Origin of the sequence: Streptomyces sp. NBC_01261, assembly GCF_036226385.1 — a bacterium.
Taxonomy (GTDB): Bacteria; Actinomycetota; Actinomycetes; order Streptomycetales; family Streptomycetaceae; genus Streptomyces.
Map to the genome: position 1 here is coordinate 7,288,484 of NZ_CP108463.1, position 115,343 is coordinate 7,403,826.

Consider the following 115,343-nt stretch of genomic DNA (forward strand, 5'->3'; position numbering starts at 1 on the left):
GACGAGGCCCCGACCGGCGAGGGCTGGCACCAGGACACCGACGTCCTCGACACCTGGTTCTCCTCCGGCCTGTGGCCCTTCTCCACCCTCGGCTGGCCCGAACAGACCGAGTCGCTCGCGAAGTTCTACCCGAACTCCGTCCTGGTCACCGGCTACGACATCCTCTTCTTCTGGGTCGCCCGGATGATGATGTTCGGCCTCTACGCGATGGACGGCACCCCGCCGTTCCACACCATCGCCCTGCACGGCATGGTCCGCGACCAGTTCGGCAAGAAGATGTCCAAGTCCTTCGGGAACGCGGTCAATCCGATCGACTGGATGGACAAGTACGGCTCCGACGCGCTCCGTTTCACCCTCGCGCGCGGCGCCAACCCGGGCGTCGACGTCCCGATCGGCGAGGACTGGGTCCAGGGTTCGCGCAACTTCGCCAACAAGCTCTGGAACGCGACCCGTTTCGCCCTCATGAACGGCGCGACGATCGAGGGCGAACTCCCGGACGCCGACCGCCTGTCGGCGACCGACCGCTGGATCCTGTCCCGCCTGAACTCCACGGTCGCCGAAGTCGACGCGCTCTACGAGGACTACCAGTTCGCGAAGCTCTCCGACGCGCTGTTCCACTTCGCGTGGGACGAAGTCTTCGACTGGTACGTCGAGTTGTCCAAGACGACGTTCCTGGCGGGCGGCGAGCCGGCCGAGGTCTCCAAGCGCGTCCTGGGTGAAGTCCTCGACGTCACCCTGAAGTTGCTGCACCCGATCGTCCCGTTCGTCACGGAGACGCTCTGGACGACCCTGACGGGCGGCGAGTCGATCGTCATCGCGGACTGGCCGAAGGACTCGGGCTTCCGTGACACACCGGCCGAGAAGGAGATCGAGACCCTCCAGCAGGTCATCACCGAGGTCCGCCGCTTCCGCGCCGACCAGGGCCTCCAGCCCGGCCAGCGCGTCCCGGCCCGCCTCACGCTGGACGGCACGGCCCTGGCGCCCCACGAGGCCGCCATCCGCCAGCTCCTCCGCCTCCAGCAGGAGGGCGACGCCTTCGCGGCGACGGCCACCCTCCCGGTCGGCGGCGCCACGGTCGCCCTCGACCTCTCCGGCACGATCGACGTCGCGGCGGAGCGGAAGCGCCTCGCGAAGGACCTCGCCGCCGCAGAGAAGGAGAAGGCCCAGGCAACGGCCAAGCTCGGCAACGAGGCGTTCCTGGCCAAGGCCCCGGACAACGTGGTCGACAAGATCCGCGGCCGCCTGACGAAGGCCGACGAAGACATCGCCCGCATCAAGAACCAGCTGGACGGCTTGCCGGAGGCGTAGGGACTTGTCGTAGGCACGTGAGGGCCCCGGAACTTCTAGTTCCGGGGCCCTCACCTACCTAGGGGCGCGAGGCTGTATCGATGTGCGGCTCCGCCGCGTGGGCGCGACCAGCCCCCACCGGGCCCGCAGACGAAAGCCCCCCACCGGGCCCGCAGACGAAAGCCCCCCACCGGGCCCGCAGACGAAAGCCCCCCACCGGGCCCGCAGACGAAAGACCACCCCAACCTCCGTAGACTGGCCCACGTGACTGACAGCGACCCGTTCGACGAGATCATCGAGGCCGAGACCGACCGCGACCCCGACCTCGCGGTCATCGAGGCCGGCAGCCGCACCCTCCGAACCCAGGGCACCGGCGCCCCCCAGGCAGACGTCCCCGGCCGCCCCGAAGACCCCGCGCTGGACAAGGCCCTGCGCGAGGTGGAGACCGAGCTGGCCAACCGCTGGGGCGAGACCAAGCTGGAGCCGTCGGTCAGCCGTATCGCCGCGCTGATGGACGTCCTGGGCGACCCCCAGCGCTCGTACCCCTCGATCCACATCACCGGGACGAACGGCAAGACGTCCACGGCCCGCATGATCGAGGCGCTGCTCGGCGCCTTCGAGCTGCGCACCGGCCGCTACACCTCCCCGCACGTCCAGTCGATCACCGAGCGCATCAGCCTCGACGGCGCCCCGATCTCCGCCGAGCGGTTCATCGAGACGTACGAGGACATCAAGCCGTACGTCGAGATGGTGGACGCCCAGCAGGAGTTCCGGCTGTCGTTCTTCGAGGTGCTGACCGGCATGGCGTACGCCGCCTTCGCGGACGCGCCGGTCGACGTGGCCGTCGTGGAGGTCGGCATGGGCGGCACCTGGGACGCCACCAACGTCATCGACGCGGCCGTGGCCGTAGTCACCCCCATCGACCTCGACCACACCGACCGCCTCGGCGGGACGACCGGCGAGATCGCCACCGAGAAGGCCGGCATCGTCAAGCAGGACGCGACCGTGATCCTGGCGCAGCAGCCGGTGGACGCGGCGCAGGTGCTGCTGAAGAAGGCCGTCGAGGTGGACGCGACCGTGGCCCGGGAGGGTCTCGAATTCGGTGTCGTGTCCCGGCAGGTCGCCGTCGGCGGGCAGGTCGTCAGCCTGCGTGGCCTCGGTGGCGAGTACGAGGAGATCTACCTCCCCCTGCACGGGCCTTACCAGGCGCACAACGCCGCCGTGGCCCTCGCCGCCGTAGAAGCCTTCTTCGGTGTCGGTGCGCAGCGACCCGATCCGCTCGCGATCGACACGGTGCGGAAGGCGTTCGCGTCCGTGACCTCGCCCGGGCGGCTGGAGGTGGTGCGGCGGTCGCCGACCGTCGTGCTGGACGCGGCGCACAACCCGGCGGGCGCCCGTGCGACCGCCGAGGCCGTGGCCGAGGCGTTCGACTTCAGCCGGCTGATCGGCGTCGTCGGGGCCAGCGGGGACAAGGACGTCCGCGGGCTGCTCGAAGCGTTCGAGCCGATGTTCGCCGAGGTCGTCGTCACGCAGAACTCCAGTCACCGCGCGATGGACGTGGACGAGCTGGCCGGGATCGCCGTCGAGGTGTTCGGCGACGAGCGCGTGCAGGTCGAACCGCGGCTGCCCGACGCCCTGGAGGCCGCTATCACGCTGGCCGAGGAGGACGGCGAGTTCGCGGGCGGCGGTGTGCTCGTCACCGGTTCCGTCATCACCGTCGGTGAAGCCCGACTGCTCCTGGGGAGGGGCTGACTTTCCGTGCGTACCCTCTGTTCTTCCACGCTGATCGGCGAGTTCTTCGTGATCGGCTTCGCCGGTCTGGTCGCCATGAAGGACCCGGACCTGACCACCTCCACCGTGTGGACGGTGTGCGGGATCGCGATGTTCCTGTCCGTCGCGCTGTGCGGGGTGGTGACCCGGCCGGCCGGCATCGCGCTCGGCTGGGCGCTGCAGATCGCGCTGATCGCGTCGGGCCTCGTCGTGCCGTCGATGTTCTTCCTCGGGGCGATCTTCGCGGCCCTGTGGTGGGCCTCGGTGCACTACGGCCGGAAGATCGACGAGGCGAAGGCACGGTTCGCGGCGCAGGCCGCGCAGGCCGGCTCCACTACACCTGACGCTGCGTAAGGGACGCATGGACACGCCCTGTAACCTCGGGTTTGTCGTGAGGCGACCGTGCCACGACCGTGAGTCGACCCGCACATCATGATCCGAAGGAGTCCCGTCGTGACCCAGCGCACCCTCGTCCTGCTCAAGCCCGACGCCGTACGTCGTGGCCTGACCGGCGAGATCATCAGCCGGATCGAGCGCAAGGCCGGCTGGCAGATCACCGCGCTGGAGCTGCGCACCCTGGACCAGGACACCCTGGAGCAGCACTACGGCGAGCACAAGGGCAAGGTCTTCTACGAGCCGCTGGTGGAGTTCATGGCCTCCGGTCCCGTCGTCGCCCTGATCGTCGAGGGCGAGCGGGTCATCGAGGGCGTACGCCAGTTGGCCGGTCCGACCGACCCGATCGCCGCCGCGCCGGGGTCGATCCGCGGGGACTTCGGGGTCATCGTGCGCGAGAACCTGATCCACGCCTCGGACTCCGAGGAGTCCGCCGAACGCGAGGTGAAGATCTTCTTCCCCGGGCGCGGCTGAATCTCCATCAGTAACCCACATGCCTGACCAGGGGCGGCCGTGTTTTTCCGGCCGTCTCTTGGCATATGCGTGCCGATCGGGGGAACGAGTGCCCCCGTTGGGCCGTCTCCACAAGCGAGGCGGCGCCTCACATGCTGACAATGGCGAAGACCCTCGCGCAGTGTTCGTGACGGCGCGTCTACGATGGAAGCCTTCACGTCACAGCACCCACTTCGCCGACCTGAAAAGCCCTCAAAAGCTCCCAGGAAGGCCAGACGAATCCTGATGGGGAACTCAATGTCGTTCATCGGCCGTGACATGGCTGTCGACCTCGGGACCGCCAACACGCTGGTGTACGTCAGGGGTCGCGGGATCGTACTCAACGAGCCGTCCGTCGTCGCGATCAACACCAACACCGGTGGCATTCTCGCGGTCGGCTCCGAAGCCAAGAAGATGATCGGGCGCACGCCCGGCAACATCGTTGCCGTACGTCCGCTGAAGGACGGTGTCATCGCCGACTTCGAGATCACCGAGCGCATGCTCCGCTACTTCATCCTGAAGATCCACAAGCGGCGCTATCTGGCCCGCCCCCGCGTCGTCGTCTGTGTGCCCTCGGGCATCACGGGCGTCGAGCGCCGTGCCGTCATCGAGGCGTCGTCCCAGGCCGGCGCCCGCCAGGTGCACATCATCGAGGAGCCCATGGCCGCGGCCATCGGTTCCGGCCTGCCGGTCCACGAGGCCACGGGCAACATGGTGGTGGACATCGGCGGCGGCACCACGGAGGTCGCGGTCATCTCGCTCGGTGGCATCGTCACCGCCCAGTCCATCCGCGTCGCGGGCGACGAGTTGGACAACGCGATCATCCAGCACATCAAGAAGGAGTACTCGCTCCTTCTGGGTGAGCGGACGGCTGAGCAGATCAAGATCACGATTGGTTCCGCGTACGACCTCGACGACGACCAGCACACCGAAATCCGCGGCCGGGACCTGGTCTCCGGCCTGCCCAAGACCGTTGTCATCTCCGCCGGCGAAGTCCGCAAGGCGATCGAAGAGCCCGTCAACGCGATCGTCGACGCGGTGAAGACGACCCTCGACAAGTGCCCGCCGGAGCTGTCCGGCGACATCATGGACCGAGGAATCGTTCTGACCGGCGGCGGAGCCCTGCTGAAGGGGCTCGACGAGCGGCTGCGCCGGGAGACCGGCATGCCGATCCACATCGCCGAGGACCCGCTCGACAGCGTGGCGCTCGGCTCCGGCAAGTGCGTCGAGGAGTTCGAGGCGCTCCAGCAGGTTCTGGACGCCCAGCCGCGCAGATGACGTAACGCTTCGATTCCGCCGTACGGGATGATCTCCTCTCGTGCGGCGGATCGTTGATACGGAGGCATAGGCTCCGACATGAGCCTCCGTATCCATCCGTACGGACAACTCCCGCACACACCACACCTGCATACCTGAACCTCTGCACATTTCTATGAGGAAGGCACGGCCGCCGCACGTGAGGGACACACGAGAGAGCCGGCTGCTCCTGGTGCTGCTGATCGCCGTAGCGTTCGCGCTGATCACGGTGGACATCCGGGGAGGGCAGGACTCGCCGGTCGACGGAGCCCGCCGGGCCGCGGCCACCGTGTTCGGCCCGATCGAGAACGGCGTGTCGTCCGCCGTCGACCCGGTCGGTGACGCGGTCTCCGCGGTCCGCGACTCCGGGGAGCGGCACGACCGGCTCGCCGTCCTGGAGAAGGAGAACGCGGCCCTCAAGGCGAAGCTCGGCAGCGACGACCGCAACCGCAGCCGCCTGACCCAGCTGGACAAGATGCTGAAGGTGGCCGGCGAGGGCCAGTACGGCATCAAGGGCGCCCAGGTCATCGCGATAGGAGCCGCCCAGAGCTTCTCCTGGACGATCACCATCGACGTCGGCGCCAACGACGGCATCAAGCGCGACATGACCGTCCTGAACGGCAACGGACTGGTCGGGCGCGTGACGACCGTCGGCCCGGACGCCTCGACCGTCCTCCTCGCCAACGACCCCGACTTCACCGTCGGCACCCGGATGGAGGGCAGCGACGAACTCGGCTTCGCCTCCGGCGAGGGCGACGGCCCGCTGCGCGTCGAACTCCTCAACGGCAAGGCGGAGGTGCAGAAGGGCGACCGGCTGGTCACCTTCGGCTCGCAGGCCGACAAGCCGTTCGTGCCGGGTGTCCCGGTCGGTGTCGTCTCCCGCGTCGACCCCTCCGGCGGCGGCCTGACCCGCACGCTGTACGTCACGCCGTACGTCAACTTCACCAAGCTCGACATCGTCGGCGTGGTCGTGGAGGCCCCGAAGAAGGACCCGCGTGACACGGTCCTGCCGGCGAAGCCCAAGCCGACCCCGATCCCGACGGTGACCGTCACGGTCACCCCGTCCGCGAACGCGCCGGTCGACGGCCAGCAACAGCAGTAGGAGCCCATCCCCATGCGTGTCAACCGGATCCTCCTCTCCGCGCCGCTGGTCGTCGTCGCCCTCGTGATCCAGGTGAGCGTCCTCGCCCGCCTCCACCTCCCGGGCGCCGTCCCCGACCTGCTGCTCCTCACGGTCCTCGGCCTGGCCATGGTCTACGGCCATGTCGCGGGCGCCCTCATCGGCTTCGGCGCGGGCCTCCTCGCCGACCTCGCCCCGCCCGCCGACCACGCGGCCGGCCGGTACGCCCTCGTCCTCTGCGTCATCGGCTACCTCGCGGGCCTCGCGAAACCGGAGAACGGCCGCCTGAAGTCGGCGACCGGCCCGATGGCCGTCGTGGTCGCCGCCGCGATCGGCGCCACCCTGCTCTACGCCGGTGTCGGCGCCCTCGTCGGCGACACCGCCGCCCGCCATGTCGGCCTGGGCAGCCTGCTGTTCACGGCCTCCCTGTACGACCTGCTGCTCGCCCCGTTCGTCGTCCCCGGCGTGATGGCACTGGCCCGGCGCGTCGACAACGACCCGCTCGCGGAGACCAACGCCGCCAAGTCGGCCGACATCTCCTCGGGCTGGCTCTCCTCGGGCACCGGCCTGAAGATCGGCGGCCAGCGCGGCGGCCTGCGGATGAAGACCGCACGCGCGCGTGTCGCCCGGGCGGGACGTATCAAGGGGGTCAAGAGGCTTTGAACACCCGGGAGTTGGCACACGGACTCACAGGTCCGTCGTATATGACTCATACACGCATCGTGTACACGCACTGAGAGGGGGAGGCAGCACAAGTGACCAACATCCCGGAGACCGGTCGGACTCCACGGGTTCAGATCAGGCTCGTCGTCATCCAGATTCTCGTCCTCTCCCTCCTCGGCACCCTCGGCGGGCGCCTCTGGTACCTGCAGATCCGTGAGGGCGCCGCGTACCAGAAGGAAGCGTCCGGCAACCACGTCCAGCAGGTCGTCGAGCCCGCGGTGCGCGGGTCGATACTGGACGCGCGCGGTGTGCCCCTCGCCGACAACGAGACCCGGCTCGTGGTCTCCGCCTCCCGCACCGACCTGCTGAAGCAGGCCGACGACGGCAGGGCCGTCCTCACCAAGCTGGCCGGTGTGCTCGGGCTGAAGCCCGCGGACGTCATCCAGAAGGTCCGGCTGTGCGACGCGAAGACCCCGCAGCCCTGCTGGAACGGCTCGCCCTACCAGCCCATCCCGATCACCGACGAGGCCACCGCCAAGCAGGCCCTGCAGATCCGTGAGCGCGCCGAGGACTTCCCCGGCATCACCGCCGAGCCCGAGGCCGTACGGCGTTACGCGGCCCCCGGCGACGCCAACGCGGCCCAGGTCCTCGGCTACCTCTCGCCGGTCACCGACGACGAGATCACCCAGGCCAAGGACAGCGACTCGCCGTATCTGCGCTCCGACCAGGTCGGCCGCTCGGGCCTGGAACGCGAGTACGACAAGGCGCTGCGCGGCAAGGCCGGCGTCACCCGCTACGAGGTCGACAACCTCGGCCGCGTCATCGGCAAGGCCAAGTCCGATGCGCCCGAGCCCGGTTCGAACCTCGTCACCAGCATCGACGCCCGCGTGCAGCGCGTCGCCGAGTACCAGCTCGACAAGGCGATGAAGGCGGCCCGCCAGCAGTACGACAAGATCACCGGCGAGAACTACAAGGCCGACTCCGGTGCCGTCGTCGTGATGGAGGCCAAGACCGGCCGGATCGTCGCCATGGCGTCCGCGCCGACGTACGACCCGAACGTCTGGGTCGGCGGCATCTCCGCCAAGGACTACAAGCAGCTCACCGGCAAGAACTCCGACTACCCGCTCCTCAACCGGGCCATACAGGGTCAGTCGGCGCCCGGTTCGACGTTCAAGGTGGTCTCCACGGCCGCCGCGGTCGAGGCCGGCTACACCTGGGACGGCGGCTACCCCTGCACCAGTTCGTACTCGGTGGGCGGCCAGGTCTTCAAGAACTTCGAGGGCGAGAACTTCGGCCCCATCTCGCTGGGCCGCGCGCTGGAGGTCTCCTGCGACACCGTCTTCTACGGCCTCGCCGACGCCCAGTGGAAGAAGGACGGCGGCATCAACCCGAAGAAGGGTGAGCCGAAGGACTACTTCTACAAGGCGGCCCACCAGTTCGGCCTCGGCAAGGTCACCGGCGTCGACCTCCCGAACGAGGTCACCGGCCGGATCCCGGACCGCAAGTGGAAGCAGGAGACCTGGGCGGCCAACAAGGCCTACTGGTGCAAGACCGGCAAGAAGGGCGGCACGTACGTCCAGCAGATCGCGTACGAGAACTGCCTCGAAGGCAACAAGATGCGCGAGGGCGACTCGATCAACTACTCCATCGGCCAGGGCGACACCCTCGTCACGCCGATCCAGGAGGCCATGATCTACGGCGCGCTCGCCAACGGCGGCACCGAGTACGTCCCGACCATCGGCAAGGCGATCGTCAGCGCCGACGGCAAGACGGTCCAGGAGATCAAGCCGCAGGTGAAGGCGAAGCTGCCGATCAGCGCGGCCACCCACAAGGGCATCGACAAGGCCCTCGCGGGCGTGGTCACCAGCGGTACCGCCGCCTGGAAGTTCCAGGGCTGGCCGCAGGACAAGATCGAGCTGCACGCCAAGACGGGTACGGCGGAGGTCTACGGCAAGCAGACCACCTCCTGGTTCGCCACGTACACCAAGGACTACACGGTCGTCATGACGATCGCGCAGGCCGGTACGGGTTCCGGCGCCTCCGGTGAGGCTGTGCGCAACATCTACAACGCGATGTACGGCGTCCAGGCCGACGGCTCCATCGACAAGAAGAAGGCGATGCTGCCCTCGCCGCAGACGAGCCTCCCGAAGGTCCGCGCCGACGGCACGATCGCCTCCCCGAAGATCACCGCCGACCCGGCCAAGGAGCTGGAGAAGCAGCAGGAGAAGGCGACCGAGGGCGGCGTCACGCCCGCCGACGACACCCAGCAGCCGGCCATCGCGCCCTCACCGAACACCACCAACAGCAACACCCGCAGGCGTCCGCGCAGAAGGGGTGGCCGGAGGATGCTCACATGACCGGCAACAGCTTCTCCGTCTCCGGATACGGGCCCGACCGGGCCGGCTGGACACGGGTGTTCGCCCGTGACTCGCTGGCCCGCCGGCTGGACTGGCCGATACTGCTGTCGGCGGTCGGCCTGTCCCTGATCGGCTCGCTCCTCGTCTTCTCGGCGACGCGCAACCGCACCGAGATCAACCAGGGCGACCAGTACTACTTCCTGCTCCGGCACCTGATGAACACCGGCATCGGCATCGCCCTGATGATCGGCGTCATCTGGGTCGGCCACCGCACCCTGCGCGTCGTCGTCCCGTTCCTCTACGGCGCCTCGGTGTTCGGCATCCTGCTGGTGCTCACCCCGCTGGGCTCCACGGTCAACGGCGCGCACTCCTGGATCGTGCTCGGCGGCGGCTTCTCGCTCCAGCCCTCGGAGTTCGTGAAGATCACGATCATCCTGGGCATGGCGATGATCCTCGCCGCCCGGGTCGACGCGGGCGACAAGCCCTACCCCGACCACCGCACGGTCCTCCAGGCCCTGGGCCTCGCCTCGGTCCCGATGATGATCGTCATGCTGATGCCCGACCTCGGGTCGGTCATGGTCATGGTCATCATCGTGCTCGGCGTGCTCCTGGCCTCGGGCGCGTCCAACCGCTGGGTCTTCGGCCTGCTCGGCGCGGGCACCCTGGGCGCGATCGCGGTGTGGCAGCTGCACTTCCTGGACGAGTACCAGATCGCTCGCTTCGCCGCCTTCGCCAACCCGAGCCTCGACCCGGCCGGCGTCGGCTACAACACCAACCAGGCCCGCATCGCGATCGGCTCCGGCGGCCTCACCGGCGAGGGCCTCTTCCACGGCTCCCAGACGACGGGCCAGTTCGTCCCCGAACAGCAGACGGACTTCGTCTTCACGGTCGCGGGCGAGGAGTTGGGCTTCGTCGGCGCGGGCCTGATCCTCGTCCTCCTGGGCGTGGTCCTGTGGCGCGCCTGCCGCATCGCCCGCGACTCGACCGAGCTCTACGGCACGATCGTCGCCGCCGGGATCGTCGCCTGGTTCGCCTTCCAGGCCTTCGAGAACGTCGGCATGACCCTCGGCATCATGCCGGTCACCGGCCTGCCACTGCCCTTCGTGTCGTACGGAGGTACGTCGATGTTCGCGGTGTGGCTCGCGGTGGGGTTGCTGCAGTCGATCCGGGTGCAGCGGCCCATGTCCGCCTGAACCGCGCCTTCGCCCGGCCGCTACCTCCCTATTTGCCGGAGTTCCCTGGGGGGTTGTCCGGGACGCCCCCTGCCGTCCCGGCCGGTCGGCAACTAGATTCAGGTCATGGCGGACACAAAGCGTGAAATCGAGCGTAAGTACGAGTCCGACGAGAGTGGTCTGCCCGACCTGACCGGCGTCGCCGGGGTGAAGGCCGTCATCGACAAGGGCGTCGTGAGCCTGGACGCCGTGTACTACGACACGGCCGACGAGCGCCTCGCCGCCGCCGCACTGACCCTGCGCCGCCGCACCGGCGGCTCCGACGCGGGCTGGCACCTGAAGGTGCCGGTCGCGCCCGGTGTCCGCGACGAGATCCGGGAACCGCTCTCCGACACCGTGCCGGACACCCTCGCCGCGCTGGTCCGCTCCCGCGTCCGCGAGGCCGAACTGCTGCCCGCCGTCCGGCTGCGCTCCGACCGCGACGTACGGCACCTCATGGACGCCCAGGGCAAGCTCCTCGCCGAGGTCAGCGTCGACGCCGTGCACGCGGAACGCCTCACCGAGGGCGGCGGGACCGCCCAGTGGACCGAGATCGAGGTCGAACTCGCCGACGACGGCGACCCGGCGTTCCTCGACCAGGTGGAGAAACGGTTGCGCAAGGCGGGCGTACGGCCGTCGTCGTCCGCGTCGAAGCTGGCCAGGGCGCTGCGGGAGACGGCTCGCACGGCGGGATCCGGAAAGCAGGGATCCGGAAAGCAGGGATCGGGAAAGTCAGGGTCGGAAAAGCCGGGGTCGAAGAAGAAGCGCGAGGCTGCGCCCGTGCCCGCGGAGCCCGCGGAACCGGTCACCGCCGGCGACCACGTCCTCGCCTACGCCCGCGCCCAGCGCGACGCGATCCTCGAACTCGACCCCGCCGTACGGCAGGACGCGTACGACTCGGTCCACCGCATGCGCGTCGCCACCCGCCGGCTGCGCAGCACGTTCCGCTCGTACGGCAAGGTCCTCGACCGTACGGTCACCGACCCGGTCGGCGAGGAACTGAAGTGGCTGGCGGGGGAGTTGGGCACGGACCGCGACCGCGAGGTCGTGACCGAGCGGCTGGCGACGGTCCTCGGCGAACTGCCCCCCGCCCTGATCTCCGGCCCGATCCGCACCCGCCTGGACACCTGGGCGAACGCCCGGCACGGCGGATCACGCGGCCGACTGATCGGCGTCCTGGACTCCCGGCGGTATCTCGCGCTCCTCGACACCCTGGACCGGGTGATCGCCGAGCCACCTCTCCTGAAGGACGCGGCCGGCAAGCCGGAGAAGGTCATCGGCAAGGCCGTGGACAAGGACTTCGGGAAGGTCTCCGCGCTCGTCGAGGAGGCGATCGGGACCCCGCCCGGCGCGGACCGCGACCTCGCGCTGCACGAGGCCCGCAAGAAGGCCAAGCGCACCCGGTACGCGGCGGAGGCGGCGACGCCCGCCCTCGGTACCTCGGCCCGCGCGCTCGCCAGGTCCATGAAGGCGCTGACCGGCCTGCTCGGTGACCACCAGGACAGCGTGATGGTCCGGGTGACCCTGCGGGAGCTCTCCGCGGTGGCGCACGCGGCGGGGGAGAGCTCGTTCACGTACGGGGTGCTGTACGGGCGGGAGGAGCAGCGGGCGGCCGGGGTGGAGGCGGCGCTGCCGGAGGCGTGGGAGGGGATCGCGGCCGAGGGGTCCGTCCAGGTGTGACGGCTGGTGCGTACGGGTGAGGTCCGGGATCGCGTTAGTCTGGATGGTCACCCGTCCGTTCAGTCCCGCTCACGAAGGTTCGCGAGATGCCTGCCGAAGTCGCTGCGGCCGCAGAGTCCGTGTTTCCGCAGCTCGAAGCCCTGCTCCCGCAGGTGCAGAAGCCGATCCAGTACGTCGGCGGCGAGCTCAACTCCACGGTCAAGCCGTGGGAGTCGTGCGATGTCCGCTGGGCGCTGATGTACCCGGACGCGTACGAGGTCGGCCTGCCCAACCAGGGCGTCATGATCCTCTACGAGGTCCTGAACGAGCAGGAGGGCGTCCTCGCCGAGCGCACGTACAGCGTGTGGCCGGACCTGGAGGCGCTGATGCGGGAGCACAAGGTCCCGCAGTTCACGGTCGACAGCCACCGCCCGGTGGGCGCGTTCGACGTGTTCGGGCTCAGCTTCTCCACCGAGCTCGGCTACACCAACATGCTCACAGCCCTGGACCTGGCGGGCATCCCGCTGGAGTCGAAGGACCGGACGCTCGACGACCCGATCGTGCTGGCGGGCGGCCACGCGGCCTTCAACCCCGAGCCGATCGCGGACTTCATCGACGCGGTGATCATCGGCGACGGCGAGCAGGCCGTACTCGACATGACGAAGATCATCCGAGCCTGGAAGGCGGAGGGCCGCCCCGGTGGCCGCGAGGAGGTCCTCTTCCGCCTGGCGAAGACGGGTTCGGTCTACATCCCGGCCTTCTACGACGTCGAGTACCTGCCGGACCACCGCATCGCGCGCGTGGTCCCCAACAGGTCGGGCGTCCCGTGGCGGGTGAGCAAGCACACGGTGATGGACCTCGACGAATGGCCGTACCCGAAGCAGCCGTTGGTCCCGCTCGCCGAGACGGTCCATGAGCGGATGTCGGTCGAGATCTTCCGGGGCTGCACGCGCGGTTGCCGTTTCTGCCAGGCGGGCATGATCACGCGCCCGGTGCGCGAGCGGTCGATCACGGGTATCGGCGAGATGGTCGAGAAGGGCCTCAAGGCGACGGGCTTCGAGGAGGTCGGCCTCCTGTCGCTCTCCTCGGCGGACCACTCCGAGATCGGCGAGATCGCGAAGGGCCTGGCGGACCGCTACACGGAGGACAAGGTCGGCCTGTCCCTCCCGTCGACCCGCGTGGACGCGTTCAACGTGGACCTGGCGAACGAGCTGACGAGGAACGGCCGGCGTTCGGGCCTCACCTTCGCACCCGAGGGCGGCTCGGAACGCCTCCGCAAGGTCATCAACAAGATGGTCTCGGAGGAGGACCTGATCCGCACGGTCTCGACGGCGTACGGCAACGGCTGGCGCCAGGTGAAGCTGTACTTCATGTGCGGCCTCCCGACGGAGACCGACGAGGACGTCCTGCAGATCGCCGACATGGCGATGAAGGTGATCGCCGAGGGCCGCAAGGTCTCCGGCCAGAACGACATCCGCTGCACGGTCTCCATCGGCGGCTTCGTCCCCAAGCCGCACACCCCGTTCCAGTGGGCCCCGCAACTCTCGGCGGCGGAGACGGACGCGCGTCTCGGGAAGCTCCGCGACAAGATCCGCGCCGACAAGAAGTACGGCCGCTCGATCGGCTTCCGCTACCACGACGGCAAGCCGGGCATCGTCGAGGGCCTGCTGTCGCGCGGCGACCGCCGCATCGGCGCGGTCATCCGCGCCGTCTACGAGGACGGTGGCCGCTTCGACGGCTGGCGCGAGCACTTCTCCTACGACCGCTGGATGCGCTGCGCCGAGAAGACGCTGCCCGCCTTCGGCATCGACGTCGACTGGTACACCACCCGCGAGAAGACCTACGAGGAGGTCCTCCCCTGGGACCACCTGGACTCGGGCCTGGACAAGGACTGGCTCTGGGAGGACTGGCAGGACGCCCTCGACGAGACAGAGGTCGAGGACTGCCGGTGGACCCCGTGCTTCGACTGCGGAGTGTGCCCGCAGATGGACACGTCCATCCAGATCGGGCCCACGGGCAAGAAGTTGCTCCCGCTGACGGTGCAGCAGCCTGCGGGGGGCGGGCACACGCACTGACCGGGTGCGTCGGTCAGCTGACGGGGTTGTAGGCCGCGGCGATGTCCTTGGACCCCGCCCAGCGGCTGTAGGTGGGGGACTGGGGCCAGCCCTCGGGGGAGTCCTGCCATTCCTCCTGGCGGCCGTAGGGCAGGAGGTCGATCAGGGCGAAGCTGTGGCTGAGTTGCTCGGTGCCGCGGCCGTCGGTGTGCCAGGTGCGGTAGACGGTGTCGCCGTCGCGCAGGAAGACGTTGACCGCGAATCCTCCGTCGGGCGGGGCACCGACATCGGCGCCGAAGGAACTGTTCGCGGTCGAGTACCAGGGCATCCGGTTGCCGACCCGCTCCTTGTAGGCGAGCGCCTCGTCGATCGGGCCCTGGGTGACGATGACGAACCGGGCGTCGTAGTTGTCCAGGAACTCCAGGCGCGTGTACTGCGAGGTGAACCCGGTGCACCCCGGGCACTGCCATTCCTTCCCGGCGAACCACATGTGGTTGTACACGATCAACTGCCGCTTGCCGTCGAAGACTTCGGCCAGGCGGACGGGGCCGTCCGCGCCGTCGAGGGTGTAGTCGGGCATCTCGACCATCGGCAGGCGGCGCCGCTCGGCGGCGATGGCGTCGAGTTCGCGGGTCGCGGCCTTTTCGCGGGCGCGGAGGGTCGCGAGCCGGGTCTCCCAGGTCGTGGTGTCAACGACGGGCGGCAGTGCGTCGGCGGTCATGGTCCCTCGCAGAGTTCGTGGGCGTGGCTGTGCCTCGTGCGGGGGTAGACCTCGCCGTGCTCCGGAACTCATCGGTCAGTCCGAAACCAGCCACACACCGACCCCCGCCAGCGTCCCCTCCCCGGAGTCCGATTCCACGTCGCGGGCCAGGTCGGCGATCGTGACGGACCGCAGGGCATCCCGGCGGGCCGACTCGGCCGCGGCCATCGTGCGGGAGATCGCGCACGGTGTGGTGCAGGCGTCGGGCGGGGTGGCCATCGGGCCGCGTCGGCGGATCTCCGTGCAGACGAAGGCCGGGTCGGGGCCGTCGATCGCCTCTACGACGTCGAGGACCGTGATCGACGCGGGGGAGCGGGTCAGGACGTAGCCGCCGGACTTTCCCTGCACCGAGCGGACCAGGCCGGAGCGGGAGAGGGCCTGGAGCTGTTTGGCCAGGTAGGTCGGGGACACGTCGTGGAACGCGGCCAGGCGGGCGGCCGGGACCGGGGCCTGGGTCGAGGTCAGGACAACGCAGCAGTGCAGGGCCCACTCGACTCCGCCGGACATCTTCACTCGCTCATTTTACTCAGACTCCGGTTGACTCGGACATGTATTGTCCGAGTAATATCTCGGATAGAAAGTGTCCGAGTTTGGTCTTGGGGTGCCGTCGGGATCGCTCGGCGGTACATATCGGACATCAGGCATCGGGCATAGGTCACCTGGCAGCAGCCGGGTGACGTCAGTCATCTACGGAAGGCGTAGGCCATGAAGATCGCAGTCATCGGCGGAACCGGGCTGATCGGGTCGCAGGTCGTGAAGAACCTGAACGCGGCCGGACAGCAGGCCGTGCCGCACTCGCAGTCCACCGGTGTGGACATCATCAGCGGTGAGGGGCTGGAGGCGGCCGTCGCCGGCGCCGACGTCGTCGTCAACCTGACGAACTCACCGACCTTCGACGACGCCTCGATCGGCTTCTTCCAGACGTCGATGGACAACCTGCTCGCCGCGAGCGAGAAGGGCGGGGTCGGGCACTTCGTCATCCTGTCCATCGTCGGCGTGGACCAGGTCCCCGGGCTGGACTACTACCGGGCGAAGGTCCTCCAGGAAGATCTCCTCAAGGGTGGGGCGGTCCCGTACTCCATCGTCCGCGCCACGCAGTTCATGGAGTTCATGGACGCGACCCTCGCCATGACCACCGACGGCGACACCGTCCGGCTGCCGCGTACGCCGATCCAGCCGATCGCCGCCGCGGAGGTCGCCGCCGTCGTCGCCGAGGTCGCCGCGGGCGCCCCGCTGAACGGCGTCCTCAACATCGCGGGCCCGGACGTCTACCCCCTCGACGACCTCGGCCGGCTCACCCTGACCGCCAAGGGCGGCGCGGGTTCCGTGGTCACCGACGACGCCGCCGGCATGTTCGCCGCCGCCCCCGGTGACGTCCTCACCGCCCCGGACGGCGCCCGCGTCACCGCCACCCACTACACGGACTGGCTCGCCGGGCACTAACTCCCTTACGGCTGGGGTGCCTTCGGGGTTCCGGCCGCGTGCGGGGACCCCAACCGGGCCAGCGCCGCCGCGTCCTCCGTGTCCGGCTCCGCCGTGCCGACCAGCAGGCACTGGCCGGGGGCGCTCTGCACGTCGAACGTCTGGTACGTGAGCCTGATGCGGCCCACGTCCGGGTGGTTGAAGGTCTTGGACCGGCGGCCGGGGCGGCTGACGCTGTGGTCCTGCCAGAACGTCGCGAACTCCTCGCTCCCGCCCAGGAGTTCGGCGATCAGCGAGCCGAGTTCACGGTCGTCCCGGTCGTGTCCCGTGGCCAGGCGCAGCGCCTCGGCGGAGCAGCGGGCGACGTGCTCCCAGTCGGCGAACAGCTCCCGGGCCGCGGGGTCCAGGAACAGCGAGCGGACCATCCTGCGGCGGTCGCCCAGGGGTGCGAGAAGCGCGTCGGCCAGCGCGTTCGACGCGAGGACCTCCAGGCGCCGGTTGATGACGTACGCCGCCGCCGTCGGGAACGCGTGCATCAGCTGGAGCAGGGCCGGATCCACCTCGTCGGACGGCTCGGCGGGGACCGGCCTCGGGACCAGGCCGGCCAGGCGGTACGCGTGCCAGCGGGCGTCCGTGTCGAGGCGCAGGGCGCGGGCGATGGCGTCGACCACCTGGCCGGAGGGGCTGCGCTCGCGGCCCTGCTCCAGCCGGGCGTAGTAGTCGGCGCTGACCCCGGCCAGCACGGCGACCTCCTCGCGCCGCAGCCCGGCCACCCGGCGCGCCCCGGAACTGGGAAAACCCACCTCCGCGGGCGTCAGCCGGGACCGCCGGGCACGCAGGAAGTCACCGAGCGGGTAACCGTCCGTACCGTCCATGCCGTCCATTCCAAAAGCCTACGGCGGTCCGCTTCCCCGCTCCCGCTTCCCCGCTCCCGCTTCCTGGGAGTGGCGCACCCCGGAAGCCTCGTCCTGCCTCATCGGGTCGATCCCGCCGATGCTCGGAGGGCGCGGTGGAACACCGTCGCGCGTTCGGGATCATGCGAAAGGCTCCTCATGACCGCCTCCACCGCCACCGACCGGTCCACCTCCACCTCCACCTCCACGTCCCGTACCGGCAAGGTCGTCCTGATCACCGGCGCGAGCAGCGGTATCGGCGAGGCCGCGGCCCGGCTGCTGGCCGAGGCGGGGCACCGGGTGGTCCTCGGCGCCCGGCGCGCCGAGCGCCTCGCCGCCGTGGTCAAGGAGATCCGGGTGGCCGGGGGCACCGCCGACCACCGCGAGCTGGACGTGACGGACCTGGCGAGCGTGCGGGACTTCGTCCGGGCCGCGCAGGAGTCGTACGGCCGGGTCGACGTGCTCGTCAACAACGCGGGCGTGATGCCCCTGGCGATGCTGGAGGCCCTGAAGGTCGACGAGTGGAACCGCATGATCGACGTGAACATCCGCGGTGTCCTGCACGGCATCGCCGCGGTGCTGCCCGTCATGCGCGAGCAGGGCGCGGGGCACATCGTGAACGTCGCCTCCGTCGCCGGGCACCGCGTCGACCCCACGGCCGCCGTGTACTGCGCCACCAAGTACGCCGTCCGCGCCATCTCCGAAGGCCTGCGGCAGGAGAGCCGCGACCTGCGCGTCACCGTGATCAGCCCCGGCTTGACCCGTACCGAACTGACCGACGGCATCGGCGACTTGGGCATGCGCGCGGTCGCCGAGGACATGATGGGCATCGCGATCCCCGCGACGGCGATCGGCGAGGCGATCGTCTACGCCGTCAACCAGCCCGCGGAGGTCGACGTCAACGAGATCGTCGTCAGGCCCACGGCACAGGGCTGAAGTCCCTTCGGGTTCAGGCGAGTTGGCCTCGCGCGGAAGATTCGGCGGTCGTGTCACCGCAGACCCGGCCCCTGCGCCGACTGGTCGCACGAGCGCTCGATTCCCCCGGGTCGCACCGACGTTGGCTCCTGCACGGCAAGTACTGGCGTCGAGACGGGGCCCAAGTCCGCCCACCGGTATGGGGAGTTCAGAGCGCGGCGGCCCAGTCCGCCACCGTCGTCACCTCCGCCTGCATCGGGAACACCTTCTCCGTGAGGACGCGGTGGACCTCCGGGTCGTTGTCGAGGCAGGCGTCGGACAGGACGGTGAGGGTGAAGTCCAGGTCGGCGGCCTGGCGGAGGGTGGACAGGACGACCCCGCTGGTGGCGATGCCCGTCAGGACCAGGTGGTCGATGTCGTTCGCCCGCAGGACCATGTCGAGGTCGCTGCCCGCGAACGCGCTCACCCGGCGCTTGGTGACGACGATGTCGCCGGGGTCGGGGGCCACGTCCGGGTGAACCTCGGCGGCCTGGGGCGCGGCCGACGCGGGGGCGCCCGCGAGCCTGCCGAACAGCTTGTTGCGGGGGCTGATCTCCGGGGCGCCGGGGCGGAACCCGACGGTCACGTAGATCACGCGGACGCCGTTCGCGCGGGCCGTGTCGATCGCCTCGCGCAGGCGCGGCAGGTAGGCCGGGTCGGGGTAACGGTCCACGATCATGCGCTGGACGTCCATGACGAGGAGGGCTTGCTCGGACACCGGGGTCCTTCCGCGAGCTGAGTGCTCGGTCGCTAAGTCATCAGGTGATTACTTGCCTAACGTAACCATGCCCTGTAGTCATGTCAACGAGTGATTACTTCAGCTGGTCGAGGGAGGTCGCCGGTGGTGACGGGTGGGTCGAGTGGCTCGGGTGACGTGAACGAGGTCGACGGACCCCGGCGGCGGGACGCTGCGGCGACCCGGCAGGCGTTGCTGGAGGCCGCGAGCAGCCGGTTCACCCGACTCGGGTACGACCGCACGACGTTGCGGGACGTCGCCGCCGACGTCGGGGTCAACTTGGCGCTCATCAAGCGGTACTTCGACTCGAAGGAGGGGCTGTTCAAGGCGGCCCTTGCCTCAACTCCCCGGTTCCTGGGCCGAGATGAGGAGTTCCCGCACGACCGGGCCGGTCTCGCCGAGGCGCTCAGTCACCAACTGTCCGCCGGCGCGTGGCCGGAGTTCGGCGAACACCCCGTCCTGATGCTGCTGCGCGGCTCCGGCGACGAACGCGTGGACGCCCTGCGCCGCAAGGCCCTGGACGAGTTCAGCCGCCAGATCCTCGAAGCGTCCGGCGAGGGCCCGGCGGGGGAGGACGACGAACGGCTGCTGCGCGCGGAACTCCTCGTCGCGCTCGGCGTGGGCGTCGCCGTCGTACGGTCCGCCGTAGGCCTGCGCCCCCTGCGCGACGCGACCGCCGACCAACTGGCCGCGCCACTGCGGGAGATCGTCGACGCGCTGCTGGCGCCCCCTGCCGACGACCGCTGAACTGCCGAGTCGGATGTCGTCGCGGGGCTCCGGTGGCGCTGGATTCGGGAGAACGGGGACCAACCCGTCACCACCCAGGAGGAGTTCGTCCGGCACTTCGTCGACTGGGCCGCGGAGCACGGGAGTTCACACCGGTGCGTGGTCGCCGTACGGGGCGGTGTGCTCATCGGGATGGCGTGGCCGGCCCGCGCTCGGGGCCGCGGGCTCGAACGCGTCACCGTCCAGTCCTCGCCCCGGCTCCCGCACGCCCTCGTCGGCCGCACCGACCCCTACCCTTGACCGATGCCTCAGCTGATCCTGCCCGACGCCCGGTTCCGGGTCTCCTTTCTGGACGCCGTGCACGAGCACATCGTCGAGGACGACTTCTTCGGGGGCACGCTCGCGCGTGAACTGCGGGAGCACGGCAGCAGCTGGCGGCAGCCGGCCGGGTTCGCGCGGTACGTGGAGTCGGTGCGCGAGGAGGAGTCGGAGGACGGGCGCCGGCCCGAGGGCTTCGTGCCGAACACCTGGTACTGGTACGTCGACGGCGACACCTACCTCGGCCGGATCCAGATACGGCACCGCCTCACCCAGTGGCTCCTCGACTACGGCGGCCACATCGGCTACGGCGTCCGGCCGGGCGCCCGTCGCCGCGGGCACGCGACCGCGATGCTCCGTGACGTGCTGCCGTACGCTCGTGAACTCGGCCTGGATCCGGTCCTCGTGACCTGTGATGCCACCAACATCGCGTCCCGCAAGGTGATCGAGGCCGGTGGCGGGAAGTTCGAGGACGAGCGGGACGGGAAATTGCGGTACTGGATCCGGACCCGGACGGGGAGCTGAGGCGTCTTGCCCGGTATGGACGCCCCCAGGAAATTCGAGAAGCCGCCCGCGCGGCCGTCGTCGCGGTCGCCCGAGGGATGTCTCGCCGTCGCGATCCGCGTCCCGGTGCGGATCGTCGTCCTCGTGCTGGTCGTGCCGGTCCGGCTGGTGTGGGACGGGCTGGTGGTCGGCGGGCGGTTCCTGTACCGGACCGTGCTGCGGCCGCTGGCGCGCGCGGTGTTCGTGTGGCCGTGGGTGGCGCTGTGGCGGTACGTCGTCGTGCCGCTCGCCAAGGCGCTCGGCCGGCTCACCGACCTTCTTGTTCTTGTGCCTCTCGTCTGGCTGTACCGGTACGTGTTCACCCCGGTCGGGCACGGCCTCGCCTGGGTCGCCCGGCAGGTCGGGGGCGGTCTGGCGTGGCTGTACGCGCGCGTGCTCACTCCCGTCGGGCACGCGTGCGCGTGGGTGGTCAACGGGGTGGCCGCCGGCGTGGCCTGGCTCGGGCGGTATCTGCTCGTCGTGCCCGCCGGGTGGCTCCACGCCTGGATCCTGACGCCGATCGGGCACGCGGTCGCCTGGTGCGGGCGGGGGGTCATGTGGCTCGTGCGGGCGGTCGGTACCGGGATCGGTCTCGTCCTGTACTGGGCTGCCCGGATTCTGCTCGTCCTGCCCGCGATCGCCCTCTGGCGCTGGGTGCTGACACCCGTCGGGCGCGTGCTCGCCGTCGTCGGGCGGGAGCTCCGGGACGCCCTCGGGCATGCCTGGCGGATCGCCGGGCACATCTCGCTCGCCGTGGGGCGGGTCCTCGGGACCCTCTTCCGGTGGATCTTCGTCGAGCCCGTGAGCTGGGTGTACCGGACGCTCCTCACCCCGGTCGGGCACGTCGTACGGGACCTGGTGCTGCGGCCCGCCGCAGAGGCCGCGCACGCTGTGGGGCGGATCACCCGGCAGGTGCTGGCCGCCGCGCGCGAGTCCGCCCGGCAGGCCCGTGCCGACTTCCGGCGGATGGTCTTCGGCGAGCCGCGGCAGCCGGAGCCGGTGGAGCTGCGGGAACCGATGAGCGACGACACACGTACTCTTGGTAGAAGTACGACCGTTCTCACGAAGGACTAGGACACTGGGCAAGCGACAGCCCGAAGGCCCGCCGCCCGCACCCGCGGTGCAGCGCATCCGACTGCGCTACACCAAGCGCGGCCGCCTCCGGTTCACCAGCCACCGAGACTTCCAGCGCGCCTTCGAGCGTGCGCTGCGCCGCGCCGAGGTGCCGATGGCGTACTCGGCGGGATTCACGCCGCATCCGAAGGTGTCGTACGCCAATGCCGCACCCACCGGCACGGGCAGTGAGGCGGAATACCTGGAGATCGCGCTCACCGCCGAGCGCGACCCCGACAAGCTGCGCGAGCTGCTCGACGAGTCGATGCCCGTGGGCCTCGACATCATCGACGCGGTCGAGGCCCGGACCTCCGGGCTCGCCGACCGGCTCACGGCTTCCGTGTGGGAGCTGCGGCTGGACGGGGTGGCGCCCGAGGACGCCGAGCGCGCGGTGGCCGCGTTCAACGCGGCCGAGAGCGTAGAGGTCCAGCGCATGGCCAAGAACGGCATGCGGACGTTCGACGCCCGACCCGCCGTAGCGCATCTTGAGACGCTTCGTCCACAGGCTGATAGGCCTACCGACCAGGCCTGTGCGATACTCCGGTTGGTTGTTCGGCACGTGACGCCTGCCGTTCGACCCGACGACGTCCTGTCCGGTCTTCGCGCCGTGGCCGACCTGGCGCCGCCGGTCGCCGCAGCGGTGACCAGGCTGGCGCAGGGGCTGTTCGATGAAGAGACCGGCACGGTGACCGACCCGCTCGCGCCCGACCGCGAGGCAGTAGTGACCGGGAATCCACCGGTCGCCGAAGCTGCCGCCGCGAAGGCGCCGGCGTAGGGAAGGTTCCGCGCAGGGACCGATGTCGTAGCGCCGCCCTCGGACTCGGGAGCCACCTGGGTCGGGCAGCGTACCGACCACAAGACTTTCGCCAGGCCGTCCGCATCTGGGCGTACGGAACCGGCGAGACAGGACACAGAGAGCTCCCGTGCGGCGCCCGCGCCCCGGACGGCGGCACCGCGCAACGCGCGAGCCGCGGACGTCACCGGCATCCCTGCCGGACCAGGCGCGGCGCCCGGGAGCCTGACGGGAGAAACGCCCGCATGCTCGAACCGACCGAACCCGCAGAGGGTTCCGAACTCAACACCCCGAGCGACACGCTGCCGCCGCGCCGTAGGCGCCGCGCCGCGTCTCGACCCGCGGGACCGCCGGCCGCCCCCGAGGGCGCCGTCGAAAGCGGCGCTCCGGCCATACCGGCCGAGGTGAGCGACGAGAAGCAGGACGAGAGCGTCGACGTCAGCGCGACTGTTGAAGCCGCTGCGACTGCCGAGGCTCCTGCTGCCACAGAGGAAGCCGCGCCTGCCGGGCGTACGCGTCGGCGGGCCACACGACGGGTGTCCGCGCCCGCCGGTGCGCCGGAGGCGAGCGAGGTGCCCGAGGCGGCCGAGCTCGTGGTGCCGGCCGTTGCCGCCGCCGCGCCCGCCGCCGTCGAGGAGACCGCGCCGCCCGTGGAGTCCGACGGGGATGCCGCTCCGCCGCGTACCCGCCGTCGCGCCACGCGCCGGGTGACCGCGCCCGAGACCGTTGCCCCGGCTGCCGTGGCCGAGCCGGTGGAGGAGCCCGAGGCCGCGCCTGTCGTCGCCGAGGCGCCCGCCGTCGTAGAGGCTGCCGTGGAGGAAGCGGCTGCTGCGCCCGCTGGGCGTACGCGTCGGCGTGCCACCCGGAAGGTGTCCGCACCCGCCGGTGCGCCCGAGGCGAGTGAAGCGCCCGAGGCCGCCGAGAGCGTTGCGGTGACCGAAGAAGTGACCGAAGGTTCCGCGGCTGCCGTGTCCGATGAGGATGCCGGGCCGCGTCGGAGCCGTCGTCGCGCCACGCGCCGTGTGTCCGCGCCTGCCGGGACGCCCGTGGGCGAGGAGGCCCCTGTGAACGACGAGACCACCGCGGACACCGCGGAGACGAACACCACTGCCGAGGTTCCCGCCGAGGACTCCGGGCCGCGACGTCGGCGCCGGGCCGTGCGGACCGCCGCCGGCGGGTTCTCCGCGCCCGCGCCCAAGAACGGGAACAGTGCCGAGGACGAGGACGGACCGCGTCGGCCGAGGCGGCCCGCGGTGGCCGTGTTCCAGGCGCCCGTCTTCACCGAGCCGATGTTCCAGACCCCGGAGCGGGCCGCGGCAGCCGCTGCCGCCGAAGCCGTGGAGGACGACGAGGAAGAGGTCGTCGTCGTAGCGGAGCCCGTGGCCGTGGAGGTTGTCGAGGAGGAGACCGGCGGACGTCGTCGGCGTCGTCGCCGGGGTGCCGCCTTCGAGGCCGAGCCCGAGGCGCCCGCCGTCGTCGAGGCCGTCGTCGTGGAGGAGGAGCCCGAGGAGGCCGACGAGGCCGAGGACTCCGCCGACGGTGACGAGGCCGAGGAGACCGGGTCGCGCCGCCGCCGTCGCCGTGGTGGCCGCCGTCGTCGCCGTGGCGAGTCCGCCACCGGCGAGGACGAGGGCGACGACAGCGAGGAGTACGCCGCCGAGCTGGCCGTGCGGGCCGATCAGGACGCAGAGGACACCGCCGAGCAGGTCGAGGAGGACGCCGAGGAGGCGGACGACGACCAGGGCGGTTCCGGGTCCAGCAGCAGCCGTCGTAGGCGCCGTCGGCGTCGTCGCGCCGGCGACTCGGGCGGCGAGAGCGAGACGCCCGCGTCGACCGACGACCCCGAGCGCACCGTCGTCAAGGTCCGCGAGCCGCGCGCCAAGAAGGACGACCACCCCAGCGACGAGGTGCAGTCCATCAAGGGCTCCACGCGTCTCGAAGCCAAGAAGCAGCGCCGCCGCGAAGGCCGCGAGCAGGGGCGCCGGCGCGTCCCGATCATCACCGAGGCGGAGTTCCTGGCCCGCCGCGAGGCCGTCGAGCGCGTGATGGTCGTCCGGCAGAGCGGTGAGCGCACGCAGATCGGTGTCCTGGAGGACGGCGTGCTCGTCGAGCACTACGTCAACAAGGAGCAGTCGACCTCGTACGTCGGCAACGTCTACCTGGGCAAGGTCCAGAACGTGCTGCCCTCCATGGAGGCCGCGTTCATCGACATCGGCAAGGGACGCAACGCCGTCCTGTACGCCGGTGAGGTCAACTTCGAGGCCCTCGGCATGGCCCACGGGCCGCGCCGCATCGAGTCCGCCCTGAAGTCCGGCCAGTCGGTCCTCGTGCAGGTCACCAAGGACCCGATCGGGCACAAGGGCGCGCGTCTGACCAGCCAGGTCTCCCTCCCGGGGCGCTACCTCGTGTACGTCCCCGAGGGCTCCATGACCGGCATCAGCCGCAAGCTGCCCGACACCGAGCGGGCCCGGCTGAAGACCATCCTCAAGAAGATCGTCCCCGAGGACGCGGGCGTCATCGTGCGCACCGCCGCCGAGGGCGCGAGCGAGGACGAGCTGAGCCGCGACGTCGAGCGCCTCCAGGCACAGTGGGAGGACATCCAGAAGAAGGCGAAGAGCGGCGGCGGCTCGAACGCGCCGACGCTGCTCTACGGCGAGCCGGACATGACCGTCCGCGTCGTCCGCGACATCTTCAACGAGGACTTCACCAAGGTCGTCGTCAGCGGTGACGAGGCGTGGGACACCATCCACGGCTATGTCGCGCACGTCGCCCCCGACCTCGCCGACCGGCTGTCCCGCTGGACCTCCGAGGTCGACGTCTTCGCGACGTACCGCATCGACGAGCAGCTGATGAAGGCGCTGGACCGCAAGGTCTGGCTGCCCAGCGGCGGTTCGCTGGTCATCGACAAGACCGAAGCGATGATCGTGGTCGACGTCAACACCGGCAAGTTCACCGGTCAGGGCGGCAACCTCGAAGAGACCGTGACCAGGAACAACCTGGAGGCGGCCGAGGAGATCGTGCGCCAGCTGCGGCTGCGCGACCTGGGCGGCATCGTCGTCATCGACTTCATCGACATGGTCCTGGAGTCCAACCGCGACCTGGTCCTGCGGCGTCTGCTCGAATGCCTGGGCCGTGACCGTACGAAGCACCAGGTCGCCGAGGTCACCTCGCTCGGCCTGGTCCAGATGACCCGCAAGCGCGTCGGACAGGGCCTGCTGGAGTCCTTCTCCGAGACCTGCGTCCACTGCAACGGCCGCGGTGTCATCGTGCACATGGAGCAGCCGACCTCGGTCGGTGGCGGCGGCAAGCGCAAGCGGCGCGGGCGGGGCGGTGACGGGAACGGGCAGGACGTCCACGACACGCACGAGCACGACCACGAGCACGAGGTGGCCGACGACGAGGTCGAGACCGAGGCCGAGGTGGCCGCCGAGGTCGCCACGCCGGTGCCGTTCGCCGAGCCCGAGTTCCGGCCCGACGAGGACCTGTACAGCAGCGCCGCCGAGGCGGAGGCCGCGGCCACCCGTGGTGGGCGTTCGCGGCGCCGGACGAGCCGGCGGGCGTCGGCTCCGGCCGGTGCGCCGAGGGGCGAGCGGCAGTCGCGCGAGGTGCGTGAGGAGGCCGAGCCGGCCGCTGTCGCGCAGGCCGCGCCCGTCGCCGTGGAGGACCCGGTCGTCGAGGCTCCCGTGGTTCAGGAGACCCCGGTGTCCGCGCCGGCCGTCGAGGCTCCGGTGGTCGACGACGCCGCGCCCAAGGGGCGTACGCGCCGTCGTGCGACCCGCAAGGCGACCGCGCCCGCCGGTTCGCCGGCCGGATCCGAGGAGGCCGCCGTCGTGACGGTCACCGAGACCGCCGCGCCGGTCGTCGTCGAGGCGCCCGCGCCCGTCGAGCAGCCCGAGGCGCCCGTCGAGAGCGCGGCTCCGGCCCGCCCCCGGCGTCGTGCCGTGCGCAAGGCGACCGCGCCCACCGCGTCCGAGGAGGCGGCCGTGACGGTCGTACCGTCGGCCGTGGTGGAGGAGGCCCCGGTTGCCGAGGCAGCCGCGGAGGCCGATGCCGAGGTCGAGGCTCCGGCCAAGAAGACGGCCGCTCGCAAGGCCGCCAAGAAGGCCCCGGCGAAGAAGGCGGTCGCCAAGAAGACGGCGGCCACCAAGACCGCGGCCAAGAAGACGGCCGCGAAGAAGACGACGGCCAAGAAGGCCGCCAAGACCACGTCGAAGAAGACCGCGGCGGCGGAGCAGACGAACCCGTCCTCCGTCACCGCCTCCACCGACGAGGGCTGAACCCCGGGCGGGTGCGGCTGGTCCATGTGACCAGTCGCACTCCCCACCGGGCCCGGTTTGACCCGTTCGGCTGCGGCCCCGTAACCTTGACTGTCGGCGTGTCCACTGGTGACACGCCACATCCCCGTAAACCTCTTCCTCCCGGGCGCGTTCCGCCGGGAGAGGCCGTCTGCCTTGCAGGGCGGCTGGACTGCGGGGGTGCCGTCCCTGAGCTAGAGAGTGAGATCAGCGTGTACGCCATCGTGCGCAGCGGTGGTCGCCAGCACAAGGTTGCTGTCGGCGACATCGTTGAGGTTGACAAGATTTCCACTGCCAAGGTTGGCGACACGGTCGAGCTCTCGACCCTGCTCGTTGTCGACGGCGACGCTGTGACCAGCGACCCGTGGGTGCTGGCCGGCATCAAGGTCCAGGCCGAGATCGTGGACCACCACAAGGGTGTCAAGATCGACATCCTTCGCTACAAGAACAAGACCGGCTACCGCCGTCGTCAGGGCCACCGCCAGCAGTACACGGCGATCAAGGTCACTGAGATCCCCGCGGCTGCGAAGTAAGGGACTGAGGAGAGATGGCACACAAGAAGGGCGCATCGTCCACCCGGAACGGTCGCGACTCCAATGCCCAGCGGCTCGGCGTGAAGCGCTTCGGCGGTCAGGTCGTCAACGCTGGTGAGATCCTGGTCCGCCAGCGCGGCACCCACTTCCACCCCGGTTCGGGCGTCGGCCGTGGCGGCGACGACACGCTGTTCGCGCTGAACGCCGGTGCGGTGGAGTTCGGTACGCACCGTGGCCGCAAGGTCGTGAACATCGTTCCGGTCGCCTGAGACATCAGGTAACCGATCGGAAGCTTTCGCGAGGCGGACCTCACTTCCCTTCCGGGAAGCGGGTCCGCCTTTCGCGTGTTTCTACTGGTAGCGGCACGTAGCTGCGCCCCTAAGACTTTCCTGTACGTAACTGGAGGCACATCCCATGACCACCTTCGTGGACCGCGTCGAGCTGCATGTCGCCGCGGGTAACGGAGGCCACGGCTGTGCCTCCGTCCACCGTGAGAAGTTCAAGCCGCTCGGCGGCCCGGACGGCGGCAACGGTGGAAGGGGTGGCGATGTCACCCTCATCGTCGACCAGTCCGTGACCACGCTGCTCGAATACCACCACTCCCCGCACCGCAAGGCCACCAACGGCAAGCCCGGCGAGGGCGGCAACCGCTCCGGCAAGGACGGCACGGACCTGGTCCTGCCGGTGCCGGACGGCACGGTCGTGATGGACGGCGCGGGCAACGTACTCGCCGACCTGGTCGGCCACGGCACCTCGTACATCGCCGCGCAGGGCGGCCGGGGCGGTCTCGGCAACGCGGCGCTGGCCTCGGCCCGCCGCAAGGCGCCGGGTTTCGCACTCCTCGGTGTCCCCGGTGACCTCCAGGACATCGTCCTGGAGCTGAAGACGGTCGCCGACGTGGCCCTGGTCGGCTACCCGAGCGCCGGCAAGTCCTCGCTGATCTCCGTGCTGAGCGCGGCCAAGCCGAAGATCGCCGACTACCCCTTCACCACCCTGGTCCCGAACCTCGGCGTGGTGACGGCCGGCGAGACGGTCTACACGATCGCCGACGTGCCCGGCCTCATCCCCGGCGCGAGCCAGGGCAAGGGCCTCGGCCTGGAGTTCCTGCGCCACGTGGAGCGCTGCAGCGTGCTCGTGCACGTCCTGGACACGGCGACGCTGGAGTCCGAGCGCGACCCGATCTCCGACCTCGACACGATCGAGGAGGAGCTGAAGCAGTACGGCGGTCTCGACCGGCGTCCGCGCATGGTCGTCCTGAACAAGATCGACGTACCGGACGGCAAGGACCTCGCCGAGATGGTGCGGCCCGACCTGGAGGCACGCGGCTACCGCGTCTTCGAGGTGTCGGCGGTGGCGCACACGGGACTGCGCGAACTCTCCTTCGCACTCGCGGAGTTGATCGCCGCGTCGCGTGCCGCGAAGCCGCAGGAGGAGGCGACCCGGATCGTCATCCGCCCGAAGGCGGTCGACGACAGCGGCTTCACCGTCGTACAGGAGGAGGACGGCCTCTTCCGCGTGCGTGGCGAGAAGCCCGAACGCTGGGTCCGCCAGACCGACTTCAGCAACGACGAGGCCGTCGGCTACCTCGCCGACCGCCTCAACCGCCTCGGCGTGGAGCAGTCCCTGATGAAGGCGGGCGCCCGCTCGGGCGACGGCGTCGCGATCGGCCCCGAGGACAACGCGGTCGTCTTCGACTGGGAGCCGACGGTGATGGCCGGCGCGGAGATGCTCGGCCGGCGTGGCGAGGACCACCGCTTCGAGGCCCCGCGCCCGGCGGCACAGCGGCGCCGCGACAACCAGGCGGAGCGGGACGACGCGACCCAGGAGTTCAACGAGTTCAAGCCGTTCTGAGGGACGGGGCTGGGTTCGGGGGAGTTGGGCTGGGCGCTGAGCGTTCGGCGGGCGGGGTGATCGTGCGGCTCGGCGGGCTGACTGTCCGTCAGGCGTGCCGCCCGCTCGCCCCGCCCCCCAACTCACCCACACCCTCATCCCCCGTCCGGCCTCAAGATCATCTGCTCCCGTAACAAATCTGGCCGAGACCCGTTGCTCCCGGAGTAACGGGTCTCTCGCTGTGCGCTTATTTGTCATGGACGCGATACTTACTGTTCAGCAGGCGGGACTCCGCGCACTGTGAGGCTTCCAAGTGACCCAAGAGGCCAACGTCGCAAGGGAGTTCACCGATGACCGGAGCCGTATCACCCGACCGACGACGTTTTCTCGCGGCCGGGGCGGCGGTGCTGGGGGCCGCCGCTTCCGCTCAGCTCTGGCTGCCGACCTCGGCGCGGGCTGCCGAAACGCCGTTGCCCGACGGGGTGTTCGGTCTCGGCATCGCCTCCGGGGACCCGCTGCCCGACGGCATCGTGCTGTGGACACGGCTCGCCCCGGACCCGCTCAATGGGGGTGGGATGCCGGATCGGGTCGTCCCTGTGGAGTGGGAGATCGCCGAGGACGCGCGGTTCAGAAAGCGCGTACGGCGTGGCATCGCGCCCGCGCGGCCCGAGTACGGGCACAGCGTTCACGTAGATGTACGAGGGCTGCGCCCCGGCCGTGACTACTGGTACCGCTTCCGTGTCGGCGGGCAGCTCTCCGCCACCGGCCGCACCCGTACGGCACCCCACGCGAACAGCTCCGGCGGCCGGCTGCGCGTCGCGCTCGCCTCGTGCCAGAACTGGCAGAACGGCTACTTCACGCCGTACGCCGACATGCTGTCCCAGGACCCCGACTTCGTGCTCTTCGTCGGTGACTACATCTACGAGTCGGCGCCTTCGGGCGGGGGGCCGCGTCGGCATGAGGGGGCCGGGGAGCCGTACAGCCTCGTGCAATATCGCAATCGGTACGCGCAGTACCGGACCGATCCGGATCTGCTGGCCATGCATGCCAACACCCCCTGGGTCGTGACCTTCGACGACCACGAGGTCGACAACGACTGGGCGGGGGAGGTCCCGCAGGACCCCGACAAGCAGTCGCACGACGCGTTCGTCGCACGGCTGACCGCGGCCTTCCAGGCGTACTACGAGCACATGCCGGTGCGCGCGAGCGCCGTGCCGAACGGGCCGCACATCCAGATGTACCGGCGGCTCGAATTCGGCCGCCTGATGCGGCTCAACGTCCTCGACACCCGGCAGTTCCGCAGCGACCAGGCCACCACGCAGGCCGGCGCCGAGGATTCGGCGATGACCATGATGGGCGCCGAACAGAAGGCGTGGCTGCTGCACGGGCTGCGCCACTCGCCCGCCCGCTGGAACGTCATCGCCTCGCAGATCATGATGGCCGAGACGGACATCCTGCTCGGCGCGGGCAAGCAGTGGTTCTACGACGCCTGGGACGGCTACCAGGTCGAACGCAACGCCCTGCTGGAGGACTTCAAGTCGGTCCGCAACCCCGTGGTGCTCAGCGGCGACCGGCACCTCACGATGATCAGCGATCTGAAGGAGGACTTCGCCGATCCGGACTCCGACGTCGTCGGCGCCGAGTTCGTCGGCACGTCCATCTCCAGCAACGGCGACCAGGACCAGGCCGCCTTCCACGCCCAGTGGGACCCGCTGATGGCGGACAACCCGCACTGGAAGGTGATCGACGCCCACCGCGGCTACCACCTGTTCGACATCCGCAAGGACGGCATCGACGCGCAGGTGAGAGTCGTGGACACCGTGCTGAAGCCCGCGGCGACACCGAGCACGTACGCCTCGCTCCGGGTGGAGTCGGACGACCCGGGCGTCAGCGTCGTATAGACATCTGTGAACCCTGTGTGGCGGGAGCCTGGGACTCATCTGTGTCCCAGGCTCCTCTCAGGTCAAACTCAGGAACAACTCTTACCTTCCGTTAACCATGGAGACGGACTGTATTGAGGAAGCGCTGCCCGCCGGGACCCGGCTGCTGCACATCGGCCCGCACAAGACCGGGACCACGGCCATCCAGGGCGCGCTGTTCGCCGCGAAGGACACGATGCCCGCGCACGGCGTCGACTTCCCCGCGCACAGCAGGCACCCGATGGAAGCGGCCCTCGCCGCCTGCGCCCGGCCCGCGATGATGGGCGACACCGTGCCCACCGACAAACACTGGACGCGCCTGCTCGACGCCGTACGGGCCACCGGCGACCGCACCTCGGTGATCAGCAGCGAGTTCTTCGCCGACGCCCAGGACGACGAGACGCTGGCCAGGATCGTGGAGCGGCTCGGCGGCGAGCGCGTGCACATCCTGATCACCCTGCGCCCGCTGGCGCGGATCATGCCCTCGCAGTGGCAGCAGTACGTGCAGAACGGCCTGCGCATGGGCTACGGCGACTGGCTGGAGCACATGCTCCGCAAGGCGCCGTACGAGCAGCCCAACCCCAGCTTCTGGCGGCGGCACCGGCACGACCGGCTGGTCGAGCGCTGGGCCCGGGTCGTGGGTCCCGAGCGGGTGACCGTCGTCGTGGTCGACGACGGCGACCGGGACGGGCTGCTGCGCACCTTCGAGGCGCTGCTCGGGCTGCCCGCGCATCTCCTGCGGCCGGTTCCGGACGCGGCGAACCGTTCTCTCACCCTCGCCGAGACCGAAATGCTGCGGAGGCTCAACGTGGAATTCCGCGGCAATGGACTCCCCGACGAGCTGTATTCCAAGCTCGTGCGCAACGGCGCGGTCATGCATATGAAGAATGCGTGCAGCCCCACTCCGCAGGACGTGAAGATCACCACGCCCCGGTGGGCGATCGAGGCGGCCGGTGCGCTCGGCGCCGAGATGGCCGGGACCATCGCCGCCACGGGCGTACGGGTCGTAGGGGACACGGCACTGCTTTCGGCCGTACCGGAGGCCGGGTCGGAGGCCGCGCGGGAGGTCGCCGGGGTGCCGCGGATCGCTCCCGAAGTGGCCGCGCAGGCGCTCTACGGGGCGCTCGCGGCGGCCGCCTCGGCGCCCGTGCGGCACAGTGCGCCGGCGAAGGCGCGGACGGTCCACCAGACGTCGTCGAAGGAACTGGTACGGGTTCTCGGCCATCGTTGTCTGAAGAAGCTCCGTCGGCGCTGAGTTCCGTCATCGCCTGGTTACCGGCAGTGCAAGATGAATGAAAGGTGTCGCGCACCTATGCGGTGGAGGTCACTCGCCTTGCACTGCGGTAACCGCGAGTGGGACCATTTGCAAGTTCCCCCGTTGCCCCGAGGTAGGTCAAGGTCACCTGTGTCGCACATAGCCAAGCCCCGCACCACCGCAGTGATCCTGGCCGGCGGTACCGGCCAGCGGGTGGGTCTGTCGATCCCCAAGCAGCTGCTGAAGATCGCCGGCAAGGCAGTCATCGAGCACACCCTGACCACCTTCGAGAACGCCGACTCGATCGACGACATCATCGTCCTGATGGCGCCGGGCTACGTCCCGGACATCGAGAAGATCGTCGCCAAGGCCGGCTTCCAGAAGGTCACCCGGATCATCGAGGGCGGCTCGACGCGGAACGAGACCACCGAGCGCGCCATCGCCGCCCTCGGCGAGGGCCTGGCCGAGGGCGAGGACCGCAACGTCCTCTTCCACGACGCCGTGCGCCCCCTGCTCTCGCAGCGCGTGATCGACGACTGTGTGATCGCCCTGGAGCGCTTCCAGGCCGTGGACGTGGCCATCCCGTCCGCCGACACCATCATCGTGACCCGCACGCACGGCGACGACGGCGAGTTCATCACCGAGATCCCCGACCGCTCCCGGCTGCGCCGCGGCCAGACGCCCCAGGCGTTCAAGCTGTCGACGATCCGCCGCGCCTACGAGGTCGCCGCCGGTGACCCCAACTTCCAGGCCACGGACGACTGTTCGGTCGTGCTCAGGTACCTGCCGGACGTGCCGATCCACGTCGTCGCGGGCGACGAGTACAACATGAAGGTCACCCAGCCCGTCGACGTCTTCATCGCCGACAAGCTCTTCCAGCTCGCCTCCACCGCCGCGCCCGAGCAGGTCGACGAGGCCGCCTACCGCGAGCTGCTCACCGGCAAGACGCTGGTCGTCTTCGGCGGCTCGTACGGCATCGGCAAGGACATCGCCGAGGTCGCCGAGGGCTACGGCGCCACGGTGTACGCGCTGGGCCGCTCGACCACCGGCACGCACGTCGAGAACCCCGAGGAGGTCGACGACGCGCTGTCCAAGGCGTACGGCGAGACCGGGCGCATCGACTACGTCATCAACACCGCGGGCGTGCTGCGCATCGGCAAGCTGGCCGAGACGGACAACGCGACGATCGAGGAGGCGCTGAAGGTCAACTACCTGGCGCCCGTGCAGATCGCCCGTTCCGCGTACAAGTACCTGGCCGAGACCAAGGGCCAGCTGCTGCTCTACACCTCCAGCAGCTACACCCGCGGGCGCGCCGAGTACAGCCTGTACTCCTCGACCAAGGCCGCGATGGTGAACCTCACGCAGGCCCTGTCGGACGAGTGGGCCGGCGACGGCATCCGCGTGAACTGCATCAACCCGGAGCGCACCGCCACCCCGATGCGCACCAAGGCCTTCGGCCAGGAGCCCACCGGCACGCTGCTCTCCTCCGAGGCCGTGGCCCGTACCTCGCTCGACGTGCTGCTGTCCGAGCTGACCGGCCATGTCATCGACGTCCGCCAGCAGGACCCGACGGCCGGCGCGGCCAGGGCCTCCGGCTTCGACGCCGCCCTCGCCTCGGTCCTGGACGTCCAGGACGGCGTTTAATCAAGCCTGACTCTGAGCTCCGGTAAATTACTCGAAACCCCCAAGAGCAGGTTTATCAGTGATTTCCACCGCTATTCGCGTGGCCCGGGTGGGCAGCGCGGCTGAGCTGGCCGCCGCCGCCCTGATGGTGCTGGGATACCCGGCCCTCATGCTGGCCGCCCTCATCCCGAGCGTCCCCGCCTTCGCCGCCGCGGCCGTCGTGACGTACGTCGCGGACCACTATCTGCACCGCCAGGCCAGCTACCTGATCAACCGCCTCAGCAAGGTCAGAGCGGGCCTCTCCATCCGCTTCCTGATCCGCCAGCTCCTGCTGATCCTGCTGCTGGCCCGCATGGACCTCTCCGACCACCTGATCTTCTACGGCGCGATCGCCTGCTTCATCGCCTTCTACGGCCTCCAGGCCCCGCACGGCGCCGTCGTCACGCTGATCCGCAACCGCCGCCGGATGCCGGTCGCCACCCGCAACGTCGACCTCGGCTCGCGCATCCACATCCCGGACGCCCCGAAGTTCGGCCTGCTGGAGCGCTCCGCCGAGAAGATGCTCCACCTCGACCTGTTCGCCGTCGTCGGCCTGCTGATCTCCGCACAACTGGACTCGGCCGTCGCCGCCTTCGTCGGCATCGGCGTCACTCTGTTCCTGGGCACCCTCTACGTCGTCGCGCTCCTGCCGTACATAAGGGGTACGAAGATCCCGCCGACCGCCGAGGTCATCCTCGAAGCCGTCGACGACTGGCTGCACGAGTACAAGCCGCAGACGGTGCTGTGCTTCTCCGGCTCCAAGGACTCGGCGTACCAGGTCAACATGTGGCTGGAGACCATGGAGCAGCTGGACACCCGGCCGCTGGTCCTGCTCCGCGAGCGCGTCATACTGCAGAACCTCGCCCCCACCAAGGCCCCCGTCATCTGCGTGCCCGGCGGTGTGCACCTGATGAACATGGACCTGTCGAGCGTGCGCGTCGCCCTGTACGCGGCCAACGTCGGCAAGAACATCCACCTGCTGCGCGTCCCCACCATGAAGCACGTCTTCATCGGCCACGGCGACAGCGACAAGCTGGCCAGCGTCAACCCGTTCAGCAAGGTCTACGACGAGGTGTGGACCGCCGGCCGCGCGGGCCGCGACCGCTACGCCATCGCCGACGTAGGTGTCCGCGACGACGACATCGTCGAGGTCGGCCGCCCCCAACTCGCCCCGATCCAGACCTGGCAGGGCGTGCCCGAGGGGCGTATCCCCACGGTCCTCTACGCCCCCACGTGGGAGGGCTGGGACAACGACCCCGGCAACACCTCCCTCCTGCTGGCCGGCGAGAACATCGTGAAGAAGCTGCTCAAGGCCGACCCGCCGGTCCGCGTCCTGTACAAGCCGCACCCCTTCACCGGCACCGTCAGCTCCGCGGCCGGCTCCGCGCACCGCAAGGTCACCGCGCTGGTCGAGAAGGCCGCGATCGAGCGCGCGAGCGACCCGCGCTTCCAGGCGGACACGGCCGCGCGGACCAAGGGCAAGGCCGACCTGGCCCGCATCGAGGCCCGCATCGCCGAACTGTCGGGCGGCCCCGCCGACAAGGGCGACGAGGCCGAGCTGACCCGTGACGGCGTGGTCGACCTGGCCAAGTACGAGGAGATCGCCCGGCTGCGCGCCGAGTGGAACGACGCGTACTGGACCTCCGTCGGCACCGTCGAGCACCGGGTCATCGCGGGCGCCGAGCCGCGCCTGTACGACTGCTTCAACGTGTCCGACGCGATGGTCTCCGACATCTCCAGCGTGGTCTCCGACTTCATCGCGAGCGGCAAGCCGTACGCGGTCACCGACTCCGCGAAACTGGGCGTGGAGGAGTTCAAGCGGCAGAACACGGCGGTGCGCGCGGCCGTGATCCTCTCCAACAAGGCAACGGAACTGGGCGAGTTGCTCGCGGCCGTCCGCGCCCCGGACGCCGACCCGATGGCCGAGGACCGCAGGGAACTCAAGGAGTACCTGCTCGGTCCCGACGAGCCCACGTCCATCGAGCAGTTCAACACCGCGGTGGCGAACCTCGCGCTCAAGTCCGAGACACGGAACGTCGGGCAGGAGCGGGCGGCGGCGACGGAGGCCGAACTCACGAGCTGACCTGCGTGTGTCAGTACTTGGTCAAGAAGAGCCCGGTTCTTGGGGAGTGATCCTCGAAAACCGGGCTCTTTTGCGTATCCCCTGCTGACGGAAGACAACCGATCCACTCGGTCGGCCGTCTTGTAGATGGCGCTTCAGCAGATACGGGGGAAACACTCCATGGACAAAGGGGAACGCGTGACCGCGACGCAGCCTGATGTGACCGTGGTCGTCGGGGCGTACGAGGCGATGCCGTACCTGGTCGAGTGCCTGCGCTCGGTCGAGGCGCAGACCCTGGACGCGGCCCGCATCGAGGTCATCGCCGTGGACGACGGTTCGACGGACGGCACGGGGGAGTACCTGGAGGAGTTCGCGGCCCGCGCCGCGACCCACGTCACGGTGATCCACCAGGAGAACTCCGGCGGCCCCAGCTCCCCGCGCAACGTCGGCCTCGGCAAGGCGAGCGGGCGCTACGTCTTCTTCCTCGACGCCGACGACCGGCTCGCCCCCGAGGCCCTGGAGCGCATGGTCGCGATGGCCGACCGCAACGGCACGGACGTGGTGCTCGGCAAGGTCGAGGGCATCAACCGCGTCCCGCCCAAGGCGGCGTGGGTCGAGACGCTGGAGCGCACCGACGTCTTCCACTCCAACATCAAGTTCACGCTGAGCGCCCAGAAGCTGTTCCGGCGGGCGCTGTTGGAGCGGCACAGCATGCGGTTCGACGAGTCGCTGTTCACCGGCGAGGACGCGCTGTTCACGATGGAGGCGTACCTGCGGGCCGACGGCGTCTCCGTCATCGCCGACCACACCTGCTACTACCTGGTGGGCCGGGACGACGGCAAACAGGTGACGAAGAGCGGGAGTTACACCCTGCGCTTCGACTCCGCCCGCGCGTTGATGAACCTCATCGCGGAGATGGTCCCGCCGGGCGTGGAGCGCGACAAGCTCATGGTCCGCCCCTTCCTGGTCACCCTGCTCCCGCAGTTCGGCCCGAAGTACGTCAAGGACACCGAGCAGGTACGGCGCCACAAGTTCGAGTTGGCCAAGCCCTTGATGGCGGCCCACTGGACCCCCGAGGTGGCCCTCCGCCTCAAGGTCGACGAACGGCTGCGCCTGCACCTGGTCGCGCGGGAACGTCCCGAACTCCTGCTTGACGTGGTCGAGTTCATCAAGTCGAAGAAGCGGCCCGACGCCGTCTTGGAGAGGGGTGGGCGCCGCGTGTACCTGGCGTATCCCCATTTCCGCTCCGCGTCGGCCGGCCTCGCCGACTCCCTCTACCTGGCCGAACCCCGGGAGGCCCGAGAGGTCAAGGGGTACCGGGAGGGGGCGGTGGGGGTGTTCCTCCGCCGGGTGACGCGGAAAGCGCGTCGGATGCTGAGAGCGGCTTGAGTTCAGAGTGCGGCCCGGTGGGGGCTGGTCGCGCAGTTCCCCGCGCCCCTTAGAAACGCAGGCCGGCCCGTGTTCTTTAGGGGCGCGGGGCTGTGTCGATTTGCGGCTCCGCCGCGTGGGCGCGACCAGCCCCCACCGGCGCGCACCCGGAACTCGACTCATCTGTCCGAGACCTGGACCAAAGTGCACAGGGCAACCCGGTTCGCGTAGATTGCCAGCCCGATCTACCCGAGGGGACGTCGCACGTGGCAGGGGCAAGGCAGGCCGTGACCGAGGCCCGCAGGATCGTCGTCAAGGTGGGTTCCTCCTCACTGACCACCGCGGCCGGCGGCCTGGACGCCGACCGGGTCGACGCGCTCGTCGACGTCCTCGCCAAGAGCCGCAGCGGGGGAGAGAAAGAGGTCGTCCTCGTCTCCTCCGGCGCCATCGCCGCCGGACTCGCCCCGCTCGGACTGCGCCGCCGCCCCAAGGACCTGGCCCGGCAGCAGGCCGCCGCCAGCGTGGGACAGGGCCTCCTCGTGGCGCGCTACACCGCCTCCTTCGCCCGGTACGGCATCCGCGTCGGACAGGTGCTGCTCACCTCCGACGACATGAGCCGCCGCTCCCACCACCGCAACGCCTCCCGCACCCTCGACAAACTCCTCGCCATGGGCGCCCTCCCGATCGTCAACGAGAACGACACCGTCGCCACGGACGAGATCCGCTTCGGCGACAACGACCGGCTCGCCGCCCTCGTCGCCCACCTCGTCCACGCCGACCTGCTGGTCCTCCTCTCCGACATCGACGGCGTCTACGACGGCGACCCCAGCAAGCCGGGCACCTCGCGGGTGGCGGAGGTCCGGGGGCCCGCCGACCTCGCGCACGTCGAGATCGGCAGCGCGGGCAAGGCCGGCGTCGGCACCGGCGGCATGGTCACCAAGGTGGAGGCCGCGCGGATCGCCGCCGCCGCCGGCATCCCCGTCGTACTGACCAGCGCGGTCCACGCGACCGACGCGCTGAGCGGTGGCGACACGGGGACGTACTTCCACGCCACCGGCAAACGTTCCGCTGACCGGCTGCTCTGGCTCCAGCACGCGTCCACCCCGCAGGGCTCGTTGACGCTCGACGACGGTGCCGTACGCGCGGTCGTCCAGCGCCGGATGTCGCTGCTGCCGGCCGGAATCGCCGCCGTCGAGGGCGAGTTCAGCGCGGGCGACCCCGTCGAACTCCGGGACGCCGAAGGGCATCCGGTGGCCCGGGGGCTCGTCAACTTCGACGCGAAGGAGATCCCCCAGCTGATCGGCCGCTCCACCAGGGAACTGGCGCGCGAGTTGGGGCCGTCGTACGAGAGGGAAGTCGTCCACAGGGACGACCTGGTGATCCTGCACCCGTAGAACACGTAGAACCCGTAGAACCGGTAACCCGTAGAACAACCGAACCGTCCGCCACGGGCCCGCGGTCGAAAAGAGCGGGAACGCCCATCCCGTGCGCCAGCCGTGAGGTGGACCTTCCGCAAAAGCGCCACGCGGACGGCTTCGGCCTGCTCAACTTTGCTCAGGGACACATCCGCGCGAGCACCGCAGCTCGCCCCTTGCGTAAGGAGGCCGTCGTGAGACGAGTGCGCCCTGGGGCGGCGGCGTCCCGCGGTGGTGCCATCTCCCGCGCGTCCGGCGAGGAGCGCACGCTGACGAGCGTCGCGGCCGGCGCCCGGTACGAGGGCGAGGAACCCAAGGACCTGCCCCGGCTCTGGCATGTCACCCTCAGCGTCTCCGGCGGCGAGGCCCCGCTGAAGGAGGTACGGCGCGGTCTGGAACAGCTCGCCCACGACCACCCCTTTCTGCTGACCAGCCGCTACGCCAACGACCACGCGGAGATCCGCTACTGGGAAGAGGCCCGCGACCTGCACGACGCGGCAGCCGTGGCGCTGCGCCTGTGGGGCGAGCACCGCCAGACCGCGAAACTGCCGCCGTGGGAGATCGTCGGCCTGGAGGTCATCGACCGCGAGACCTACCACCAGCGCATCTCCGAGGGATACGGCCCGCTGCCCGCGACCCCGGTCGGCGTGCACCCGTTCTGAGACCCTCAGGATCCGTTTTGAGCCGTCTTCGGGGCCTTCCGCGCTTGTCTCGCGGTTTGGGATAGCCGGTGGACGCCCTCGCAGGGCGCACTACCCTTCCCTCATGACCACGCTCTCGCCGTACGACTCCCTGTCCCCGGTCACGCAGGCCGCGTACCGCGCCAAGTCCGCCGCCGCCGACCTCGCGCCGCTGCCGCGCGCCGAGAAGGACGACGCGCTGCTCGCCATCGCGGACGCGCTGGAGGTCCGTACGAGCGAGATCGTCGAGGCCAACGCCAAGGACATCGCCAAGGCCCGCGCGGCCGGCACCAGCGAGACGGTCATCGACCGGCTGACGCTCACTCCCGAGCGCGTGCGTGCCATCGCCTCGGACGTACGGGACGTCGTCGCGCTGCCCGACCCGGTCGGCGAGGTCGTCCGCGGCTCGACCCTCCCGAACGGCATCGACCTGCGCCAGGTCCGCGTCCCCCTCGGCGTCGTCGGCATCATCTACGAGGCCCGCCCGAACGTCACCGTGGACGCGGCGGCGCTCTGCCTCAAGTCCGGGAACGCGGTCCTCCTGCGCGGCTCCGGTTCCGCCTACGAGTCCAACACCGCCCTCGTGCGCGTCATCCGCGACGCCGTCGGCGGCGCCGGACTGCCCGCCGACGCCGTGCAGTTGGTGCCCGGCGAGAACCGCGAGAGCGTCCGCGAACTGATGCGCGCCCGGGGTCTCGTCGACGTGCTCATCCCGCGCGGCGGCGCCTCCCTGATCCAGACCGTCGTCAACGAGTCGACCGTCCCCGTGATCGAGACCGGCGTCGGCAACTGCCACGTCTACGTCGACGCCGACGCCGACCTCGACATGGCGATCGACATCCTGATCAACTCCAAGGCCCAGCGGCCCAGCGTCTGCAACGCCGCCGAGACCCTCCTCGTCCACCAGGACATCGCCCCCGAGTTCCTGCCGCGCGCCCTGGACGCCCTCGCCGAGGCCGGCGTCACCGTGCACGCCGACGAGCGCGTGCTCGCCTACGCCAAGGACTCCGAGGCCACGGTCGTCGAGGCCACCCCGGAGGACTGGGACACCGAGTACCTCTCCTACGACATCGCCGCCGCCGTCGTCGACTCGCTCGACAAGGCCGTCCAGCACATCCGGCTGTGGAGCTCCGGCCACACCGAGGCGATCGTCACCGGCTCCCAGCAGGCCGCCCGCCGCTTCACCCAGCTGGTCGACTCCACCACCGTCGCGGTCAACGCCTCGACGCGCTTCACGGACGGCAGCCAGTTCGGCTTCGGCGCGGAGATCGGCATCTCCACCCAGAAGCTGCACGCACGGGGCCCGATGGGCCTGCCGGAGCTGACGAGCACCAAGTACATCGTCACGGGCGACGGGCACATCCGCCGCTGAGGCCCCGCCGTCCGGCATATGCGGCGGGCATAACGGCTCGTCGGGGGAGAGGCGTCTCACCCAACGGATGAATTTCCCTACCGCCTGCCCAAATTGCCCCCCCAGGTCTACTCTGGAGAGGTGCCGGAGGACGTGGGGGGCAGGCCGTTTCCCGACGGCGGGGAGCCCGACGACGACCACGACCGCGGAATGTCGGACGAAGAGTTCGCATCCGTGGTCTTCGACGAGGCCTTCATACGGGCGGCCGTAGTACACGAGCCGACCGCCGTCGAGCGCCTCCTGGCCGCCGCGCAGGCAAGAGCCGAGGCCTCCGAGGCCGAAGCCCGCCGTGCGCAGCACGGCAGACGCGGACGAGGCGAGAACGATCCGTTCGAGGACGCCTACGGACGTGAATTCGGCCATGATCCGGAACTCGACGACCTGGACGACCCCGATGTCGTCGAGGGCCGCTACGGCGCTCCGGGCACCTACGGCAAACAGGTCCGCTGGCACCGCCCCGTCGCCTGGCTGCTCGCCGTCGTGATGGGCATCGGCATGGTCGCCCTGGCTTTCTCGGCGGTCTACCGCGGCGCCTCCTCGGGCGGCAGGGACCGCGTCCCGCCCCCGGCCTCCACCGGCGTGGAACAGGGCACGGCGGCGGCTCCCTCCGCTTCCGCCGACAACTCCCAGCCACCGCTGTCCGCCGTACCGCGCACGCCCTGAGCACGCTGTGAGCGGCGCGGTGAGAACCTGTCAGAACTTGTCGTGTACCAGGGCGTTTACCTGAGGCTCCAGAGACCTACTCTGAAAGTATGGGCGGTCCAGGAGACCCACCTGAGGGCACGCCCGAGGGCGCTCCCGGTGGTGGTGAGGACGAGTACCGATCCGTCGTCTTCGACGAGTCGTTCGTCCGCGCTGCCCGCCTCCAGGAGTTCTCCGCGCAGGAGCGCCTGGCCGACCACGCCCCCGCCGTCCGCCGCCGCCCGGCCCTGCGCCGCGGTCTCTCCCGCCAGGCCCTGATCCTGGTCATGCTGATCGCCGTCGCCTTCGGCACCGCGATCTACATGGGCGTACGGCACCCCTACACGACCCCCACGGCCCAGCAGCCCGTCGAACCGCTCCGGATGACCGTCATCCCGCTGTCCCCCCAGGGCAAGGTGCCGGGGGCGGCCGACGCCGAGGACCTCTACGCGCACAGCCCGGCCGCGCAGTTCAGCGTCGGCGCCGAGGGCGTCCCGCTGCCGGCCGCGCGGCGCACCGCGCACTTCTCGGACAGCCAGGTCATCGCCGCCCTGAGCACCGCCAAGGACTACATCGTGGAGTCCTCGCTCTACCCGGCGGTCCTCACCGGCGGACAGATCCGCCCCGCGCGCGTCCTCGTCGACCCGGAGCAACTCGACCAGTTCGACCAGAGTTTCGAGCACCCGACCGCCGACGGCCGGCACGAGCCCACCGGATGGCTGGTTCGCTTCGACCCGTCACGTGTCCAGCTGGCCGACCGCAAGATCCGCGTCCAGGGCACCCTGGCGGCCACCGAGATCGACTCGTCCACCCTCGAAGTCACCGCCGACGGAACCTTCGTCTACGCGCTACGGCCCACCGGCACGACGGCCTCGGCCGGCTCCGGCGAGCAGGCCCAGGTGTCCCTGTTCACCGTCCGCCGCGAACTCCACTTCCGCTTCGACCGCGACGACCTGCGCATGCACCAGGCCCAGCTCGTCGTCTCCTACGTCCAGGCCGGGCCCCTGTCCTGCGCCGAGGACTCCGTGACCCACCTGCGCCCCCTGCTCGCCGGCCAGACCGCCAAGGCGGGCGGCCCGGCCGGCACGGACCCGTACGCGACGGGCAGCGCGACGGCGCTCTGCGGATCACTGGCGACGGACGCGCAACCGAAGGTGTGAGTTTCGTTATTTTCGGCTCCGGGGACGGTGGCCCCGGAAAGGGCTTCCCGAGTGGGGCGGCTTCGCACGCGGGACGGCTCTCCGGGTGGGGCGGTGTCCCGGATGGGCGGCAAGGTGTGGGCGTGAGCTCGGGCCGGCCGCGTGGCCGTGGTCGCGGGCGAGCGCGGTGCACCCGGACCGGCCGCGCGGTCGGCCGGGGTGCACCCGGACCGACCGCGCAGGTGTTCTCCGAGGTGGGGCCGTGCGGGTCAGTTCCCGTCGCGCGGCGGTGTGTCGTCCGTGGGCGGCTGCTCCGTGCCGTTGGCCGAGCCCGACGGCGGCTCGTCCTGCGGGGTCGAGCTCGCGAAGCCGCCGAAGCCGCGCCGCACCCGGCCGCCCAGGTCGCCCGCGCCGCCGGCGAAGTCGCTGACCAGCTTCATCAGCGGGTCCTTGGAGCTCTTGACGTTGCTGGCGTAGCTCGCCGCCGACTCGCGGAACGAGTCCGTGACCGAGGTGTCCTTGTCCTCGCTGCGCCGCGGGTAGTGGCCGTCCATGATCCGCTGGTAGTCGCGGGACTCGGCCCACTTCTTCAGCTCGGCCGCCCGCACGGTGGTGAACGGGTGGGAGCGGGGCAGCACGTTCAGGATCTTCAGCACCGAGTCGCGCAGGTCGCCGCCCGACTCGAACTCCTCGGCCTGCTTGAGGAACGCGTCCACGTTCATCTCGTGCAGGTGGTTGCCGCCCGCGATCTTCATCAGGCCGCGCATCGAGGACCGCAGGTCCTGGCCGACCAGCAGGCCCGCGCGGTCGGCGGACAGCTCCGACTTGCGGAACCACTCGCGCAGCGCCGTCACGATCGCCAGGATCGCGAGGTTGCCCAGCGGGATCCAGGCGACCTTGAGGGCCAGGTTGGTCAGGAACAGCAGGATCGTGCGGTACACGGAGTGGCCGGACAGCGCGTGGCCCACCTCGTGGCCGACGACCGCCCGCATCTCCTCCTCGTCGAGCAGCTCGACCAGGCCGGTGGTGACGACGATGATCGGCTCGTCCAGGCCGATGCACATCGCGTTGGGCTGTGGGTCCTGGGTGACGTACATCGGCGGGACCTTCTCCAGGTCCAGGATGTAACAGGCGTCCCGCAGCATGTCGTTGAGGTGCGCGAACTGCTGGTCCGACACGCGCACCGAGTCGGACAGGAACAGCAGCCGCAGACTGCGCTCGGGCAGCAGCCCGCTGAGCGCCTTGAACACCGTGTCGAACCCGGTCAGCTTGCGCAGCGCCACCAGGGCGGAGCGGTCGGCCGGGTGCTCGTACGCACGCGAGGAGATCCCCGGGAAGCGCCTGCGCTGCCTGCTCGGTACGTTCTCGTGCCCGTTCTGCTCGTGGCCGTCTTCGGACATGTGGTCCCCCATGTGCGTGTGAGTGCCCTGAGTGCCCCCGAAGCAGAGCCCAGCCTAGGCGGAGATACCGTTGACGGGCAGTACAGCGAAGGAGTCAACGCATGGAGCCCCATTCCGCAGCCGCCTGGCTCGCAGAGGCCGCGAGCGCCGCCCCCCGGCAAGGGTCGGGGGATCTGCTCAGGGTCGTACTGATCGTGATGTTCCTCGGCTGCATCCTGACCGCGTGGTTCCTGCTGCGCGGGTACAAACAGAAGGACGACTGAGACGCCCGTCGAGTTCCCTTCCGTGTCCCGGTCTGCTGCCCGTCGGCTTCCAATGGCGGAGTCGGCGTGATCGTCGCCGGGGCGCCCGCTTACCATGAGCCGACATCTTTATCCCGCCCACACCGGATAGGTTCTGCTGAAGATGAGCATCCACGGCACTGCTGCCCAGTTGGTCACTCTTGCCGCCGAGGGGGAGGGCGGGGGCAACCACGAGAGCCTCCAGCCGATCATCACCGGTGGCGGCGCGTTCCTGCTCCTGATGCTCCTGCTGTGGATCACCACCCGCTTCAACCGCGACCGCTAGGTTCTGCCCGTTCTGTCCGCCGGACGGGTCTCGGGGCCTTCACACCGGGCCGGTAGGGTCTGCACGCATGGGAGAGCAGGACATGCCTACCGGTCCGGCGAACGACACGACGCGCGGCACGGAGATCCGAATGGCGAACGGCCCGCGCAACAACGGCCCGTCGAACCCCGGCAAGCGCCGTCTCGGCGTCATGGGCGGAACGTTCGACCCGATCCACCACGGGCACCTCGTGGCGGCCAGTGAGGTCGCCGCGCAGTTCCACCTGGACGAGGTGATCTTCGTCCCGACCGGTCAGCCGTGGCAGAAGACCGACCGCAAGGTCGCCCTGGCCGAGGACCGCTACCTGATGACGGTCATCGCGACCGCCGAGAACCCCCAGTTCTCGGTGAGCCGTATCGACATCGACCGCGGCGGCCCCACCTACACCACGGACACCCTGCGCGACCTGCGGGCGATCAACCCGGACGCGGACCTCTTCTTCATCACCGGCGCCGACGCCCTCGGCGCGATCCTGACCTGGCGGGACGCGGAGGAGCTGTTCTCCCTCGCGCACTTCATCGGGGTCACCCGCCCCGGCCACACGCTGACCGACCCGGGTCTCCCGGAGGGCGGCGTCTCGCTGATCGAGGTTCCCGCGCTGGCCATCTCCTCAACAGACTGCCGTGCGAGAGTCGCGAAGGGTGATCCCGTCTGGTACCTGGTGCCCGACGGAGTCGTGCGCTATATCGACAAGCGCGAGCTGTACCGCGGCGAGTGAGTCGAGAGGGGCACCGGTGAACGACCGATACGACGCCGGGTACGGCGGCGACCAGTACGAACTCGTCGGCTACGACGAGTACAACCAGCCTGTCTACCGGCAGGTCCCGGCCCAGCAGACCCAGCAGACCCAACAGCCCCCGCAGCAGCAGCCGTACGACCCGTACGGGCAGCAGCAACAGGGCTACGCCTACGACCCGTACGCGACCGGCAGCCAGCAGCAGTCGCCCCAGTACGACACGGGCACCCAGCAGCCGTACGACACGGGCCGGCAGGCGCCCCAGTCCGGCTACGACCCGTACGCCACCGGGACGACGACCGCCTACGACCCCTACGGGCAGACCGCGAGCAGCGGACAGCAGCCCCAGGTCGCCGAGCAGACCGCCTACATCCCGCAGCAGTCCGGGCCGGCCGAGGACACGGAAGCCCCGAAAGCCCCGGAGACGGGCGAACGGGACTACGGCACCGAGCAGTTCGCCTTCGTGGAGGAGCCGACCGACGACTCCGAGGACGTCATCGACTGGCTGAACTTCACCGAGAACCGCACCGAGCGCCGCGAGGAGGCCAAGCGCCGCGCCCGCGGCCGTGTGGTCGCCCTCGTCGTGGTCCTGGCGCTGGTCGTGTCCGGCGGCGTCGGCTACCTCTGGTACGCCGGGAAGCTCCCCGGGGTGTCCTCCTCCGCCGCGAAGTCGGGCACCACGACGGCAACCGGCGCCCAGAACCGCGACGTGATCGTCGTCCACCTGCACAACACCGGGAAGGGCGGCACGTCTTCGGTGCTGCTCGTCGACAACACCACCCTGAAGCAGGGCACCACGGTGCTGCTGCCCAACTCCCTCGCCCTCACGGACGACGACGGCAACACCACGACGCTGGCCAAGTCGGTCGGCGACGACGGCACCTCCGGGACCGTCGACCAGCTCAACACCGTCCTCGGCACCGGCATCGAGGGCACCTGGCGGCTGGACACCCCCTACCTGCAGAACCTGGTCGACCTGGTCGGCAACATCGACCTCGACACCAATGCCGACGTGCCCGACCCGGCCGCCACCAAGAAGGGTGCCGCGCCCCTCGTCCACAAGGGCAAGGACCAGACCCTCAGCGGCAGGATGGCCGTCGCCTACGCCACCTACCGCGCCTCCGGCGAGGCCCAGAACGCCCAGCTGGAGCGGTTCGGCCAGGTCATGCAGGCCGTGCTGCGCCAGCTGACCTCCGACCCGACGGCGGCGACCACCACCGTGCAGACGCTGGCCCAGATCCTGGACCCGCCGCTCACCGACAAGGACCTCGGCACCTTCCTCGCCAAGCTCGCCGACCTCGCCAAGAGCGGTGACTACAAGACGGCCCTGCTGCCCGTCCAGAACGACGGCACCCTGACCGCGCAGGCCTCCGCCAGCGTCGTCAAGGACATCCTGGGCGGCACCGCGAAGAGCCCCGACGAGGGTTCGGCGGTCCGGGTCGCCGTCCAGAACGCCACCGGTGTCAAGGACGACACCGAGAAGGCCCGCGTCGTGCTCCTCAACGGCGGCTTCACCTTCCTTGAGGCCGGCACGACGTCCGGGACCTCGGCCACGTCCAAGATCACGTACTCCGACGCGGCCGACAAGGAGAACGCCACCGAGGTCGCCAAGACCCTGGGCCTGCCCACCAGCACCGTGACCAAGGGCACAGTCGCCGCGAACGCGGATGTCTCGGTGGTCCTCGGAACGGACTACAAGCCGTCGTCGTCATCGTGACGACGGCCAAGTGGCTGGGTGACGGAGAGCATGCCCCGGAGGCCGGAGCCGGTGTCCCGACCGGCGTCCTGGGCATGATCCGTTATTCACGTGGGGTGCCGTCCGCGGTCCGTGAGACCCTTGAGGTCTGTTGACCGCCGACCGAAAGCCGCGTAGTGACCGCCACTGACCGCTCCATCGAGCTCATCTCCGCCGCCGCCCAGGCGGCCGCCGACAAGCTCGCGCACGACATCATCGCCTACGACGTCAGCGATGTGCTGTCGATCACGGACGCCTTCCTGCTGGCCTCCGCTCCCAACGACCGTCAGGTCAAGTCGATCGTCGACGAGATCGAGGAGAAGCTCAACAAGGAGCTCGGCGCCAAGCCGGTGCGCCGTGAGGGCGACCGCGACGCCCGCTGGATCCTGCTCGACTACGTCGACATCGTCGTCCACGTCCAGCACAGCGAGGAGCGTGTCTTCTACGCCCTGGAGCGACTGTGGAAGGACTGCCCCGAGCTGGACCTCCCCGTCGAGGCGAAGGCCACCCGCGGCAAGGCTGCCGAGCACGCCAAGCTGCAGGCCGAGGAGGACCCCTCCGAGTTCGGGGAGGTGCGGTGACCGCCGGGGCCGACGGCCGCAAGGCGGGCCGGGGCCGACGCGTCATCCTGTGGCGGCACGGCCAGACCGCGTGGAACGTGGAGCGCCGCTTCCAGGGCACCACGGACGTCGAGCTCACCGAGACGGGCATCGGCCAGGCCCGCCGCGCGGCCCGGCTGCTGGCGTCCCTCAAGCCGGACGCGATCGTCGCCTCCGACCTGAAGCGGGCGGCGAACACGGCCGCCGAGCTGGCCGCCCTCACCGACCTCGACGTCACGCACGACGAGGGCCTGCGGGAGACGTACGCGGGCGTCTGGCAGGGGCTGACGCACGAGGAGATCATCGCCCGCCACGGCGACGAGTACGCCGCGTGGAAGCGCGGGGAGCCGGTGCGCCGCGGCGGCGGCGAGCTGGAGAGCGAGGTCGCCGACCGGGCCGCTCCCGTCGTGCTGCGGCACGCCGAGAAGCTGCCCGAGGACGGCACCCTCGTGGTGGTCAGCCACGGCGGCACGATCCGCACCACCATCGGGCGTCTCCTCGGTCTGGAGTCCCAGCACTGGGAGAGTCTCGGCGGCCTCTCCAACTGCTGCTGGTCCGTGCTCGGCGAGGGCGCCCGCGGCTGGCGCCTGCTGGAACACAACGCCGGCACGCTCCCGGAACCGGTGCTCGGCGACGACGACTGAGCGGCCCTCCAGGGCCCCGACCCCGGATTTCACTTTCCGGCAGGTCGCAGGCTAAAGTTCTTCTTGTTCGCCCGCCGAGCGGGAAGAACACACGGGGCTATAGCTCAGTTGGTAGAGCGCCTGCATGGCATGCAGGAGGTCAGGAGTTCAATTCTCCTTAGCTCCACAGATCGACACTCTTGAGTTGTCAAAGATCGAGAGTCGTCCACGATCGAATCGATGAGATCCCATCCCTTTCAGGGGTGGGATCTTTTCGTCGCTGTCAGCGCCTCCGTGCGGAGCCGAGTCTCCTCGTCGGCCGGGGTGTAGACCACGATCCGGCACTCCGGCATCCCGTTGACCGACAACGACACCGACGTCATCCGCATCTCTCCCACCTCCTCGTGCCGGAACGTCTTCACCCGCCGCCCCGGCTCCGCCACGTCCCCGCTCCTCCACAGCCGCGCGAAGAGCGGACTCACCGCCGACAGCCCGCGTATGAACTCCTCCCAGGCGGGCTCACCGGTATGCACCCCGTAGGCCGAGCGCAGCGTCGCCACCATCACCGGCAGCTCCGTCTCCCGGTACAGCAGCGGACACTCCTCCTCCGGCACCGTGAACAGCTTCCACAGTGCGTTCGGCATCGGGCCCGGCGCCAGCGGCTCCAGCCAGAACACCGTCCGGTAGGGGGAGTTGGTGGCGAGGATGTCGTAGCGCGCGTTGTAGACCACCGCCGGGCGTGGGTCGAGGGCGTCGAGGATGCCCTGGATCTCCGGCCCCACCGACTGCACGGTCGCCTCCGGCGGATGCGCGTACGGCACCTCGGCCAGGTGGTACAGATGCTCCCGCTCCGGCGCGTCGAGCCGGAGCGTGCGCGCCACGGCGTCCAGCACCTGCGCGGACGCGTTGATCGGGCGCCCCTGTTCGAGCCACGTGTACCAGGTGACGCCCACTCCGGAGAGCTGCGCGACCTCCTCGCGGCGCAGCCCCGGCGTACGCCGTCGGAAGCCCGGCGGCATGCCGACGTCGTGCGGTGTCACCCGGGCGCGCCTGCTGCGCAGAAACGCGGCAAGCTCGGGCCGGCGGCGCTGTGTCGTCCCCATCCTCATCGTCACATCCCCCATGTTCGACGCCCGACTTGGTCCGTGCCAGGTGCTGCCGGTACCAGCATCAGCGGGCTCTCGGCACCCGTACCGAAGCGCCCCCACGCTCGACCGCATGACGACATCACCCCGTACGGAACCGGATTCCGCACCCGTTCCCACTCCTGCCACCAGTAAAGACCCTGGCACTGACAATCGCCGCGGGCCGATGCTCGCGGTGCTGCTCGCGGCCCTGTTCATGGCGCTGCTCGACGTGTTCATCGTGAACGTCGCCGCCCCCACCATCGGCACCGAACTCCACGCGTCCGGCGCCGACTTGCAGCTGGTGATCGCCGGTTACACCATCACGTACTCGGTGCTGCTGATCACCGGTGCACGGCTCGGCGACCGGCTCGGTCACACCCGGGTCCACCTCGCGGGGCTCGCCCTGTTCACCGCCGCCTCGCTCGCCTGCGGCCTGGCCCAGGGTTCGACCGAGCTGATCGTGTTCCGCCTGGTCCAGGGTTCCGGCTCGGCGCTGATGATTCCTCAGGTGCTGAGCCTGATCCAGCGCAACTTCGTCGGCGAGGCCCGGATGCGGGCGCTCGGCGTCTACTCGGCGGTCATCGCCGTCGGCGCAGCCGCCGGGCAGATCCTCGGCGGGGTCCTCGTCAGCGCCGACCTGTTCGGCACGAGCTGGCGGCCGGTGTTCCTCGTCAACGTGCCCGTGGGCGTCGCACTCCTGTTCCTCGGCAGGCGCGTGCTGCCGCGGGGCGCCGGGGCTGAGCCGGAGCGCGCACGGGCGTTCGACGTGCCGGGGCTGGTGCTGCTCGCCTCGGCGGTCTCGCTGCTGACGGTGCCGCTGGTGCTGGGGCAGGAGGAGGGCTGGCCGCTGTGGTCGTGGCTGTCGCTGATCGCGGCGGCCGTCCTCTTCGCGTCGTTCTGCGGGTACGAGTCCCGGCTCGCCCGGCGCGGGGGAGCCCCGCTGATCGCACCACGTGTGTTGCGTCACCCTGGCATGGCTCTCGCCGTCTTCCGGATCCTGGCGGTCATGGCCATCAACGCCGGTTTCCTGTTCGCGCTCACCCTGCACGTCCAGGGCGGCCTCGGCTTCAGCGCGCTGCGCGCTGGTCTCACCTTCGCGCCGACGGCGGTCGTCTTCGGGGCGGTCGGACTGACCTGGCGGAGGTGGCCGGCGGCCTGGCAGCCGGCGCTGACCCCGCTCGGATTCCTGGTCACGATCCCGGCCGTCGCGGGAGTCGGCCTGGCGTTCGAAGGCGGCGACCGCGGCGGGGCCGTACTGTACGTGGCGTACGTCGGCGTGGGGGCCGGGCTCGCGCTCGCCTTCAGTCCGACGCTGACCCGGGCCCTCGCGACCGTGCGGCCCGAGGACGCGGCGGACGCCAGCGGTCTGCTGTCCACGGTCGCGCAGCTGGGTCAGCTGATCGGGGTCGCGGTTTTCGGCACACTGTTCTTGAACCGGCTTGAGTCACTTGGGGCCCCGGGGGCGTATACCTCTGCGGAGGCGTTTTTGGCGTGCATGTTCGCGCTGGCGGGGACGGCCGCGGTGGGTGCCGTGTCCGGACTGGTACTGAGGCGTCGCTGACCGTATTGGTCCGGCCGTGGCAGAATCAAACGGCCGGAGGGGGCGCGGCCCGACGGGAGGGAGTAGCGATGCCTGCGAGCATCATCGAGGAGGTCGACCACCTCTTCGATGCGGCGTTGATACGGGATACGATCACCCGCCTGAGCTGCCCTTCCTGCGGTTCCGCCCACGTGGCCCAAGTCCTCGGTGACAACGGCGGAGTTTCCTACGTGTGCACGGCCTGCGGCCACAGCTGGAGCTGATCGATGGGTGCACACAGGCGAAAGTGCGACTGGTGCGGCAGTGGGACGCCGATCGTCCGTGACATGGAACCGGTGAATCCCGACTACCAGTACTGGTGCGAGGAGTGCGCGCGGGCGCTGATCATAAAAGGCGACCCGATCGAGACGTACCGCGAACTTGAGGGCGAGCCGATCTACGGTCGACTCCTGGAAGAGCACTGCACGTTGAAACGGTTCTATTCCTTCGTCACCGCCTGAACCCGGCCGGGACCCCGCGAGGAGGTCCCGGCGATGACGGTCACGATCATGGGGACGGAATCGATTTGGTGGTCCACCGGGTCCACCGGTAATGTTTGCTTCGCCGCCGGGGAGACCCGGTAGCACACCGCGCGGGGCTATAGCTCAGTTGGTAGAGCGCCTGCATGGCATGCAGGAGGTCAGGAGTTCAATTCTCCTTAGCTCCACAGAAGTCGAAGGCGGGTCATCCGATGGGATGACCCGCCTTCGGTGTGTTCAGGGGGAGTTGGCGCCGTTCACGGAAGAACGGGCCACCCCCTCTTGAGAAGAGGGCGGCCCGTTGTTCGTGTGCTGCTCAGCGACCCAGGGCCCGCCGGCCACGGCCCTGGGAGAGGACGGGGAGGTTGCGCGACGGGGTCTTGTCCCGTGGGGCCTCCTCCTCCAGACGTAGCGCGAGCGCCGGGCAACGGCGCACCGCGCGGAGCGCCTTCGCCTCCGCATAGCGCGGCACCTGGGCCTGCGCGACGGTGGGGAAGCCGTCGGCGCCGAGTTCGAAGACCTCGGGAAGGATGTCCGCGCACAGACCGTGGCCCCGGCACAGCGTCCAGTCGACGTAGATCTTCTGACGGCTGGGACCGCTCTCCTCGGCCTCCACGCCGCTCGTGATGCCCGCGGGGAGCTGGCCGGCCTCGAAGAGCGGCAGAACGCCCTCCACGGGCCTTCCGCAGCCGTTTCCGAGGACGTGGGCGGCGAGGTCGTCCGTGAACGCCTTGATGGTCGACTCCAGGAACATCGCGGAGCCGTCCGGGTGCGAGCACGCGCCGCGCCGCTTCACGGCCTTGGCGACCTGCTTCAGCGCCTCCAGGGCGGCCGGGCCGCCGCCGTTGAGGATGTCCTCCATGCCGCGTGCGGCGGCCGGCAGACCCAGGTAGCAGGGACCGCACTGTCCCGCGCTCTCGTCGGCCAGCCACTGGGCCACGCGCAGCGACTCGCCCAGCGGGCAGGTCTCCTGGGTGATCGGCATGATGGCGCCCGCGCCGAGCGCACCGCCCACCGCGTCCAGGGAGTTGCGCGAGACGATCGCCTCGTTGACCGTCGCCGCGTCGATCCACTTGCCGTGGTAACCGCCCGTCAGCACGCCCTGGGGGACCGGCGGGGCGCCGGCCAACTGCAGGACGTAGCGCAGCGGTACGCCGGTGGGGACCTCGATCACCATGGGGCGGGCGACCGCTCCGGAGACCGTGAGCATGACGGTGCCGGGCTCGTCGTAGAGGCCGGTGTTGCCGTAGCGCTCAGGGCCGATGCGGGCGGCGATGGCGAGTTGGGCGAAGGTCTCGGCGTTGGAGAGCAGGGTGGGGACGCCGCCGACGCCGTTCTGGGAGGCGCTGACCTTGCGGCCGGGCGGGATCGCCGGGCCGCCGTCGATCGAGCGGATCAGCGACGCGGCGGCACCGGTGACCATGCGGATCGGGTTGCGCTGGACGAACGCCTTCAGCGCCGAGCGGCGGGTGTTGCTCAGGCCGCGTTCCGAGAGCGCGGCCTCCATGGAGCGCTGCGTCGACTCACGGGTGACCCCCACCACGAGCGTGCGGGCACCCAGGGCTTCGGCGACCAGCAGTGCGCCGTCCAGGATGAGGTGCGGGGCACGGTTGATGAGCACCGTGTCCTTGCGGCAGGCCGGCTCGTCCTCACTGCCGTTGACGACGACGACCGGTCGTACACCGCGTTTGATCGCCGCTTCGGCGACCGACCGCAACTTCTTGTGGAAGGGGAACCCCGCGCCGCCGCGGCCCTTCAGGTTGATGGCCTCGGAGAGCTTCGCGAGCTGCTCCCCGCCCATCGGTTCGAGCGGCCCGTGCACCTTCAGGTGCATGGGCAGGTCGAGTCTCTCGACAAGGTCGAAGCCTGACGTGAGCTGAGGAAGCCCGACCACGCGGACTTCTGGGACGTCGGGCAGGGCCTCGTTCACCTATAGCCTCCGGAAGGCGTGTTCCAAGGTTCGCCCGAGCCGCCCTGCGCGTCGAAGTCGTACGAAGCATTGGGCGTTTGATCAGTGGCGGGACCGCTGTTGTACGTGTCATTGGGGTTGTACGTACCGGAGGTGCCGTTCGACTCACCGGTGGGGTACACGTATCCCTCCCCGTAGCCGCCCGCGCCCGAATTGTTGTTGTACGTAGGGATGTTGTACCCGGTGTCCTGGAGCGGGTCGTAGGCCGACGGGGGCGCCTCGCCGACCGGCGGGGGTGACGGGACCGGCCAGCTGCCGGAGGTGCTGCCGCCGCTGTCCGCGCGCGGGACCGCCTGCGTGTTCTGCATGTCCATCGGCATGTTCATGCGCGAGGTCTGGTCGGTGACGAACGGCATCTGACCGGTGGATTCCGGCGTGGCGGTGCGGTAGGCGGCGGCGAAGTCGTTCTGGGCCGTCTCCGGGGTCATCGACCGCGTCTCGTACGTGGCGTTGGGATCCACGCGCGGCATCGACCCGGTGTCGGTGAACGAGGGCTGCGCGGGGCGCCGACTCTCACGCTTCTCGTAGCCCGGCAGCCCGGACTCGGACACGCGGCCACGGCTCGCGTCGAGTTCGTCGAGACCCGGCCGCTCCTCGTTGCCCAGGAGCATGGCGACCTTGTTGGCGAACTTCCGCTTGAACGGGCGCGGCGCCGAGCGAAGGGCGAGGGCCGCTGCGACCCCGACCAGGCACAGCTCGTACGAGATCATGAAGAACGGCTTCGCCGCGCGGCCCGCGAACAGGCCGTGGATCAGGGCCGCGCACCAGGCCGGGTAGGCCAGCATGTGCATCGCGCGCCAGCGGGCGGCGACCGGCGCGGGGGACGCGAACTGGTTGCGCAGGGCGCCGGTGATGCCCACGAAGATCATGAGCAGGCCGCCCAGCGAGCCGAGACCGATGAGCCCGGCGCTGCCCTTCACACCGAGGCTGAAGGGGATCAGCGCGGCGATCAGGACGGTGTGGTCGAGCGCCAGCTTGACCGTGATGTGCACCACCAGGAACGCGATCGAGCCGACGGCGGTCACCCGGTGGATGCCCTGCGCCACGATCCGCTGGCGGATGTTGAGGATGACCCGGTCCTGGGCGACGAGCCCCCAGATCACCGAGCAGGAGAGGGAGACGAGCGAGAGAACGCCCGCACCGAAGTTGAGGAAGTCCTGTACCTGGCTGCCTCCGGCCAGCACGAACACGGGTATGAAGATCAGGACGACGAGGCTCACCACGCCATAGGCCGAGCGGCCCGGCTTGGGGAGCGAACTGGTACTACGACGAGCGTTCATGGGGGCAACTCCGAGCAGTATCGGGAAAGCGGTCCCGCTGCCGAACTCTAAGTGGCTCCATACCGGTGGGTACGAGGTTTGAGTTATTGCGTTGTTATCAAACGACAATGCGCTTGCTGTGATGTCCCGTAGTGGGTGGTACGCGAAGGTAATCCTTGAACCGGGGTCAGTCCACGCCGGTGTGGACAGGGTGCCAAGGGTGATACGGAAGCGCGTCGCGTTGTGCTCAAGGGCTGCGGTACTCTGACGCCATGCGTGCCGTACGCCTTCTGCTTAGCGAGCCGCGCTGATCAGTCCCGACCACCGGTGAACGGTGAGGTCGGAATCAGCGCGGCGTCCCCTCCTGTGCGAGGGGATTTTTCATTTGGTGGATGTCACACCCTGAATGTCGCAGCCGCTGGCAGAGACGATCGATGGAGCTTTGAGGATCATGAGCGAGACGAACCCCGCTGCCGCCGCCGAGGTGGTCGCCCCGCACCGCTACACGGCCGCGATGGCCGCGGACATCGAAGCACGCTGGCAGGACTTCTGGGACGCCGAGGGCACCTATGAGGCGCCGAACCCGACCGGTGACCTGGCCGGCGACCCCGAACTGGCCGCCCGCCCCAAGAAGTTCATCATGGACATGTTCCCGTACCCCTCCGGTGCGGGCCTGCACGTCGGCCACCCCCTGGGCTACATCGCCACCGATGTGTTCGCCCGGTTCCAGCGGATGACCGGCCACAACGTGCTGCACACCCTGGGCTTCGACGCCTTCGGGCTGCCCGCCGAGCAGCACGCCGTCCAGACCGGCGAGCACCCCAGGATCACCACCCTGGCCGCCATCACCAACATGAAGTCCCAGCTGCGCGCGCTGGGCCTGGGCCACGACAAGCGCCGGTCGTTCGCCACGATCGACCCCGAGTACTACAAGTGGACCCAGTGGATCTTCCTGCAGATCTTCAACTCCTGGTACGACGACGAGGCCGACAAGGCCCGCCCGATCGCCGAGCTGATCGCCCAGTTCGAGACCGGTGAGCGTGCCGTACCGGGACACACGCGCGCGTGGCCCGAGCTGAGCGCCACCGAACGTGCCGACGTCCTGGGCGAGTTCCGCCTGGCGTACGCCTCCGAGGCGCCCGTCAACTGGTGTCCCGGCCTGGGCACCGTCCTGGCCAACGAGGAGGTCACCGCCGACGGCCGCTCCGAGCGCGGCAACTTCCCCGTCTTCAAGGCCAAGCTGCGCCAGTGGAACATGCGCATCACCGCCTACGCCGACCGGCTGCTGGCGGACCTGGAGGAGCTGGACTGGCCCGAGGCCATCAAGCTGCAGCAGCGCAACTGGATCGGCCGCTCCGAGGGTGCCCGCGTCGACTTCCCCGTGGACGACGAGAACATCACCGTCTTCACCACCCGCCCCGACACCCTGTTCGGCGCGACCTACATGGTGCTGGCGCCCGAGCACCCGCTGGTCGACACGGTCACGCCTGCCGCCTGGCCCGAGGGCACGCGCGACGCGTGGACCGGAGGGCACGCCACGCCGGCGGAGGCCGTCGCCGCGTACCGCGCGCAGGCCGGCACCAAGTCCGACGTGGAGCGGCAGACCGAGGCCAAGGAGAAGACCGGCGTCTTCACCGGCACGTTCGCGACGAACCCGGTCAACGGCGAGCGGCTGCCCGTCTTCATCGCCGACTACGTACTGATGGGCTACGGCACCGGCGCGATCATGGCCGTCCCGGCGGGCGACCAGCGCGACTTCGACTTCGCGCGCGCCTTCGAGCTGCCGATCACCTGCATCGTCGAGCCGACCGACGGCCGCGGGACGGACACGTCCACGTGGGAGGACGCCTTCGGGTCCTACGACGCGAAGATCATCAACTCCTCGAACGACGACATCTCCCTGGACGGCCTGGCCGTCGCCGAGGCCAAGGCCCGGATCACGGAGTGGCTGGCCCGCGAGGGCATCGGCGAGGGCACCGTCAACTTCCGCCTGCGCGACTGGCTGTTCAGTCGCCAGCGCTACTGGGGCGAGCCCTTCCCGATCGTCTACGACGAGGACGGCATCGCGCACTCGCTGCCCGAGTCGATGCTGCCCCTGGAGCTGCCGGAGGTCGAGGACTACTCGCCGCGCACCTTCGATCCGGACGACGCGGACACGTCCCCTGAGACGCCCCTGTCCCGCAACGAGGACTGGGTCGCCGTCACCCTGGACCTGGGCGACGGCCGCGGCCCCCAGAAGTACCGCCGCGAGACCAACACCATGCCGAACTGGGCCGGTTCCTGCTGGTACGAACTGCGCTACCTGGACCCGCACAACGACCAGAAGCTGGTCGACCCGGCCATCGAGCAGTACTGGATGGGCCCCCGCGCGGGCATGCCGCACGGCGGCGTCGACCTGTACGTCGGCGGCGCCGAGCACGCCGTACTGCACCTGCTGTACGCGCGCTTCTGGTCCAAGGTGCTGTTCGACCTGGGGCACATCTCGTCCCCGGAGCCGTTCCACAAGCTGTTCAACCAGGGCATGATCCAGGCCTACGTCTACCGGGACAGCCGGGGCTTCCCGGTGCCGGCCGCCGAGGTCGAGGAGCTGGGCGGCGAGTACTACCACCAGGGCGAGAAGGTCTCCCGGCTGCTGGGCAAGATGGGCAAGTCCCTGAAGAACGCGGTCACTCCGGACGAGATCTGCGACGAGTACGGTGCCGACACCCTGCGCCTGTACGAGATGGCCATGGGCCCGCTGGACGTGTCCCGGCCGTGGGACACGCGCGCGGTGGTGGGCCAGTACCGGCTGCTGCAGCGGCTGTGGCGCAACGTCGTCGACGAGGCGACCGGTGAGGTCACGGTCGTCGACACCGAGCCCGACGAGGACACCCTGCGTGCCCTGCACAAGGCGATCGACGGGGTCCGTCAGGACCTGCAGGGGCTGCGCTTCAACACGGCCATCGCCAAGATCACCGAGCTGAACAACCAGCTGACCAAGGCGGGCGGCGCGGTGCCGCGTTCCGTCGCCGAGTCGCTGGTGCTGCTGATCGCGCCGCTGGCCCCGCACGTCGCCGAGGAGCTGTGGCGCAAGCTGGGCCGCACCGACACGGTCGTCCACCAGGACTTCCCGGTCGCCGACCCGGCCTACGTCGTGGACGAGAGCGTGACCTGCGTCGTGCAGATCAAGGGCAAGGTCAAGGCGCGGCTGGAGGTGTCGCCGTCGATCTCCGACGCCGAGCTGGAGAAGGTCGCGCTGGCCGACGAGAAGGTCGTCGCCGCGCTGGACGGCGTGGGCATCCGCAAGGTCATCGTGCGAGCGCCGAAGCTGGTGAACATCGTTCCGGCGTAGTCGGTAGTCGGTAGTCACTAGTTGTTGTCGGCACGGCCCTTTTTGACGCGTCGGGGCGAGTGCCTCGGGGTAGTCCCCTACGGGCAGGTCCAGGGTTCCTGTGGAACTCCGGACCTGCCCGTTGCGTTTACCGTTGAAGAGCGGCGCGGCGTGTGCCGCCCGGAGTCGGTGGAGGAGCGTTGGAAGCCGTGATCACAGTCTTCGCCCTTCTCTTCCTGCTGTTCGTGGTCGTAGGCGGCTACGCGGCGGTCAAGGCGGTCGGTGCGGCCAAGCGCGGCGTCGACCGCACGGTCGCGCAGGCCCGGCGCTCGGTCGAGGACCACACCCTGCGCGCCAAGTCCTTCGCCCAGCCCGGCCCACAGGGACAGGTGGCCCAACTCCGGCTCGCGCTGCGCACGTCGATGCGCGCGACCCAGGACGCGCTGCACGCGGGCGTGCCCCAGGACGAGTCGCTCAAGGAGTCCCTGGGCCTCTTCCAGCGGCTCAGCGCGCACGGCCGTGAACTCGACGGCGAGCTCAGGCGCCTGGAGTCCGAGCCGGACCGCAGGACACTCGCCGAGCGGCTGCCCGCCCTGCGTGAGCGCACCGAGCGCATCACGAAGTCGGCGGACTCGCTGCGCTGGGCGGCCCGCGACCGCGCCGGCCGCTTCGCTGAGGACGACCTGGACACGCTGAGCGCCCAGATAGACATGGAGGCCGGTGCCCTGCGGCACTGGACGAAGGCCGATCCCGCATCGTCCCCGTGGCCGGACGCCCCGCCCGCCGACGCCACGGCGGATCGGCAGACCTGGCCGGAGCCCCCGCGCTCCCGCCCGGCCGCCGAGGAACCGGCCCCGTCCGCCATCACCCCGCCAGGACGGCGCCCTGCCTACCCCTGGCAGAAGAAACCCCGCCCCGAGAGCACGACTTGATCGGGCGGCACGGCGTGGCACGGCATGGTGTGAGCGTTCGGCATGGTGTGATCCGGCCGGTTCCGGCCCAGGTGAAAGGGGTCGGGCTGCCGCCCGGCCGCTACGGCAGGTAACCTCCAGCTCATGTCCCGCCATGTCGCGATCGTCACCGATTCAACGGCCTACCTGCCGCCGCTGACGATGGAGCGCCACGGCATCACAGCGGTGCCATTGACCGTGGTCCTCGGCGACCGGGCGCTCGAAGAGGGCACCGAGATCTCCACCCGCTCCCTGGCCCAGGCCCTGCAGAAGCGCCGCCCGGTCACCACCTCGCGCCCCAGCCCCCAGCTCTTCGCGGAGACCTACCGCAAGGTCGCCGAGTCCGGCGCCACCGGCATCGTCTCCCTCCACCTCTCCGCCGAACTCTCGGGCACCTACGACGCGGCGGTCGTCGCCGCGCGTGAGGCACCGGTGCCGGTGCGGGTCGTGGACACCGGGATGGTCGCGATGGCGCTCGGCTTCTGCGCACTCGCCGCGGCCGAGACGGCGGAGGCGGGCGGCACGGTGGACGAGGCGGTCACGGCCGCGGAGAAGCGGGCCGCCGGCACCTCCGCGTACTTCTACGTCGACACCCTCGACTATCTGCGCCGGGGCGGCCGAATCGGCGCGGCACAGGCCCTGTTGGGCTCCGCGCTCGCCGTGAAGCCGCTGCTCCAGCTGGAGGGCGGGCGCATCGAACTCCTGGAGAAGGTCCGGACGGCGTCGAAGGCGATCGCCCGCCTTGAGGAACTCGCGGCGGACCGGGCGGGCAGTGCGCAGGTCGACATCGCTGTTCACCATCTCTCCGCGCCCGAGCGGGCGTCGGCGCTCGCGGATCGGTTGCGGGCACGGGTGCCGGGGCTGGCGGATCTCCATGTGAGTGAGGTCGGGGCGGTGATCGGGGCGCATACCGGGCCGGGGTTGTTGGGGGCTGTGGTTTCGCCTCGGTGACGGGGTTTGTCGGGGGCGGAGTCTGTGGGGGCGGCGCTCCCGGGGGAGGCGTCAGGCGTTCGCGGGCTGGTGCGTCAGGCGGTGCCTTGAGCGGTGCTTTGAGTGGTGCTCTGGGCGGGTGGCGCTCGTTCGGGTGACGGAGTTATCCACAACTGGGCAGTCGTCCCCGGGAATTGACCAAGATCATCGCCGAGTCGCGGAATATCCGATCCTCGGCGCATGGCACTTCGATCACGCTCACATACAGCGACTGCGACCAGCGGCCCGGGCCGCGCCCCGTCCTCCGACGACCGAACTCGGCATCGCCGCGGGCCCGCACGGGGGCGGGCACAGCGTCAGGCTTCGGCGGAGGAACTTCGGCGACGGGCGGAACTGCTCTTTGGCGAACGTGGTCAAGGTGGTGAACGTGCCGGGGAGCGGGGGGAGTTGGGGAACGGGCCGCCGGGTGAGGACGGGAGTGGGGGTGAGGGCTCTGGGTCGCCGGTAGGGGAGAGGGCGGGGCGGTCTCTTCCGGTGGTGGGCGAGGGTGTGGGGCTTCCTGCTCCGCCGGGGGCCGAGGCCATGGGGGATTCTCGGCCGCCGGGGGCCGAGGCCATGGGGGATTCTCGGCCGCCGGGGGCCGAGGCCATGGCGAGTTCCCCTGAGCTGGTGGCCGAGGCCATGGCGAGTTCCCCTGAGCTGGTGGGCGAGGTCATGGCGAGTTCTCCTGCGCCGGTGGGTGAAGTCGCGGGGGCTCTTGGTCCACCCGCGAGTGTGGCGAGGGGGCGGGCTGTTCCGCCAGTGGTCAGGGCGGCGGGGCTGCGCCTTCCGGCGCCTGTTGATGCAGGGCCATGGGCTGTCCGGGAGCCGGCGCCAGCGTCGGAGCCGACGGCAGGGGCGGGGTTGGGGTCGGGGCAGCGGATGGTCCGGGTGGTCCGGGTGGGTTCGCCTGTGCGTGTTGCCCTTGAGCCTGATGGCTTCTCGTACGCCGGACGGGCCGAATTGGCCGGAGACGGTGGGGAGTTCGGCCGCTCCGGAGAGGTCGATGCCCGGCGGGATCGTGCGGTCGGTGCCTGGCCGGAGCGGGTCGGGGTCGCTCTGCGGGAGCGGATGCCGGTGTGGGTGCAGACGCGGTGTGGGCTGGAGCGGCGGAACGTGATCGCGCTCGGTGTAGTGCTCGTCGTGGCCGCGGTCTTCGCCGTGCAGCACTTCTGGGTGGGCCGGACCCAGCCCGTTCGCGCACCGGAGGTGGTGGGGGCGGCGGCTCCCTATGGAGAAGGGAGCGGAGGCAAGGACGGCATCGGGGGTGCGGCTGCGGGGAAGGGGGCCGGACCGCGTGCCTCGTCGGTCGGAGGACGGGGTGCCGCGGGTGCCGCCGGTACCGAGATCGTCGTGGACATCAGCGGCAAGGTCCGGGAGCCCGGGGTTCATCGGCTTCCGGCTGGTTCACGGGTGACCGATGCGTTGCGGGCGGCGGGCGGGGTGCGTCCGGGCACGAACACCGAGGGGCTCAACCGGGCCCGGTTCCTCGTGGACGGGGAGCAGATCGTCGTCGGCGGTGCGGCCCCTGCGGCGGTGTCTGGTGCGGCGGGCGGTGCGAACAGCACGGGGATCGCGGGCTCGGCCGGGTCCGCTGCGGGGGCCGCTCCGACTGCTCCGGTGTCCCTCAACACGGCCACCGCCGACCAGCTCAACGCTCTGCCCGGCGTGGGCCCGGTGCTGGCCCAGCACATCATCGACTACCGCACCCAGCACGGCGGTTTCCGCTCGGTGGACGAGCTGCGCCAGGTCAACGGCATCGGCGATCGTCGCTTCGCCGATCTGCGGGACCTGGTACAGCCATGACCCGCGTCCACGACGATCCGCCCGAGCCCGCGACGCCTCGCCGTACGGCGCAGGACGACGTCTCCTCACCGGCCCGTCCAACCGTGCACGCCGACTCCGGAAGTCGGCGGGGTGCAGCGCACCCCCAACAGGAAGGACCGACGGACCTACGACTCGTACCGCCCGCGCTCGCGGCCTGGGCGACGGCGGCACTGGCGCTGGACGCGTCGCCGAGCTGGGTCACAGGGGTCGCGGCCGTCTCGCTGGCCGTGGCGCTCGTGCTGTTGCTGGTGACACGGCGACGGGACAGGTCAGGGGCAGGGGCAGGCGGTGGCCACGCCCCGTCACAGCTGGACGCTCACGCTGACCCCTCATCGGAGGGGGGCCGCCCCGCACGCTCATGGCGGCAGGCCGCATGGCCCCGGGTCTCGATCGCCGCCCTGCTTCTCTCCGTCGCCGCGGCCGCCGCCTCCGCCGGGCTGCACGGGGCGGATCTGCGGCGTGGGCCGGTGCCCGAGTTGGCGCGGGAGTACGCGACCGTGACCGCGGAGGTGGAGGTCGGTTCCGATCCGCGGTTGACGCGACCCCGGGTGAGCGGGGATCACGCGGCTCCGGTCTCCGTGCTCGTCGACGCCGAGGTGCGGCGGGTCGAGGAGTTGGACGGGACGGTCGTGGAGACGCGGGCGCCGGTGCTGTTGATCGTCGACCCGGGTTCGTCCTCCAAGGGCGTGGGCGGGGCACGGGGTTCCGGTGGTGGGCCGGAGCGTTCGCCCTGGCTCGGGCTGCTTCCGTCGACGCGGGTGAGGGTGACCGCGAGGTTGGCGCCCTCGCTGACGAGTGGGGACCGGGTCGCGGCCGTGCTGCGGGTGCGGAACCAGCCGGTGCCGGAGGCGGTGGCGGGGCCGTCCGGAGTGCAGCGGTTCGCGGGGCGGTTGCGGGCCGGGTTGCGCGAGGCCACCGACGGGTTACCGGCGGACGCGCGGGCATTGCTGCCGGGGCTGGTCGTGGGGGACACCGCGCGGATCACACCCGAGTTGGACCAGGCGTTCAAGGAGACGGACCTCGCGCACACCCTCGCCGTCTCCGGAAGCAACCTCACCATCCTGCTCGCCCTCCTCATCGGACCGCCCGGTCTCGCCCAGCACATCGAACGCCGTGGTCTGGCACCCCGGTTGGGCATCTCCCTCCGGGCGACCGCACTGCTCGGCGGGGTCCTCACCCTCGGCTTCGTCGTCGTGTGCCGCCCCGACCCGAGCGTGCTGCGGGCCGCGGCCTGCGGTGCCGTCGCGCTGCTCGCCCTGGCGACCGGCCGCCGCAGATCACTGATCCCGGCCCTGGCGACGGCCGTACTGCTGCTGGTGCTCTACGACCCGTGGCTGGCCCGGAGTTACGGCTTCCTGCTCTCCGTGCTGGCCACCGGTGCCCTGCTCACGCTCGCGCCGCGCTGGTGCGAGACGCTGCGACGGCACCGGGTTCCGCCGCGGCTGGCCGAGGCGCTGGCCGCCGCCGCTGCCGCACAGGCGTTGTGCGCACCGGTCGTGGCCGTGCTGTCGGCGCGGGTCAGTCTGGTGGCGGTGCCGTGCAATCTGCTCGCGGAGATCGCCGTCGCACCGGCCACGGTGCTGGGCTTCGCGGCGCTGGCGACGGCACCGGTGGCGATGCCGATGGCCAAGGTCCTTGCCTGGGGCGCGAGTTGGCCCGCCGGATGGATCGCGGACGTCGCCCGGACCGGCGCCGCCCTGCCCGGTGGGGGAGTGGACTGGCCGGGCAACTGGACGGGGGCGTTGCTGCTCGCGCTGGCTGTCGCGGCTCTGGTGCTGGTCGGGCGGCGGCTGTTGAAGCACCCCTGGTTGTGCGGTGCCTGCGGGCTGTTGCTGCTGCTGATCGTGGTGGCGCCGGCGCCGTTGACCCGGGTGATCACGGGGTGGCCGCCGTCGGGTTGGAGATTCGCCATGTGTGATGTCGGGCAGGGCGACGCGACAGTGCTGGCCGCAGGCAAGGGAACCGGCGTAGTCGTGGACGCCGGACCCGATCCGAAGCTGGTCGACCGGTGTCTGCGCACGCTCGGCATCACCAGGATTCCGCTCGTCGTCCTCACCCACTTCCACGCCGACCACGTCGCGGGACTGCCCGGGGTGCTGCGGGGCCGCTCGGTGGGCGCGATCGAGACGACGTCCTTCGAAGAGCCCGCGGAACAGGTCGAGTTCGTACGGAGAGCGGCGGCGGAACGGCACATCCCGATCACCCGGGCCGTAGCCGGCGAGCAGCGACGCACGGGCCCGCTGTCCTGGCAGGTGCTGTGGCCCCCACCGCGCCCGGCGCCGGACCCGGACGGGCCGAACGATGCCAGTGTCGCCCTGCTGGTACGGACGGCCGGGCTACGACTGCTGTTGCTCGGGGACCTCGAACCCCCGGCCCAGCAGGAGCTGTTGAGGTCACCGGCGGCGGCGCTGCTGGGAGGCGTGGACGTCCTCAAAGTCGCTCATCATGGCTCGGCTTACCAAGACGCGGACCTGATACGCAGGGTGGCTCCGCGGCTGGCGTTGATCTCCTGTGGGGAGAACAACACCTATGGGCACCCCGCTCCCAGCACGGTCGCGGCGCTGCGGGCCATGGGCGCGGTGGTCCTGCGGACGGATATGGACGGGGCGTTGGCGGTGAGTGGGGAAGGAGGCGGGCTGCGGGTGGCGCGAGACTGAAGGCATGAATCCCGCACAGATTGATGCCTATCTCCGCCGGCTGGGAGTCCAGCACCCGGCGTCGCCCACCGTCGATGTCCTGCGCGAGTTGCATCTGCGCCATCTGCAGACCGTGCCCTTCGAGAATCTGTCCATCCATCTGGGCGAGGAGATCGTGCTGGAGGAGAACCGGCTGCTGGACAAGGTGGTGGGCGCGGGCAGGGGCGGGTTCTGCTACGAACTGAACGGTCTGTTCGGCGCGTTGCTCACCGCGCTCGGCTTCGAGGTCGAGTTGCTCGCGGCGCGGGTGTACGGGGACGAGGGGCGGACGGGGATTCCGTACGACCATCTCGCGCTGCGGGTGCGGACGGTGGACGGGGGCGCGTGGCTGGCGGACGTGGGCTTCGGGACGCACAGCCACTATCCGCTGGCCTTCGAGGAGCGGGGTGAGCAGGAGGATCCCGGTGGCACGTTCAGGGTCGTCGCGTCGGGACCGGATGCGGCCGGGGTGCGGGGCGGGGCGTCCGGAGCGGATGCGGTTTCGGGGGAGGCGGCTGACCTGGACGTGGTGCGGAACGGAAGGCCCGAGTACCGCCTGGAGGCGCGGCCCCGGGTGCTCGGTGACTTCGTGGCCGGGGCGTGGTGGCACAGCACGTCACCGGCCTCGCACTTCACCCGGTCACTGGTCTGTTCACGGCTCCTGGAGGACGGCGGGAGGATCACCCTCGCCGGCCGGACCCTCACGACGACCACCGGGGAGGGGACGCGGGACGTCCGTGAACTGACCGCGGACGAGGAGGTGTTGGCGATGTACCGGGAGCGGTTCGGGATCGAGCTGGGGTCGGTTCCGGAGGTTCGGGCGCGTGGGGAGAAAATGTCCTCGTGAGCGATGTGAGACATGTGCTGGTGCTGCCCGACCGTGATGCGGCCCAGGAGGCGGCGGAGGTACTCGGGGAGCGGTTCGCGCTCGACGAGGAACCGCGGCTGGTGCGGGACGCACTGGCCGGTGAGGATGATGCCGAGGACGCGCAGTGGCTGCTCGTTCTGCGGGACGAGGACGGGCGACTCGACCCCGCGGAGCTGGACGCGTTCGCGGGGGAGTGGAACGGCTGGCGCGAGGAGCCGTAGCGGCGGCAGGTTCTACGGCCGGACTCGCACTCGAACCCGCACGGCGCCGCCGCGCCGCACTCGAACCCGCGCGGCGCCGCCGCGCCGCACTCGAACCCGCGCGGCGCCGCCGCGCCGCACCCGAACCCGCACGGCGTCGCCGCACCCGAACCCGCACGGCGTCGCCGCACCCGAACCCGCACGGCGTCGCCGCACCCGAACCCGCACGGCGCCGCCGCACCCGAACCCGCACGGCGTCGCCGCACCCGAACCCGCACGGCGCCGCCGCACCGAACCCGCACGGCGCCGCCGCACCGCGCCGAACCCGCACCGTGCCGCCGCGCCGCGCCGCGCCGAACCGGCACCGCGCCGCCGCACCCGAACCCGCACGGCGCCGCCGCACCCGAACCTGCACCCGGCCCGGTCCCGCACCTGTACCCGGCCCGGTCCCGCACCCACACCCGGCCCCCCGTCCGACCCCGGCACGTGGCACGCGGGACGCGTTGTCAGTGGCGCGTGCGATGCTTTACGAGATGGCCAGGAAGACTGCGAATGACGACCCTCTCGCCCCGGTGACGCTTGCCGTGGGCCAGGAGGACCTCCTGCTCGACCGTGCCGTGCGGGAGGTGGTGGCCGCTGCCAGGGCCTCCGACGCCGACACGGACGTACGTGACCTGACTTCGGACCAGTTGCAGCCCGGCACACTCGCCGAGTTGACCAGCCCGTCGCTCTTCGCGGAGCGCAAGGTCGTGGTCGTACGCAATGCGCAGGATCTGTCCGCGGACACGGTCAAGGATGTGAGGGCGTATCTCGGGGCGCCCGCCGAGGAGATCACGCTGGTGCTGTTGCACGCCGGCGGGGTCAAGGGCAAAGGGCTGCTCGATGCCGCTCGCAAGGCCGGGGCGCGGGAGGTGGCCTGCCCGAAGATGACGAAGCCGGCGGACCGGTTGGCGTTCGTGAGGGGTGAGTTCCGGGCGACCGGGAGGTCGGCCACACCGGAGGCCTGTCAGGCGCTGGTCGACTCCCTCGGCAGTGATCTGCGCGAACTGGCTTCCGCTGTCTCCCAGTTGGTCGCCGACATCGAGGGGACCATCGACGAGGCGGTCGTCGGGCGGTACTACACGGGGCGGGCCGAGGCGTCGAGCTTCACGGTCGCGGACCGGGCCGTGGAAGGGCGGGCGGCGGAGGCGCTGGAGGCGCTGCGGTGGTCGTTGTCCACCGGGGTGGCGCCGGTGCTGATCACCAGCGCGTTGGCGCAGGGGGTGCGGGCGATCGGCAAGCTGTCGTCCGCGCGCGGGGGACGGCCGGCGGACCTGGCGCGTGAGCTGGGGATGCCGCCGTGGAAGATCGACCGGGTACGGCAGCAGATGCGGGGGTGGACACCGGACGCGGTCTCTGTCGCGCTGCGGGCGGTGGCCGAGGCGGACGCGGGAGTGAAGGGTGGTGGGGACGATCCGGAGTACGCGTTGGAGAAGGCGGTCGTCGCGATCGCCCGGGCGGCCCGGTCGCGGGGTCAGGCCTAGTACTACAGCCGGACTTCTGCGTTTTTGCAGGTCAGGGCCGTTCTGGGAAGCCGGTCAGGCTGATGGAGTGTCAGTTTGTGGGGGTCTCGCACGGCGCTCACCTGGCAGGATGTCGGCGTACCGCCTGTCGCCGCGCGTATCTTCGGTGACGGCCGTGGCGAAGTCCGGCTGTAGTACTAGGACCTGTCCGGCGGATCACGCCGCAGACGCGGGGTCTGGCACGCACGCCTGCGGCGTCGCCCTCCTACCTGGTCCGCCGGCCAGACCCTGGGCGTATTGCCCCGCAGGGTTGTCGACACGGCGGGGCATGTCGTGGACGTGGGGTGTGGCATGGCCGTCTGCGGTGTCGCCGTCGGCGGGAATCGGGCATCGCCGATTTCCTGCGACCTGCTCCGCCGGACCGGCCCTGGCGACTCTGCCCCAGGTGCGGGCCATCGCGGGGAGATACGGCGAGACGGGGGCGGGGACGGGGAAACAGCAATGCCCCCGAAGTGGGTCCGGGGGCACTGTACGTGGCGTGGCGACCACGATGTCTGTCCGTGAATCGAGGTAGAGGGCTCGACGTTGTCCTCACGGTGGATTGCTACTGGTCCGGTCCGCGCGAGCGCGGGCCGAGGCAAGTGCGGAGGATCAGCCCTGGAGCGCGGTGACCTTGGAAGCAAGCGCCGACTTCTTGTTGGCGGCCTGGTTCTTGTGGATGACGCCCTTCGCGACGGCCTTGTCGAGCTGACGCGCGGCAGCGCGCTGGTACTCGGTGGCCTTCTCGACGTCACCCGCGGCAGCGGCTTCGCGGGCCTTGCGGATCGCGGTCTTCAGGGAGGACTTGACGGCCTTGTTGCGCAGCCGAGCCTTCTCGTTGGTCTTGATCCGCTTGATCTGGGACTTGATGTTCGCCACGAATGAGCCTTTGCAGGTTCTGGCACGGGGCCGCACGGGTCCCGGGCCGATGATTTTCCTTGGGTTGCGCCTCACGCCGAGAGGGCATGAGACACAGCTACCCAGGCTACCAGCCGCCCACCGGCCCACCCAAACCGGTCGCCGGGGGGCCACCGGTCACCGTCCCGCACCGGCCTGAACGGGACCGCACCCTTCGTCTGTCACCCCAGGCCAGGCGCCTGCCGCGACTCCCGAGCAGCCCAAGGCCTCCCCGAACCGCAGCCCGAGTCCCCGAGCGGCCCCAGACATACCCGACCACTCTTCCCGCTCCCCTAGAAGTCCCCGCCCCCCCCGCACCCGCCACCGAACCGACCCGCGAAAACCCCCACGATTACCCACCCGCACCGGCCCAAACCGGACCGCACCTCCCACGCGTGGGACGATGGAAGCTACGTATCGATCCGACCCGAGACCGCAGACACTGCGGACGCCTCAAGAATCAGGACCCTGCGTGCCCGCGATCCCCAGCCATGTGCCCGAGCCGAGCCGTACCGACCCGGCGCTGATCCGCAATTTCTGCATCATCGCGCACATCGACCATGGCAAGTCCACGCTCGCCGACCGGATGCTCCAGCTGACCGGAGTGGTCGACCAGCGGCAGATGCGTGCTCAGTACCTCGACCGCATGGACATCGAGCGCGAGCGTGGCATCACGATCAAGTCCCAGGCGGTGCGTCTGCCGTGGGCCCCCACCGAGGGGGCCGACAAGGGCAGTACCCACATCCTCAACATGATCGACACCCCGGGACACGTCGACTTCACGTACGAGGTCTCGCGGTCGCTCGCCGCCTGCGAGGGCACCGTGCTGCTCGTGGACGCCGCCCAGGGCATCGAGGCCCAGACCCTCGCCAACCTCTACCTGGCGATGGAGAACGACCTCACGATCATCCCCGTACTGAACAAGATCGACCTGCCGGCCGCGCAGCCCGAGAAGTTCGCGGAGGAGCTGGCCAACCTCGTCGGGTGCGACCCCGACGACGTGCTGCGGGTGTCCGCGAAGACCGGTATCGGCGTCGACGTCCTGCTGAACAAGGTCGTCAAGGAGGTCCCGGCGCCGGTCGGGAACGCGGACGCGCCCGCCCGTGCCATGATCTTCGACTCGGTCTACGACTCCTACCGCGGTGTCGTGACGTACATCAGGGTCATCGACGGACTGCTCACCAAGCGCGAGAAGATCCGGATGATGTCCACGAACGCCACGCACGAGCTGCTGGAGATCGGGACGAACTCGCCGGAGATGCTCGGCGCGGACGGGCTCGGGGTCGGCGAGGTCGGCTATCTGATCACCGGCGTGAAGGACGTCCGCCAGTCCAAGGTCGGTGACACGATCACCACCCTGCACAAGGGCGCGACCGAGGCGCTCGGCGGGTACAAGGACCCCAAGCCGATGGTCTTCTCGGGCCTGTATCCGCTGGACGGGTCCGACTACCCGGAGCTGCGCGAGGCCCTCGACAAGCTCCAGCTCAACGACGCCGCGCTCGTCTACGAGCCGGAGACCTCGGCGGCGCTCGGCTTCGGCTTCCGCGTCGGCTTCCTCGGGCTGCTGCACTTGGACGTGATCCGGGAGCGGCTGGAGCGCGAGTTCGGGCTCGACCTCATCGCGACCGCGCCGAACGTGGTGTACCGGGTCGACATGGAGGACGGCAGCGAGCACATCGTCACCAACCCGAGCGAGTTCCCCGAGGGGAAGATCGACAAGGTCTACGAGCCCGTCGTGCGCGCGACGATCCTCGCGCCGTCGGAGTTCATCGGCTCGATCATGGAGCTGTGCCAGACCCGGCGCGGCACCCTGCTCGGCATGGACTACCTCTCCGAGGACCGCGTCGAGATCCGCTACACGCTCCCCCTCGCGGAGATCGTCTTCGACTTCTTCGACCAGCTGAAGTCCAAGACCCGCGGCTACGCCTCGCTCGACTACGAGCCCACCGGCGAGGTGGACTCCAGCCTGGTCAAGGTCGACATCCTGCTGCACGGCGACAAGGTGGACGCCTTCTCGGCGATCACGCACAAGGACGCGGCGTACGCGTACGGCGTGCGGCTGGTCGCCAAGCTGCGGGAACTCATCCCGCGGCAGGCCTTCGAGGTGCCCATCCAGGCCGCCATCGGCTCCCGGGTCATCGCCCGCGAGACCATCCGCGCCATCCGCAAGGACGTCCTCGCCAAGTGCTACGGCGGTGACATCTCGCGTAAGCGGAAGCTGCTGGAGAAGCAGAAGGAGGGCAAGAAGCGGATGAAGATGGTGGGTTCCGTGGAGGTTCCCCAGGAGGCCTTCATCGCGGTGCTGTCCAGCGACGACAGCGGTCCCGGAGCCAAGGGCAAGAAGTAGCGCCGATTCATGGGGCCCGTTGCGCTTTCGCGCGGCGGGCCCTATGTCTTGGCTCTGTACGAAGTGGTCATGGCTCTGGAGGAAGTGACCGTCCACCGCCTCTTACGCACCGGCCGGTCGCGGCTTACTCTGATCACTGCTCGATAGTTACTCGTGAGTTAAACAACAGCCGCAGCAATGGTCCAGCCGCACTGTCGCGGGCCCGGAGGATGTCGTGAGCGACACACAGACCCTGATCGAGAACCGTCCGCCGTCCGTGGCGGGCCTCTTCCTGGAGCGCGTGGCGGCCACGCCGGACGCCGAGGCCTACCGCTACCCGGTACCGGCGGCCTCCGGTGAGGGCCCCGACGACTGGAAGTCACTGACCTGGGCGCAGGCCGCCGAGCAGGTCTTCGCGATCGCGGCCGGGCTGATCGAACTCGGCGTACAGCCCGAGGAGCGCGTCGCGCTCGCCTCCGCCACCCGCGTCGAGTGGATCCTCGCCGACCTGGGCATCCTGTGCGCCGGTGCCGCCACGACCACGGTGTACCCGCAGACCAACGCCGACGAGTCGACGTTCATCCTCGCCGACTCCGGCAGCAAGGTCCTCATCGCGGAGGACGCGGCGCAGCTCGCCAAGGCGCGGGAGAAGCGCGCCGACCTGCCCGAGCTGACGCATGTCGTGGTCATCGACCCGACCGGCGTCGAGACCGGAGCCGAAGAGGGCGGCTGGGTGCTGACCCTCGCCGAGCTGGAGCAGCGCGGCGCCGCGTACCTGGAGAAGAACCCGGACCTGATCAAGGAGCGGGTCGGGGCCATCACCAAGGACCAGCTCGCGACGATCATCTACACCTCGGGTACGACCGGCCGCCCCAAGGGCGTCCGCCTCCCGCACGACAACTGGTCGTACCTCGCGAAGGCCATCGCCGCGACCGGACTGCTCGGCCCCGAGGACGTCCAGTACCTGTGGCTGCCGCTCGCGCACGTCTTCGGCAAGGTGCTCACGTCCGGGCACATCGAGATCGGGCACGTCACCGCCGTGGACGGCCGCGTCGACAAGATCATCGAGAACCTGCCGATCGTGCGGCCGACGTACATGGCGGCCGTCCCGCGCATCTTCGAGAAGGTCTACAACGGCGTCGCCGCCAAGGCGCGCGCGGGCGGTGCCTCCAAGTACAAGGTCTTCCAGTGGGCCGCCGAGGTCGCCCGCGAGTACGCCAAGGTCACCCAGGACAACTTCCGCCGCACCGGCACGGCCACCGCGCCCTTCGGCCTCGCCGCCAAGCACAAGGTCGCCGACGCGCTGGTCTACGCGAAGATCCGCGAGGCCTTCGGCGGCAAGCTGCGCGCCTGCGTCTCCGGATCGGCCGCGCTCGCACCCGACATCGGCTACTTCTTCGCCGGCGCCGGCATCCACATCCTTGAGGGCTACGGCCTGACCGAGTCCTCCGCGGCCTCCTTCGTGAACCCCGGCGAGGCCTACCGCACCGGCACGGTCGGCAAGCCGCTGCCCGGCACGGAGGTGCGCATCGCGGACGACGGCGAGATCCTGCTGCGCGGCCCCGGCATCATGGAGGGCTACCACGGGCTGCCCGAGAAGACCGCCGAGGTCCTGGAGTCGGACGGCTGGTTCCACACCGGCGACATCGGCGAGCTGTCCCCCGACGGCTACCTCCGCATCACGGACCGCAAGAAGGACCTGATCAAGACCTCCGGCGGCAAGTACATCGCGCCGGCCGAGGTCGAGGGCCAGTTCAAGGCCGTCTGCCCGTACGTCTCCAACATCCTGGTGCACGGCGCCGACCGGAACTTCTGCACCGCCCTCATCTCCCTCGACGAACCGTCCATCCTGGAGTGGGCGAAGGACAACGACCTCGCCGGCAAGTCCTACGCCGAGGTCGTCGCCGCTCCCGCGACGGTCGCCATGGTCGAGGGCTACGTCAAGGAACTCAACGAGGGCCTCCAGCGCTGGCAGACCATCAAGAAGTTCCGCCTCCTCCCGCGCGACCTCGACGTGGAACACGGCGAGATCACCCCGAGCCTCAAGCTCAAGCGCCCGGTGGTGGAACGCGAGTACAAGCACCTGATCGACGAGATGTACGCGGGTTCGCGCGAAGCGTGATCATTTGGCGGGCCCCCGCGCCCCGAAGGGGCCGCGGGGCCCATCAGGGGCGCGGGGAACTGCGCGACAAGCCCCCACCGGCCCGCGGACGACAACGGACCCATCAGTCCTGACTCCGCCGCATGTCCCGCACCAGTTGGCCCATCTCCCGCACCTGAACCCGAAGTTCCCGAACCTCGTCCACCGCACTCGCAGCCACCCGCGCCTCAACTTCCTTGAGCCGCAACGCCAGTTCATCGAACTGCCCCTGCTCCCGCGCCAGCATCCGCTCCAACAACTGGTTCTTCCGGTGCAGTTCGAGAAAAGCGCTCACCTTGGCCCGCAGCACCCAGGGATCAAAGGGCTTGGTCAGATAGTCCGCGGCACCCGTGGCGTACCCCCGGAACGCATACCCCGCATCCGAGTCCGTGCCGGTCAGAAAGATGATCGGCACGTCCTTGGTCTGGTCGAGCCGCTTGATGTTGGCGGCGGTCTCGAAGCCGTCCATGCCCGGCATCCGGATGTCCAGCAGGACCACGGCGAAGCGTTGCCGCAGCAGCGCCTTCATCGCTTCCTCGCCCGAACGAGCCCGTATCAGCGGCTCGTTGAGGGATCCCAGGACGGCCTCCAGCGCGACCAGGTTGTCCTCCATGTCGTCGACCAGGAGGATGCTGGCGCGCTCGTCGGTCGTTGCCTCAGCGCTCATGATGACTGTGCCTCACTCAGTCGTCGGCGGTGCCGCCGTCTCCCCTGAAGTACCCGGATCCGCCACCGTGATGTCCTCGGACGCGGCCCCGGCTTCGGCCCCCGCCTCCGCCTCCGGATCCAGCAGCGCGCAGACGACCGTCAGCAACTGGTCGACATCCACCGGCTTCGGTACGTAGTCGTTGGCGCCCCGCGCGATGGACTTCTCCCGGTCGCCCGGCATCGCCTTCGCGGTGAGCGCGACGATGGGCAGCCCGGTCCAGCGCGGGGCGCGGCGGATGGCGGCGATGGTCTCGTACCCGTCCATCTCCGGCATCATGATGTCCATCAGCACGAGTTCGACGTCCGGGTTGCGCTCCAGCGTCTCGATGCCCTCACGCCCGTTCTCCGCGTAGAGCACCGGCATGCCGACCTGGCCCAGCACATGGGTGAGCGCGAAGACGTTGCGGATGTCGTCGTCCACGATCAACACCCGCCGTCCGGGCAGCACTTGACCCGGTCGCCCGGCCTTCCACGCCTCCAGCTTGGTGGGCGTCGGCCATGAGTCGTCCACCTCGGTCGAGGTGAACGACTCGCTGGACAACTGCTCGGGCAGCAGCGGCAGTTCACGGTCCTCGGTGAGCGGCGCGCCGCCCGCCGCGGGCCCGGGGCTGACGACGGGGACGTAGAGAGTGAAGGTGGACCCCCGGCCCGGCTCGCTCTCGGCGACGATACGGCCGCCCAACAGGCCCGCGATCTCACGGCTGATGGACAGCCCGAGCCCCGTGCCGCCGTACTTGCGGTTGGTCGTGCCGTCGGCCTGCTGGAACGCCTCGAAGATCACCGGGAGTTTCTCGGCGGCGATCCCGATCCCGGTGTCGGAGACGGCGAAGACGATGACCTCGTCGCTGACGTCGGAGTAGCGGTGCTCGGGGTCCTTGACCCGGTTGACGCGGAGTTCGACGCGGCCCTTCGCGGTGAACTTGATGGCGTTGGACAGCAGGTTGCGCAGGATCTGCTGGAGCCGCTGCTCGTCCGACCACAGCTCGCGCGGTACGTCGTCGCCGACCGACACCTCGAAGGAGAGCCCCCGGTCCAGGGTGAGCGGGCGGAACGTGGCGTGGACGTAGTCGAGGAGCTTGATGAGCGGGAGCCGCTTCGGGCGTACGTCCATCCGGCCGGCCTCGATCTTCGACAGATCGAGGATGTCGTTGATGAGCTGGAGGAGATCCGAGCCGGAGCGGTGGATCGTGGTCGCGAACTGCACTTCCTGGCCGGAGAGATGACCGTCCGGGTTGTCGGAGAGCAGCCGCGCCAGGATCAGCAGCGAGTTCAGCGGGGTGCGCAGCTCATGGCTCATGTTCGCCAGGAACTCCGATTTGTACTGCGAGGAGGTCGCCAACAGGGCCGCCTTCTCCTCCAGTTCGGCGTTCGAGCGCTGCAACTCGGCCTGCTGCTTCTGGAGTTCGTCCGAGCGCTCCTGCAACTGCGTCGCCAGGCGTTGGGACTGGCCGAGCAGGGACTCCGTGCGGGAGTTGGCGATGATCGTGTTGATCGCGACGCCGATGGTGTTCACGAACTGATCGAAGAACGCGAGGTGGACGTCGGAGAAGCGGGAGAAGGAGGCCAGTTCGATCACGCCGAGGAGCTTGTCCTCGAAGAGGATCGGGATGATGACCACGCTCGCCGGGGCGGCCTCCCCGAGCCCACTGTTGATCTTGATGTAGTCCGGCGGGGCCTCCTCCACCAGGATCCGCTTCTTCTCCCGCGCCGCCTGCCGCACCAGCCCGTGCACCGGCATCCCGCCCGTGTCGACGGTCGCCCCCTGCGCCGCCCCGTACCCGGCGATGAAGGCAAGTCCCTTGGCGGGGATGGCCGTTCGCAGGCTGTCCTCGTCGGGATCGGCCAGGAAGAACGCCCCGTACTGCGCGTTGACCAGCGGGGTCAGCTCGCGCAGGATCAGGTCGGCGACCTCCATCAGGTCCCGGTGCCCCTGCATCAGCGCGGCGAGGCGGGCCAGGTTGGACTCCAGCCAGTCCTTCGCGCGGGTCGTCTCGCGGAGGTTGGCGACCATCAGGTTGATGTTGTTCTTGAGCTCGGTGACCTCGCCCTGGGTCTCCACCGTGATCGAGCGGGACATGTCGCCCTGGGCCACCGCCGAGGCCACCTCGGCGATCGCGCGGACCTGCGTGGTCAGGTTGAGCGCGAGTTCGTTCACGTTCGTCGTCAGGCGCTTCCAGGTGCCGTAGACGCCCTCCACCCGTGCCTGGCCGCCGAGTTGGCCTTCGGAGCCGACCTCGCGGGCCACCCGGGTGACCTCGGAGGAGAAGGAGGAGAGGGTGTCGACCATCGTGTTGATGGTGGTCTTCAGCTCCAGGATCTCGCCGCGCGCGTCCACGTCGATCTTCTTCGACAGGTCGCCCTGCGCCACCGCGGTCGCGACCTGCGCGATGTTCCGCACCTGTGAAGTCAGGTTGTCCGCCATGTAGTTGACGTTGTCCGTCAGGTCGCGCCAGACCCCGGAGACGCCCAACACCTGCGCCCTGCCCCCGAGTCGGCCGTCCGTGCCGACCTCGCGGGCCACCCGGGTCACCTCGTCGGCGAAGGCGCGCAGCTGCTCCACCATCGTGTTGACGGTGTCCTTGAGTTCGAGGATCTCGCCGCGCGCGTCGACGGTGATCTTCTTCGACAGGTCGCCGTTGGCCACGGCGGTGGTGACCTGGGCGATGTTCCGTACCTGTGAAGTCAGGTTCAGGGCCATGAAGTTGACGTTGTCCGTGAGGTCCTTCCAGACCCCGCTGACGCCCCGCACCTGTGCCTGACCGCCGAGGTTCCCCTCCGTGCCGACCTCACGCGCCACGCGCGTCACCTCGTCGGCGAAGGCGGAGAGCTGGTCCACCATCGTGTTGATCGTGGACTTCAGCTCCAGGATCTCGCCCTTGGCCTCCACCGTGATCTTCTTGCCGAGGTCGCCCTGCGCGACGGCGGTGGACACCAGCGCGATGTTCCTGACCTGTGAAGTCAGGTTGTCCGCCATGAAGTTGACGTTGTCGGTCAGGTCCTTCCAGACCCCGGACACGCCCCGCACCTGGGCCCGCCCGCCCAAGTTGCCCTCGGTGCCGACCTCGCGGGCGACGCGCGTCACCTCGTCGGCGAAGGCGGAGAGCTGGTCCACCATCGTGTTGATGGTCGACTTCAGTTCGAGGATCTCGCCCTGCGCGTCGACCGTGATCTTCTGACTCAGGTCGCCGTTCGCCACGGCCGTCGTCACCTGGGCGATGTTGCGGACCTGCGACGTCAGGTTCGAGGCCATGAAGTTGACGTTGTCGGTGAGGTTCTTCCAGACCCCGGACACGCCCCGCACCTGCGCGCGACCGCCCAACTGCCCCTCGGTGCCCACCTCGCGGGCGACGCGCGTCACCTCGTCCGCGAAGGCCGACAGCTGGTCGACCATCGTGTTCACGGTGAGCTTGAGTTCGAGCAGTTCGCCGGTCGCCTCGACGGTGACCGTACGGGTCAGGTCGCCGCGCGCCACGGCCGTCGTCACGAGGGCGATGTCCCGCACCTGCGCGGTCAGCCGGGACGCCATCGTGTTGACCGCCTCGGTCACATCACGCCAACTGCCGGACAGCCGCGTCACCTTGGCCCGCCCGCCGAGTCTGCCCTCGGTGCCGACCTCGCGGGCCACCCGGGTCACCTCGCCGGTGAACAGGGAGAGTTGGTCCACCATCTTGTTCACGGCCCGGCCCAGGTGCCGTAGATCACCGCGCAACTGCCTGCTGCCGTCGTGCAGATCGACCCGCTGGGTCAGGTCGCCGCCCGCCACCGCGTCCAGTACGCGGGTCGCGTTGGCGGCCGGGGCGACGAGGGCGTCGAGAAGCTGGTTGACGTCGTTGACGCGGGAGGTCCAACTGCCCTGGCCGGGGCTGGCCGAGAGGCGTTCGTCGAGGCGGCCGTGGCGCACCAGCTCCCGTTTGACGCGCTGCGTCTCGGAGTTGAAGTGGGTGCTGCGGTCCATGATCTGGTTGAAGGCGGCGGTCAGTTCGGCCACCAGGCCGTGGCCCGTCTCCGGCGCCTTCGTGAAGTCGCCGTCGCGGGCGGCCGTCATCACGGCGAGCAGCGGACGGAGATCGGATGCTCGAATCCAGTCGTCTTTGTGACCGTCTTCGAGCACACGCGTAGCACTGTTCTCACTCATGGCGGCCTACTTCGGTAACTCGGCGCTTATGGCCGCGGTCAGTCTGTCACTCTGTCCGCATCGATCGAGGCGTATTCGTCCGAACTGCTCGGGGAGCTGCGCATGGGGGCCATACCGACGCAACGGGAGACCACTTCGCGTGTCCCCGACGCGCCCGCGCACCACGGCGCGGACCGGCGTACGACGGTGCGCGCCACGCTCTCCGGCAGCCCCCTCGCGCCCGGTTCCGCCCGCGGCCTGGTGCGTGCCGCGCTCCGCGAATGGGCCGAACTCGGCCTGCCCGGCACCGAGAAGCTCACCGACCGGCTGGCCGACGACGCGATGGTCGTCGTCAGCGAACTCGTCACCAACGCCGTCGTGCACGCGGGCACGGACGTCGAGCTGGTGTGCCGGCTTGAGGACACCGACGCGATCGTCGTCGAGGTCGCCGACCACCACCCCTCCCGCGCCCCGCGCGACAACAGCGCCGAACCGGCTTGTGAGACACCGGAGTTCGGCCGCGGCCTGCGTCTCGTCTCCACCCTCGCCGAGGCCTGGGGCGTCACCTACCGCACCGGCGTCAAGACCGTATGGGCCCGGCTGCCCGCCGAAGGCACCCCGGCCGCAGAGGAGTTGGAGACCTGCGCCGGGGAGCGCGGCCTCCGCGTGGCCGAGATCCTCGCCCCCGAACCGCAGCGCGCCGAACGCGACCGGGACTGGCTCGGCCGCGGCGCCCTCTCCTTCCTCGCCGAGGCCTCCGACCTGCTCGCCGGACAGCTCGACGAGGACCTCGTCGCCGCGCTCGCCGGACAGCTGATCGTGCCGAGGCTGGCCGACTGGTGCGCCGTCTGGCTGGAGGACGAGGCGATGGGCCGCGGCGGAGGCTGGGGCGAGGGCGCCGGAGCCGGCGCCGGTCCGCGCCTCGCCCGCGTCTGGCACGGCAGCGAGAACCGCATCGAGGAACTGCGCCGCGCCCTGGAGAAGGACCCGCCCCGCCCGCCGGACTCCCTGCGGCCCGTGTCCTACCCCTGGCCCGCCGACGCGCTGGGCCCGCACGGCACCCACGGCGCGGCACTGTCGTACCGGCTGATCGCGGGCGGCCGTCCGCTCGGCACGCTGGTCATCGGACGGTCCGGGCTGCCCCGCTTCCCCGACGAGGTCACCGGCCTGGTCGAGGACCTCAGCCGCCGCGTCGCGCTCGCGATCGGCGCGGCCCGCCAGTACGCCCGCCAGGCCACCATCAGCCGCGTCCTCCAGCGCGGCCTGCTGCCCGGCGCCGTCGCCGAGATCCCCGGCCTGCAGAGCGCCCTCGTCTACGAACCGTGCGACAAGGGCGGCCCCAGCGGCGACTTCTACGACGTGTTCCCGGCCGGCGACGGCCGCTGGTGCTTCGCCCTCGGCGACGTCCAGGGCAAGGGCCCCGAGGCCGCCGTGGTCATCGGACTCGCGCGCCCCTGGCTACGGCTCCTCGCCCGCGAGGGCTACGGCGTCGCCGACGTCCTGGACCGCCTCAACCAACTCCTCCTCGACGACGCCACCGAGGCCGCCGACGCCGCCGCCCACGCGATGGTGGCGGCGGGCGGCATGCCGGGGCCGGTCGGCGACGGCCCCCGCTTCCTCTCCCTCCTCTACGGCGAGCTGGTCCCCTTCGACGGCGGCGTCCGCTGCACCCTCGCCTCCGCCGGACACCCGCTGCCGCTGCTCCTCGGCCCGGACGGCAGCGTCGGCACGGCAGCCCGCCCGCAGACCCTTCTCGGGGTCGTCGAGGACGTGACGTACACCAGCGAGACCTTCGAACTCCGGCCCGGCGACAGCCTGTTGTGCGTCACGGACGGGGTGACCGAGCGGCGCTCCGGGTCGGTCCAGTTCGACGACGGCGACGGCCTCTCGACCGCGCTGGCGGGGTGCGCGGGCCTGAACGCCGAGCTGATCGCGGAGCGCATCAAACGCCTCGTCCACGAGTTCGGCGGCCGTCCCCCGGAGGACGACATGGCGCTGCTGGTGCTCCAGGCGCAATAGGCGGAGCGGCCGGCCGCACCGGTGCTGGACAATGGAGGACATGCCTTCCGCACTCCCCGACGGCGATCCCGTCCCCGAAGACGGTTCACTGCCCGCACAGGCGCTCGCCGGGGCCGTAGACCGCCCCCTCGGGTTCTATCTGCACGTCCCGTACTGCGCGACCCGCTGCGGCTACTGCGACTTCAACACCTACACGGCGACCGAGCTGCGCGGCACGGGCGGAGTGCTGGCCTCCCGCGACAACTACGCGGACACCCTGATCGACGAGGTCCGGCTGGCCCGCAAGGTCCTCGGCGACGACCCGCGCCCGGTCCGCACGGTCTTCGTCGGCGGCGGCACCCCCACGCTGCTCGCGGCGGGCGATCTCGTACGGATGCTGGGCGCGATCCGCGACGAGTTCGGCCTGGCACCGGACGCCGAGATCAGCACGGAGGCGAACCCGGAGTCGGTGGACCCCGCCTACCTCGCGGCCCTCCGGGACGGCGGCTTCAACCGCGTCTCCTTCGGCATGCAGAGCGCGAAACAGCACGTCCTGAAAGTCCTCGACCGCACCCACACCCCCGGCCGCCCCGAGGCCTGCGTCGCCGAGGCCCGCGCGGCCGGCTTCGACCACGTCAACCTCGACCTGATCTACGGCACCCCCGGCGAGACGGACGACGACTGGCGCGCCTCCCTCGACTCCGCCCTCGGCGCCGGCCCCGACCACGTCAGCGCCTACGCCCTGATCGTCGAGGAGGGCACCCAGCTCGCCCGCCGCATCCGCCGCGGCGAGGTCCCCATGACGGACGACGACGTCCACGCCGACCGCTACCTCATCGCCGACGAGGTGATGTCGGCGGCCGGCTTCGACTGGTACGAGGTGTCCAACTGGGCAACGTCGAATTCCGGCCGTTGTCTCCACAACGAGCTGTACTGGCGAGGCGCCGACTGGTGGGGCGCGGGCCCCGGAGCCCACTCGCACGTGGGCGGCGTCCGCTGGTGGAACGTGAAGCACCCGGGGGCGTACGCGGGGGCGCTGGCCGCGGGCCGCTCCCCGGGCGCCGGCCGGGAGATCCTCTCGGCGGAGGACCGCCGGGTGGAACGCATCCTGCTGGAGCTACGGCTGCGCGAGGGGGCCCCGCTGGACCTGCTCCACGAGGACGGCCTCAAGGCCTCCCGCCGCGCCCTCACGGACGGACTCCTGCAACAGCGGCCCTACGACGAGGGGCGGGCCGTGCTCACCCTGCGCGGCCGACTGCTGGCCGACGCGGTGGTGCGGGACCTGGTCGACTGACCGGATCGACCCGTCAGTACCCGTCAGCCGCCGTCGGGTGCCGTGACGAAGTCGATCAACTCCTCCACCCGCCCCAGCAGTTCCGGTTCCAGATCCTTGTACGACCCCACCTTGGCCAGAATCGCCTGCCACACCGCACCGGTGTTTTCCGGCCAACCCAGGGACCGGCACACGCCCGTCTTCCAGTCCTGACCGTGCGGGACGCGGGGCCACGCGGCGATGCCCACGGAGGACGGTTTCACGGCCTCCCAGATGTCGATGTACGGGTGGCCGACGACCAACGCGTGCTCGCTGGTGACGGACTGGGCGATGCGCCACTCCTTGGTGCCGGGGAGCAGGTGGTCGACCAGGATGCCGAGGCGGGCGTCCGGGCCGGGGGCGAACTCCGCGACGATGGACGGGAGGTCGTCGACGCCCTCCAGGTACTCGACGACCACGCCCTCGATGCGCAGGTCGTCGCCCCACACCCGCTCGACGAGTTCGGCGTCGTGCCGGCCCTCCACGTAGATCCGCCCGGCGCGGGCCACGCGCGCGCGTGCACCGGGGACGGCCACCGAACCGGATGCCGTACGAGTGGGCCGCAGGGGACTGGACACGGGCCTCACCAGGGTGACCACCCGGCCCTCCAGGAGGAAGCCGCGCGGCTCCATCGGGAAGACCCGGTGTTTGCCGAAGCGGTCCTCCAGGGTGACCGTGCCGGCCTCGCAGCGGATCACCGCGCCGCAGAAACCGGTGCCCGGCTCCTCGACCACCAGGCCCGGCTCCGCGGGGACCTCGGGGGCCGGCTTGGGCTTCTTCCACGGCGGGGTCAGGTCGGCGGAGTACTGGCGCATTCGGATGACGATAGGAGAACCGGGCCGACCACCGTCACGACACGCCGAAACGCGTTGCCAACGCGTCCCGTTGGGCCCGCACGAACCCCGCGTCCACCACCGCTCCGTGACCGGGCACGTACAGCGCGTCCTCCCCGCCCAGGGAGAGGAGCCGGTCGAGCGCCGCGGGCCAGAGACCCGGAACCGCGTCCGGGCCCGCCTGGGGTTCGCCGGACTCCTCGACCAGGTCGCCGCAGAACACGACCGGCGGGTCGCCCGGCACCACGACCACGAGATCGTGGGCGGTGTGTCCGCGCATCGCCACCAACCGGACCTCCGGACCGCCGTCCAGTTCGAGCACCGTGGGGCCCCACACGTATTCACTGGGGCACACGAGGAGGTCCGCCGCGTTCTCCGCCGCCCGCGGATCCAACCCGTTGCGCACCGCGTCGGCCCGCAACTCCTCGCCACCGTGCTCGAACAGCTCGCTCAGGCCCCCGGCCACGAGAACCGTCGCCCCGGCAAAGACCGCCGCCCCGAAGACATGATCGAAATGGGCGTGGGTGAGCGCGAGATGGGTCACACGGCGCCCGGCCAGCGCCTGCGCCTGCCCGCGCAACCGCGCGCCCTCCGCCAGGCTCGACCCCGCGTCGATCAACAGCGCCGAGTCCCCGCCGATCACCAGCCCGACCGTGCAGTCCCAGCCAGGCAGCCGGCACCGCCCCACCCCCGCGGCCAGCCGCTCCCACCCCGCCTCTTCCCAAGTCACCGTCATACGGCGACGCTAACGGTGAGGGCACTCAGGGCATGACATCGCAGGACCGGCCTTGCCCGGGGTGTACCTCACGGTCGTACACTGGGCCGGGGAACGCTGGCACTCGCGCGCACAGAGTGCCAGGAAAGGGCAGCCCGGCACCAAGACGGCGACCAGAACTGGAGGTGTGCGCGATGCTCAGCGAACGCAGGCTTCAGGTGCTGCGCGCCATCGTCCAGGACTATGTCGGCACCGAGGAGCCGGTCGGGTCCAAGGCGCTCACCGAGCGGCACAGCCTCGGAGTCTCCCCGGCGACCGTGCGCAACGACATGGCGGCCCTGGAGGACGAGGGCTACATCGCCCAGCCGCACACCAGTGCCGGGCGCATCCCGACGGACAAGGGCTACCGGCTGTTCGTCGACAAGCTCGCCGGCGTCAAGCCGATGACCGGCCCCGAGCGCAAGGCGATCCAGAACTTCCTCGACGGTGCCGTGGACCTCGACGACGTCGTCGGCCGTACGGTACGGCTGCTCGCGCAGCTCACCCGGCAGGTCGCCGTCGTGCAGTACCCCTCGCTGACCCGCTCGACCGTCCGGCACGTGGAGCTGCTCTCGCTGGCCCCCGCGCGCGTGATGCTCGTGCTGATCACCGACACCGGGCGGGTCGAGCAGCGCATGGTCGACTGCCCGGCGCCCTTCGGGGAGAGTTCGCTCGCGGATCTCCGCGCGCGGCTCAACAGCCGGATCGCGGCCCGCCGCTTCGCGGACGTGCCGCTGCTGGTGCAGGACCTGCCGGAGGCCTTCGAGGCCGAGGACCGCGGCACGGTCGCGACGGTGCTCTCCACCCTCCTGGAGACCCTCGTCGAGGAGACCGAGGAGCGGCTGATGATCGGCGGCACCGCCAATCTCACCCGCTTCGGACATGACTTTCCCCTCACCATCCGCCCCATCCTGGAAGCCCTGGAGGAGCAGGTCGTCCTCCTCAAGTTGCTTGGTGAGGCGGGGGATTCGGGCATGACCGTACGGATCGGTCACGAGAACGCCTACGAGGGACTCAACTCCACTTCCGTGGTCTCGGTCGGCTACGGTTCGGGCGGCGAGGCAGTCGCCAAGCTCGGCGTGGTCGGACCGACCCGCATGGATTACCCGGGAACGATGGGAGCGGTACGCGCAGTGGCACGGTACGTCGGACAGATCCTGGCGGAGTCCTAAGTGGCCACGGACTACTACGCCGTTCTCGGCGTGCGTCGCGACGCGTCGCAGGATGAGATCAAGAAGGCCTTCCGTAGGCTCGCGCGCGAGCTGCACCCGGACGTGAATCCGGATCCGAAGACCCAGGAGCGGTTCAAGGAGATCAACGCCGCTTACGAGGTGCTCTCGGACCCGCAGAAGAAGCAGGTCTACGACCTCGGCGGCGACCCCCTCTCGCAGGCGGGCGGCGCGGGCGCGGGCTTCGGAGCCGGTGGCTTCGGGAACTTCTCCGACATCATGGACGCGTTCTTCGGCACGGCGTCGCAGCGCGGACCGCGCTCGCGCACCCGCCGTGGCCAGGACGCCATGATCCGGCTGGAGATCGAGCTCGACGAGGCGGCCTTCGGCACCACGAAGGACATCCAGGTCGACACGGCCGTCGTCTGCAACACCTGCAACGGCGAGGGCGCGGCCCCCGGCACCTCCGCGCAGACCTGTGACATGTGTCGCGGTCGCGGTGAGGTCTCGCAGGTGACCCGGTCCTTCCTGGGCCAGGTCATGACGTCCCGCCCCTGCCCGCAGTGCCAGGGCTTCGGCACGGTCGTGCCGACGCCGTGCCCGGAGTGCGCCGGCGACGGCCGCGTCCGCTCGCGGCGCACGCTCACGGTCAAGATCCCGGCGGGTGTGGACAACGGCACGCGGATCCAGCTCGCGGGCGAGGGCGAGGTCGGCCCCGGCGGCGGCCCCGCCGGTGACCTGTACGTCGAGATCCACGAGCTGCCGCACGCGATGTTCCAGCGCCGCGGCGACGACCTGCACTGCACGGTCACGCTCCCGATGACAGCCGCGTCCCTCGGCACGAAGGTGCCGTTGGAGACGCTGGACGGCATGGAGGAGGTCGACATCCGCCCGGGCACCCAGTCCGGCCAGTCGATCCCGCTGCACACCCGCGGCATCACACATCTGCGCGGCGGCGGCCGGGGCGACCTCATCGTGCACGTCGAGGTCACCACCCCGACCAAGCTGGACGTCGAGCAGGAACGTCTGCTCCGCGAACTGGCGAAACTGCGCGGCGAGGAGCGCCCCATGGGGACGTTCCAGCCGGGTCAGCAGGGGCTGTTCTCGCGCCTCAAGGACGCATTCAACGGTCGCTGAGAGGGTCCGGGGGCTTCCGCCCCCGGACCCTCTCTTCATTCCGAACAGCCTCGTCCCGCATCGCCGAACCGGCTGAAAGCAATGGCATGTGCCAGCGCCAAGGCCGGATTCGGACTTGTTCGGAGGACGTGACAACATGCCGTCATGTCCTCCGCACTGACCGATCTCTTCCCTCATCCGATCGTGCAGGCCCCGATGGCGGGCGGTGTCTCCGTACCGCGCCTCGCGGCCGCCGTGGCCGAGGCCGGCGGGCTGGGATTCCTCGCCGCCGGGTACAAAACGGCCGACGGCATGTACCAGGAGATCAAGCAGTTGCGGAGCCTGACGGCCCGCCCCTTCGGTGTGAACCTCTTCATGCCGCAGCCGGAGTACCCCGGTGCAAGCACCGGCTCCACCGGAGCGGCTGGCGCCGCGTTGCCCTATCGGGCCGCGGTCGACGTCTACGCCCACCAGCTGGCCGGCGAGGCCACGTGGTACGACACGGAACTCGGCGACCCGGACAGCGGCCGTGAGGACGGTTACGACGCCAAGCTGTCCGTCCTGCTCGACAACCCGGTGCCGGTGGCCTCCTTCCACTTCGGCATCCCCACCCCGGAGATACTCGACGCGCTGCGCCGGGCCGGCACCTTCACCCTCGTCACCGTCACCACCGTCGAGGAGGCCCTCGCCGTCGAGCGGGCCGGTGCCGACGCGGTGATCGCGCAGGGCGTCGAGGCCGGCGGCCACCAGGGCACCCACCGCGACCTCCCGGAGAACGACGGCGCCGGCGTCGGCCTGCTCTCCCTCGTCGCCCAGATCCGCGAGACCGTGAACCTCCCGATCGTCGCCGCCGGCGGTCTGATGCGCGGCAGCCAGATCGCCGCGGCCCTCGCGGCGGGCGCGAGCGCGGCCCAGCTCGGCACGGCGTTCCTCGCCACCTCCGAGTCCGGCGCGAACATCCTGCACAAGCAGGCGCTCACCAACCCCCTGTTCACGCGTACCGAGTTGACCCGTGCCTTCTCCGGCCGCCCGGCCCGCGGCCTGGTCAACCGCTTCATGCGCGAGCACGGCCCGTACGCCCCCGCCGCGTACCCGGAGATCCACCACCTGACCTCCCCGCTGCGCAAGAAGGCCGCCGCGTCCGGCGACCCGCAGGGCATGGCCCTGTGGGCCGGACAGGGCCACCGCATGGCCCGCGAGCTGCCCGCCGGCCGGCTGGTCGAGGTCCTGGTCGCCGAACTGGCCTCCGCCCGGACAGCGTTGTCGTCCGGGGGCGACCTCCGATGACCGCGCCGGTGTTCATCCTCGACCCCCTGAAGATCCCGGATTTCAGCGGCGGTGAGATCGTCCTCGACGGCCCCGAGGGGCGGCACGCGGTCTCCGTGCGGCGGATGCGGGCCGGTGAGGACGTCGTCCTCACCGACGGACGCGGCCGGTGGATGGAGGGTGTCGTCAGGGCGGCCGAAGGCAAGGACCGGCTCGTCGTCATGGACCTGGAGTCCGTCAGCGAGGAGCCCGCGCCGCAACCCCGCATCACCGTCGTCCAGGCCCTCCCCAAGGGCGACCGCGGCGAGCTGGCCGTGGAGACGATGACCGAGACCGGCGTCGACGCGATCGTCCCCTGGGCGGCCTCCCGTTGCATCACGCAGTGGAAGGGCGACCGGGGTCTCAAGGCCCTCGCCAAGTGGCGGGCCACCGCACGCGAGGCCGGCAAGCAGTCCCGCCGGCTGCGCTTCCCCGAGGTCGCGGACGCGGCAACGAGCAAACAGGTTGCGGCACTTCTGGCCAAAGCCGACTTCGCCGCCGTCCTCCACGAGGACCGCGACTACGGCAGCGAGCCCCTGGCCACCGCCGAACTCCCCGCCGAGGGCGAGATCGTGCTGGTCGTGGGCCCCGAAGGAGGCGTCTCCCCCGAGGAGTTGGCGCTCTTCGAGGACGCGGGGGCGAAGGCCTACCGGCTCGGGCGTAGCGTGCTGCGTACATCGACGGCCGGGACCGCGGCGACCGCCCTGCTCCTGGGCCGTACCGGACGCTGGTCCTGAACCAGGGGGGATCGCCGTGGAACTCGCCCAAGTACGACTGCTCGTCACCGACTTCGCCGCCTGCTACCGCTTCTACGCCGAAGTCCTCGGCCTGAAGCCCCAGTCGGGGACGGCCGAGGGACCGTACGAGAAGTTCAGCCCCGCGATCGGGTCCGCCGGGATCGCCCTTCAGGACCGGGCGATGATGGCCCAAGTCCTGCGTGAACTGGGGGACTTGGCGACCGGACACCGCTCGCTGGTCGTCCTGCGCGTCGACGACCTGGACGGGTACTGCGAGCAGATCACCGCCCGGGGTGCGGAGCTGCTGCACGGGCCCGCGCCGATGACGGACCGGATGCGGGTCGCCCACCTCAAGGACCCCGAGGGCAATGTGGTGGAGCTTCAGGAGTGGCTCCTGCTGCGCGGCTGAGACCGTCCGCCGGGGAAATGCGCCCCCGGCGCGCGGGTGGCCGTATGCGCTCTTCCGCGCGCGCTCCGACGGTGACAGGCTGCCGCCCATGAGGGTGTTGAGACGGAACCTGCTTCGGCCGCGCGGGCGGCGGGTGGCCGCTGTGGCGGGGCTCGCGGTGGTGACGGTGGGCGGGGCCGTCGCGTGCCAGCCCGGTGATCTCAGCTCGGCGACCGTCGCGTACACCACCGACAAGACGGCGACCGCGGAGCTCAAGCGGGACCACGTGGGCGTGCGCTGGCTGACCTGCACGGGCAACTACGGCGACGACAAGGCCTACACGCCCGGGAAGACGCCCGCGCCGACCGAGACCACGGTCGTCGGCGTCGACTGCCAGGGGCAGACGACCGACAACCGGGACATCACCGTCACCGGCAAGGTCACCCGGGCCGTCGACGGCGCGTGTGTGCGCGGTGACCTGGTCGCCAAGGTCGGCGGCAGGCAGGTCTTCCACGTCACCGGGCTCGGCGACTGCAACGCGGCGACGCCGTCGTCCGTGAACAACCCGAATCCGACGCTGACCTACGGTCCGGGACCGACCGTCACGGTCACCAAGACGATCTGGTGCAAGGGCGATCCGACCTGCTGGCCTGTCGAGGGCAAGTGATCCAAAGGGCTGTCGGCGGATGGCACCGATGCATAACCTGATCAGGTGACTCAGCCCTCAGCGTCCGCAGCCCAGGCCTATCTCCGCTTCCCGCACCTGCACGGCGAGTTGGTCGCCTTCACCGCCGAGGACGACGTGTGGCTGGCGTCCCTCGACAGCGGCGGCCGGGCCTGGCGGGTCAGTGCGGAGAACGTGCCGGTGACCCACCCCCGCATCTCGCCCGACGGCACCACCGTCGCCTGGACCTCCGCCCGCGACGGCGCTCCCGAGGTGCACATCGCCCCGGTCGACGGCGGCCCCGCCAAGCGCCTGACGTACTGGGGCAGTTCACGCACCCAGGTGCGCGGCTGGACCGCCGCCGGCGAGGTCCTCGTGACCAGCGCCCACGGCCAGGCCAACCTCCGCCGCAGCTGGGCCCGTTCGGTCCCGCTGGACGGCGGACCGGCGACGATCCTCCCGTACGGCTGGGTCGGCGACGTCGCCCACGGTGAGACGGCCACGGTCCTCCTCTCCGCCCCCATGGGCCGCGAGGCCGCCTGGTGGAAGCGCTACCGGGGCGGTACGGCGGGCAAGTTGTGGATCGACCGCGACGGCGACGGCGAATTCACGCGCCTGCACGAGGAGTTGGACGGCAACATCGAGTACCCGGTGTGGGCGGGGGAGCGGATCGCGTTCCTCTCCGACCACGAGGGCACCGGCGCCCTGTACTCCTCCCTCGCGGACGGCTCCGACCTCCGCCGCCACACCCCCCTCGGCGGCTTCTACGCGCGACACGCGTCCGGTGACGGCACCCGGATCGTCTACTCCTCCGCCGGTGAACTCTGGCTCCTCGACGACCTGGACGGCGCCGAACCGCGCCGCCTCGACATCCGGCTCGGCGGCCAGCGCATCGACCAGCAGCCGTTCCCGGTGCCCGCGGCCCGCTGGTTCGGGTCCGCCTCGCCCGACCACACCGCACGCGGCAGCGCGGTCGCCGTGCGCGGTGCCGTCCACTGGGTCACCCACCGCTCCGGCCCGGCCCGCGCGCTGGCCGCCACCCCCGGTGTCCGCGCCCGGCTGCCCCGCACCTTCCGCGCCGACGGCGAGGAGTGGGTGGTGTGGGTGACGGACGCCGAGGGCGACGACGCCCTGGAGTTCGCCCCCGCCACCGGCCTCGCCCCCGGCGCCACCCCGCGCAGGATCGCCGCCGGACAGCTCGGCCGCGTCCTCGCCCTCACCGTGGCCCCCGACGGCAGCCGGGTCGCCGTAGGCTCGCACGACGGACGCGTCCTCCTCGTCGAGCGCGAGACCGGCGAGGTCCGCGAGGTCGACCGCAGCGAGGACGGCGACGCCTCGGGCCTCGCCTTCTCCCCGGACTCGGCCTGGCTCGCCTGGTCGCACGCCGGCCCGCGCCCCCTGCGCCAGCTCAAACTCGCCGGCACCACCGACCTGTCGGTCACCGAGGCGACCCCGCTCCGCTTCCAGGACTACGCCCCCGCCTTCACCCTCGACGGCAAGCACCTGGTGTTCCTCTCCACCCGCTCCTTCGACCCGGTCTACGACGAGCACGTCTTCGACCTGGCCTTCGTGGTCGGCGACCGCCCGCACCTGATCACCCTCGCCGCGACGACCCTGTCCCCCTTCGGCCCGCAGCGGCACGGCCGCCCCTTCGAGGCCCCCGACAAGGAGGAGACGCCCGACAGCGAGGGCCGCCCCACCACCCGCGTCGACCTCGAAGGCCTGGCCGACCGCATCGTCCCCTTCCCGGTGGAGGCAGGCCGCTACACGAACCTGCGCGCGGCCAAGGACGGAGTCCTGTGGCTGCGCCACCCGGTCCAGGGAGTCCTCGGCGCCACCCGGGCGACCCCCGAAGACCCGGACCCCAAAACGGAGTTGGAGCGCTACGACCTCGCCCAGCAGCGCATCGAGCACCTCGCCGGGGACGCCGACCACTTCGAGGTCAGCGGCGACGGCAAGCGCGTCCTGCTCTGGACCGACCACAAGCTCCGTGTCGTACCGAGCGACCGCCGGGCCTCCTCCGAGGAGGACGACAACGACACGAACATCAACGTCGACCTGTCCCGCATCCGCCAGACCGTCGACCCGGCCGCCGAGTGGCGCCAGATGTTCGACGAGACCGGCCGCATCATGCGCGACAACTTCTGGCGCGAGGACATGAGCGGCGTCGACTGGACCGGCGTCCTGGACCGCTACCGCCCGATCCTCGACCGCGTCGCGACCCACGACGACATGGTCGACCTCCTCTGGGAGGTGCACGGCGAACTGGGCACCTCGCACGCCTACGTCACCCCGCGCGGCGGCTACGGCCACGGCGAGCGCCAGGGCCTGCTCGGCGCCGACATCTCCCGTCACGAGGACGGCAGTTGGCGCATCGACCGCATCCTGCCCTCGGAGACCTCCGACCCGAACGCCCGCGCCCCGCTCGCCGCCCCCGGCGTAGCGGTCCGCACGGGAGACGCGATCCTCGCGGTGGCCGGCCAACCCGTGGACCCGGTGACGGGACCGGCCCCTCTCCTCGTCGGCACGGCGGGCAAACCGATCGAGCTGACGATCTCCCCGGCAGCCGGCGGAGACCCGAGGCACGCGGTCGTCGTCCCCCTGGCGGACGAGGAACCCCTCTACTACCACGCCTGGGTCGCGGACCGCCGCGCCTACGTCCACGAGAAGTCCGGCGGTCGCCTCGGCTACCTCCACGTCCCCGACATGCAGGCCCCCGGCTGGGCCCAGATCCACCGCGACCTGCGCGTGGAGGTCGCCCGCGAGGGCCTGGTCGTCGACGTCCGCGAGAACCGCGGCGGCCACACCTCACAGCTGGTGGTCGAGAAACTGGCCCGCCGCATCGTCGGCTGGGACCTTCCGCGAGGCATGCGCCCCTACAGCTACCCCGAGGACGCACCCCGCGGCCCCGTAGTGGCCGTGGCCAACGAGTTCTCCGGCTCGGACGGCGACATCGTCAACGCGGCGATCAAGGCACTGGGGATCGGCCCGGTGGTCGGCACGCGCACATGGGGCGGCGTGATCGGCATCGACAGCAGGTACCGGTTGGTCGACGGGACCTTGATCACCCAGCCCAAGTACGCGTTCTGGCTTGAGGGTTACGGGTGGGGGGTGGAGAACCACGGCGTCGATCCGGACGTGGAGGTGGTGCAGAGGCCTCAGGACTACGCGGCGGGGCGCGACACCCAGCTGGACGAGGCAATCCGCCTGGCATTGGAGTCACTGGAGACCGTTCCGGCAAAAACCCCGCCAACCTTGCCAAGTTAGGGGGCGCGGGGCTGTGTCGACGTGCGGCTCCGCCGCGGGCGCGCCCAGCCCCCACGCACCCGCACCCAACGACGATACGATGCCCGCGTAAAACACCCCAGCCTCGGAGGGAACGCCCATGTCAGGGGACCCGCAGGACGACTGCCTGTTCTGCAAGATCGTCGCAGGCCACATCCCGGCGACGATCATCCGGGAGACAGCCACCACCGTCGCGTTCCGGGACATCAACCCCCAGGCCCCGACCCACGTCCTGGTGATCCCGAGGGTCCACTACCCCGACGCCGCCTCCCTCGCCGCGGCCGAACCGGCAGTCGCCGCCGACGTACTGCGCGAGGCCGGCGAGGTCGCGACCGACGAGAAGCTGGACAGCTACCGCGTCATCTTCAACACCGGCAGCGGCGTGGGCCAGACCGTGTTCCACGCCCACGCCCACGTCATGGGCGGTCGCGGCATGCAGTGGCCGCCCGGGTAACTCGCCATGTCCGTACGCGAGTTCGTGGTCCTCGGCACAGCCAGCCAGGTCCCCACCCGCCACCGCAACCACAACGGCTACCTGCTGCGCTGGGACGGCGAGGGCATCCTCTTCGACCCGGGCGAGGGCACCCAGCGCCAGATGCTGCGCGCCGGGGTGGCCGCGCACGACCTGAACCGGATCTGCGTCACGCACTTCCACGGCGACCACTCCCTCGGCCTCGCGGGCGTCATCCAGCGCATCAACCTGGACCGCGTCCCGCACCCGATCACCGCCCACTACCCGAAGTCGGGCCAGCGCTTCTTCGACCGCCTGCGGTACGCCACGGCGTACCGCGAGACGGTGGGCATCACGGAGTCCCCGGTGTCGGAGGACGGCGCACTCGCCACCACTCCCGCGTACACCCTGGAAGCCCGCAAGCTCTCCCACCCCGTCGAGTCCTACGGCTACCGCCTCACCGAACCCGACGGCCGCCGCATGCTCCCCGACCGCCTCGCCGCGCACGGCATCAAGGGCCCGGACGTGGGCCGCGTCCAGCGCGAGGGGACGATCGGCGACGTGACCCTCGACGACGTCAGTGAGGTACGACACGGGCAGCGTTTCGCGTTCGTCATGGACACCCGGCTCTGCGACGGGGTGCACGCCCTCGCGGAGGGCTGCGACCTGCTGGTCATCGAGTCGACGTTCCTGGACGAGGACGAGCAACTGGCCGTAGACCACGGCCATTTGACCGCGGCGCAGGCGGCGGGGGTGGCGCGGGAGGCAGGCGTACGGCACCTGGTCCTCACGCACTTCAGCCAGCGGTACTCCGAGCCGGCGGAGTTCGAGCGGCAGGCGCGGGCGGCGGGCTTCGAGGGGGAGCTGACCGTGGCCCACGATCTACTCAGGGTGCCGGTTCCGAAACGGCGGTAAAACACCCGTACGATACTCCGATGCCCATTCCCAAAGCCGAACTGCACCTGCACATCGAAGGCACCCTGGAACCCGAGCTGGCCTTCGCGCTCGCGGCCCGCAACGGCGTCGAGCTGCCGTACGCGGACACCGAGGAACTCCGGAAGGCGTACCTCTTCGAGGACCTCCAGACCTTCCTGAACCTCTACTACGAGCTGATGGCGGTCCTGCGTACCGAGCGGGACTTCGAGGACCTCGCCAACGCCTATCTCGCCCGCGCCGCCGCGCAGGGTGTACGGCACGCGGAGATCTTCTTCGACCCGCAGGCGCACATCGCGCGGGGCGTGGACATGGGCACGGTGGTGGAGGGCCTGTGGCGGGCCCTGGGCGGCAGCGAGACCAACCACGGCATCTCGACCCGCCTCATCCTCTGCTTCCTGCGCGACGAGTCCGCCGACTCGGCCCTGCGGACCCTGGAGGCCGCGAAGCCGTACCTCGACCGGATCACCGGCATCGGCCTCGACTCGGCCGAGGTCGGCCACCCGCCGGTGAAGTTCCGCGAGGTGTACGAGGCCGCCGCCGCGCTGGGTCTACGACGCGTCGCGCACGCCGGTGAGGAGGGCCCGCCGGCCTACATCACCGAGGCGCTGGACATCCTCGGCGTGGAGCGCGTCGACCACGGGCTGCGGTGCATGGAGGACGAGGAGCTGGTGGCACGCCTGGTCCGCGACCGCGTCCCGCTCACCCTCTGCCCCCTGTCGAACGTCCGGCTGCGCGCGGTGGACGTCCTCGCCGAGCACCCGCTTCCGGCCATGCTGGACGCGGGCCTGCTCTGCACGGTCAACTCCGACGACCCGGCCTACTTCGGCGGTTACGCGGGCGACAACTTCGACGCGGTTCGCTCGGCGCTGGGCCTGACCGAGGACCGGTTGCGCGAGCTGGCCCGGAACTCCTTCGTGGCGTCCTTCCTGGAGGACGACGAGGAGCGGCGGGTTCGTTATCTGGCCGAGGTGGAGGCGTACGAGTTCTCGTAGGTCGGCGGTGACTCTGCGGGCCGGTGGGGGCCGGTCGCGCAGTTCCCCGCGCCCCTGGGGGGTTGGGGCTGGGCGTGTGTCTATGTGCTGCTCAGTTGCCGGGGGCCCGCCGTGTCGTAGGCCCTCTGCGCCGGGACGGCCGGGGTGTCCAGCGGGATCTCGACGACCTGCTGTTCGGGGGCGCCGATCTGCGGGACCGTGCCCCCGCGCCGTCGGACCGTGCCCGGCGCCAGCAGCCGGCCGCCGGTGTGGAGAGCGACCCCGGTCATCGGTACCGCGATCACGACCAGCCCCACCGCGAGGATCGCGCCCATCGCCGGGAATCCGGCCCGGGCCGACAGCACGCTGCCGGCCAGGGGTCCCGCCGCCGTACCCAGCGAGGAGGCCGAGCCGACGAGGACGGCCCAACGTCCGCGCGGATCAAGGGAGGCGGCGAGGCCGAGGACGTAGGACAGGACGATCGGGTAGAGGGTGTTCCAGGCGATCTCGCCGGTCGCGAACGTCCTCAGGTCGTGCGCGGACGCGCTGAGCACGATGCAGCCCGCGATGAGCGCCGTCCCCGCGCCGATCGGCACCGCGCGCCCCAGCCGGGCCCCGAGCGCGCCCGCGCCGATCACGCCCACCAGCCCCGTGCCGAGCGCGATCGCGAAGACCGCGCCGACGGTGACCTCGGAGAGGTGGGCCTGGTTGATGCCGATGCGGCCGCTGACGCCCCAGAGGGAGTTCTGGGCGAGGGACCAGCACACCAGGGTGCCGGCGAGGACCAGTCCGGCGCGGCGGTGGGGGAGTCCGGCGGTCTCCACGCGTGTGTGCGCCGTCGTCGTACGGACCGGGAGGCGTCCGGTCAGTGGCCATACGGCGAGTGCGGTGAGCGCGATCGCGGCGAGCGGCTGGCCGTGGCCCGCGCCGAGGTGCGGGACCGTCAGATAGACGGCACCGGCGAGCGCCGACACGCACAACAGGCCGAGCGTGGACGCGCGATGGGGATCCCGTTCGGCGGCGATCCCGGACGCGGCGACCGTGGTGGCCGTACCCGAGCCGAATCCGCCGACCACCGCGCCCGCGACGACCGCGGGGACGGCGTGGGTGAGGGCGGCCGAGCCGTACCCGAGAACGGCGAGGGCGAGACCGATCCGCGCGAGCGTGCGCGGCCCGACCCGGTCGACCCGAGAGGCGAGCAGAAACCCCGCCGCGGCCGAACTCAGCAGCAGCGCGCTGCCGACGGCACCGGCCTGCGTGGCGGAGAGCGGCAGCCCCGCGTCGAGTCTGCCGACGGTGGTGGGGAGGAGGTAGGGGGCTAGATACCCGGCCGTGAAAAGGGCGATGAGGGGCCAGGGCGTGGTGGTGCTGCGGGCGTACACGGGCGTTCCCAGGGCATGCGAAAGAAGCGGCTCAAAAAGGGGATTGGGCGACGACCGTCGACGGACAGGAACGCGCGGCCAATTTGTATCAAGCACGTGGTTCACGAAAGAAGGGCGGGGGGTGTGATCTGGGGCACGTTCAGTTTGGGGTCGGGAGCACCGGGTAAACGAGCGCCCAATTCCCGGTGCCGGGGGCGTCATTCGGCCTGCCTGGCACGTCTCGGCGCAGGCCAGCGGGCCAGCGGGCTCAGTTCGGTGGGGAGGTCTCGGCGCAGTCCGGCGGGCCGGTAGGTCAGCACGCTCGGTTCAGCTGGAAGGTCTCGGCGCAGGCCGGAACGCTCGGTTGGTCCGGTGCCTTCAGCTCCGGTGCCTTTCGGCTTCCGCGCCTTTCGCTCCGGCGCCTTCGCCTCCCGCGCTTTCGGCTCCTGTGCCTTTCAATGCCGGCCCGCAATTTTCAGCCCGTTGGGGGTCCCCCCTCTGGGGGAGTTTGAGGACGAGGCCCCTTCAGGGCCGATGCGGGGGTCTGGGGGCGCAGCCCCAGAAGGCGCGCCCACTACTACCGCCAGTGCACAGCCCCACCCGCCGCAGCCGACGCACCCTCGATCTTCGCCCGGATCTCCCGCATCACGGCAACGATCCGCCCTTCGTGCCCCGGCGTCAGCCGAGCCACCGGCACCGAGCAACTGATCGCGTCCAGCGGCGGGTTGTCGTAGCGCAGGGCGAAGCCGAAGCCGACGATCCCGGCGACGCCCTCCTCGCGGTCGATCGAGTAACCCCGGGCGCGGATCGAGGCGAGGTCGGCGGCCAACGCGTCCCGGGACGTGTGGGTGTTGGGCGTCGCGGCCTCGTACGGCCCGGCCGGCAGCTCGGCGTCCGGGCGCTCGGCGAGGAGCGCCTTGCCCAGGGCGCCGACGTGGGCCGGGAGCCGTCGCCCCACCCTGCTGATGGTCCGCAGGTACTCGTGCGACTCCCGCGTCGCCAGATACGCCACGTCCCGCCCGTCCAGCCGCCCCAGATGGATCGTCTCGCCGAGTGCCTGGGAGGCCTCGTCGAGATACGGCCGTACGACCCGCACGCGCGGGTCGGAGTCCAGATAGGTCGTGCCGGTGATGTCCGTGCGGACCCAGCCGTGTGCGATCAGGGTCTGGAGGAGGGCGTACATCGAGCTGCGCGGTACGCCCAGCCGGTCGGCGAGTTCCTGGAGGCGCGCGGGACGGTCGCCGCGCGCGGCGAGCAGTTCGAGCAGCTCGACCGTACGGGCGGCGGACTTCACCTCGCGGACGCCACCGGGCTCTGACATGGGGCGATGGTAGCGAGCGCGGGCGCCCCATTGACGGTCGAGGTTCGTGTATCTAACCTCTGTCTTCATACGTGGATAACGTCTACATAGGGAGATGGCAGTGAACGGCGACACGGAGACCGTGGTGCGCAGGCTCCGGGACGGGATGACGGGCGGAGTGCTCTCCTTCCCGCTCACCTCCTTCCACGACGACGGCTCCCTCGACCCCGACGGCTTCCGCACCCATGTCGCGGCCCGGATCGCCACCGCCCCCGGCGCGGTGTTCCCCGCCTGCGGCACCGGCGAGTTCTTCTCGCTGGACGAGGACGAGTACCGCACGGTCGTCACCATCGCGGTGGAGGAGGCGGCCGGCCGCGTCCCCGTCGTCGCCGGAGTCGGCTACGGCTGGGCACAGGCCGCCCGCTTCGCACGCATCGCGGAGGAGGCCGGCGCCGACGCGCTCCTGGTCCTCCCGCACTACCTCGTCGCCGCCCCGCAGGACGGCCTGGTGGCCCAGCTGGAGCAGCTCGCCGCCCGCACCCGGCTCCCGCTCATCGCCTACCAGCGCGGCCAAGTCGCCTTCACCGCGAGCTCGTTGAAGCGGATCGCGGCGATCCCCGGCGTCATCGGCCTCAAGGACGGCCACAGCGACCTCGACCGCCTGCAACGCCTCACACTCGCCGCCCCCGAGGGCTTCCTGTTCTTCAACGGCGCCTCGACCGCCGAGATCCAGGCCCGCGCCTACGCCACGGTCGGCGTCCCCGCGTACTCCTCCGCCGTCCACGCCTTCGCCCCCGAGATCGCGAACGCCTTCTTCACCGCGTTGACGGACGGCGACGACAAGGCCGTCGAGCGGCTGCTGCGCGACTTCTACGTCCCGCTCGTCGAACTCCGCGACCGCGTACCGGGATACGCCGTGTCGCTGGTCAAGGCGGCGGCCCGGCTGCGCGGCCAGCCGGTGGGACCCGTGCGCGCCCCGCTCACCGACCCCTCGGCCGCCGACCTGGCCGAACTCACGACCCTGCTCGCCACCGGACTCGACCTCGTAGGAGCCGCGCTGTGAACCTCACCATCGCCGACGTCCGCCTGACCCCGATCCTGGTCGCCGACCCGCCCCTCCTGAACACCCAGGGCGTCCACCAGCCCTACACCCCGCGCCTGATCGTCGAGATCGAGACGGCCGACGGGATCACCGGCCTCGGCGAGACCTACGGCGACACCAAGTACCTGGAACTGGCCCGCCCCTTCGCCGAGAAGCTGACCGGCCGTCAAGTCAGCGACCTGAACGGCCTGTTCACGGTCGCCGACGAACTGGCCGTCGACAGTTCGCGGGTCTCCGGACAGGTCGACGTCGGCGGCCTGCGCGGTGTCCAGACCGCCGACAAGCTGCGCCTCTCCGTCGTCTCCGCCTTCGAGGTCGCCTGCCTCGACGCCCTCGGCAAGACGCTCGGGCTGCCCGTACACGCCCTGCTCGGGGGCAAGTTGAGGGACGCGGTCGAGTACAGCGCGTACCTGTTCTACAAGTGGGCCGACCATCCCGAGGGCGTCGCGAGCGAGAAGGACGACTGGGGCGCCGCGATCGACCCGGCCGGAGTCGTCGAGCAGGCGAGGAAGTTCAAGGAGCGGTACGGCTTCACCTCCTTCAAGCTCAAGGGCGGGGTGTTCCCGCCCGACGAAGAGATCGCCGCCGTACGGGCGTTGGCGGCGGCCTTCCCCGACCACCCCCTGCGCCTCGACCCCAACGGGGCCTGGTCCGTGGGGACCTCGCTGAAGGTGGCGAAGGAACTCGGGGACGTCCTCGAATACCTGGAGGACCCGGCGCTGGGCACCCCCGCCATGGCCGAGGTGTCCGCCGGGACCGACGTGCCGCTCGCCACCAACATGTGCGTGACGACGTTCGCCGAGATCGAGGAAGCCTTCACGAAGGACGCCGTACAGGTGGTGCTCTCCGACCACCACTACTGGGGCGGACTGCGCAACACCCAGCAACTGGCCGCCATCTGCCGCACGTTCGGCGTCGGCATCTCCATGCACTCCAACACCCACCTCGGGATCAGCCTCGCCGCGATGACCCACGTCGCGTCGACCGTCCCCAACCTCCACCACGCCTGCGACTCCCACTACCCCTGGCAGTCGGAGGACGTCCTCACCGAACGCCTCACCTTCACCGACGCCAAGGTCACCGTCTCCGACGCCCCCGGCCTGGGCGTCGAACTCGACCGCGCCAAGCTGGAGTTCCTGCACCGGCGGTGGCTCGACGACGACGGTGCGCTGCGCGAACGCGACGACGCTGCCGCGATGCGCGTCACCGACCCGGAGTGGGTCACGCCGTCGATGCCGCGCTGGTAGGAACCGGGTGACCGGATCCGGACGTGTGCGGTGCGGTGTCCGCGGGCGGGGCGGCACCGGCCGCGGCACGCACCGTAGAGCCCGGACCTGCGGTTGCCCGACACCGGTGCGACGGGCGGGTCCGGAGCGGGAGCCGCCCTCACGCGCGCGTGGTGGTGCACACTGGCCTGATCCGTATCACGTCAGGGAGCGCACCGTGACCGCGTCCAACGCGTCCACCGGAAAGGGACCGTCGTCCCGCAGCGAAGGGCCGTCCTGCGGGGTCGATCCGCTGGCCGGGCTGCGCGCGGCGGACGATCCGCCCTGGGACGTGTATCTCACCGGCACCGTCTTCCTCGACATCATCTTCACCGGGCTCGAATCCGCCCCGGTGCGCGGCACCGAGTCCTGGGCGCGAGGGATGGGGTCGAGCCCCGGGGGAGTCGCCAACATGGCGACCGCGCTGGCCCGTCTCGGGCTGCGGACCTCCCTCGCCGCGGCCTTCGGCGACGACCACTACGGCGAGTACTGCTGGGACGCGTTGCAACAGGGCGAGGGCATCGACCTCTCCGCCTCCCGCACGGTCCCCGGCTGGCACTCCCCGGTCACCGTGTCGATGGCCTACGAGGGCGAACGCACGATGGTGTCGCACGGTCACGAGCCGCCCCCCGAGGTCGTGTTCGGGCAGGGGGGCGCACCCGACTGCCCGCCACGCGCGCGTGCCGCCGTCGCCTCGCTCACCCCCGGCAAGCAGGCCCCCTGGGTCGCCCAGGCCGCGAGCGAGGGCACCCGGATCTTCGCCGACGTCGGCTGGGACGACACCGGCGCCTGGGACCTCGCCGGACTCGCCGACCTCGCGCACTGCGAGGCGTTCCTGCCGAACGCCGAGGAAGCCATGCGCTACACCGGGGCCGACTGCCCCCGCGCCGCCGCCCACGCGCTCACCGAACACGTACCCCTTGCCGTCGTCACGCTCGGCGCGGACGGCGCCTACGCCGTGGACCGGCGTACCGGAGAGTCCGCCGAGGTCCCGGCGATCGCCGTCGAGGCCCTCGACCCCACCGGCGCGGGCGACGTCTTCGTGGCCGGTTTCGTCACCGGTACCCTGGCCGGCTGGCCGCTCGCCGACCGCCTCGCCTTCGCCGGACTCACCGCCGCCCTCTCCGTCCAGGAGTTCGGCGGCTCGCTCTCCGCGCCGGGCTGGTCCGAGCTCGGTGCCTGGTGGCGCAAGGTGCAGTCGGTCGAGGGCCAGGACCCGACGGCCCTGCGCCGGTACGCGTTCCTGGCGGGGCTCGTACCGGCGGAGCAGGGCAGCGGCAGCCCGTGGCCGCTGCGGCGCGCGGTGCCGACGATCGGGTTCGGCCGGTCGACCTAGGGGCGGCGATGAGGGGCAACGAGGGGCATGGGCGGCCGGGCAGTCGTCGCCGGCCCCGGAGTCCCGGAGGCGAACCGTTCCCGCTCAGCGGGCCGCCGCACGCTCCAGCACACCGGTGACCTCTTCCCGTACCGCCTCGAAGACCGCCTCGGGCAGGGTGCCGAGCGGTGTGAGCGCCAGGGCGCCGAGGACCCGGGCGGCGTCCGTGCCGTAGGGAACGGTCTCGCTGAGCACGTCGTAGCCATCACGGACCGCGACCCGCAGGACGCGCGCCTCCGTGCCCTCCGCCGCTCCCACCGCCACCGCGACCACGAACGGGACCTCGCCCCGCAGCACACCGGTCAGCTTGCGATAGCCGCTGGCGACCGGCTCCGGCCAGCGCAGACTCAACAGCACCGGCCGCTTCGCGAGCAGCTCGGCGAGGTCGGTCTCGACGGGACCGTCCGGCTCCAGGACCACCGCGCGGGCGTCCAGCACCAGCGCGGCGGGCAGCAGACAGCGCAGCGTGCTGCCGACGATGTTGCCGCCTACTGTCGCGGTCCGGCGTACGGCCCCGGTGCCCACGCCCGCCGCGGCCCGCCGCAGCACCTCGGGCACCCGCTCGTCCATCTCGTGCAGCAGTACGGCCGCGCCCAGCGTCCCGTCCCCGATCACCTTCGCCTCGGGCAGCTCCCGCAGGGACACCGCCTGCTCGGGGAACCCGTCCCGTTGCCAGGAGGCCCACACAAGCGTCGCCCCGCCGACGGGCACCGCCCCCTCGGCCAGGCACTCCTGTGCTTCGGACACGGACGTGGGCAGACGCACGAACACAGCGGCCGACCTGCTTTCCCTGTACGGCCCGGCGGTGGGAGCCACGGCCCACCGGCCGGATCTCCTGCTGACACTTGGCTGACGCAGCACATTGTCCGTACAAGCGAGGGGGCGCGAACAGGGCTCACGGCGGCACCCCGCGCGCCTCCTCTGCGCCGGACACGCGCCCCGAGCAAAGCGGGACAGGCCCGGATTTCGTGGCCCGACGGTCACCGAAAAGCCCTACGGCGTTGTCAGTGGCCCGGCGTACCCTGGAAACCACCAGGCCGCCCTTGTGGCGGGCGAGTCTTTTCGAGGAGGACGAGCAAGGCCTACAGAGCCGGCCCATGACTCAGACACCCACAGCTCACAGCCCCGCGCAGGAGCAGGCGAAGGCACGGTTCACCGTCCCCGCCCAGCATCCGATGGTCACCGTCCTGGGGTCCGGAGACGCCCTCCTGCGCGTGATCGAGAAGGCCTTCCCGGCGGTCGACATCCACGTCCGGGGCAATGAGATCAGCGCGGTCGGCGACGCCCGCCAAGTCGCCCTCGTCCAGCGCCTGTTCGACGAGATGATGCTGGTGCTGCGCACCGGGCAGCCGATGACGGAGGACGCAGTGGAACGCTCGATCGCCATGCTGCGGGCGAGTGAGAACGGGGATGGTCCCGAGGAGACACCGGCCGAGGTGCTCACCCAGAACATCCTGTCCTCGCGAGGCCGCACGATCCGCCCCAAGACCCTCAACCAGAAGCGGTACGTCGACGCGATCGACAAGAACACGATCGTCTTCGGCATCGGCCCCGCCGGCACCGGCAAGACCTACCTCGCCATGGCCAAGGCGGTCCAGGCCCTGCAGGCCAAGCAGGTCAGCAGGATCATCCTGACCCGCCCGGCGGTCGAGGCGGGCGAGCGGCTGGGCTTCCTCCCCGGCACCCTCTACGAAAAGATCGACCCGTACCTGCGCCCCCTGTACGACGCCCTGCACGACATGCTGGACCCGGAGTCGATCCCGAAGCTGATGGCGGCGGGCACGATCGAGGTGGCACCGCTGGCATACATGCGTGGCCGCACCTTGAACGACGCCTTCATCATCCTGGACGAGGCCCAGAACACGAGCCCCGAGCAGATGAAGATGTTCCTCACCCGGCTCGGCTTCGAGTCGAAGATCGTGATCACCGGTGACGTGACGCAGGTCGACCTGCCGAGCGGTACGAAGTCGGGGCTGCGGCAGGTGCAGGACATCCTGGAGGGGCTCGACGACGTGCACTTCTCCCGCCTGTCGTCGGCGGACGTCGTACGGCACAAGCTGGTCGGCCGTATCGTCGACGCGTACGAGCAGTACGACAGCGAGAACGGTACGGAGAACGGCACCCACAAGGGTGCCCGTGACAAGCGGAAGTAGATCAGCACGACCATGTCGATCGACGTCAACAACGAGTCCGGAACCGAGGTCGACGAGCAGGCGATCCTCGACATCGCCCGCTACGCCCTCGCGCGGATGCGCATCCACCCGCTCTCCGAGCTCTCGGTGATCGTCGTGGACGAGGACGCCATGGAGCAGCTCCACATCCAGTGGATGGACCTGCCCGGGCCGACCGATGTCATGTCCTTCCCGATGGACGAGCTGCGTCCGCCGAGCAAGGACGACGAGGAGACTCCGCAGGGGCTGCTCGGTGACATCGTGCTGTGCCCGGAGGTCGCCGCGAAGCAGGGGGCCGAGGCCGAGACGCAGCACACCATGGACGAGGAGCTCCAACTCCTCACCGTCCACGGTGTGTTGCACCTCCTCGGCTACGACCACGAGGAGCCGGACGAGAAGGCCGAGATGTTCGGTCTCCAGGCCGCCATCGTGGACGGCTGGCGCGCGGAGAAGGGCCACACCGGCCCCTCCCCGGCACCGACGGTCTCCTAGAGCACGGGGTAAGGGCACAGGTAAGTACGCCTCATGAGTCCTCAGATCGTCGTCGGGGCCATCGCCCTTGTCGTTGTCGCCTGGCTAGCCGCCTGCGCGGAGGCGGGCCTCGCGCGCGTCTCCAGCTTCCGCGCCGAGGAGGCCGTACGGTCCGGCCGGCGCGGCAGCGCCAAGCTCGCGCAGGTCGCGGCCGACCCGACCCGCTACCTCAATGTCGCCCTGCTGGTCAGGGTGGCCTGCGAGATGGCCGCCGCCGCGCTCGTCACCTACGAGTGCCTGCACGTGATCCACGGCACCGCGCCCGCGCTGCTGGCCGCGATCGGCGTCATGGTCCTCGTGTCGTACGTCGCGGTGGGGGTCTCCCCGCGCACGATCGGGCGCCAGCACCCGCTGAACACGGCCACGGCGGCGGCGTACGTCCTGCTGCCGCTCGCGCGGATCATGGGCCCGATCCCGTATCTGCTGATCCTCATCGGCAACGCGCTCACCCCCGGAAAGGGCTTCCGGCGCGGCCCGTTCGCGTCCGAGGCCGAGCTGCGCGCGCTGGTGGACCTCGCCGAGAAGGAGTCGCTGATCGAGGACGAGGAGCGCCGCATGGTGCACTCGGTCTTCGAACTCGGCGACACCCTGGTCCGGGAGGTGATGGTCCCGCGCACCGACCTCGTCGTCATCGAGCGGTACAAGACGATCCGCCAGGCCCTCACCCTCGCGCTCCGCTCCGGCTTCTCGCGGATCCCGGTGACCGGGGAGAGCGAGGACGACATCGTCGGCATCGTGTACCTGAAGGACCTGGTCCGCAAGACGCACATCAGCCGCGACGCCGAGTCCGAACTCGTCTCGACGGCCATGCGGCCCGCCACCTTCGTGCCCGACACCAAGAACGCCGGTGACCTGCTGCGCGAGATGCAGCAGGAGCGCAATCACGTCGCCGTCGTCATCGACGAGTACGGCGGCACGGCCGGCATCGTCACCATCGAGGACATCCTGGAGGAGATCGTCGGCGAGATCACCGACGAGTACGACCGGGAACTGCCTCCGGTGGAGGAACTGGGCGACGACCGCTACCGGGTCACCGCCCGCCTGGACATCGGCGACCTCGGCGAGCTGTACGGCTTCGAGGCCTACGACGACGAGGACGTGGAGACGGTGGGCGGGCTGCTCGCGAAGGCCCTGGGCCGGGTCCCGATCGCCGGCGCCTCCTCGGTCGTGGAGCTGCCCGACGGACGCGAGCTGCGGCTGACGGCGGAGGCCTCGGCCGGCCGTAGGAACAAGATCGTGACGGTGCTGGTCGAGCCGGTGGATCCGGCCGGCCCGGCCGAGGAGGAGACGAAGCCGGAGTGAGCCCCGAGGAACTGCGCGCGTTCTGCCTGTCGTTCAACGCGACGGTGGAGGACTTCCCGTTCAACCCGGACACCTCCGTCTTCAAGGTGCTGGGCAAGCTCTTCGCCCTGACCCGGCTGGACGGCCGCCCCCTCACGGTCAACCTCAAGTGCGACCCGGAGGACGCGATCCGCCTTCGGGAGGAGCACGAGGGGCTGATCATCCCCGGGTACCACATGAACAAGCGGCACTGGAACACGGTGACGGTGGACGGGGGCCTCCCGGACCGGCTCCTCAAGGAACTGATCGAGGACTCGTACGACCTGGTCGTGGCCGGGTTGCCGAGGGCGGAGCGGCTGCGGCTCGACCGGCCTTAAATCCCGGTGAGCGGCTGTTGAAGGCGTGTCAGAATCCGGCGTATGGCTGCTGCTGTGCGATATCCGCGTCCTCTGCGCCCCGGCGACCGTGTCGGTGTCACGTCTCCGTCCAGCGGGGTCCCGGACGCGCTGCGCAAGCGCCTCGATGTCGCGATCCGTGCTGTCGAGGCGCGCGGGTACGAGGTCGTCGTCGGCCGGTGCATGGACGGGGCGGGTCATGTCAGCGCCCCGGCCGGTGAGCGGGCCGCCGAGCTGACGGACATGCTCACCGATCCCGGCATCCGGGCTGTGGTGCCTCCGTGGGGCGGGGAGACCGCGATCGACCTGGTGCCGTTGCTCGACTTCGAGCGGATCGGGCGGGCCGAACCGACCTGGGTGGTCGGCTACTCGGACATCTCGACCCTGTTGACGCCGCTGACCCTGCTCACCTGGACCGCGACCGTGCACGGCAACTCCCTTATGGAGACGCCCTATCGGGCCCCCGAAGGGCTGCTGTCCTGGCTGGACATCGCGGCCTCGCCGCAGGGGGAGCCGTTCACGCAGACCCCGCCGGGCCGCCATCGAAGCCCGGGCCGGGACGACTTCGTGGGTCACCCGGAGGTCCGGGACCTCACCCTCGACACCCCGGGGCGCTGGACCCGCCTCGACGGTGACGGTGACGTCGACATCGAGGGCCGGCTGATCGGCGGCTGCGTCGAGACGCTGGCCAATCTCGCCGGGACGCCGTACCTGGACGTCGCCGCCTTCGCGCGGAGCGCGGCCCCCGAGGGGCTGCTCATGTATGTCGAGGCCTGCGAGGACAACGCGTTCACCATCTGCCGGAACCTGCACGGCATGCGGCTGGCCGGGTTCTTCGACGCGGCGAACGCCGTGCTCGTCGGCCGGACCCACGCGCCCGACAGTCCCACGCTCACCCAGCACGAGGCCGTCATGGACGCGCTCGGACCCTTGGGCGTGCCGGTGGTCGCCGATGTCGAGTGCGGTCATGTCCCGCCGTATCTGCCGCTCGTGAACGGAGCGCGCGGCCGGGTCGTCCACACGGCCGCGCGCTCCGAACTCGTCCAGACCCTGGACTGACATCTCATACGGCGGCCGGGTGGGCCTTCCGGTTCCTGCCGAGGCCTACGGCCACCAGCACCGCCGCCCCCAGCGCGATCGCCGCGTCGATGCCCACGACTGTGTGGACTCCCGACATGAGGTCGCCCGAAGTGGTGGCGAGGACGCCCAGGAGCGGGATGCCGATGGTGATGCCGACCTGCTGGGTGGAGGTCACCAGGCCGGTGGCCAGGCCCTGTTCCTCGTCGGGGACGCCCGAGGTGACCGTCAGGCCGTAGGAGATGATCGCGCCCAGGTGGCACATGCTCGCCAGGGATACGGCGGCCGTCGCCACCCAGACCGACCGGGTGTGGGTGGTGAGGGTGAGGAGGGTGGCGGTGAAAGCCGCCTGGCCGGTGAGGGACGCGATCAGGGTGCGGCGGGCGCCGATGCGGCCGATGACCTTCGGGGCGTAGACGCCGGCCACCGCCGAGAGGACGCCCTGGACGCCGAAGACCAGGCCCGTCTCGAAGGACGACAGGTGCAGGATCTCCTGGAGGTACAGGGTCAGGACGAAGACCACCGTCGACATCATCGAGAAGGTGACCAGACCGCCCAGGTTGCCCCACGCCACCGTGCGGCGGCGCAGCATCGGGAGCGAGACCAGGGGCTGGGGCGTGCGGGACTCGATGTACACGAAGGCCGTGAGGAGCAGGACGCCCGCGATCAGGGTGGCGATGACGTCCGGGTGGGCGAAGCCGTGGTCGGCCGCCGTCGACAGGGCGTAGATCAGGGCCAGTAGGCCGCCGGTGACCGTGATCGCGCCGGGGACGTCCGGACGTGGGCGGTCCGGGGTGCGGGACTCGGGGAGCAGGGCGGGGGCCAGCGGGAGGACCAGGACCGCGAACAGGGTCAGCAGGGCCATCGTCGAGCGCCAGCCGAACGCGTCGGTCAGGACACCGCCGGCCACCATGCCGACCGTGAAGCCGAGCGAGAGCAGGGTGCCGGAGATGCCGAGCGCGCGGTCGCGGGCCGGGCCCTCGGGGAACGTGGTGGTGAGGAGGCTCATGCCGGTGGGGACGATCGCCGCCGCGCCGAGGCCTTGCAGCGCCCGGCCCGTCAGGAACGATGCCGGGTCCCACGCGAAGGTGGCCAGCAGGGAGGCCGCGCCGAACAGGGCCAGACCGGTGAGGAACAGTCGGCGGCGGCCGTAGAGGTCTCCGATGCGGCCGAAGAGGAGCAGGAAGCCGCCGGACGGGAGCGCGAACGCGGTGACCGCCCACTGGAGTCCGGACCGGCTCATGCCGAGGTCGGCGCCGAGGGTGGGCAGGGCCACGTTCAGGACGGAGAAGTCCAGGGCGACCATGAACTGGGCCGCGCAGAGGACGAGGAGGACGAGTCTGTCGCGGGTCGAGAGGTGTGGGGTGCCGAGTGGTTCGTGGGTGGTGGGGGCTGTGGTGTCGGTCGCCATGTGTCGAGCTTCCGGCCGTCGGAATAGCCGTGGGGAGCCGGAAGTTGTGCTGGTGGTGGCACCACCAGCCTTGTACGAGGGGGATCCGTACGTGTCCGAGGACGCGCTGAAGAGTGAACGGCTGCGTGAGCTGCGGGAGTTCCTGATGAGCCGCCGGGCGCGGGTGTCGCCGGCCGAGGCGGGGCTGCCGGACGGCGGGGCGCGGCGGCGGACGCCGGGGTTGCGGCGCGAGGAGGTCGCGGTGCTGGCCGGGGTGGGGGCGTCCTGGTACCAGTGGCTGGAGCAGGGGCGGGACATCTCGGTGTCGCCGCAGGTGCTCGACTCCGTCGCGCGGGTGCTGCGGCTGAGCAATGCCGAGCGACGGCATCTGTATCTGCTGGCGGGGTTGAATCCGCCCGCACCGGAGGTGGCGCCGGAGAAGCGGGACATGTGTGACGGGCTGCGGCGGCTGATCGATGCGTGGATGCCGTATCCGGCGCACATCATGGACATGTACTACAACTGCGTGATGTACAACGCCGCGGCGGCGATCGTCCTCGGAATGCGTCCGGGGAACACGCAGAACTGTCTCGTCGACTTCTTCGTCGATCCGCTGTACCGGTCGCGGTCGAAGAGCTGGGAGCGGAACGCTCGGACCGTCGTCGCGCAGTTCCGGGCCGCGTCCTCGGCCCGGCCGGACGACGAGGGGTATCGGGCGGTGTTCGAACAGCTCGCGGAGTGCGCCGAGTTCGCCGTGCTGTGGGCGGAGCGGGACATCGAGGATGCCGGGCAGATCCGTAAGGAGCTCGATCATCCGTTGGCGGGGCTGCTGGTCGTGGAATCCACGGCGATGAAGGTGCCGGCCCGGCCGGATCTCACGATCGTGCTGCATACGCCGTTGGACGAGGCGGACACGGCGGAGAAGCTGGAGTGGCTGGCGTCGCCCGAGGGGCGGCGGGGGGCGATGTACCCCGTGGCCGGGTGAGGGTCCTTGTCGGTCCTCGTCCTTGCCCTTCGTATGCTCTGTTCATGACCGACAGCAGCGCGCTTGCCCCCGAGGACCGCAAGATCGTCACCCTGGCCCGTTCGGCTCGGGCCCGTAATGGTGTGCCGGAGGGTGCGGCCGTGCGGGACGAGACCGGGCGTACGTATGTCGCCGGGACGGTTGCTCTTTCGTCGCTGAAGCTGAGCGCGTTGCAGACGGCTGTTGCCATGGCCGTTGCTTCCGGGGCGAAGTCGTTGGAGGCGGCGGCGGTGGTGACGGAGGCGGAGTCGGTGGCTGCGGAGGATCTGGCGGCTGTACGGGATCTGGGTGGGGCGGAGACGCCGGTGTTGGTGGCTGGGCTGGACGGGGTCGTTCGGCTGACTGTCGCTGCCGGCTGAGGTGGGTGCTGGGGGCTCCGCCCCCAGACCCCCCATCGGCCCTGAAGGGGCCTCGTCCTCAAGCTCCCCCAGAGGGGGGACCCCCAACGGGCTGGAATATGCGGGCCTGCGCTGAGAAGTGGCCCTGTACGGGCTGAAATTTGCAGGCCTGCGCTGAGAAGTGGGCCCGAGATGCTGACAGATCCCCCGCGCCGGAAATGTCCCCGTGTCCGGAATTAACCCGTCCAGATTTCGCCCTTGCTCTCCCCCCGTCTCCCGCGCATCAATGGAACCGTAAGTTCCGACGGACCGTCAGATTCCCGCTCGCGTGGCGCACCGCACCGCGTTCGTGAGGGGTTTTTGAGGTGGTTGGTCCGTCCGTCCCCACATGGCATTCCCAGACACGGGAAGGGAACCGGATCCATGAAAGGCAAGCTGAGCAGCAAGCGAATCGGTACCGGTGCGGCACTGGTGACGGGGGTCCTCGCGGCCGCCTCGCTGGCGTTCGCGCCCAGCGCGCTCGCCGTCACTCCCCAGACGGCGACGATCACCGCGGACTGCGGCATCTTCGGCGGAGGCGCGGCAACGCTCACCGCCACGCAGGACGGCACCGCGGCCACGGTCACCATCACCTCCTCCATCACGGCGCCGCTCCCCCTGTCGGCAGACTCCATCTCCTCGACCTTCACGTTCGAGAACGCGAGCGGTGGCACCACCGTCTTCAGCGGCACGAAGAACCCGGCCATGGCGACCGGCGACGCGGTCACCGTCGGTCCGCTCGACGGGACCGTGGCCTCAGGCGACAGCCTGGAGGCGTACGGCGGGTCGCTGCAGATGACGATCTTCGGGATCGCCGTCACGTGCACGGCCACCGGACCGCAGTCACCGGGTCCGTTCGTGTTCGACTGAGAAGTCGGCCGAGACGTCGGCTGAGCAGTCGATCAGGTAGTCGGCCGAGAATTCCCCCCACGGGCTCAACTGGGCCGTCGGTTCCCGCTGTTGCGGGAGCTGACGGCCCATCAGTTTGTTTGGGTGTGTGCATTGACTTCTCACGCGATCCCCACATCAATGCCCCCTGTGGGCGCAGATGAGCCGCTGCGCCCATCGTCCTCAGGAGGGGGCACAGCCATGGCTACGACATTCCGAAGACGCCGTTGGGCGTCGTTGCTCGGGGTGACCGCGCTCGCGGTCGCCACGGGCGGTGCGCTGGCCTGTCCGGCCGGTGCGTCCACGAACGTGGACTTCGCAACGCACTGCATCCCGCCGGCGATCGCGGGCATCCCGCCGATCGACGGCACCACGACCGCCGCGATCACGGTGGACAACACCGCGCCGAAGGTCGGCGACACCGTCACCGTGACCTACACGGTGGTCAAGCCGGCCGCCAGCAACCCGACCGCGATCGCCCTGCCGGCCGACATCATGACGCCCACCGGGAAGGTCACCCTCGGCGGTGCCCAGACCGGCAGCCTCACGGTGGCCGGGCCCAAGAAGAACGACCCGGTGCCGGGCAACGGCGCCTTCCCGTCGTTCTCCATGACCGGCACCTTCACGGTCACCACCCCGGGCGCGATCACCCTCTCGCCCGGCGACTACAACATCCACACCAGCTACATCCTGGAGCTGGACACCCCCTGCACGGTGACGAACCCGCCGGCGCCGGTCTCCGAGACCGTCACCGCGACCGCCACCGTTCCGGTCAACACCCGTGCGATCAGCCTGGGTTCGGCCTCCGGGAACGCCGGTGACAGCGTCGCCGTGACCGGCAGCAACTTCACCCCGGGTGCCACCGTGACCCTGGCCGGACGGTCCGGAACCGCCCAGACCGCGGACACGGCGACCGTCACGGCGAGCAGCAGCGGCACGATCAGTGGTTCGCTCGTCGTCAACGACAAGACGACCACCGGGATCGTGGCCTACGAAGGCAGTGCGTGGAGCGCTGACCTCGGTGCCGGTCCGGCCGCCTACGTCGTCAACGACACCACGCCCGTTCCGCCGGGGAGTCAGAAGCTGACGACCACCGTCAAGGCGGGCACGCTGTCGATGGCGCAGGCCGGGGACGCGGTAGGTCTCTCCGCCGTCGACTTCGGCAAGGGCGGTGCCTCCACGGGCGCCCTCAACACGGTGACGGTCCAGGACTTCCGCGGCGGACCCGCGGGCTGGTCCCTGACCGGCAAGGTCACCGACTTCACCGGTCCCGGCGCCAAGATCGATGCCGGGGCGCTGAGTTGGACGCCCGCCTGCGCCACCAAGGCGGGCAGCCCGAGCACCTGCGCGGCCGGTTCGGCGGGCACGGTGGGCAGTTCGGGAGCGACGCTCGCGTCCACGCCCGACGGCACGCTCACCGGCGGCCAGTTCACCGTCGACGCCGGACTCTCCCTGAACGTACCGGCGTTCACGCCTCCGGGCGCGTACTCCGGCGTGCTCACGCTGACGCTCACCTGACCGTCCGCCTCACCTCCGGTGGCCGGGCGACCGCACCCGCCCGACCGCCACACACCTCGTCCGTGGGGGTCCGCACCCATGCGCAAGCTGTACGTCCTCCTCCTGAGCCTCTGCCTCGGCCTCTGTTCCGGAGTGCTCGCCGCGCCCTCCGCCCACGCGGCGGACAACGGCAGTTGGTCCGTCTATCCGGCCGCCTCGCAAGTCGCCGCGCGGCCGTACTTCTATCTCTCCGCCGACCCCGGCCAGACCATCCAGGACAAGGTCGTCGTCGCCAACAAGACGGCCAAGCCGCTGACTTTCCGGCTGTACGCGGCCGATGCCTACAACACCGCGCGTGACGGCGGGTTCGCCGTGCGGACCGTGACGGAGACGATGCGGGGCGTGGGCGCGTGGGCGAAGCCCGCCAAGTCCCGGGTAACCGTGCCTGCCCACAGGACAGTCACCGTGCCGTTCACCCTGCGCGTGCCCGAAGGGGCCGAACCGGGCGACCACCCGGGCGCGTTGGTCGCCCTCGACGAACGCGTCGACAAGGGCGATGGTTCACTCGCCCTAGGCGTGCAGCGGGCCGTCGGCGCCCGCGTCTACCTCCGGGTCAGCGGACCGACGCTGCCCGCACTCGCCGTAGAACACGTGCGGGTGTCCCATCACCAGCCGCTGGTACCGGGGTTGGGGGACAGTGCCGCGACGATCTCCTACACACTGCACAACACCGGGAACGTCACCCTCGATCCGAAGGTGACGCTGAAGGCGCAGGGGTTGTTCGGCCGTACGTTGCTCTCGCGCGGACTGACCCGTATCCCCGCCGAGTTGCTGCCGGGGCAGAGTGTGAAGCTGAGCGAGCCGTGGAAGGGGTCGCCCCAACTCGACTGGGGGGACATCACGTTGACCGCGAGTGCGCCGGGGACGAAGCAGTCGGCGAGCGCGTCGTTCTTCGCGCTGCCGTGGCTCGCGGCGGCGCTGCTGCTCGCGGTCGGGTTCGTCGGGGGAGTGCTCGCGGTCAGAGCGCGTCGGGGCCGCGTTCGCCCGTCCGAACCCGTACGACCGTCTCGACCGGGATCGACCACACCTTCCCGTCCCCGATCTTCCCCGTCTGCGCGGCCTTGACGATCGCGTCGATCACGGCCTCCGAGTCCGCGTCGTCGACGACGACCTCGATCCGCACCTTGGGGACGAGGTCGACGCGGTACTCGGCGCCGCGGTACACCTCGGTGTGGCCGCGCTGCCGGCCGTAGCCGCTGGCCTCGGTGACGGTCAGGCCGTGCACGCCGAGCTCCTGGAGCGCCGTCTTGACCTCGTCGAGGCGGTACGGCTTGACGATCGCGGTGATGAGCTTCATGCCTGGGACTTGACCTTCTGCAGGGAGGGGAGGGACGGGCCGACCGGGGCTCCGTGGCCCAGGACGCCGTGATCGTATGCGCTCTCGGCGTGCACCGTAAGGTCAAGCCCCGTCCGCTCCTCCTCCTCACTCGCCCGCAGCCCCATCACCCGGTCGAGCAGCTTCCCGATGCCGTACGTCACGAGGAACGCGTACGCCCCTACGGCGACCACGGCCACCAGCTGCCTGCCGAGCTGGGCGAGCCCGCCGCCGTAGAGGAGGCCGTCCGTCTTTCCGGTCAGTTCGGTGGTGGCGAAGACGCCGATCAGGAGGGTGCCGATGATGCCGCCGACCAGGTGGACCCCGACGACGTCGAGCGAGTCGTCGTAGTTCAGCTTGAACTTCCAGCCGACCGCGTACGAGCAGACGGCACCGGCGGCGAGGCCGACGACGAGGGCGCCGAGGAGGGAGACCGAGCCGCAGGACGGGGTGATCGCGACCAGGCCGGCGACCGCGCCCGAGGCGGCGCCCAGGGTGGTGGGGTGGCCGTCGCGCTTCTGTTCGACGAAGAGCCAGCCGAGCAGGCCGGTGCAGCCGGCGGTGAGGGTGTTGAGGAAGGCCGCGGCGGCGAGGCCGTTGGCGCCGAGCGCGGAACCGGCGTTGAAGCCGAACCAGCCGAACCAGAGCAGGCCCGCGCCCAGCATCACCATGGGGAGGTTGTGCGGGCGCATGGCGTCTTTCTTGAAGCCCAGGCGGGGGCCGACCACCAGGCAGAGGGCCAGACCCGAGGCGCCGGACGTGATCTCGACCGGGAGGCCGCCCGCGAAGTCGAGGGCGCCGAGGTGCGCCGCGATCCAGCCGCCGGGGCCCCAGACCCAGTGCGCGACGGGAACGTATACGAGGAGCGCCCAGACGGGTACGAAGACCAGCCACGCCCCGAACCGCACCCGGTCGGCCACCGCGCCGCTGATCAGGGCGGCGGTGATGATCGCGAAGGTGAGCTGGAAGGTGGCGAAGAGGAGGGTGGGGACGGTGCCGTGGACGGAGTTCGGGCCGAGGCCCGCCATCCCGGCGTGCTTCAGACCGCCGATGAGTCCGCCGCCGATGTCGTCGCCGAACGCGAGGGAGTAGCCGGCGGTCAGCCAGACCACCGTGACCAGGGCGATCGACACGAAGCTCATCATCAGCATGTTGAGGACGCTCTTCGTGCGGACCATGCCGCCGTAGAAGAGGGCCAGGCCCGGGGTCATCAGCAGGACGAGGGCGGTGGCGGCGAGCAGCCAGGCGGTGTCGCCGGTGTCTACGTGTGCTGCGGCTTGGGCGGCTTCGGTGACAGAGAGGGTCACGGTCGTCTCCAACGGTGTGGGGGCTCGTCAGAGGTTCACCGGCCCGGGTTTCCGGTTGTGCACGTCCGTGTTTCCGTGACGTTTCATTGCGTCGGGGTTACCGAAAGCTCACCGTGTGAGGCTCTGGTGGACTGTTGTGCGGCGAGGGCCTGTGGATCAGGGACAATGGGCGCCATGAGCGTTCGTACCCCGTCATCCAAGCCGTCTGCGTCGTCGGAGGCTCCCCACCGCGCCGGCTTCGCCTGCTTCGTGGGCCGCCCCAACGCGGGCAAGTCCACCCTTACGAATGCTCTGGTCGGCCAGAAGGTGGCGATCACCGCCAACCAGCCGCAGACCACGCGCCACACGGTGCGCGGCATCGTCCACCGGCCGGACGCGCAGCTGATCCTGGTGGACACGCCTGGGCTGCACAAGCCGCGCACGTTGCTCGGGCAGCGGCTGAACGACATCGTCCGTACGACGTGGGCCGAGGTCGACGTCATCGGTTTCTGCCTGCCCGCGAACGAGAAGCTCGGCCCGGGTGACCGTTTCATCGCGAAGGAACTGGCGTCCATCAAGAAGACGCCGAAGATCGCGATCGTCACGAAGACCGACCTGGTGGACTCCAAGACACTTGCCGAGCAGTTGATCGCCATCGATCAGCTCGGCAAGGAGCTTGGCTTCGAGTGGGCGGAGATCGTGCCGGTGTCGGCCGTCGCGGGCCAGCAGGTGGGTCTGCTGGCCGATCTGCTCATTCCGCTGCTGCCGGAGGGGCCGGCCCTTTACCCCGAGGGCGACCTCACGGACGAGCCCGAGCAGATCATGATCGCGGAGTTGATCCGGGAGGCCGCGCTGGAGGGGGTTCGGGACGAGCTTCCGCACTCCATCGCCGTCGTGGTGGAGGAGATGCTCCCTCGCGAGGACCGGCCTGCCGACAAGCCGCTCCTCGACATCCATGCGTTCGTCTACATCGAGCGGCCCAGCCAGAAGGGCATCATCATCGGGCCGAAGGGTGCGCGGCTGAAGCAGGTCGGTATCAAGTCGCGTCAGCAGATCGAGGCGTTGCTCGGTACGCCGGTGTTTCTCGACCTGCATGTGAAGGTGGCGAAGGACTGGCAGCGGGATCCTCGGCAGTTGCGGAAGCTGGGGTTCTAGAGGGGGAGTTGGGGGTTCCGAGGCTTTTTCTCGCCCCCGCCGCCCCTACCCGTCCCATCCTCCAGGGGCTCTGCCCCTTCGACCCCGACACGGGAGCCGGCCCCCGGACCCCCGCTCCTCAAACGCCGGAGGGGCTGAATCGTTGCCGCCCGGGCTTGATCTTTCAGCCCGTCAGGCGGTGGGGGTCATGTCCTGCACGCCTATCACCCGGAGCAGTTGGAGCCGTTCGTGCGACTCCGTGCCGGGGCGGGCCGTGTGGATGATCAGGAGGTGGTGGGTGTCCCGGTTCAGGAGGATTTCGCAGTCCAGCTCCATGAGGCCCACCAGAGGGTGGCGGAAGCGCTTCGTGGACCGGCGGCGTACCGCCACCTCGTGTTCCTCCCACAGTCGTGCGAACTCCTCGCTGGACGACCGGAGTTCGGCCACCAGCGCGGCCGGCTCGGGGTCGTCGGGGCGGGCCGCGGCGACCGCCCGTAGGTTCGCGACATGGGAGCGCGCGTGGTCCGGGATGTCCTCCGGGGGGAACAACTCCCGTGCCGTCGGGTTCAGGAAGAAACGGCGGAGCAGGTTGCGGTCCTGGGGCGGGCGGGCGAACACGTCGCCCGTCAGAGCTCGCGACATCGCGTTCTGCGCGATCATCTCGCCGCAGTCGCTCGACACATGCGCCGGGGTGTCGTGCAGCCGGTCCAGGACCAGGAGCAGTCCCGGCCGCAGGTGCGAGGAACCCCCTCCCCGTCGCGGTGGCTCCTCGCCGGCCAGGTGGAACAGGTGGTCGCGTTCGTCGTCCGTGAGCCGTAGCGCCCGCGCGAGCGCCGTGAGCATCTGGCGGGACGGGTGCGGGCCGCGGGCCTGCTCCAGGCGCGTGTAGTAGTCCACGGACATACCGGTCAGCTGGGCCACCTCCTCGCGGCGCAGGCCCGGCGTACGGCGGCGGGGCCCGGCCGTGAGGCCCACGTCGGCGGGGTCCAGGCGGGCCCGGCCGCGGCGCAGGAAGTCGGCGAGTTCGGCTCGGTTCACGCTTCCAGGGTGCGGCAGTCCGCCCGGCTTATCCAGGGACCGCCGATCCCCTGACCGGAAGGTCTCTCCCGGTACCGGCCCGTCCGCCCAAAGCTGGTACGAGACGAGAG

General features: G+C 70.4%; 96 protein-coding genes and 2 tRNA genes (1 of these 98 cut by a window edge). 78 read left to right on the plus strand and 20 right to left on the minus strand.

Features of this window, described 5'->3' with window-relative positions; translation table 11 throughout:
- From OG226_RS32455 to OG226_RS32505, 11 genes are all read left to right on the plus strand, one after another.
- Positions 1-1,308 carry the 3' end of a valine--tRNA ligase gene (locus OG226_RS32455; RefSeq protein WP_329350887.1) on the plus strand. The gene continues 1,317 nt to the left of window position 1, outside the view, so the window shows 1,308 of its 2,625 coding nt (coding positions 1,318-2,625); the start codon falls outside the window, past its left edge; it ends in the stop codon at positions 1,306-1,308.
- 243 nt (positions 1,309-1,551) lie between these two features.
- Positions 1,552-3,039, plus strand: a complete 1,488-nt coding sequence (gene folC / locus OG226_RS32460; protein WP_328683358.1) for a bifunctional tetrahydrofolate synthase/dihydrofolate synthase — start codon at positions 1,552-1,554, stop codon at positions 3,037-3,039.
- Between the two features lie 6 nt (positions 3,040-3,045).
- A complete protein-coding gene (locus OG226_RS32465) occupies positions 3,046-3,411 on the plus strand; it encodes a DUF4233 domain-containing protein (protein ID WP_328683359.1) in 366 nt (121 codons plus the stop codon).
- Between the two features lie 99 nt (positions 3,412-3,510).
- Positions 3,511-3,924 carry a nucleoside-diphosphate kinase gene (gene ndk, locus OG226_RS32470; protein ID WP_329350888.1) on the plus strand — a complete coding sequence of 138 codons (414 nt, stop codon included), beginning with the start codon at positions 3,511-3,513 and terminating at the stop codon, positions 3,922-3,924.
- A 276-nt stretch (positions 3,925-4,200) separates the two neighbouring features.
- Positions 4,201-5,220, plus strand: coding sequence for a rod shape-determining protein (locus OG226_RS32475; RefSeq protein WP_019065566.1), 1,020 nt, complete (start codon positions 4,201-4,203; stop codon positions 5,218-5,220).
- 178 nt (positions 5,221-5,398) lie between these two features.
- A complete protein-coding gene (mreC, locus tag OG226_RS32480) occupies positions 5,399-6,340 on the plus strand; it encodes a rod shape-determining protein MreC (RefSeq protein ID WP_328683361.1) in 942 nt (313 codons plus the stop codon).
- Positions 6,341-6,352: 12 nt separating this feature from the next.
- Positions 6,353-7,021 carry a rod shape-determining protein MreD gene (mreD, locus tag OG226_RS32485; protein ID WP_328683362.1) on the plus strand — a complete coding sequence of 223 codons (669 nt, stop codon included), beginning with the start codon at positions 6,353-6,355 and terminating at the stop codon, positions 7,019-7,021.
- A gap of 92 nt (positions 7,022-7,113) precedes the next feature.
- Positions 7,114-9,378 (plus strand): penicillin-binding protein 2, encoded by a 2,265-nt coding sequence (gene mrdA, locus OG226_RS32490; protein ID WP_328683363.1) that lies wholly within the window; start codon positions 7,114-7,116, stop codon positions 9,376-9,378.
- Positions 9,375-10,571 carry a rod shape-determining protein RodA gene (rodA, locus tag OG226_RS32495; protein WP_328683364.1) on the plus strand — a complete coding sequence of 399 codons (1,197 nt, stop codon included), beginning with the start codon at positions 9,375-9,377 and terminating at the stop codon, positions 10,569-10,571. The genes mrdA and rodA overlap by 4 nt, the downstream gene beginning before the upstream one ends.
- 105 nt (positions 10,572-10,676) lie before the next feature.
- Positions 10,677-12,269 (plus strand): CYTH and CHAD domain-containing protein, encoded by a 1,593-nt coding sequence (locus OG226_RS32500; protein ID WP_328683365.1) that lies wholly within the window; start codon positions 10,677-10,679, stop codon positions 12,267-12,269.
- An 86-nt stretch (positions 12,270-12,355) separates the two neighbouring features.
- The gene (locus OG226_RS32505; protein WP_328683366.1) at positions 12,356-14,323 is read left to right on the plus strand and encodes a TIGR03960 family B12-binding radical SAM protein; all 1,968 of its coding nucleotides are present in this window, start codon (positions 12,356-12,358) and stop codon (positions 14,321-14,323) included.
- Between the two features lie 13 nt (positions 14,324-14,336).
- Here the strand turns inward: OG226_RS32505 and OG226_RS32510 are convergent, their stop codons facing one another.
- Both OG226_RS32510 and OG226_RS32515 read right to left on the minus strand, forming a co-directional pair.
- Complete coding sequence (locus OG226_RS32510; RefSeq protein ID WP_329350889.1) at positions 14,337-15,023, minus strand: DUF899 domain-containing protein; 687 nt, start codon at positions 15,021-15,023, stop codon at positions 14,337-14,339.
- A gap of 75 nt (positions 15,024-15,098) precedes the next feature.
- The gene (locus tag OG226_RS32515) at positions 15,099-15,569 is read right to left on the minus strand and encodes an RrF2 family transcriptional regulator (protein ID WP_329353573.1); all 471 of its coding nucleotides are present in this window, start codon (positions 15,567-15,569) and stop codon (positions 15,099-15,101) included.
- 198 nt (positions 15,570-15,767) lie between these two features.
- On the opposite strand from OG226_RS32515, the gene OG226_RS32520 reads away from it, so the two are divergent.
- Positions 15,768-16,505, plus strand: coding sequence for an SDR family oxidoreductase (locus OG226_RS32520; RefSeq protein WP_329350890.1), 738 nt, complete (start codon positions 15,768-15,770; stop codon positions 16,503-16,505).
- A gap of 5 nt (positions 16,506-16,510) precedes the next feature.
- On the opposite strand, the gene OG226_RS32525 is transcribed toward OG226_RS32520, so the two are convergent.
- Positions 16,511-17,359, minus strand: coding sequence for a helix-turn-helix domain-containing protein (locus tag OG226_RS32525; RefSeq protein ID WP_329353575.1), 849 nt, complete (start codon positions 17,357-17,359; stop codon positions 16,511-16,513).
- Positions 17,360-17,536: 177 nt separating this feature from the next.
- On the opposite strand from OG226_RS32525, the gene OG226_RS32530 reads away from it, so the two are divergent.
- Positions 17,537-18,313 (plus strand): SDR family oxidoreductase, encoded by a 777-nt coding sequence (locus OG226_RS32530; protein ID WP_329350891.1) that lies wholly within the window; start codon positions 17,537-17,539, stop codon positions 18,311-18,313.
- Between the two features lie 187 nt (positions 18,314-18,500).
- Here OG226_RS32530 and OG226_RS32535 read toward each other — a convergent pair whose 3' ends face one another.
- On the minus strand, positions 18,501-19,049 hold the full coding sequence (locus OG226_RS32535; protein ID WP_328683370.1) for a cysteine hydrolase family protein: 549 nt from the start codon (positions 19,047-19,049) through the stop codon (positions 18,501-18,503).
- Positions 19,050-19,205: 156 nt separating this feature from the next.
- Here OG226_RS32535 and OG226_RS32540 point away from each other — a divergent pair, with 156 nt between their 5' ends.
- From OG226_RS32540 to OG226_RS32625, 18 genes are all read left to right on the plus strand, one after another.
- Entirely contained in the window at positions 19,206-19,814 is a 609-nt protein-coding gene (locus tag OG226_RS32540) for a TetR/AcrR family transcriptional regulator (RefSeq protein WP_329350892.1), read from the plus strand.
- A gap of 282 nt (positions 19,815-20,096) precedes the next feature.
- Positions 20,097-20,636, plus strand: coding sequence for a GNAT family N-acetyltransferase (locus tag OG226_RS32545; RefSeq protein WP_328683372.1), 540 nt, complete (start codon positions 20,097-20,099; stop codon positions 20,634-20,636).
- A gap of 15 nt (positions 20,637-20,651) precedes the next feature.
- The gene (locus tag OG226_RS32550; protein WP_329350893.1) at positions 20,652-21,728 is read left to right on the plus strand and encodes a hypothetical protein; all 1,077 of its coding nucleotides are present in this window, start codon (positions 20,652-20,654) and stop codon (positions 21,726-21,728) included.
- Positions 21,729-21,774: 46 nt separating this feature from the next.
- Positions 21,775-22,542, plus strand: coding sequence for a TIGR03936 family radical SAM-associated protein (locus tag OG226_RS32555; RefSeq protein ID WP_329350894.1), 768 nt, complete (start codon positions 21,775-21,777; stop codon positions 22,540-22,542).
- Between the two features lie 263 nt (positions 22,543-22,805).
- Positions 22,806-26,837, plus strand: a complete 4,032-nt coding sequence (locus OG226_RS32560) for an Rne/Rng family ribonuclease (RefSeq protein ID WP_329350895.1) — start codon at positions 22,806-22,808, stop codon at positions 26,835-26,837.
- 230 nt (positions 26,838-27,067) lie between these two features.
- A complete protein-coding gene (rplU, locus tag OG226_RS32565; protein ID WP_006374708.1) occupies positions 27,068-27,388 on the plus strand; it encodes a 50S ribosomal protein L21 in 321 nt (106 codons plus the stop codon).
- A 14-nt stretch (positions 27,389-27,402) separates the two neighbouring features.
- Positions 27,403-27,657, plus strand: a complete 255-nt coding sequence (gene rpmA, locus OG226_RS32570; protein WP_019063244.1) for a 50S ribosomal protein L27 — start codon at positions 27,403-27,405, stop codon at positions 27,655-27,657.
- A gap of 145 nt (positions 27,658-27,802) precedes the next feature.
- Entirely contained in the window at positions 27,803-29,239 is a 1,437-nt protein-coding gene (gene obgE, locus OG226_RS32575; protein ID WP_329350896.1) for a GTPase ObgE, read from the plus strand.
- Positions 29,240-29,568: 329 nt separating this feature from the next.
- Entirely contained in the window at positions 29,569-31,119 is a 1,551-nt protein-coding gene (locus OG226_RS32580; RefSeq protein WP_329350897.1) for an alkaline phosphatase D family protein, read from the plus strand.
- A 97-nt stretch (positions 31,120-31,216) separates the two neighbouring features.
- A complete protein-coding gene (locus tag OG226_RS32585) occupies positions 31,217-32,392 on the plus strand; it encodes a hypothetical protein (protein ID WP_328683377.1) in 1,176 nt (391 codons plus the stop codon).
- A 150-nt stretch (positions 32,393-32,542) separates the two neighbouring features.
- Complete coding sequence (locus tag OG226_RS32590) at positions 32,543-34,036, plus strand: bifunctional cytidylyltransferase/SDR family oxidoreductase (protein ID WP_328683378.1); 1,494 nt, start codon at positions 32,543-32,545, stop codon at positions 34,034-34,036.
- A gap of 58 nt (positions 34,037-34,094) precedes the next feature.
- Positions 34,095-36,137 carry a hypothetical protein gene (locus tag OG226_RS32595; protein ID WP_328683379.1) on the plus strand — a complete coding sequence of 681 codons (2,043 nt, stop codon included), beginning with the start codon at positions 34,095-34,097 and terminating at the stop codon, positions 36,135-36,137.
- A gap of 177 nt (positions 36,138-36,314) precedes the next feature.
- On the plus strand, positions 36,315-37,505 hold the full coding sequence (locus OG226_RS32600; RefSeq protein WP_328683380.1) for a glycosyltransferase family 2 protein: 1,191 nt from the start codon (positions 36,315-36,317) through the stop codon (positions 37,503-37,505).
- 266 nt (positions 37,506-37,771) lie between these two features.
- The gene (proB, locus tag OG226_RS32605) at positions 37,772-38,878 is read left to right on the plus strand and encodes a glutamate 5-kinase (RefSeq protein WP_328686497.1); all 1,107 of its coding nucleotides are present in this window, start codon (positions 37,772-37,774) and stop codon (positions 38,876-38,878) included.
- Positions 38,879-39,102: 224 nt separating this feature from the next.
- Complete coding sequence (locus OG226_RS32610; RefSeq protein ID WP_328686498.1) at positions 39,103-39,561, plus strand: hypothetical protein; 459 nt, start codon at positions 39,103-39,105, stop codon at positions 39,559-39,561.
- A 103-nt stretch (positions 39,562-39,664) separates the two neighbouring features.
- Positions 39,665-40,951 carry a glutamate-5-semialdehyde dehydrogenase gene (locus OG226_RS32615; protein ID WP_328683381.1) on the plus strand — a complete coding sequence of 429 codons (1,287 nt, stop codon included), beginning with the start codon at positions 39,665-39,667 and terminating at the stop codon, positions 40,949-40,951.
- Between the two features lie 120 nt (positions 40,952-41,071).
- The gene (locus OG226_RS32620) at positions 41,072-41,653 is read left to right on the plus strand and encodes an SCO2584 family spore wall biosynthesis protein (protein WP_328683382.1); all 582 of its coding nucleotides are present in this window, start codon (positions 41,072-41,074) and stop codon (positions 41,651-41,653) included.
- A gap of 89 nt (positions 41,654-41,742) precedes the next feature.
- Positions 41,743-42,831 (plus strand): SCO2583 family membrane protein, encoded by a 1,089-nt coding sequence (locus OG226_RS32625; RefSeq protein ID WP_328683383.1) that lies wholly within the window; start codon positions 41,743-41,745, stop codon positions 42,829-42,831.
- A 248-nt stretch (positions 42,832-43,079) separates the two neighbouring features.
- Here the strand turns inward: OG226_RS32625 and OG226_RS32630 are convergent, their stop codons facing one another.
- The gene (locus OG226_RS32630) at positions 43,080-44,210 is read right to left on the minus strand and encodes a M48 family metallopeptidase (protein ID WP_328683384.1); all 1,131 of its coding nucleotides are present in this window, start codon (positions 44,208-44,210) and stop codon (positions 43,080-43,082) included.
- 101 nt (positions 44,211-44,311) lie between these two features.
- Between OG226_RS32630 and OG226_RS32635 the strand changes: the two genes are divergently transcribed.
- The 7 genes from OG226_RS32635 (at position 44,312) to OG226_RS32665 (ending at position 48,696) form a co-directional block, all read left to right on the plus strand.
- Positions 44,312-44,473 (plus strand): hypothetical protein, encoded by a 162-nt coding sequence (locus OG226_RS32635; protein ID WP_033285921.1) that lies wholly within the window; start codon positions 44,312-44,314, stop codon positions 44,471-44,473.
- A 142-nt stretch (positions 44,474-44,615) separates the two neighbouring features.
- A complete protein-coding gene (locus tag OG226_RS32640; protein ID WP_043676433.1) occupies positions 44,616-44,777 on the plus strand; it encodes a hypothetical protein in 162 nt (53 codons plus the stop codon).
- A gap of 67 nt (positions 44,778-44,844) precedes the next feature.
- Positions 44,845-45,534 carry a nicotinate-nucleotide adenylyltransferase gene (gene nadD, locus OG226_RS32645; protein ID WP_078652786.1) on the plus strand — a complete coding sequence of 230 codons (690 nt, stop codon included), beginning with the start codon at positions 44,845-44,847 and terminating at the stop codon, positions 45,532-45,534.
- A gap of 16 nt (positions 45,535-45,550) precedes the next feature.
- Entirely contained in the window at positions 45,551-47,269 is a 1,719-nt protein-coding gene (locus OG226_RS32650) for an LCP family protein (RefSeq protein ID WP_329350899.1), read from the plus strand.
- A gap of 155 nt (positions 47,270-47,424) precedes the next feature.
- Positions 47,425-47,868 (plus strand): ribosome silencing factor, encoded by a 444-nt coding sequence (rsfS, locus tag OG226_RS32655; RefSeq protein WP_328683386.1) that lies wholly within the window; start codon positions 47,425-47,427, stop codon positions 47,866-47,868.
- Positions 47,865-48,530: a histidine phosphatase family protein gene (locus OG226_RS32660; RefSeq protein ID WP_329350900.1), complete on the plus strand. Its 666-nt coding sequence runs from the start codon at positions 47,865-47,867 to the stop codon at positions 48,528-48,530. Before rsfS ends, OG226_RS32660 begins: the two co-directional genes overlap by 4 nt.
- Positions 48,531-48,623: 93 nt before the next feature.
- Positions 48,624-48,696, plus strand: a tRNA-Ala gene (locus OG226_RS32665).
- A 70-nt stretch (positions 48,697-48,766) separates the two neighbouring features.
- On the opposite strand, the gene OG226_RS32670 is transcribed toward OG226_RS32665, so the two are convergent.
- On the minus strand, positions 48,767-49,612 hold the full coding sequence (locus OG226_RS32670) for a helix-turn-helix transcriptional regulator (RefSeq protein ID WP_329350901.1): 846 nt from the start codon (positions 49,610-49,612) through the stop codon (positions 48,767-48,769).
- A 208-nt stretch (positions 49,613-49,820) separates the two neighbouring features.
- Here OG226_RS32670 and OG226_RS32675 point away from each other — a divergent pair, with 208 nt between their 5' ends.
- The 4 genes from OG226_RS32675 to OG226_RS32690 all read left to right on the plus strand — a co-directional run bounded on the left by OG226_RS32675 (position 49,821) and on the right by OG226_RS32690 (position 51,882).
- Complete coding sequence (locus OG226_RS32675) at positions 49,821-51,197, plus strand: MFS transporter (RefSeq protein WP_329350902.1); 1,377 nt, start codon at positions 49,821-49,823, stop codon at positions 51,195-51,197.
- A 68-nt stretch (positions 51,198-51,265) separates the two neighbouring features.
- Positions 51,266-51,439: a hypothetical protein gene (locus OG226_RS32680; RefSeq protein WP_019063265.1), complete on the plus strand. Its 174-nt coding sequence runs from the start codon at positions 51,266-51,268 to the stop codon at positions 51,437-51,439.
- A gap of 3 nt (positions 51,440-51,442) precedes the next feature.
- Entirely contained in the window at positions 51,443-51,676 is a 234-nt protein-coding gene (locus tag OG226_RS32685; RefSeq protein ID WP_003976229.1) for a hypothetical protein, read from the plus strand.
- 133 nt (positions 51,677-51,809) lie between these two features.
- Positions 51,810-51,882, plus strand: a tRNA-Ala gene (locus tag OG226_RS32690).
- A 128-nt stretch (positions 51,883-52,010) separates the two neighbouring features.
- Here OG226_RS32690 and OG226_RS32695 read toward each other — a convergent pair.
- Positions 52,011-53,624, minus strand: coding sequence for an NADH-ubiquinone oxidoreductase-F iron-sulfur binding region domain-containing protein (locus tag OG226_RS32695; RefSeq protein WP_328683390.1), 1,614 nt, complete (start codon positions 53,622-53,624; stop codon positions 52,011-52,013).
- Positions 53,621-54,943 carry a cytochrome b/b6 domain-containing protein gene (locus tag OG226_RS32700; RefSeq protein WP_328683391.1) on the minus strand — a complete coding sequence of 441 codons (1,323 nt, stop codon included), beginning with the start codon at positions 54,941-54,943 and terminating at the stop codon, positions 53,621-53,623. Before OG226_RS32700 ends, OG226_RS32695 begins: the two co-directional genes overlap by 4 nt.
- Before the next feature lie 430 nt (positions 54,944-55,373).
- On the opposite strand from OG226_RS32700, the gene leuS reads away from it, so the two are divergent.
- The 8 genes from leuS to holA all read left to right on the plus strand — a co-directional run bounded on the left by leuS (position 55,374) and on the right by holA (position 67,244).
- Entirely contained in the window at positions 55,374-58,253 is a 2,880-nt protein-coding gene (leuS, locus tag OG226_RS32705) for a leucine--tRNA ligase (RefSeq protein ID WP_329350903.1), read from the plus strand.
- 179 nt (positions 58,254-58,432) lie between these two features.
- On the plus strand, positions 58,433-59,164 hold the full coding sequence (locus OG226_RS32710) for a hypothetical protein (protein WP_329350904.1): 732 nt from the start codon (positions 58,433-58,435) through the stop codon (positions 59,162-59,164).
- Between the two features lie 123 nt (positions 59,165-59,287).
- Positions 59,288-60,133 (plus strand): DegV family protein, encoded by an 846-nt coding sequence (locus OG226_RS32715; protein WP_266856636.1) that lies wholly within the window; start codon positions 59,288-59,290, stop codon positions 60,131-60,133.
- Between the two features lie 930 nt (positions 60,134-61,063).
- A complete protein-coding gene (locus OG226_RS32720) occupies positions 61,064-61,957 on the plus strand; it encodes a ComEA family DNA-binding protein (protein ID WP_329350905.1) in 894 nt (297 codons plus the stop codon).
- Positions 61,954-64,635: a ComEC/Rec2 family competence protein gene (locus OG226_RS32725; RefSeq protein ID WP_443066927.1), complete on the plus strand. Its 2,682-nt coding sequence runs from the start codon at positions 61,954-61,956 to the stop codon at positions 64,633-64,635. Before OG226_RS32720 ends, OG226_RS32725 begins: the two co-directional genes overlap by 4 nt.
- A gap of 4 nt (positions 64,636-64,639) precedes the next feature.
- Positions 64,640-65,500: an arylamine N-acetyltransferase family protein gene (locus OG226_RS32730; RefSeq protein ID WP_328683395.1), complete on the plus strand. Its 861-nt coding sequence runs from the start codon at positions 64,640-64,642 to the stop codon at positions 65,498-65,500.
- Positions 65,497-65,742, plus strand: a complete 246-nt coding sequence (locus OG226_RS32735; protein WP_328683396.1) for a hypothetical protein — start codon at positions 65,497-65,499, stop codon at positions 65,740-65,742. Before OG226_RS32730 ends, OG226_RS32735 begins: the two co-directional genes overlap by 4 nt.
- Positions 65,743-66,254: 512 nt before the next feature.
- Entirely contained in the window at positions 66,255-67,244 is a 990-nt protein-coding gene (gene holA, locus OG226_RS32740; RefSeq protein ID WP_329350906.1) for a DNA polymerase III subunit delta, read from the plus strand.
- A 630-nt stretch (positions 67,245-67,874) separates the two neighbouring features.
- On the opposite strand, the gene rpsT is transcribed toward holA, so the two are convergent.
- Positions 67,875-68,141, minus strand: a complete 267-nt coding sequence (gene rpsT / locus OG226_RS32745; protein WP_019064182.1) for a 30S ribosomal protein S20 — start codon at positions 68,139-68,141, stop codon at positions 67,875-67,877.
- Between the two features lie 490 nt (positions 68,142-68,631).
- Here rpsT and lepA point away from each other — a divergent pair, with 490 nt between their 5' ends.
- Together lepA and OG226_RS32755 are read left to right on the plus strand one after the other, a co-directional pair.
- On the plus strand, positions 68,632-70,506 hold the full coding sequence (gene lepA / locus OG226_RS32750; RefSeq protein WP_328683398.1) for a translation elongation factor 4: 1,875 nt from the start codon (positions 68,632-68,634) through the stop codon (positions 70,504-70,506).
- Between the two features lie 214 nt (positions 70,507-70,720).
- The gene (locus OG226_RS32755) at positions 70,721-72,607 is read left to right on the plus strand and encodes an AMP-dependent synthetase/ligase (protein ID WP_329350907.1); all 1,887 of its coding nucleotides are present in this window, start codon (positions 70,721-70,723) and stop codon (positions 72,605-72,607) included.
- A 103-nt stretch (positions 72,608-72,710) separates the two neighbouring features.
- Here the strand turns inward: OG226_RS32755 and OG226_RS32760 are convergent, their stop codons facing one another.
- Positions 72,711-73,292, minus strand: a complete 582-nt coding sequence (locus OG226_RS32760; protein WP_329350908.1) for a response regulator — start codon at positions 73,290-73,292, stop codon at positions 72,711-72,713.
- Positions 73,293-73,304: 12 nt separating this feature from the next.
- Positions 73,305-77,378: a HAMP domain-containing protein gene (locus OG226_RS32765; RefSeq protein ID WP_443067015.1), complete on the minus strand. Its 4,074-nt coding sequence runs from the start codon at positions 77,376-77,378 to the stop codon at positions 73,305-73,307.
- 192 nt (positions 77,379-77,570) lie between these two features.
- Here OG226_RS32765 and OG226_RS32770 point away from each other — a divergent pair, with 192 nt between their 5' ends.
- Together OG226_RS32770 and hemW are read left to right on the plus strand one after the other, a co-directional pair.
- Entirely contained in the window at positions 77,571-79,466 is a 1,896-nt protein-coding gene (locus OG226_RS32770) for a SpoIIE family protein phosphatase (protein WP_328683402.1), read from the plus strand.
- Between the two features lie 40 nt (positions 79,467-79,506).
- A complete protein-coding gene (gene hemW, locus OG226_RS32775) occupies positions 79,507-80,739 on the plus strand; it encodes a radical SAM family heme chaperone HemW (RefSeq protein ID WP_329350910.1) in 1,233 nt (410 codons plus the stop codon).
- 23 nt (positions 80,740-80,762) lie between these two features.
- Here the strand turns inward: hemW and OG226_RS32780 are convergent, their stop codons facing one another.
- Both OG226_RS32780 and OG226_RS32785 read right to left on the minus strand, forming a co-directional pair.
- The gene (locus OG226_RS32780; protein ID WP_328683404.1) at positions 80,763-81,572 is read right to left on the minus strand and encodes a DUF3097 domain-containing protein; all 810 of its coding nucleotides are present in this window, start codon (positions 81,570-81,572) and stop codon (positions 80,763-80,765) included.
- 34 nt (positions 81,573-81,606) lie between these two features.
- The gene (locus OG226_RS32785; protein ID WP_329350911.1) at positions 81,607-82,326 is read right to left on the minus strand and encodes an MBL fold metallo-hydrolase; all 720 of its coding nucleotides are present in this window, start codon (positions 82,324-82,326) and stop codon (positions 81,607-81,609) included.
- A gap of 173 nt (positions 82,327-82,499) precedes the next feature.
- Between OG226_RS32785 and hrcA the strand changes: the two genes are divergently transcribed.
- From hrcA to OG226_RS32835, 10 genes are all read left to right on the plus strand, one after another.
- A complete protein-coding gene (gene hrcA, locus OG226_RS32790; protein ID WP_327404159.1) occupies positions 82,500-83,516 on the plus strand; it encodes a heat-inducible transcriptional repressor HrcA in 1,017 nt (338 codons plus the stop codon).
- Positions 83,517-84,650, plus strand: a complete 1,134-nt coding sequence (gene dnaJ, locus OG226_RS32795) for a molecular chaperone DnaJ (protein WP_328683406.1) — start codon at positions 83,517-83,519, stop codon at positions 84,648-84,650.
- A gap of 144 nt (positions 84,651-84,794) precedes the next feature.
- Positions 84,795-85,916: a nitronate monooxygenase gene (locus OG226_RS32800; protein WP_328683407.1), complete on the plus strand. Its 1,122-nt coding sequence runs from the start codon at positions 84,795-84,797 to the stop codon at positions 85,914-85,916.
- Complete coding sequence (locus OG226_RS32805) at positions 85,913-86,671, plus strand: 16S rRNA (uracil(1498)-N(3))-methyltransferase (RefSeq protein WP_328683408.1); 759 nt, start codon at positions 85,913-85,915, stop codon at positions 86,669-86,671. Before OG226_RS32800 ends, OG226_RS32805 begins: the two co-directional genes overlap by 4 nt.
- Positions 86,672-86,687: 16 nt before the next feature.
- Positions 86,688-87,080, plus strand: a complete 393-nt coding sequence (locus OG226_RS32810; protein ID WP_328683409.1) for a VOC family protein — start codon at positions 86,688-86,690, stop codon at positions 87,078-87,080.
- An 88-nt stretch (positions 87,081-87,168) separates the two neighbouring features.
- Positions 87,169-87,726, plus strand: coding sequence for a hypothetical protein (locus OG226_RS32815; RefSeq protein ID WP_328683410.1), 558 nt, complete (start codon positions 87,169-87,171; stop codon positions 87,724-87,726).
- 45 nt (positions 87,727-87,771) lie between these two features.
- Complete coding sequence (locus OG226_RS32820) at positions 87,772-90,990, plus strand: S41 family peptidase (protein ID WP_329350912.1); 3,219 nt, start codon at positions 87,772-87,774, stop codon at positions 90,988-90,990.
- A gap of 118 nt (positions 90,991-91,108) precedes the next feature.
- A complete protein-coding gene (locus OG226_RS32825) occupies positions 91,109-91,462 on the plus strand; it encodes a histidine triad nucleotide-binding protein (protein ID WP_328683412.1) in 354 nt (117 codons plus the stop codon).
- Between the two features lie 6 nt (positions 91,463-91,468).
- Positions 91,469-92,374, plus strand: coding sequence for a ribonuclease Z (locus OG226_RS32830; protein ID WP_329350913.1), 906 nt, complete (start codon positions 91,469-91,471; stop codon positions 92,372-92,374).
- Positions 92,375-92,394: 20 nt separating this feature from the next.
- Positions 92,395-93,387, plus strand: coding sequence for an adenosine deaminase (locus OG226_RS32835; RefSeq protein WP_329350914.1), 993 nt, complete (start codon positions 92,395-92,397; stop codon positions 93,385-93,387).
- Positions 93,388-93,467: 80 nt separating this feature from the next.
- On the opposite strand, the gene OG226_RS32840 is transcribed toward OG226_RS32835, so the two are convergent.
- Positions 93,468-94,748, minus strand: coding sequence for an MFS transporter (locus OG226_RS32840; protein ID WP_329350915.1), 1,281 nt, complete (start codon positions 94,746-94,748; stop codon positions 93,468-93,470).
- Positions 94,749-95,304: 556 nt separating this feature from the next.
- Complete coding sequence (locus tag OG226_RS32845; protein WP_329350916.1) at positions 95,305-96,048, minus strand: IclR family transcriptional regulator; 744 nt, start codon at positions 96,046-96,048, stop codon at positions 95,305-95,307.
- A 94-nt stretch (positions 96,049-96,142) separates the two neighbouring features.
- Between OG226_RS32845 and OG226_RS32850 the strand changes: the two genes are divergently transcribed.
- The 3 genes from OG226_RS32850 (at position 96,143) to OG226_RS32860 (ending at position 99,730) form a co-directional block, all read left to right on the plus strand.
- On the plus strand, positions 96,143-97,090 hold the full coding sequence (locus OG226_RS32850; protein WP_329350917.1) for a 5-dehydro-4-deoxyglucarate dehydratase: 948 nt from the start codon (positions 96,143-96,145) through the stop codon (positions 97,088-97,090).
- Positions 97,087-98,376, plus strand: a complete 1,290-nt coding sequence (locus OG226_RS32855; RefSeq protein WP_328683418.1) for a glucarate dehydratase family protein — start codon at positions 97,087-97,089, stop codon at positions 98,374-98,376. Before OG226_RS32850 ends, OG226_RS32855 begins: the two co-directional genes overlap by 4 nt.
- Positions 98,377-98,572: 196 nt before the next feature.
- A complete protein-coding gene (locus OG226_RS32860) occupies positions 98,573-99,730 on the plus strand; it encodes a carbohydrate kinase family protein (RefSeq protein ID WP_328683419.1) in 1,158 nt (385 codons plus the stop codon).
- An 84-nt stretch (positions 99,731-99,814) separates the two neighbouring features.
- Here OG226_RS32860 and OG226_RS32865 read toward each other — a convergent pair whose 3' ends face one another.
- Entirely contained in the window at positions 99,815-100,540 is a 726-nt protein-coding gene (locus OG226_RS32865) for an FAD binding domain-containing protein (RefSeq protein ID WP_329350918.1), read from the minus strand.
- A 326-nt stretch (positions 100,541-100,866) separates the two neighbouring features.
- Here OG226_RS32865 and OG226_RS32870 point away from each other — a divergent pair, with 326 nt between their 5' ends.
- From OG226_RS32870 to OG226_RS32890, 5 genes are read left to right on the plus strand one after another with little or no spacing between them, the layout of a single operon-like run.
- Complete coding sequence (locus OG226_RS32870; RefSeq protein WP_328683421.1) at positions 100,867-101,922, plus strand: PhoH family protein; 1,056 nt, start codon at positions 100,867-100,869, stop codon at positions 101,920-101,922.
- A 12-nt stretch (positions 101,923-101,934) separates the two neighbouring features.
- Positions 101,935-102,432, plus strand: a complete 498-nt coding sequence (gene ybeY, locus OG226_RS32875; RefSeq protein ID WP_033285959.1) for an rRNA maturation RNase YbeY — start codon at positions 101,935-101,937, stop codon at positions 102,430-102,432.
- Positions 102,433-102,465: 33 nt separating this feature from the next.
- Positions 102,466-103,773 (plus strand): hemolysin family protein, encoded by a 1,308-nt coding sequence (locus OG226_RS32880; protein ID WP_328683422.1) that lies wholly within the window; start codon positions 102,466-102,468, stop codon positions 103,771-103,773.
- Complete coding sequence (locus OG226_RS32885) at positions 103,770-104,129, plus strand: MmcQ/YjbR family DNA-binding protein (protein WP_033285961.1); 360 nt, start codon at positions 103,770-103,772, stop codon at positions 104,127-104,129. Before OG226_RS32880 ends, OG226_RS32885 begins: the two co-directional genes overlap by 4 nt.
- Before the next feature lie 42 nt (positions 104,130-104,171).
- Positions 104,172-105,206: a S66 family peptidase gene (locus tag OG226_RS32890; protein ID WP_329350919.1), complete on the plus strand. Its 1,035-nt coding sequence runs from the start codon at positions 104,172-104,174 to the stop codon at positions 105,204-105,206.
- Positions 105,207-105,210: 4 nt separating this feature from the next.
- Here OG226_RS32890 and OG226_RS32895 read toward each other — a convergent pair whose 3' ends face one another.
- Entirely contained in the window at positions 105,211-106,635 is a 1,425-nt protein-coding gene (locus OG226_RS32895) for an MFS transporter (RefSeq protein WP_329350920.1), read from the minus strand.
- Positions 106,636-106,726: 91 nt separating this feature from the next.
- Between OG226_RS32895 and OG226_RS32900 the strand changes: the two genes are divergently transcribed.
- The 5 genes from OG226_RS32900 to OG226_RS32920 all read left to right on the plus strand — a co-directional run bounded on the left by OG226_RS32900 (position 106,727) and on the right by OG226_RS32920 (position 111,525).
- Positions 106,727-107,599, plus strand: coding sequence for a helix-turn-helix transcriptional regulator (locus OG226_RS32900; protein ID WP_328683425.1), 873 nt, complete (start codon positions 106,727-106,729; stop codon positions 107,597-107,599).
- Between the two features lie 44 nt (positions 107,600-107,643).
- Positions 107,644-107,997 (plus strand): cytidine deaminase, encoded by a 354-nt coding sequence (locus OG226_RS32905; RefSeq protein WP_329350921.1) that lies wholly within the window; start codon positions 107,644-107,646, stop codon positions 107,995-107,997.
- Positions 107,998-108,399: 402 nt separating this feature from the next.
- Complete coding sequence (locus OG226_RS32910) at positions 108,400-108,885, plus strand: hypothetical protein (protein ID WP_328683427.1); 486 nt, start codon at positions 108,400-108,402, stop codon at positions 108,883-108,885.
- 219 nt (positions 108,886-109,104) lie between these two features.
- A complete protein-coding gene (locus OG226_RS32915; protein ID WP_328683428.1) occupies positions 109,105-110,421 on the plus strand; it encodes a beta-xylosidase in 1,317 nt (438 codons plus the stop codon).
- A 78-nt stretch (positions 110,422-110,499) separates the two neighbouring features.
- Positions 110,500-111,525, plus strand: coding sequence for a WxL protein peptidoglycan domain-containing protein (locus OG226_RS32920; protein WP_329350922.1), 1,026 nt, complete (start codon positions 110,500-110,502; stop codon positions 111,523-111,525).
- Here OG226_RS32920 and OG226_RS32925 read toward each other — a convergent pair.
- Positions 111,419-111,757 (minus strand): P-II family nitrogen regulator, encoded by a 339-nt coding sequence (locus OG226_RS32925; RefSeq protein ID WP_328683430.1) that lies wholly within the window; start codon positions 111,755-111,757, stop codon positions 111,419-111,421. The two genes, OG226_RS32920 and OG226_RS32925, sit on opposite strands and share 107 nt — an antisense overlap.
- Positions 111,754-113,094 carry an ammonium transporter gene (locus OG226_RS32930; RefSeq protein WP_443066928.1) on the minus strand — a complete coding sequence of 447 codons (1,341 nt, stop codon included), beginning with the start codon at positions 113,092-113,094 and terminating at the stop codon, positions 111,754-111,756. Before OG226_RS32930 ends, OG226_RS32925 begins: the two co-directional genes overlap by 4 nt.
- Positions 113,095-113,247: 153 nt before the next feature.
- Here OG226_RS32930 and era point away from each other — a divergent pair, with 153 nt between their 5' ends.
- Entirely contained in the window at positions 113,248-114,216 is a 969-nt protein-coding gene (gene era / locus OG226_RS32935; protein WP_329350924.1) for a GTPase Era, read from the plus strand.
- Positions 114,217-114,387: 171 nt separating this feature from the next.
- On the opposite strand, the gene OG226_RS32940 is transcribed toward era, so the two are convergent.
- A complete protein-coding gene (locus OG226_RS32940; protein WP_329350925.1) occupies positions 114,388-115,233 on the minus strand; it encodes a helix-turn-helix transcriptional regulator in 846 nt (281 codons plus the stop codon).
- Positions 115,234-115,343: the final 110 nt, after the last annotated feature.

What these genes read in the sequence shown, in the direction of transcription:
- OG226_RS32475 (WP_019065566.1), top strand. Translation starts at nt 4,201, where the DNA reads ATGTCGTTCATCGGCCGTGACATGGCTGTCGACCTCGGGACCGCCAAC.
- mreD (WP_328683362.1), top strand. Translation starts at nt 6,353, where the DNA reads ATGCGTGTCAACCGGATCCTCCTCTCCGCGCCGCTGGTCGTCGTCGCC.
- rodA (WP_328683364.1), top strand. Translation starts at nt 9,375, where the DNA reads ATGACCGGCAACAGCTTCTCCGTCTCCGGATACGGGCCCGACCGGGCC.
- OG226_RS32500 (WP_328683365.1), top strand. Translation starts at nt 10,677, where the DNA reads ATGGCGGACACAAAGCGTGAAATCGAGCGTAAGTACGAGTCCGACGAG.
- OG226_RS32505 (WP_328683366.1), top strand. Translation starts at nt 12,356, where the DNA reads ATGCCTGCCGAAGTCGCTGCGGCCGCAGAGTCCGTGTTTCCGCAGCTC.
- OG226_RS32510 (WP_329350889.1), bottom strand. Translation starts at nt 15,023, where the DNA reads ATGACCGCCGACGCACTGCCGCCCGTCGTTGACACCACGACCTGGGAG.
- OG226_RS32515 (WP_329353573.1), bottom strand. Translation starts at nt 15,569, where the DNA reads ATGTCCGGCGGAGTCGAGTGGGCCCTGCACTGCTGCGTTGTCCTGACC.
- OG226_RS32520 (WP_329350890.1), top strand. Translation starts at nt 15,768, where the DNA reads ATGAAGATCGCAGTCATCGGCGGAACCGGGCTGATCGGGTCGCAGGTC.
- OG226_RS32525 (WP_329353575.1), bottom strand. Translation starts at nt 17,359, where the DNA reads ATGGACGGTACGGACGGTTACCCGCTCGGTGACTTCCTGCGTGCCCGG.
- OG226_RS32530 (WP_329350891.1), top strand. Translation starts at nt 17,537, where the DNA reads ATGACCGCCTCCACCGCCACCGACCGGTCCACCTCCACCTCCACCTCC.
- OG226_RS32545 (WP_328683372.1), top strand. Translation starts at nt 20,097, where the DNA reads ATGCCTCAGCTGATCCTGCCCGACGCCCGGTTCCGGGTCTCCTTTCTG.
- OG226_RS32550 (WP_329350893.1), top strand. Translation starts at nt 20,652, where the DNA reads ATGGACGCCCCCAGGAAATTCGAGAAGCCGCCCGCGCGGCCGTCGTCG.
- OG226_RS32560 (WP_329350895.1), top strand. Translation starts at nt 22,806, where the DNA reads ATGCTCGAACCGACCGAACCCGCAGAGGGTTCCGAACTCAACACCCCG.
- rpmA (WP_019063244.1), top strand. Translation starts at nt 27,403, where the DNA reads ATGGCACACAAGAAGGGCGCATCGTCCACCCGGAACGGTCGCGACTCC.
- obgE (WP_329350896.1), top strand. Translation starts at nt 27,803, where the DNA reads ATGACCACCTTCGTGGACCGCGTCGAGCTGCATGTCGCCGCGGGTAAC.
- OG226_RS32580 (WP_329350897.1), top strand. Translation starts at nt 29,569, where the DNA reads ATGACCGGAGCCGTATCACCCGACCGACGACGTTTTCTCGCGGCCGGG.
- OG226_RS32585 (WP_328683377.1), top strand. Translation starts at nt 31,217, where the DNA reads ATGGAGACGGACTGTATTGAGGAAGCGCTGCCCGCCGGGACCCGGCTG.
- OG226_RS32615 (WP_328683381.1), top strand. Translation starts at nt 39,665, where the DNA reads ATGACCACGCTCTCGCCGTACGACTCCCTGTCCCCGGTCACGCAGGCC.
- OG226_RS32625 (WP_328683383.1), top strand. Translation starts at nt 41,743, where the DNA reads ATGGGCGGTCCAGGAGACCCACCTGAGGGCACGCCCGAGGGCGCTCCC.
- OG226_RS32630 (WP_328683384.1), bottom strand. Translation starts at nt 44,210, where the DNA reads ATGTCCGAAGACGGCCACGAGCAGAACGGGCACGAGAACGTACCGAGC.
- OG226_RS32635 (WP_033285921.1), top strand. Translation starts at nt 44,312, where the DNA reads ATGGAGCCCCATTCCGCAGCCGCCTGGCTCGCAGAGGCCGCGAGCGCC.
- OG226_RS32640 (WP_043676433.1), top strand. Translation starts at nt 44,616, where the DNA reads ATGAGCATCCACGGCACTGCTGCCCAGTTGGTCACTCTTGCCGCCGAG.
- nadD (WP_078652786.1), top strand. Translation starts at nt 44,845, where the DNA reads ATGGGAGAGCAGGACATGCCTACCGGTCCGGCGAACGACACGACGCGC.
- OG226_RS32670 (WP_329350901.1), bottom strand. Translation starts at nt 49,612, where the DNA reads ATGGGGACGACACAGCGCCGCCGGCCCGAGCTTGCCGCGTTTCTGCGC.
- OG226_RS32675 (WP_329350902.1), top strand. Translation starts at nt 49,821, where the DNA reads ATGCTCGCGGTGCTGCTCGCGGCCCTGTTCATGGCGCTGCTCGACGTG.
- OG226_RS32680 (WP_019063265.1), top strand. Translation starts at nt 51,266, where the DNA reads ATGCCTGCGAGCATCATCGAGGAGGTCGACCACCTCTTCGATGCGGCG.
- OG226_RS32685 (WP_003976229.1), top strand. Translation starts at nt 51,443, where the DNA reads ATGGGTGCACACAGGCGAAAGTGCGACTGGTGCGGCAGTGGGACGCCG.
- OG226_RS32700 (WP_328683391.1), bottom strand. Translation starts at nt 54,943, where the DNA reads ATGAACGCTCGTCGTAGTACCAGTTCGCTCCCCAAGCCGGGCCGCTCG.
- leuS (WP_329350903.1), top strand. Translation starts at nt 55,374, where the DNA reads ATGAGCGAGACGAACCCCGCTGCCGCCGCCGAGGTGGTCGCCCCGCAC.
- OG226_RS32715 (WP_266856636.1), top strand. Translation starts at nt 59,288, where the DNA reads ATGTCCCGCCATGTCGCGATCGTCACCGATTCAACGGCCTACCTGCCG.
- OG226_RS32725 (WP_443066927.1), top strand. Translation starts at nt 61,954, where the DNA reads ATGACCCGCGTCCACGACGATCCGCCCGAGCCCGCGACGCCTCGCCGT.
- OG226_RS32730 (WP_328683395.1), top strand. Translation starts at nt 64,640, where the DNA reads ATGAATCCCGCACAGATTGATGCCTATCTCCGCCGGCTGGGAGTCCAG.
- holA (WP_329350906.1), top strand. Translation starts at nt 66,255, where the DNA reads ATGGCCAGGAAGACTGCGAATGACGACCCTCTCGCCCCGGTGACGCTT.
- OG226_RS32760 (WP_329350908.1), bottom strand. Translation starts at nt 73,292, where the DNA reads ATGAGCGCTGAGGCAACGACCGACGAGCGCGCCAGCATCCTCCTGGTC.
- OG226_RS32765 (WP_443067015.1), bottom strand. Translation starts at nt 77,378, where the DNA reads ATGACGGCCGCCCGCGACGGCGACTTCACGAAGGCGCCGGAGACGGGC.
- OG226_RS32770 (WP_328683402.1), top strand. Translation starts at nt 77,571, where the DNA reads ATGGGGGCCATACCGACGCAACGGGAGACCACTTCGCGTGTCCCCGAC.
- hemW (WP_329350910.1), top strand. Translation starts at nt 79,507, where the DNA reads ATGCCTTCCGCACTCCCCGACGGCGATCCCGTCCCCGAAGACGGTTCA.
- OG226_RS32780 (WP_328683404.1), bottom strand. Translation starts at nt 81,572, where the DNA reads ATGCGCCAGTACTCCGCCGACCTGACCCCGCCGTGGAAGAAGCCCAAG.
- OG226_RS32785 (WP_329350911.1), bottom strand. Translation starts at nt 82,326, where the DNA reads ATGACGGTGACTTGGGAAGAGGCGGGGTGGGAGCGGCTGGCCGCGGGG.
- hrcA (WP_327404159.1), top strand. Translation starts at nt 82,500, where the DNA reads ATGCTCAGCGAACGCAGGCTTCAGGTGCTGCGCGCCATCGTCCAGGAC.
- OG226_RS32800 (WP_328683407.1), top strand. Translation starts at nt 84,795, where the DNA reads ATGTCCTCCGCACTGACCGATCTCTTCCCTCATCCGATCGTGCAGGCC.
- OG226_RS32805 (WP_328683408.1), top strand. Translation starts at nt 85,913, where the DNA reads ATGACCGCGCCGGTGTTCATCCTCGACCCCCTGAAGATCCCGGATTTC.
- OG226_RS32815 (WP_328683410.1), top strand. Translation starts at nt 87,169, where the DNA reads ATGAGGGTGTTGAGACGGAACCTGCTTCGGCCGCGCGGGCGGCGGGTG.
- OG226_RS32825 (WP_328683412.1), top strand. Translation starts at nt 91,109, where the DNA reads ATGTCAGGGGACCCGCAGGACGACTGCCTGTTCTGCAAGATCGTCGCA.
- OG226_RS32830 (WP_329350913.1), top strand. Translation starts at nt 91,469, where the DNA reads ATGTCCGTACGCGAGTTCGTGGTCCTCGGCACAGCCAGCCAGGTCCCC.
- OG226_RS32835 (WP_329350914.1), top strand. Translation starts at nt 92,395, where the DNA reads ATGCCCATTCCCAAAGCCGAACTGCACCTGCACATCGAAGGCACCCTG.
- OG226_RS32845 (WP_329350916.1), bottom strand. Translation starts at nt 96,048, where the DNA reads ATGTCAGAGCCCGGTGGCGTCCGCGAGGTGAAGTCCGCCGCCCGTACG.
- OG226_RS32850 (WP_329350917.1), top strand. Translation starts at nt 96,143, where the DNA reads ATGGCAGTGAACGGCGACACGGAGACCGTGGTGCGCAGGCTCCGGGAC.
- OG226_RS32870 (WP_328683421.1), top strand. Translation starts at nt 100,867, where the DNA reads ATGACTCAGACACCCACAGCTCACAGCCCCGCGCAGGAGCAGGCGAAG.
- ybeY (WP_033285959.1), top strand. Translation starts at nt 101,935, where the DNA reads ATGTCGATCGACGTCAACAACGAGTCCGGAACCGAGGTCGACGAGCAG.
- OG226_RS32880 (WP_328683422.1), top strand. Translation starts at nt 102,466, where the DNA reads ATGAGTCCTCAGATCGTCGTCGGGGCCATCGCCCTTGTCGTTGTCGCC.
- OG226_RS32890 (WP_329350919.1), top strand. Translation starts at nt 104,172, where the DNA reads ATGGCTGCTGCTGTGCGATATCCGCGTCCTCTGCGCCCCGGCGACCGT.
- OG226_RS32895 (WP_329350920.1), bottom strand. Translation starts at nt 106,635, where the DNA reads ATGGCGACCGACACCACAGCCCCCACCACCCACGAACCACTCGGCACC.
- OG226_RS32905 (WP_329350921.1), top strand. Translation starts at nt 107,644, where the DNA reads ATGACCGACAGCAGCGCGCTTGCCCCCGAGGACCGCAAGATCGTCACC.
- OG226_RS32910 (WP_328683427.1), top strand. Translation starts at nt 108,400, where the DNA reads ATGAAAGGCAAGCTGAGCAGCAAGCGAATCGGTACCGGTGCGGCACTG.
- OG226_RS32915 (WP_328683428.1), top strand. Translation starts at nt 109,105, where the DNA reads ATGGCTACGACATTCCGAAGACGCCGTTGGGCGTCGTTGCTCGGGGTG.
- OG226_RS32920 (WP_329350922.1), top strand. Translation starts at nt 110,500, where the DNA reads ATGCGCAAGCTGTACGTCCTCCTCCTGAGCCTCTGCCTCGGCCTCTGT.
- OG226_RS32925 (WP_328683430.1), bottom strand. Translation starts at nt 111,757, where the DNA reads ATGAAGCTCATCACCGCGATCGTCAAGCCGTACCGCCTCGACGAGGTC.
- era (WP_329350924.1), top strand. Translation starts at nt 113,248, where the DNA reads ATGGGCGCCATGAGCGTTCGTACCCCGTCATCCAAGCCGTCTGCGTCG.